Raw genomic sequence first — 99758 nt, 5'->3', positions numbered from 1 at the left:
AAACAGACCCCGGTCAACACGACCAGCACCCATCCCTACTAACCGATTAGGAGGCCTTGATGTCGTCGATGCTCGCGCCCAGATACAGCGACACATCCACCAGGTCTGCCGTGCCGGTTAACTCGTCGCTGCTGCCGACGGCCAGCAGCGAGCCGTCGGGGCCGATCAGGGCGAGCCGCTCAACACCGTCGAACACCCGGGGCTGGATGCGGTATCCGGCGGCCACCTGATCCCGAGACTGCGGCGCCCGCAAGATCGGCAACCCATGTTTAGACCTGATAGTGTCGCTGAACTCCCCGAACAGGTATTTGACGATGGTCGACATCGACGGCGCCGCGAATTGGAAATACTCCGGGCCCCGCCGGTCGGAGCGCGTGATAACAAACCAGCCGTCCTCACGGGATCCGAGGTAAAACAGCACTTCACCACCGGCGTTCCAGAACAGCGCCCGTCCGTCGTCGCACTCCGGTGTCAGCGTGTAGCCGGCACGCCGCGCCCACTCCTGTAGCTCAGGCGAGATCTCGATCCGCTCCGTCACCGCAGCACACCTTCCTTGAGTAGTTGCTCCACCCGGAGCACTTTCCCGGATTCGTCGAGTATCCGCACCTGCAGCGCGCCGCCGGGCTGGCCCACCGCCGGCTCGACCTCCGACACCTCGATCCGATAGCCCTCGGGAAGATGATCCAGCACATAGGCGTGATACGGCTGGCTTAGCGAATCGACGTGCAGGGCGCGTTGCTCCCAGGACGCGGGCTTGCCGTCCGCCATCACCGCCAAATATGTACCATCCTCCTCGCCGATGCGGTCCAGCTGGTCGCCGTAGAACCTCTTGAACTGCTCGACATCACCGAACGCGACCTTGGTGCCCGCCGCCGCCCCGTCGGGGCTGGCGTAGTGATACCAGTGTGGCCTTCCGGCCCCAGCTCGTTGAAACGCTCCTCGTATTGCTGCTGCGTGTAGGGGTTCCCGTGGGGGTCGCGGCCGAACGGGGCGTCGGGATCGGTCATCAGGTTCGCGGTGTCGGGGTGGATCCGGCCCGGATCGACCGGGTTGTCGGGGTATCGCCAATGCTCGTGCAGCGGCTCGCCGTAATGCGGGTCACCGGGCTGATCCGGTAACCGCTGCCACCCCTCGCCTGCCGGCTCATGTGAATGCACCGGGTCCTGAGGCTCGCCACCCGGGGGGTGGGACCCATGCGGCCCACCGCCGTCGCCAGGCCCGGGCGGCACCCCCTATGGGGCGTCGGGAGCTCACCGAAGTGGCCGGCCAGGGGTGACACGCCGGGCGGGTGCGGCATCGACGGTGCGTGGGCCGGCGCGAGTTGGGGCGGCTGGGCGACGTGCGGCACCGGCGCCGGTGCGGATCCGTCGACTGGCGCCGACACGCCTGCAGGCGGCGGTTCAAACAACTGGCCGCCCGGTGGCGGCAAGTGCTCACCCAAAGCCGCCGGCAGCGGTGGCTGGCCCCCCGGCGGAACAGACGCGGGATCCCGCGCGCCGGGTGAAGACAGATTAGCACCAGGATCGACGGATTCGCGCGGGCCGACCGGGGTCTCCGGCTGCCCCGGCTCAGCTTTGGGTGTGGGCGCTGACTCCACGGGTGGGCCCGGCCTGACGGGCGGCTCACCGGGCCCCGGCGGCGGCAGGCCCGTCGGGCGACCTCCGGCCGGTGGGTCGCTCTTGGGTAGATTGCCGCCGACGTTTTGAAGATCTCTTGTTAAAGCGTCGGAGGTCTTGCCGATATCACCCCAGGCGCCGCTGACCCGACCCAGGTCACCCGCCTCGCCCAGGGCGCGCCCGCCGCGGCCGACGGTGCCGGCGGCATCGGCCGCCTCGGCGGCTTCACCGGCGGCACCGGCTTCCCCGAGCCCGGGGATCCCCAGCATCGCGATGTCAAACAGGTTTTCCCCGGCCCCCAAACCGGGCCGGTCAGCGCGCCACTCCTCGGCATGCAGCAGTCCCCTGGCCAAGGTGGTGCGCGCCTGCGGATCCAGTGCATCGAGCAGGGGAGCAAAAGCGGGATCCCCCACCGCCAGGGTCTCGGCGACACCTTTGGCCAGGCCCTCCCAGGCGGCCGCCGCACCCTTGGGGTCGTAGGCGAACCGGGCCGGGTCAAGCTGCTGGAGGCTTTCCCCCATCCCCGCAGCGCCCTTAAGCACCCCCTCACCCACATTGGTGTAGGTATCAAACACCGTCGCCAGCGGGTTGCCGACCTCCTCACCCACAAAATGGGTGATCTCGGCGCGCACATAGATCTGTAACCCCCGCACCAGCCCGTCAAGCACCTGCATGCCCTCGCGCAGCAGCTGCTGGCGGGCCTGGGCTTGGCGCATCAGGTTACCCAGCACCGCCTTAATGTCCTCGGCGATCTTTTTGACCTCCTCAAGGCCGTGACCCGTGACAACCTCCACCAGCTCGTGAACAAGGCCCGACACTGACCCCAACCGGTGCAGCAGATCCCGGATCGCGTCCTGGGTGCGGGCCACGTCTTGCGCGAAATCATCCAGGCCCTTAGCCAGCCTGTCGCACTGTGCGCCGATGCCGGCGATGTCGGTGCCCAGCGTCGCTAACGCCCGCCCAATCAGCTCACCCTCGGGGATCCGCTGCGCGCCCACCACCGAATTCGGGCCGGCCAGCGCGTCTTTCACGCCATGAAGCGCGCCAGCAAACGTGCGCCAGCAGGCCGCGGCGGCGTGCATCTGCGCCGGGTTGCCATCCGGCCACACATCCCCGACAAACGCCTGCACCAGCGCCCACAGCGGCGGGGGCGGCACCCCGGGACCCAGGGTCCACGGCGCCCCGGGGGCCGCGAACTCACCCGGGGCCGTCGGCGTCACCAACACCTGCGCACCCCCACCCAGCGTCGACGCCGCCTCCGCCCGCGAGTAATTAGACGCCGACACCTGGACCTTGAACCCGGTGCCCCGGCACGCATTGACCGCAGCGGCCGCCGCCGTCAACACCGACTCGGCCGCATCCTGATACTGCAGCCCGAACACCTCACCGGCGGCATCCTGACCCGTGTTCGCCCCAAAACCCCCGGTCAGCGCCCCCACCGCCGCCACCAAACCCTCGCCGACCGCCACCACCGCGGCCCCCGCGCCATCCAAGGCAGCAGGATCCACCGCCAGCGGCGCCATCAGCTCATGACCACATGCTCAGATTCTGTGCCATCACCCCGGTGAAGTTGGTGTGCGCGGTGCCACCCGCTTCCTGCAGCCGCGCCAGCGCCACGCGCATCATCTGCTCACCACCAGCCCAATGCCGATGCGCCAGCACATGAGCCGCCGCCGCCTGCCCCGACCACGTGGCATGCAGAGTGGTCACCAAAAAAGTCGTGACCGACTAGTTCCATCTCGTAGAGCGCCATCTCGTAGAGCGCGTCCTCCACCGACATCGGCCGGGCTGGATGCTCCTTGACGCGGACGATGCGGCCCGGCTCGTGGTAACCGTTCTGGTCGGGGATGCACTTTGCGCGGTGTCCGGCTGCTGCGGTGGGGAAAGGCTGCGGGGGCCGCGGTGGTGGCAACGATCTTGGTTTTGAACTCCTCGGCTCTCATGAACTGCGCCGCCTAAAAACATGCCCACCTCGTGTGCGCATTTTTCGCCGACTCCGACCTGCGCTACATCACCGCATAGAAGTCTACATATTCGGCTTAGTATATGGTTAGGTACAACCTGGATTGTGTACTACCTGGGAGTTCCACGATCACTTCCGGGCGTGTAAACGAGAAGGTCATCATGTTCACGCCGACGACACGGCTCGTCGAATTCGAACGCTAAATTTGGGTTTTCAAGGAAGGTGTGGTATTGTGCATCGGAAATCCAATAGAATTCGATGTAATCGACCATTGCGTTCGAGATCGGGATTCCAAGGTAATATCGATCTGAATCTGTTTCCTTTCCAAGTCAGTATCGTCCTTCCCTGGAAAAGTAAGTTTTCTCAAATTTCATTCATTCCCTCCCACATCTGGACGATCATCTACTGTCAGATCTTCTAGCGGAACTTTGAAGCCGTCAATGACCGCTTCGGGCATTCCTTGAGGCAATAACCCACCCGGAATCCACTTGGCGTTCACACCCGGTTCGTTACCCGATGGTATTCTTAAGTTATAGTCCTGCAGGTTGCGGATGTCGACGCGGATTACATTGCCCTTTAAATAACCGTCGGGCAGTCCGAGCGCCTTTTCCAGTGCAGCGGGGTCACCCTTGGTCGCATCCATAAGTGCGTCAATCTCCCTGCTTGGAAACACAATCCAACGTGGGTACGAATTCGACCATACCAATTGTGGCTCTTCATAAATGACTGTGTAGTCGGGCTCTGAATCCGCCGGTTTCCAGTAGCGATCGGGCGATGTAGTTGGTGAGGTTGCGAAATCCCAGGGCGGATCCTCGGAGGTGTCCGAGGCGGCCGTTGATCGCTTCGGTGGGGCCGTTGGACGTGCCGGGCCGGTCGAAGTAGGCCAGGATGTCGGCGGCGCGTTTCTTCAGCGTGCGGCCAAGGGTGATCAGTTCCTGTAGGGGCTTGGGGACACCGGTGCTGAGTGTGGCGATCAGCGCTTCCAGCATGGCGCGGCCTTTCTTGCGGTCGGGTTCTCGGTAGGCGGCCACGGCGCGCTGATACATCGTGCAGGTGGCTTCGACCTCGGCGTGGGCATCGAGGGTGAACAGGGCCGTCAGCCGGGCTTTCTGCTTGTCGGTGAGCAGATCGGCCCCGGTCTGCAGGGTCCGCCGGCAGGCGTAGAGCGGGTCGGTCTTGCGGCCGCGGTGCCCGCAGGTGCCCAGCTGGACCCGGCGCCGGCACTCGTCGAGGGCGTTGCCGGCCAACCCGGACCACATGAAAGGGATCGACCCGTCACCGTCGCCGCGTCGGGCAGCTCTTCGGCGGTGGCGGTCTTGAACCCGGAAAAGCCCTCCATGGCGACAACTTCCAGGCTGTCACGCCAGGACTGCTCACGCTGGGCAAGCCACTGCTGGAAAGCTCGCTTCGAGCGGCCCTCAACTATGTCCAAGAGTCAGGCCGCATCGGTCTTATCCCTCACGGGGGTCAGGTCGATGATGACGGTGACGTACTTGTCGCCACGACGGGTATGGCGCCACACGTGTTCGTCGACCCCGATTACCGCCACCCCGTCGAAGCGGGCCGGATCAGCGATGAGTGCCCGCTGGCCTTCGGTGAGCACCGCGTTGTTGGCGGTCTTCCACGACACCGCCAGCGCCTCGGCGACCCGCGCCATGCTCAGGTGCTGGCAGACGAGGGCTTTAAGCGCCCAGCGCAACCCCCGGCGGGAGAGCTTGGCCCGTGGCTCGGCGGCCTTGCTGCTGTCTTGGCGCCACACATGCGCACAGCCGGCACACCGGTTCCGGCGCACGGTGACCAGCAAGGTCGTGGGCCGCCATCCGAATGGCTCGTGCACAAGTTGACGGGTGACGCTGTCACACACGCTGCCCCGTTCCCCGCAGCGGCGACACCACGAGTCGTCATCGCTGATCCGGCACGCCAGCACCGCCCGATCAGGTTGCAGGCGTTGTCCGGTCACCTCCAGCCCGAGCTCATCAAGGCGGCAGATGGTCAGATCGGGGCAAGCGACGGTAGCGTCAGGCACGTCGAGGTCTCCCAGTTAAGATGCGTAGGAATCCTCATCCTCGGGAGACCTCGACCCCTATCCCGGCAGCGACGCGCCGACCACCTCTACACCCTCAACCGCGAAGAGCCCCAATTTTGCCGATTATCCTGTTACCAGTGCAGTTCGAAACTGCAGACGAATTCGGTGACTGCAGTGTTAGCCCGAAGTTGCGGCGGTTTGGGTGGGTGGATTCGTGGCTGACGTGGGTTTTTGCTGGTGGTGTGGGGTCGTGGTTCTGGCTACGCGGCGGTCAGCGGGATGGGGGTGCCGATAAGGTCGAAGGCGCGGCGTTGGTCGGGGGTGGGTTCGGCCAGTGTGGGTACCGTGGCGTTGGTGCCGTGGTAGTGAATGTCGTTGCGGGTCAGGGTCGCTAGGTGATCGAGCAGGCCGCGGAAGCTGCGCAGCGGGTTACCGTCTGGGTCGTGCTGGGTCGAGGCTTTGGCCTGGGCCTGTGGTGAGCGTTGTGCGGGCGCGACGGGGTTGTCGCGGGCGGGTGGGTGTTCGTCGGTGAAGGTCAGCGACGCCCAGGCTTTACGCAGGTGCCAGACCAGGTAGCAGGCCAGCAGGCAGATCAGCACGTGGGCGCGGACACGCTTATCGAGGCGGTGATGGATGGGCCGCAGATCCAGATCATCGGCCTTGATGCTGCGGAAGTCGCGCTCGACGTGGGCGAGGTTTTTGTAGCTTTCCACCACGGCTGCTGGGGTGAGGGTATCGGCGTCGACGCTGGTGCGCAGCACGTAGATGCCATCGAGGCTGGCCTCGGCATCGATGCCGGCCTGGTCACGCTGGTAGGTGAAGCTGGTGTCGGTGATGGTGCGGTGAAAATGCTTGCCCACGTTGTGTTTGACGATGATCCGCCCAACGGCTTCACCGATCTTGCCTGCCCCCTTGAGGGTGCCGCGGGCCACCCGCTCGGCGATGGCGGCCAGGTCGGCCTCGGTGGCGGCTAGCAGCGCGGCGCGTTTGCGGGCCCGCTCGGCGGCCAGGGCGGGGTTGCGGCAGGCGATCAACCGTTCCCCGGGGTAGTCGGGGTGGGCGATCTCGGCGAGATCTTGGGTGTCGAACAGGCTCATCTGCAGCGGTCCCTTGTCGGCGGCCAGGGTGGCGATCTGGGGTGCACGCAGGGCGGTGATCCACCCGAAACCGGTTCCCGCATCGGTGTTAAGCTCTCTCAGTGCGCTGATGCGTGCACTGGTGATCATGCCGCGATCCCCCACCAGCACCAGCCGGGTCAACCCGAACGTGTCGCGCAGCACCTCGACGATGTCGGTGAACGCGACCGGGTCGGCGGTATCTCCGGAAAACACCCGCACCGCCACGGGGCGTCCGGCCGGGTCGGTGAGCACCCCGTAGTTGATCTGCGGCAGGCCCTTTTTGCCGTCGCGGGAATAGCCATGGGCGGCCAGCTCACAGCACCGCCCGGTCACCCATGAGCTGGTCAGATCGAACAACGCCATCCGTGACGGGTTCGCCGCTGGCCCAAGGTGTTTAGCGGCCAGCTTCTTCTCGATCGCGTCCTGACGATTCGCCAGCCAGTCCATCGCGGCATACACCTCATCGGTGGAGGCGCCAGCCACGTCCAGGTCGGGCCCCAAGGTGGTATCGGCCCACCGCGACAACGTTGACAGCTTGGACGCCGGACGGATCACCCGCGAAATAACCAACCCCAGCACCAGATCGCGGGATCGACACGCCGGACCCAGGAGCGCCGGAAACCCCAGCCGACGCGCCATCGCCGCCACTGCGGCCACATGCCCGTGCGGCAGCGAGCGGGTGATGGTGCAGGCCGACTGGGCAGGCACCATCACCTGTCCCTTCAGCGTCGCCTCGATCGCGGCGATCACCTCCGCGGGCAACTTGGACAGGTTGGCCAGGGTCTCGTGGCGGACCTTCGTCCCGTCGCGGTAGGTGCGACGCACCAGCACCGACTCATAGCGGTGCACGTTGCCGGCCTTGTCCACATATTTGCTCGGAGTCCGGGCTACGTGCATCCGCACAGGTTTGACCATAACTGAATATTACAAGGCGAACTCGTCAATCAATAGCATCAACACACCATATTCACTGGCTACACCTTCGGCAGACCAACCCGCACAGACCCCAGCTCAACCCCCAAATTGCCTAACTGACCCGCCGTAACTTGGGGTTAGCGAAGGTTCCATCCAACGCATCGTCCGATTTCATGTAGCGCCTCTCGAGACAGCTCTGGGTGCCTCTCGTGAAACCGTTGCAGAATGTCATTCACACCTTGCTCTAATGTCATGTTTCCCCATTCTATGGGCATACTGACAGCCTCCCGTACTAGTTCTGAAACCTTCGCGGCGAGTACTTCACCTTGCGCCGTTCCGAATATTTCTAAGATCTTTTCCTTGTCAATGCGTGGAATCCGCGACCCTTTGATTGCAGCTACAACAGCCGCGTTAATTGCATCCGCATCCATCAGTTCAATACTTTCCGCGCTCAAAGATAGTGGTTTCAGAACCGGTCTCTGGGTCGATGATCACTATCTTAGTCACATTTGGGTTATCAATGAGTCGTGGAAGTTCAACCGTTTCCCACACGCTGCCTGGACGCAGATTCGATCCTATAACTGCATGAATCTCACCCCGCACATTTTCAGCATACATCCCAGAAACCCTAGACCACCATTCTTGTGCTACGGGGTCATCAAAACTGAACTCGGGTGGTATTATACCGTTTTGTTCCAGCAACCGTTCCAGTGTGGTTCCCTCATGCGACGCCGCATACAGATCCGCTGCGCCGTTACCACCGGCTGACTCGGGCCCAATTCCAAGTCCCTCGGCAGTTCTTCCAGACCAGAAAAATGCGCCATCTGGAGGTGGGGTAACAAGTTCGGGAGCCGGCAATTGATAAGGGCCGACGAAGCTACTTTCAAGATTAGTCGTCTCGTTGCTGGCGCCATCGTCCCCGTGAGGACTTCCGTGCTGGGTCGGTGACCCGTCGCCGGGCGGATGCGAATTGGGTCCATGCGGCGGCTCGTCGGCCGGGGTAGGTGGCTCGGGTGAACGGCTCCCCGCGGGTGGAGAGCCAGGGGCGTGCGGCCCCGGAGGTGTGTGGGCCGGCGCGGGCGCCGGTTCAGAGGGGTGGATACCGCTTGACGGCAAGGGTTCGCCTGGTGCAGCCGGTAGGGGTGGCTGGCCCCCCGGCGGAACAGACGCGGGATCCCGCGCGCCGGGTGAAGACAGATTAGCACCAGGATCGACGGATTCGCGCGGGCCGACCGGGGTCTCCGGCTGCCCCGGCTCAGCTTTGGGTGTGGGCGCTGACTCCACGGGTGGGCCCGGCCTGACGGGCGGCTCACCGGGCCCCGGCGGCGGCAGGCCCGTCGGGCGACCTCCGGCCGGTGGGTCGCTCTTGGGTAGATTGCCGCCGACGTTTTGAAGATCTCTTGTTAAAGCGTCGGAGGTCTTGCCGATATCACCCCAGGCGCCGCTGACCCGACCCAGGTCACCCGCCTCGCCCAGGGCGCGCCCGCCGCGGCCGACGGTGCCGGCGGCATCGGCCGCCTCGGCGGCTTCACCGGCGGCACCGGCTTCCCCGAGCCCGGGGATCCCCAGCATCGCGATGTCAAACAGGTTTTCCCCGGCCCCCAAACCGGGCCGGTCAGCGCGCCACTCCTCGGCATGCAGCAGTCCCCTGGCCAAGGTGGTGCGCGCCTGCGGATCCAGTGCATCGAGCAGGGGAGCAAAAGCGGGATCCCCCACCGCCAGGGTCTCGGCGACACCTTTGGCCAGGCCCTCCCAGGCGGCCGCCGCACCCTTGGGGTCGTAGGCGAACCGGGCCGGGTCAAGCTGCTGGAGGCTTTCCCCCATCCCCGCAGCGCCCTTAAGCACCCCCTCACCCACATTGGTGTAGGTATCAAACACCGTCGCCAGCGGGTTGCCGACCTCCTCACCCACAAAATGGGTGATCTCGGCGCGCACATAGATCTGTAACCCCCGCACCAGCCCGTCAAGCACCTGCATGCCCTCGCGCAGCAGCTGCTGGCGGGCCTGGGCTTGGCGCATCAGGTTACCCAGCACCGCCTTAATGTCCTCGGCGATCTTTTTGACCTCCTCAAGGCCGTGACCCGTGACAACCTCCACCAGCTCGTGAACAAGGCCCGACACTGACCCCAACCGGTGCAGCAGATCCCGGATCGCGTCCTGGGTGCGGGCCACGTCTTGCGCGAAATCATCCAGGCCCTTAGCCAGCCTGTCGCACTGTGCGCCGATGCCGGCGATGTCGGTGCCCAGCGTCGCTAACGCCCGCCCAATCAGCTCACCCTCGGGGATCCGCTGCGCGCCCACCACCGAATTCGGGCCGGCCAGCGCGTCTTTCACGCCATGAAGCGCGCCAGCAAACGTGCGCCAGCAGGCCGCGGCGGCGTGCATCTGCGCCGGGTTGCCATCCGGCCACACATCCCCGACAAACGCCTGCACCAGCGCCCACAGCGGCGGGGGCGGCACCCCGGGACCCAGGGTCCACGGCGCCCCGGGGGCCGCGAACTCACCCGGGGCCGTCGGCGTCACCAACACCTGCGCACCCCCACCCAGCGTCGACGCCGCCTCCGCCCGCGAGTAATTAGACGCCGACACCTGGACCTTGAACCCGGTGCCCCGGCACGCATTGACCGCAGCGGCCGCCGCCGTCAACACCGACTCGGCCGCATCCTGATACTGCAGCCCGAACACCTCACCGGCGGCATCCTGACCCGTGTTCGCCCCAAAACCCCCGGTCAGCGCCCCCACCGCCGCCACCAAACCCTCGCCGACCGCCACCACCGCGGCCCCCGCGCCATCCAAGGCAGCAGGATCCACCGCCAGCGGCGCCATCAGCTCATGACCACATGCTCAGATTCTGTGCCATCACCCCGGTGAAGTTGGTGTGCGCGGTGCCACCCGCTTCCTGCAGCCGCGCCAGCGCCACGCGCATCATCTGCTCACCACCAGCCCAATGCCGATGCGCCAGCACATGAGCCGCCGCCGCCTGCCCCGACCACGTGGCATGCAGAGTGGTCACCAACGAATCGATCTCACCCAGCATGCTTTCGGCATAACGCTGAAACTCACCCATCCGCTCCACCGCCTCGGCCAACGCCGCCGGATCCACCCGAAACGCCTCAGCCATCGGCCACACCCCCCAACCGCTGCGCCGAGATCGACTCGTTGTCTTGAAACTCCACCCCGGCGCCACCGACCGCCTCGGCCAAAATCGACAACCCCAGCATCACCTCACCGGCCCCGCGATGCCACAGCTCCCACGCCGAGGCATACGCGCGCCCCGACACCCCCTGCCAACCGCCCAGCATCTGGCCGACCTGCCCATCCAGCTCAGCCAGCCTGGCCCGCAGCGCCTCGGCGCCACCACAAAGCGCCTGCGCGACAACCGTCATCGCCGCCGGATCCACCCGCAGCGTCTCATCGGAAGCCACCCGACAAACCTAACCACGCACCTGGGCGGCCACAACTCAGCCCGCCAACACCGGCAGCGCCCCGGGTGTCGCCAACCCCTCCACGATCGACCAGCCCTGCTCGTTTTCCGGCGCCGAAGTCGACAACTGCGCCACCCCCGGGGGGCGGCCACATACACCGTCGACGGGTTGGCCGCCACCCCGCCGCCGGCCATGGTGTCACGCAGCAGCGATATCGTGCTCGCCTCGTCCGCCAGCGGAAAGATCAGCTAGAGGGGCAGATTCCAGTCAACGTCGCGACACCGAGGCTATGGGGAGGTTGTCGTAGAAGCGCAGCGAAAGACCCGACACGGCGACGTGGAGAAGCAGCAGTGGTTCGGTCGGCTGATTGCGCAAGGGGTCAGCAACCGCCAAGCGTGCCGGATCGTGGGAATCAACCGCAGGACCGGGACACGCTGGCGCTACGAGCGCACAATCCGCTGAGCCGTGCAGCACCCAAGCCGCGCCATCCTCGATATGTGTCGCTGACCGAGAGGACAACGATCGCCGACGTGCACCGCGGCGGTGTCGGTGTGCGGACCATCGCCGAGGAGCTGGGCAGGGCGGCCTCGACGGTCTCGCGGGAGCTGCGCCGCAACGCCAACGATCAGGGCCGCTCCCTGCCCGCCACGGGGAGCGGCTCAGCGTCGAGCGGCAATCCCGGCCGCGGACCCGCCGCCTAGCGCGTGATGAGCAGCGCTGCGCTGTGGTGGCCGAGCTGTTGGGCAAGCGGTGGAGCCCCCGAACGGGTTGCCCATGAACTGCCGGTGCGGTTTCCTGACCAGCCCGAGCGCCGTCTGTGTACCGAGTCGATCTACCAGGCGATCTATGATCCCAAGACCGCGTTAACCCGTCCGGCCAAACGGCGGCGCCGGCGGCGCCGACGCCGGGTCCAGGGCCTGAAACGCCGTGGCCGGCTCACCGCTATGACGATGATCGCTGATCGACCGGTCGAGGTCGAGGCCCGGGTGCAGGTCGGGCATTGGGAGGGGGATTGCCTCATGGGTGCTGGAAACCGGTCGGCGATCGGCACTCTCGTCGAACGCGTCACCCGCTTTGTCATGCTTGTCCACGTGCCCACGAGCCGACCGACCGCGGAGGCGATGCGCGATGGCGTCATCGACGCACTGGGCGCTTTTTACCGCCCATCTTCGCCGGACGCTGACCTGGGATCAAGGCAAGGAGCTTGCGCTGCATCAACAGATCACCGCCCACATCGGCACACGGGTGTTCTTCTGTGACGCGCACTCGCCCTGGCAGCGGGGTTCCAACGAGAACACGAACGGCTTGCTGCGCGACTATTTTCCCAAAGGGCATTGACCTGGACCACATCTCACCCCAGGAACTGCAACGCGTCGCGACGAAATCAACGACCGGCCCCGCAAAACTCTCGGTTGGGCCCGACCGACCGACCCGGTGGGATCACGATCCACCTCAGCCAATAACTCCTCGACACCGGCAGTGGGCGACACCAAATCATAGGCGTGGAAGCGCAGCTTGCGATCACACCAGGACGACGACCACATGCCGGTAGTCTTCGTGTAGCGCAGCCGAGCGATCGTGAACCTGGTCCACTCGCGCCCCTATACGCCCGCCAGGGCGGGCGGCACTCCACGATCATCCGATGACGCTCAACAACATCCACCTCAACGCGGACCGCGTCGCCGACCTGGGCAGGCACCCTGTCCCGACACCACCGCCGCACCCGCGCCACATCCATCTCCGGCAAACCCTCCACTTCACTAGGGTTGCAACCATCCCGTTGCGACGTTCACTGGAATCCGCCTGGCGTTACTGGCGCCGACCGGTGCGGGCCGTGCCCGAAGGATGACTACCGTGATTGCCAGAGAGCAATACGATCAAGCCCATGTCGCAGTTACCTCCCCCGCCGTCTCCGGGGCCACCGATAGCGTCTCCGCCGTGGCCACCGGCAATGCCACCAGCGCCGAGGCGGCCACCATCACAGTGGCTGACACGCATCCTGCTCGTGACTGCGCTGGCGGTAATCGGCGCCATCGCGATCGGCGCGTGGTTTCGGCCGCTGCCAGACAACAAGCCTCTCCCCGCCTCGCCTGGGCCTACCTTCACCGACCAGCAAGTCAGCGACGCCAAGGCGGGCGTATGTGCGTCCTATCAGCAAGTGCACAGCGCAGTCGGCCTGAATATGGCCCGTGATTTAGGGAACGACCCGGTCGCGCAACTCCTCGTTGCGACCGCCGCAAGACAAGCACTCCTTGCAGGGAGCGAATACCTTATAACCACGCTATCCGAGGAGCCGGCGACCCCGCCGGATCTCGCAGCGGCAGTTCGGAAGCTAGCAACTTTATTCCAAAACTACACGATTGATTATCTGAACGGCCGTATGAATTCCGAAATCGAATCGTCGTTGCGCGTGGGCGACGAGACGACTTTGGTGATCGAAAGGCTGTGCAAGTGAACTTACCTCCAGGAAAATGGTCGTTGTTGCTTGTCGGTCATCAATGGCCGTATGACACAGCGGTGGAGGCTATAAATATCGGTGCGGATAATCGGGCAGCGATTCAAACCGGATACAACGATCTTGCGGACATCGTGTTCGCGGCCGTGCGGGTCGAGAGACGCGAACTCGTCAGCGCCGCCGTGGACACCATCACCGCGATCACCCAGAGCCGGCCGGGTTACCGGGGGTGGGGAATCACGGTCGAAGGATTCTGGGCCGCACACGGACTAGACACCGCAGTTTCGAGTGAGTGAGTGAGGACACCATGTTCGTGGACACCGGACTGCTGCACGCGGGAGCCAGCGATTCGCAGCGCGCGGGCAAGCACGCCCAGGACGGCGCGCATCACCTTGCGCGCGCACCGCTGCTTGCGGGGATGTTCGGTGACTTCGCGGTCGCCGAGGCGTTTCATGCGGCCATGAGCGCCGCGCACGCCCACCACGTCACCACCCTGGTGGCGCATCACCAGGCCCTCACCGGTATCGGCGAGAAAGCGCATCACGCGGCGGCGAATTTCACCGGGACAGAGGAGCGCAACACGAAGCTGTTGCGGGACGTGGTATGAGCTACCGGCACATCGACCACGACAAGCTGGCTGTGGTGGCCGGGGATCCCTGGCAGGTCAACGCCACCCTGCAGCATGGCCGGCCCGCGCACATCAACGCCCTGGCGCAAGCGTTTCATAACGCGGGTGAATCCACCGCGGATGCCGACGAGGCCTTCCGGCGGGCGCGGGAGCGGTTCGAACAGTCCTGGAACCGGGAGAACGGCGAGCATCCGCTCAACGATTCGGCTGAAGTGCAGCTGGTTACCCAGTCGCTGGGTGTGCAGCTCGCACAGCTGCCCAAGATCGGCGCCGACTTGGAAAACATCGCCGCCGGTTTGGCCGAGGCGCAACGCGCCAGCGCGGGCTACATCGCTAGCCTCGAAAACCGATTGCACCTCATCGATCGGAACTCGACGACGCGATCGCCGCAGAGAATTCTCCCTACGTGACTGCCGCGGAGCGCACTATCCTTGATGAACACATCAACGGCCTCTACCAACAAGCCATCGACGACACGCAGGCAACCCTGCAGCAGGTCATCTACGTGCGGGCTGGCTACGCGGGCACCCTGCAGTCCGTGGAGGCCACCCTGCGCGCCGATGGGTACGACCCGGCGCTCGTCGACGCTGGGGACGCGCCGGGATCGGCGCCCAAACCGGACAGCCCGGCCATCCCGGTTCCGCCGCCGAACACCAGCGCCGAGGATGTCAACAAGTGGTGGAACTCGTTGAGCAACGAGCAAAGAACCCAGCTGATCGCTCAACACCCACCGGAGTTGGGAAACCTCAACGGCATTCCGGTCATCGCCCGCGACGAGGTTAACGAGGCCGTGATGAACGACGACCTCAGCCGGGTACAGGATCTCGCCAACCAGCACGGGGTGCCGGTAGACAACGTGCTATTCGACCCCGCCAAATACGGCCTGTCAGCGGCCGCCGTCACTCGCTACAACAACGCGGTACAGACTCAAAAGGGGCTCAACACAGATGCTACGAACCCCGATGGCAGCAAAAATCCCGTCTTTCTGCATACCTATGACCCCGAGGCGTTCGGTGGGCGAGGCCGCGAAGCCATCGCTATCGGCAACCCCGACAAAGCAGACAACACGGCGGTGCTGGTTCCCGGAACCGGCAGCAGTGTCCGCGACGGCTATCTTTCCCACCTGGATGGGCGCAATCTGTACAACGAGGCCAACGCTGCCGACCGCAGCAAGGCGACGTCGGTGCTGGTGTGGATGGGCTATCACGCTCCAGACAGCCCTACTGACCTTCAGATCGGCCAGACGACGTTGGCACGAGACGGGGGCCATTTGCTGGCCACCGACGTCAACGCACTCGGTGTGACCCACGAGGGCTCCCCCTCACACGTGACTGTAATCGGCCATTCCTACGGCTCAACGACGGTGGCCGACGCCGCCGCCGGCTCCGGGATGCACACCAATGATGTGGTGCTCGTCGGTTGCCCGGGTACGGATTTGGCTCGCAGCGCAGGTGATTTCAACCTTTCACCGGGCGGCCACGTGTACGTGGGCGCGGCATCGTCTGACCCGATCACCCACTTCGGCGGCATCCAAGAACACATGCCCGGCACCGGCGTCACAATCGGGCTGGGCAACGACCCGGCCGTCGAAGGCTACGGCTCCACCCGGTTCAAAGCCGAAGTCCCCGGCCTGACTTCGCCATTGAGCGATCACAGCTCCTACTTCACGCCGGGAGACGAATCGTTGTTCAGCATCGGCGATATCGCCTCCGGTCATGGTGACGCACTGGCCCTCGACCACATGACGGCACCCCACCGCGGCGCCTACTGGCTGCCCGACGACATCGACCCGGAGGCCACTCGGCCAGGAACAGGCGGTCACTACCATTAGCAAGTCCTCGCAAGCCCTTCAGCGCTCAATCGCGATCTTTGGTCACCGAGCCTTGGCATGCGCCAGCGCGGCTTTGATAATCGTTGCAGTTCAATCCTGTAGCACAGTAAGGAATTTGAACGAAGGAGTGGTTCACCCGATGACCCCAGAGCAATCGAAGGCCCAAGTTATCGACGCCGCCCGCGAAATTATCCAACTTCTCGGCCTCAAAAGTGTGTATGTAAACTTCAGCCGCGAGTCATGCAACGACCAGGCGGTCGCGCCGTTTCGCGGTGTAGTAGGGCTCGGTTACCAACATGCATCAACGCTTGACGAGTCGGAGGCCGAGGTCCAGCGCATGTTGGCCGTACTCAAGCAACACGGCTGGAGCGGCGGGGGCGATTTCCACAGTCATTCCCCGAACGTGACCAAGCAGGGGGTGACCGCGGTCTTCAATCCGTACTCACCAGTCCAAAACTTCGGCGGAACCATCACAATCTACGGGGAGTGCCGCGACATGACCACGAAAGAGAACTCTGTACCCGAGCCGATACCGCCAGATCAGTTGAGATGATGGTCGCATCGCAAACGCCCAAACACACCGATTATGAGTCCGTCTAGTATTTTAAGATGTCGTCCCAGCTGGCGACACCTTCCGCGTTGACTCACCCAAAATGCGCGCGTAGCTTCCTTCGTTGCCTCATGTATGGTCCGAACGTCATCGCGGTGCTGGTGTTCTGCTGGGCGGTGCTGAGCATGCCCGCCGACAAGCGGCTGGCGCCGATACTGGGGGAGCTGGTGGAGCGGCTGCGTCGTTGCGAGGAGTTCGACATCGACGACGACACCGCCCGCGCTGCGGACGGGCATGTCGGCGGCCACCATTGATCGCCGCCTGGCGTCCGAGCGCAAGAAGCATGAGCTTAAGGGCCGCAGCCACACCAACCGGGCTCGCTGCTCAAAAGCCAGATCCCGACCGCGCCTGGGCCGATAGGGACGACGCGGTGCCCGGGTTCGTTGAGATCGACCTGGTCGGCCATGAGGGCGGCAACGCCGCTGGTGAGCACGCCTACACGCTGACCGTCACCGACATCGCCCCCGGCTGGACCGAGAACCGCAGCGCGCCCAACAAGGCCCGCAAATGGGTACTGGCCCCGCTGGACGATATCGCCAAGATCATGCCCTTCCCGATCCTGGGTGTGGACAGCGACTGCAGATCGGAGTTCTTCAATTACCACCTGCTGGCGTGGTGTGAGCACCTGCTGGCGTGGTGTGAGCACCTGCTGGCGTGGTGTGAGCAGCGCCAGATCACCTTCACCCGCTCGCGGTCGGGCAGCAAAGACGACGGCTGCTGCGGGGAACAGAAGAACTGGGCGGTCGTGCCCATCGTAGTCGGCTACCATCGTTACGATACCAAGGCAGAAGTGTTGTTGCTCAACAAGATATAGGCGTTGCAGTCATTGCTGACCAACTACTTCTACCCGCAGCAAAAACTCGTCTCCAACGTCCGCAACGGCGCCAAAGTGTCCAAGAAAATACGACACCGCCACGATCGCGCACCGCCGCGCCGAGCGCCATCAGGCGGTCTTCGATGAAGACAAGGCGATCCTCTCTAACACCTACGCGAGCATCAACCCGCCACCGTGCAGCGCCAGATCCAGGTCCGGACCACGGAGCTGCTCACCATCACCACCAGCAAGGCCGCACCCAAGACCAAAGCGACCATCGATACGCGCGTATCTTCGGATGAGTCAGCGAATCGGACTTCGCGCGCATCTTGACATGAGGCGACAGGCCCTGACCAGCTCCACCCCACATCCCAGAATGCGACGGCCGATCATTTGTTGCCCAGCGCTGAGGATGAGCACGCCTGCGCACTGATATTGCATGGATATTGATGGTGAGGATGTGCGTGTATGAAATTACCGGTAAGCAGGGTCTCGGATGCGTCGCGCGGCACCAATGGGTTTTGCGCCGTCTGCCCAGCACGCGCTGGGCTGTTTCAGCTTCGTCGTCGTCCGACGGGACGGCGATTGCGCCATCCCATGCCACGATAAAGCCGACCATTTCACCGGTGTTACTGGCGCCGATCGGTGCGGGCCGTGCCCGAAGGATGACTACCGTGATTGCTAGAGAGCGATACGATCAAGCCCATGTCGCAGTTGCCTTTCCCGCCGCCTCCGGGGCCGCCCACAGCCTCTCCGCCGTGGCCGCCGACAATGCCGCCAGCGCCGAAGCGGACATGGCGGTGGCTACCGCGGACCCTGCTCGTGACAGCGCTCATAGTGATCGGCGGCGTCGCGATCGGCGGCTGGTTTCGGCCGCTTCCGGACAACAAACCTCTCCCCGCCTCGCCCGCGCCCATCTACACCGATCAGCAAGTCGGCGAGGCCAAGGCAAGCGTTTGCGCTGCGTTTGACAAAGCGCACCACGCGTTGGTCGTGGCTGGAGCCCGAAATTTTGGCGAAGACCAGGTCGCAAAACAGGTTGTTGCTGAGGGGGGGTGGGAAGCACTCACGACGGGCTCCGAGTACCTTTTGACGACGTTGGCTGAAGAACCGGCAACCCCGCCTGATCTTGCGCAGGGGATTCGAAAGCTCGCCAAGCTGTACCAAATCCTCGCGCTGAATTTCATATCTGATGTTAGTCATTCCGAACAAGATTCGGTGTTGCGTAATTCAGACGAGGCGACGTTGACGATCGAACGGCTGTGCAAATGAGCGATTTCCCCGAGGGTAAATGGGATCTGTTACTTGTCGGTCATCAATGGCCTTACGACACAGCGGTGGCGGCCATGGACATCGGTGCGAATAATCGCGGCACCATCGAAACCGGATACAACAATCTTGCGGACAACTTGTTCGCCGCCCGTACCGGTGCGCTCCCCGACCAAGAGGGCAGGACCGCCGACGATATGCGCGAGAAGCTTCACCAGGGTGAGGACCACGCTCGCAGGGTGGCCACAAAGAACGGCGTCAAGAAAGACACGTACAACACCGCACGCAACAATGCCGAGAGCCTCCAATCCGAACTACGTGAACTGGCGAGGCAGGGCAATAAGCAGATCGACGACATCCAGGAGTCGAAAGAGCCCGCAGCGACCAAACTCAGCAAAATTGTCGGCGTGATCGCCGACTGTCAACGGCAAGCCAACCAAAGCGCAGCCAAGTATGGCGCCAACATAATCGACGCCACACAGCGTGTCCTCGATGAGGAGGGAACTGGCCAGTCGGCCTACGAGTTCAGCAACGCCCGCGGCTTGTATCCACAGCCCGACGAAAAGGCCATCGAGCAGCAAGTCCGAGGGATACTCGATACGCCTGGTTCATCGACAGACACCACTAATAAATATTGGGCACAGCTAGGACAATCACCACCCCCGGTCGTGCAGCTGCCCTCTTCGGCGCCGGGTGAAACGACAGGCACTCCTGGCACGTATCTGTCACAACCAGGACAATCGCCACTTCCCATCGCGCAGCCGGCCGCCTCGGGATCCGGTGACGTTACACGCGCCTCTGGCGCATTTTTCGCACAGCCCGGACAAGCCCCGATACCGTCACCGGCGCCGAGGTCGGCTCCTGCAGCATCGTTCGCCGCCCCGGCCGCGCCCTCCTTACCGAGTGCTCCGTCGCTGCCGAATGCCCCAACGTCGCTGCCCGCAGCTCCGTTGGCGGGGGCCGCGGGCCCGGCACAGGGCGCACAGGGTTTGACTCCGGCCAGTTTGATGCAGAGTTTTAGCCAGGGACTGCAGGCAGGCACACCGGTGCCGTTAGGTGCGGATGCGATTCCGTCGTCGCCGATGACCCAGGTGTCGCCGGCCGAGCCGCAGGTGCCGCCCAGCGCGCCAACAACCCCGATGGCGGGGCCGGGGGCGGTGGTGCACGCGCCCGCGTTCGACACGCCTGCGCCGATTGAACATGCAGCTGCCACGCAATCGCCGTCGCCGTCGCCTGTGGTCGCCGGACCGGCAGCGCCCGCAACGGTGGCACCGGCATCCCCGCCGTCGGGTCCACTGCCGGCTTACGGGGCCGATCTTCGGCCTCCAGTCTCGGCGGGCTCGAGCCCATCGGCGCCACTGAGCCCGCCACCGCCGTCGGGGGCCCCGGCCTCGGCACCAGCACATCCGGGACCAGGCCAGGCCGGCGTGGGACAACCTGCGCTGGTGCGTCAAACACCGCCCTTGACGCCGTCGCAGTCACCCCCGGGCATCGGCGCGCAGGCTGCCATGGCCACCGCTGGGGGTGGCTTTGCCGGGGCGGTCTCCGCCGATGCTGCGGCGCGGGCGCGGCTGCAGCGGCTAGTTGACGCCGTGGCCCGCCAGCAGCCGGGGTTGGCGTGGGCGGCCGGTGATCGCCCCGATGACACCACCGTGCTGGTGACCGACCTGGCCAGCGGCTGGATTCCGCCCGGTATCGATCTGCCCACCGCCGTCACGCTGCTAGAACCCGCGCGCCGGCGCAGCGACCTGGTGGGGCTGCTGGGCGAGGTCAGGGTTGTCGCGAGCTACACCCCGTTTCATTACCTGCCCGGCGAGGAAGACGAGCCGGTGCCGACCTCGCCGCGGCCCCGGCGGGCACCGCAAATCGACGAGCTGGGCTGGCAGCTCAACCGGGCCACCCACTGGCGTGACGGGCTGCCCCGCATCGCCCACACCCTGGCCATTGCCGCATCCAGGGGCACCGGAGTGCTCGACTCCGAAGTCGACGAGCTGCGCAAACATCTGAGCGAGATGGCTGCCCGCGTCCTTGACGGCTATCCGGATCGTGTCGATCAGAACGAGCTCGGCAACTGGCAGCTACTGGCCGCCATCGACGCGTTAGTTGCCGGTGACGAGGGCGGCGCCAACTACCACCTGGCATGGTTTTTGGCATGCACCGCCACGGCGGCACGCCGCCAATGAGCGACCTGGATTGGCTGCGGCACGCCGCCGCCACCGATGAGCGACCACCCCCTATGGAACGCGACGAGCTTCCTCGCGGGCAGGCGCCCCAGTGTCGGGCCGCCGCTGGCTACGCCCTGGCCGTCAACAAGATCACGGACGCTCTATACGCCGACAACCTCGCCGCCTGGCAGCGCCGCCACGGACTCTACGCCGCCGAGATCGCCCGCCTAAAGACCCAGGGCGGAACTATAGACCCGGCATTCATTGAGCGCTTGCACAGCGAGATCGAATGGGCGGCAATGAAAGCCGACCGCTTTGCGGACTTCAACACCACAGCCGGCCAAGGCCACCGGCGTATTCGTGAGCTGCTGTCGACGCTCAACAACGAGATGTGGCAACGTGCGGCTGCCACAGCGAGTCTGCGCCAAGCCGCAGCCGACCGCATCGACATACTCAACAACGTTGCCGCCGTGGTCGATGAAATCAACGCTATGACCCAGCGCGTCCTCGACGAATACGGCCCCAAAACACTCGTCGCCGACTTTCTCGCCTCCCACAACCTCGACACCACCGTCCCCCCGTACTGAATGCGCCACCAACCAACCGTGTGGTGCGGGAGCGGCCTGAGGGCCGGGGATCGGCCGATCCGGGTATCGCGCTGGGCGCATGTGTCGCCACGGATTGTGAACACGTGGTTTACTCATATCTCGACAGTCTCGACGCCGGCGGGCTGCTCGCGACCGAAGGCGACAGGGCTCGGGCAACCTACCAGTTCGCCGGGTTTCAAGCATTGGGGCGGCCAATGGCGGGAGGAGTGACCCGATGAGCAACGGCGATGAGCTACTTTTCGAGCTTGAGAAATGGCTTGCCGCGCATGGGTTGAACGTCCCACCGCCACCGATCACGCCCGATCCAGTGGTCCCGGTGAACTCGTTTTTCGACGCGTTGCTGGCGGCGGTGGCCGCCGCCGCCAACGGCGGCGACGCGGCCGACAACGCCGCCGCGCAGGCCGGACACGCCGAACGTGAGGCCGCCCTTGCCGATGCGATGACGAAATTCCCTGCCAATGAGGAAGAGTCGGCAGCGAAGCTTGCCGGTGTCGGCGATCCGAATCAGATGCTTCAGATGGCCCAGCAGCTGCCGCAGATGGCCACCGGTGTGGCCCAATCAGTCACGGGCGCCCTCGGCGGTCTGATGAATCCCCTGAATCAGATCCCGCAGCAGGTCGCCCAGGTGGGCCAGCAAGCCATGCAAATGGGCATGGGCGCGCTTCAGCAGGGCGCTGGTGGCGGTGCGGCCGCCGCCGAGTCTGTGCCTGACGATCTGCTCGGCGCCGCGGGCGGACTCGGCGACGCCGCCGGACTTGCTGGCGCCGCCGGTGCCGCCGGCGGCGCTGCCCTCGAGGGCACGGCACCGGCCTCGATGCTCGGTCCGCCGCCAACTCCCTCGGCCGGAACCGTCCCAATGTCCTCGTCGACCACCCCGCCGCTGCCGCCCAGCGCGCCGGAGCCGACAGCAGGACCGAGGGGTGGAATCGCCGGGATGCCGATGGTGCCACCAGGCGCCATGCACGGGCCTGACGGGCCGGGTAGCGACGCCAAGGCCGACACCAAGCGCGTCGTCCCGCCGTCGGTGAAGAACGGTGCGCCGGTACAGGGCCGTATCACCGCGCCGCCGGTCGCACCGGAGGTGACGAAACGTTTGCAGGGCAAGCCGATTGCCACCCGGCGCATCATTGCGCCGGACCCCAGGCCCGACGCGGAGACCGACCCCGACCGCTAAGTGCGGCGCTTAAGCTTCGCTAACCGGCATGGGCCGGTCGCCCGGCGGGTGCTGGCGACGCCGTCGACGCTACCGAAGATGGTCGGCGTGCTCAGGGACGCACCACGGGCGCGCGGCTCAATCGCCGAATCCGATCGAACGCCGAAGCACGATCTCCGGCCAGGGTGGGCGGCGCAGCACCGCGAGGCTGGCGATCACCGCCGATAGCAGGCCGGTGACCACGCCGAGCAGCGCGATCCGGTTGACGTCGACCGCCGGCACCCAGGACGCATGATCGCCGTGGACGACGAACACGCCGACCGGCGCGGCGGTGAAGCCAGATCCGGAGCCGTTCGCGGCATCGTCGGGACGATGCCTCACGCCGCCCCCACGGATCCGGGCAACCGGGATCACGGTGGCTCCGTCGGCGGTCTGGTACGGCTCCCCATACACACGCCTGACCACACCGTCGGTGGGCAGCTGCTCGAGGGCATCGGGAAACTTCATGGGACAACTCCTGTTTCGCGAGTTCTGTGCGATCGAGGCGACCAACCCGGTGCGCCGAGGACGCCCCGGGCTTCGCCTGTACTCAGCTCAGCTTCCCACCGAGTTTCCGCATCGGATGTCTTGGAGCATAAATGCGCGACACCGAACGGTAGATCGCGGCGCACGCCGGCGCCCGGCTGAACTCGTTGCAGCTCTTACGATGGCCGCATGACCGATCACGCGTTCAGCGTGCAGGAGCGGCAGGCCGTGTATCGGGTGATCTCCGAGCGCCGGGACATGCGCCGGTTCACCCCCGGCGGTGCGGTACCCGAGGATGTGCTGGCGCGCTTGCTGCAAGCCGCGCACGCCGCGCCCAGCGTGGGTCTGATGCAGCCGTGGCGGTTCATCCGCATCACCGACGCGGCGCTGCGTCGGCGCATCCACGCACTTGTCGACGAGGAGCGTCTGCTCACCGCCCAAGCGCTGGGACCACGGGCCCAGGAATTTCTGGCGCTGAAGGTCGAGGGCATTCTTGAGTGTGCTGAGCTGCTGGTGGTTGCGCTGTGCGATGGCCGGGATGCTTACGTTTTCGGTCGGCGCACCCTGCCGCAGATGGATCTTGCGTCGGTGTCGTGCGCGATCCAGAACTTATGGCTGGCGGCTCGGTCGGAAGGTCTCGGCATGGGCTGGGTGTCGCTATTCGATCCGCAACGCCTGGCGGCCTTGCTGGCGATGCCCTCCGATGCCGAGCCGGTGGCCATCCTGTGCCTGGGCCCGGTGCCCGACTTTCCGGATCGGCCGGCGCTGGAATTGGATGGTTGGGCCTTCGCGCGACCCCTCGACGAATTCGTCTGCGAGAACAGGTGGGGCGTGCCGCGCCAATCGACTGGGCCTCTCAGCCCGAATCGGTGGGGGCGTCCGTAGTTGCCGGGTTATCCCTAGGCGTCGCGGTTGCCACGCCGGGCAGTCGAGCCTGACGACGGCTCCTCAACCCGGCGGTAACCGCGCGCGGTATCGTCGCCGGTCGAAGCGTAACCGAGAGGGTGACAGGTGAGAACACCGTGACGGACCGGCGCGACGACAACATCCTGCTCGTGCACTGGCACGACCTGGGACGCCACCTGGGTGCCTACGGCCACGCGGGCGTGTCAAGCCCGCGACTGGACCGGCTGGCCGCCGAGGGCATCCTGTTCACCAGAGCGCACGCCACCGCCCCGCTGTGCTCGCCGTCGCGGGGATCACTGTTCACCGGCCGCTACCCGCAAAGCAACGGTCTGATCGGCCTGGCCCATCACGGCTGGGAATATCGCCCGGGCGTACGCACACTTCCCCAGATTCTCTCCGAATACGGCTGGTATTCAGCGCTTTTCGGTATGCAGCACGAAACCTCATACCCGAAACGGCTGGGTTTCGACGAGTTCGATGTCTCGAACTCGTACTGCGAGTACGTCGTCGGCCGGGCCCGAGAATGGCTGCGGGAGGGCACCCCGATCCGCACGGGCCAGAAGTTCCTGTTGACGACCGGGTTCTTCGAAGCACACCGGCCCTATCCGCGCGAGCGTTACCAACCGGCCGACCCCGCCGCGGTAACGCCACCTGATTACCTGCCCGACACCGCCGAGGTGCGCCAAGACCTGGCCGACTTCTACGGAGCTATCGCGACGGCAGACGCCGCGGTCGGCCGGTTGCTGGACACGTTGGCCGACACCGGACTGGACGCCAACACCTGGGTGGTGTTCGTCACCGACCACGGCCCGGCCTTCCCACGCGCGAAATCCACGCTATATGACGCCGGAACCGGCATCGCGATGATCATCCGCCCGCCCGCCCGGCTGGCGATAGCCCCTCGTATCTATGACGAGTTGTTCAGCGGAGTGGATTTGCTACCAACGCTGTTGGGCCTGCTCGGTGTCGACGTGCCCGCCGACGTTGAGGGCGTCTCGCACGCGGACAATCTGCTGGGCACGGCGACGGCCCCGGTGCGTGAGCACGTGTACACCACAAAGACTTACCACGACTCGTTTGATCCCATTCGGGCGATTCGCACCAAGGACTACAGCTACATCGAAAATTACGCGCACCGGCCGCTGTTGGATTTGCCGTGGGATATCCGCGACAGCCCCTCCGGGCAAGCCGTCGCGTCGTCGGCAGCGGCGCCGCGCCCCGAACGTGAGCTCTACGATCTGCGGGCGGATCCGGGCGAACTCAACAATTTGCTGCTCGGTGACGACGCCGGACACGTCGATGAGCTCGCCGGTGAGCTGGCCGCCAGGCTGCACCACTGGCGCGAGCAGACCGGCGACGTCATCCCGTCGGAATTCGCGGGTACCCGCATCGCGGAGCGCTACACCGAAACGTATGTGCAGATTCATCGTAAGGCGCCAGCCGCCCGGTCCGCGATCGCCGCGGACCGGGGCATCGAGGATACGACGCAGCAGACCGAGCAATAGTTGAGTTCAGCGTGAACGTAATTCGTGCGGACCCGCGCACGCCGAAGCCCAGTTACGCTCAGCGCGTGAGCGCACCGTCATACCTGGTCCTTGCCACCCAGCGCAGCGGCAGCACCCTGCTGGTGGAATCGCTGCGGGCGACGGGGTGCGCCGGCGAGCCCCAGGAGTTCTTCCAATACCTGCCGAGCACCGGCATGGCGCCGCAGCCGCGGGACTGGTTTGCCGGAGTGGAAGACGAGTCGATCTTGAAGTTACTCGATCCGCTACAGCCCGGTACCCCGGACACCGCGACACCGGTAGCCTGGCGTGACCACATCCGCAGCTCCGGTCGCACACCCAACGGCGTCTGGGGCGGCAAACTGATGTGGAATCAGACCCCGCTGCTGCAGCAGCGGGCCGCACAGCTGCCGGACCGCTCCGGTTCCGGTTTACGGGCCGCGATTCGTGATGTGATCGGAAGCGAACCGGTTTTCGTGCACGTCTACCGGCCGGACGTGGTCTCACAGGCGGTGTCGTTCTGGCGCGCGGTGCAGACCCAGGTCTGGCGGGGACGCCCCGATCCCGAACGTGACTCGCGGGCCGTTTACCACGCCGGCGCCATCGCCCACATCGTCAGGATTTTGCGTGAGCAGGAAAACGGGTGGCGTACCTGGTTTGCGGAAGAGAACATCACCCCCATCGACGTCGCGTACCCGGTGCTGTGGCGCAACCTGACCGCGATAGTCGGCAGTATTCTGCAGGCCCTCGGCCTGGATCCGCGGCTGGCTCCGCCACCCGTGCTGGAACGCCAGGCCGACCAGCGATCCGACGAGTGGGTGGACCGCTACCGGGAAGAGGCGCAGCGACTGGGACTCCCCCAATGACCCGATGAAGACTCACCGCGAGAGTGCCAGTAGCGACACGTTTCCCGAGTAGCAGTGTCGGTAGATGCACCCTCGCGGTCGAGGCAGGCATCGCACGTGGGTGCCTCCCTCGCCGCCATCCGGGCCGGCTGATATAGACAAACCGTATTGCCTGATGCTTCCTCAGCGAGTCAGCGAGGGCGACGATGATCGGTGCGCACCGGCAGCCGGGTGCCGGGATGAGACGGAAGCGAAGCGTATGACAGTGGGCACGGTGGATGAGACCCTGGCGGTACGGCAAGTCTGGTCTGCGCTCGGTCTTCCCGGCCTCATCGACGTGCACACCCATTTCATGCCGCAGTCGGTGCTGGACAAGGTGTGGGCCTACTTCGACTCGGCCGGCCCGCTGGTGGGCAGGCAATGGCCGATTACCTATCGCACCAGCGAGTTGCGGCGTCTGCAGATACTCCGGAGGTTCGGTGTTCGCGGATTCACCGCGCTGGTCTATCCGCATAAGCCACAGATGGCGGTGTGGCTCAACCAGTGGGCCGCGCGATTCGCCCGATCCACGCCGGACTGCTTACCCACTGCGACGTTTTATCCCGAACCGGAAGCCCGCGGCTATGTGGAGGCCGCGATTCGCGATGGGGTTCGGGTGTTCAAGGCGCACCTCCAAGTAGGCCGCTACGATCCCAACGACCCGCTGCTGAACGGGGTTTGGGGTGCGATCGAAGATGCCCGCCTGCCCGTCGTCATTCACTGCGGATCGGGCCCGGCGCCAGGGAAATACACCGGCCCAGGCCCCATCCGTCAGCTGCTGCGGCGGTACCCGCGGCTACGGCTGATCATCGCGCACATGGGAATGCCGGAGTACACCGAATTCCTCGACATCTGTCAGAATTCCCCCGAGGTGCGGCTGGACACCACGATGGCGTTCACCTCGTTCGTCGAGGAAACCATGCCGTTTCCGCGATCCGAGTTGTCTCGGCTGCAGAGGCTGAGTGACCGCATCTTGTTCGGCAGCGATTTCCCCAACATCCCCTACGGCTATCTGGAGGCTTTGCAGTCGATCGTCCGGCTGGATCTCGGTGCAGACTGGCTGCGCGCGGTGTTCTACCACAACGCGGCCGGTTTGCTCTATCCGCCGGACGACGCCGCTAACGGCCGGACGCCGGCCCGCTCGTAGCCCGTGCCGCTGGTGCAAGCACCCGTCGGCATCGGTAGCCACTATGAGCGGGTTCCGGTCAGCGCCCGATTGCCGCGTGCCGCGCGACCGGGCGGACCGGATGTTCGAAGGCGGGCCAGCGCACCAGCGTCAGCACATCCTCAGCCATTGCGGTGTGGCCCTCGAGTCGTTGCGCGGACAGCGGGTGCAGGGCACGCAGGGCCGGGCGATGGTTGCCGTTGTGCGGGATCAGCCCGGCCAGCGGAGCGGACCCGCCGGGCCGCGTATCGGTGCGAAATGCGCTGGCGACCGCCAGTGTGCGGTGGGATCCGAAGCCGGCGATCTCCAGCACCGTCCACGTCTCCCGCGCCGGATACGACCAAATCGCCGCCAGCGTGGCCGGCAGCCCGGTATCGACGTTAACGCGGTACGCCGCGACGTAATCGGCGCTGCCCTGACGAACCGCCCGCCAGGTTTCCGGTGCGGAGGGCTCCAGCAGCGGCGGGACGTCCTCGGGCGCGGCGATGCTGGCCGGATACCCGGTCTCCCCGAGGTGGTCGGCCAACCGGCGCGCGGTGACCTGCGCGGTCTCGTACAACGGGATCCGCGGTGATCGGGCCCGCAGCGCGGCCAGGTTCTCGGCGGCCGACACGGTCAGCCCGATCCAGGTCTCCCGGCAGGGCTCTCCGGTGTCCGACGTGGTGTCGTGGCTGGTGACACGGATCGCGTGAACGCGGATGCCGTAGCGGTCCAGGTAGCCGGCGACCACCGCAAGCGGCAGCGCATCGGGGTCGACGGTCGGCGCGGCGACGCGGAGCAGGATGGTGACCCGGACGTCGGTGCCGGCCGCGGGCGTGGGCCGCTCGCCACGGTTGCGGCGCATCATCGCCAGCCGGCGACCCAGAATCGTCGTGACGTGCTGTCCGCGCCACCAGCTCAGCAGCACGATCAGCACGCCGACGGCGACACCGAGCAAAACCCGGTGGGAGAGCGAGCGCCAGGGATAGGCCATCGCCGCGGGCAGCACGGCCAGCAGCACCAGCGTGACCCGGGCGGCCCCCGGCAAGACGATCTTCGATCCGTGTGGGCTCATCCGGTGGGCTCCTTTCGGCGGTACGCGATCGCGGCGGCAGCCAGCACCAGTGCCAGCGCACCGGTGCCGGCGAACGCGACAACTTGCGGGGCGCGGCTCTTCGGGGCCGGCGCCGGCGGGACGATGAGCTGCTTCACCGGCGGGGTGCGTCGCGTGTCGGCGGGTAGTTCCCAGGTCAGCGCCGCCACGGCATCCAGCGCCCCGGCGCCGACCAGGTTCGACGGGTCTCGGGCCGCGTTGTGGGCGGTCGCGGTGAGGCGGTCGACCACCTGGGTGGCGGTCAAACCGGGAAAGCGGCTGCGGACCAGTGCCGCGACACCGGCCACGGAGCCGGCGGCATACCCGGTGCCGGTCAGCGGAACCAGTCGCTGGCGCTGATCGGGCAGCCCGTTGGCCAGGTCGCCGTCACCGCCGTTGCTCACCGACACGACGTCCTCGCCGGGCGCGGCGACACCCACCCACGGCCCGGACATCGTCGCTTTCGACGGCTGACCGCCCGCGGTGAGCGCGGCCGCCGACAGCACGTACGGCTGCCACCATGACGGAATGGAGACCGTGGTGACCCCGGCCCAGTTGCGCGGGTCCTGCGCTCGGCCGGGATCGGCCAGCGGATTGGATTCGCAGCCGGTGCCGCCGGCCGCCGACCCGGTAAAGCCGTTGTCGCCCGCCGCGGCGACGATCACCGCGTCCTTGGTGACGGCCGCGTAACGGATCGCCGCCCCCAGCGCCGCCACCTCGACGGTCCGGTCGGCCGGCAGGCAGATCGGCGTCGCGACGGTGATCACCCGCGCGCCGAGGTCGGCGGCGCGCACGATGGCCCGGCCCAGCGCCGCCACCTCGACGGAGGCGTCCCGCAGCGCCGGATCGCCCCCGGTTATCCGCGGGGAGAACTTCGTGGAGGTGACCCGGATGGACAGCAGCCGCGCCGCCGGCGCCACCCCGGAGAAGCCGTCCCGGCCCGGCTGGCCGGCGACGATGCCAGCGATCGCGGTGCCGTGCCCGTCACAGTCGGTCAGGCCGTCGGTGGATTCCACATAGTCCCCACCCGGGGCCACGTCCGGCAGCCGCGACCCGGGCCGCACGCCGGTGTCCAGGATCGCCACCGTCTGGCCTTCGCCGCGGGAAAATTGCCACGCCGCAGGAAGATTCAGCATCAGCTGACCGGCCGTACCGGCGCCCGGATCGGTCCCCGGGATGACACCGGAGACGGCGCATTCGCTGTGTTGCTCCATCGGTACCACCGGCCCCGGGGTGCCGTCCGGTGGCGGCACCGCCGGGTCGACCACCGGCGGGCTGATCGCCGCGGCCTGCGGGCAGGTCAGCAACGCCGTCGCCAAAGCCGCTGCCAGGAAACTCAATCCGGCTCGCCTCATCGCTGGGCTCATCGATTGAGCAGCCATCCGTAAAGACCGACCACATACGCCATGACGGGGATCAACGAGCCGTCAATCCCGGCCGCCAGAAAGCCAACCAGCCGCCGAATCGGCAGTGAATAACTGTCCGGGGACGCCACCGTCGGGCTCAACGCGGCGACCACCCACGCCAGCACCACCCCGGCGAACGCCGCCAACGTCCAGAACGCGGCGGTGTAATGCGCCGTCGCAGCGTAGAGCACCAGCAGCGCGCCCATCGTCAGGCCGGGCTGGGCCAGCAGCCAGATCTTGCAGGCCGCCGAGTCCCACACCCGGGCGCGCAGCAGGAACCCCAGCCCGGCGGCCGCCACCACATACCAGCCCCAGCCGGACAGCGACTCGGGCCGCGCGGCGATCGCGGTCGAGCCGAGCACGCTGAGCAGCACGCCACCGGCGATGAACCCGACCTGGTGGGCGTCGCTGATGCGCACCCGGCGCGGCAGATCCTCTAAGACCCGCAACGGCGGTGCCGACGGTGTGGGATCACCCGGCGCCGGGATGACCGGCAGCGGGAACCGGGCCCACAACGCCGACAGCTGGGCGGCCTCCACGGTGAGCAGCAGCGCCGCCACGATCAGCCCGCAGCCCAGGCTCACCAGCGACAGTTGCCACAGGGATGCGGCACCGGCGGCCAGCAACACGCCGGCGCCGAGCACCGCGGTGGCGGTGAAAAAACCGATGGCGTGCTCGTCGCCCCGGCGCGGCAGCACCACGCTGATCACCGACCAGGCGCTGAATCCGGCGGCGCCCAGCATGAGATTCGCCGGTCCGAAGCCCCCGGGCACCGCCAGCGCGCAGGCCGCCGCGACCGGAACCAGAGCGGCGGCGGACAGGGCCACCCCGGTTCGCGGGGATCGCAGCTGGCTCACCAGGGCTGCCAGCACGGTCGCCGCGGCGATCGCGCTGGTGGCGTACAACGCGACCGGCGCTCCGGTGATCACCCGGTAAGCGGTCGCCAGGCCGGTTGCCGCAATGACGAGGCTGAGGACCGCGCCCAGCGCGCAGCGCTGAATATGCGCGGTCCCCCAGGGTTTGCGCCGGGCGGCCGAAAAGATCACCGCGGCATCGGCGATGTCTTCGACAATCCCGGGTGCGGCCGGGCCCGGGGGCAGCGGCTGCAACACCAGCAGGTCACCATCGACGACGCCAACGGTGTCCAGGCTGGCGTCCAGGCTGAACGGCGCGCCGCCGATGGGCGCGAGACTAAGCCGCACCGGCGCCCCGTCGTGGCCGTCTTCATCGGACGCCGGGGCGGCCAAATGCTGGACGGCCGGCAGGATCTCGCGCAGCGGGACCTCCGCGGGCAGGGCCATCTCGGTCAGCCGGTTTTCGGTGAGCACGGCCACCCGCACGATCGGCATCGCGACACCGGACATCATCGGGGCTTGGGTTACGGCAGACATCGGCTATTTCTCTTATTTCTCTCTTTTCGGATACATTCGGATTACGGGCCGCCGCTGCGACGGCTGGCCACTAGCTCAGGCAGGCGGTGAAATCCCGGGACAGCCGCACCCCGGGGAACCATCGACCGTCGGGCAGGGTGGCGGTCAGGGCGTCCACCGCCAGAGCGATCGCGAAATCGGTTCCGGGGGTGAACGTGGAGATCCATTCGCCGTCGTAGGCCCGCGACGGGCTGACCAACACCCGGCCCGCCGTGGTGTCCACGATGCCCACCCCGACCTCGCTGGTCGCATACCCGCCGTCGCGACGCTGGCCGGCAACGATCTCCACGTAGCTGCGCGGGCCGGTGAACACCGCCTGCACCACCGGCCGGGCCGATTCCGGGATACCTAAATACCCCAGGACGTCGGCCAGCGGTGTTCCGGCGCGCAGCCGCTCATCAGCGCGGGCACCGACGTTGGCCGGCAGGTTGAACTCCTCAAACCGGGCCGGTGGCCGCTGGGCGAGCCCGGCGCCCAGGACCGGAACCAGCGCCCGGGGATCATCGATCGTCATCGCGGTGAAGGTGACCAACTGGGCGCTGCGCAGGGCGACCACGGTGGCGTCGCCGCGTCGCGCGACGATGCCGCGCAGCATGCCGGCGGCCTGGGCGGGTCCCACGTAACGCAGTTCCAGCCAGCGCTCCGGGAAGCACACCACCCGAATCCAGTCGGCCACCGCCGGGTTGACCGCGCCGTCGGCGCCCACCACACCCATGTCGCTCAACTCACCGCGCTGACGGTCCAGGAAGGCGGCCCGCGCGGCGGCGTCGGTGTAGGGGGTGGTGATCGCCAGCACCCATGGGAACGTTCCTGCCCCAACGGTTTCAGCGATGAACCAGGCGTTCTCGACGGTCAGTTCGACAGCGTTCGGCTCAGCAACCATCGAGGTAGCGGGGTCGGTCTAGCCACCCCATTTGGCGGCTTCGGCCTGGTCGCGGGCCAACATCGAGGTGGTGTTCATCTCGTGGGTGCCGGCCATCGCCCGGTAGGCCAGCACGAGTTGCTCCAGCGCCTGGTTCCACTGGGTTTGCCAGGCCTGATAGGTCATGCCGGTGTCACCCTGCCAGGCACCCGCGAGGGCGGCCTGTTCGCTGGCAATATCGGCACCCACGGCCTGCAGGGTGCCCGCATAGCCGGCCATATCGGCGGCGTGAGCCAGCATGGCGGGATAGTTGTACATGATCTGCGACATGAAAAATGCCCTCTCTTGTTAAGCGGGGTTAAGCGGGTGCGGCGTGCTTAAAAGCCGGTGTAGGTGCCGGCCGCGGCGGTATCGGTGGCCACGTAGGTGCCCGCCGCGTCCCCGATGTTGGCCTGGGCGATATCGAGCAAGGTGTTGATCTTGGCGGCGGCGGCAACGAACCGGGCGTGCGCGGCCTGAAACGCCGCCGCCGACTCCCCGACGTGAAACGCCTGCGCCGAGAGCGCCTCCTGCTCGGCCTGGCCGATCGTGGAGCGCATCAGGGCCGCCTTGGCCCCAAACGCCGACTCCGCGGCTACCAACTGCGGGATGTGTGCATCCAACAGACTCATGGTTCACTCTCCAATCGATTGCGGGCGTAAAAATTCAGGCACAGATTTTTCAGCCGGCCGGCCCCCTTTCCCCCGGCGCGCCGGGCGTTGCGGCGCCGCTCCGGGCCGGTGACGCCATCGCTAACTCCCCGCGGCCAGATACGTCGCAGCCGCCGCCGCATCACCCGCGGCATAGCTGGCGCCGGATTCGCCGACACCGACCCCGGCGCGGCCCAGCTCTTCGGCACCCTGGGCCGCGACCACAGCGTGCTCGGCGCCCCGGATGCTGAACCCGGCCGCGGTCGACACCGACACCGGATCGGCCGCCGGCGGCACCACCGCCGTGATCAGCGGGGCCGCCGCGGCCTGTGCGGCCGCCAGCCGGGCGGTCAGCGCCTCCACCGCAGCGCTGGCCGCGGCCAGCCCTTCGGGAACCACTCGCAGCGTCATAACGTGTGCTCCTAATCGGTTAGTAGGGATGGGTGCTGGTCGTGTTGACCGGGGTCTGTTTCTGGCGGGGTCTGCCGCCGGGTTGATGCCTGGTGTCTCCCGGCGTTCGACGCCTTGTGAAAGAGCGGCGCGCCTGGCGGCAGGTCACGTGTGTGGGTGGTGGGATGCTGTTGCCCGAGCTTGCCGCGGGGTTGACTTCCTGATGGTTGTTCCCGAGCCTTGAGCTCTTCGATAGAACGAGGTCTCGCGGTGGGCTGGAGTCACGGACGGCTACTGAGATGACGGACCATCGAGTCCTGCGATTAGGGCGCCGCACAACTCCGCCGGGGACAACACAATCACCGAGTACCGGAGGGATGCCTTGGCACTGTTTTGTGGAATTGATTGGGCCACTGATCATCACGATGTCGCGGTCGTCGACGACGACGGGCGTGTGGTGGCGCGCGGACGGGTCAGCAATGACGCGGCCGGCTTCGCCCAGCTGTTGACGCTGTTGGCCGATGCCGGCGACACCGCCGATGATCCGATCCCGGTGGGGATCGAAACCGACCGCGGGCTGTGGGTCGCTGCGCTGCGCGAGACCGGTCGGGTGATCTATCCGATCAACCCGCTGGCGGCCTCCCGCTATCGGGCGCGGTATGCGCTGTCGGGGGCCAAATCCGATGCCACCGACGCGGTGCTGCTGGCCAACATGGTGCGCACCGACCCCGACGCGCACCGCCCGCTGCCTGCCGACACCGAGCTGGCCCAGGCCATTAGGGTGCTGGCCCGGGCTCAGCAAGACGCGGTGTGGGCGCGCCAGCAGATCGGCAACCAGATCCGTGACCTGCTCAAGGACTTCTACCCGGCCGCGATCATCGCCTTTGCCGGGCTGCCCAGCGGGGGTTTGGCCCGCGCCGATGCCCGCGCCATCCTGGCCGCCGCACCCACTCCCGCCGAGGCTGCCCGGTTGACCCCGGCGCGGCTGCGCCGACTGCTGATCAAAGCCGGCCGCCGCCGCGACCTCGACCGCGACGTCGAGCGGCTGCGCGCGGTGTTCACCGGCACCTACCTGCACCAGCCGCCCGCAGTCGAAAACGCCATGGGCATTCAGCTGACGGCGCTGCTGCGCCAGTTCCAGGCCGCCAGCGCCGCCGCTGATGAGTTGACTGAGGCGGCGACCGCCCATTTTGAGCGACACCCGGACGCCGAGATCATCACCAGCTTTCCCGGGCTGGGGAAGCTGGCCGGCGCCCGGGTGCTGGCCGAGATCGGCGACGACCGAACCCGCTTCGCCGACGCCCGCGGATTGAAGGCCTTCGCCGGATCCGCCCCCATCACCCGAGCCAGCGGCAAGAAAACCATAGTGACACACCGCCATATCAAGAACCGGCGCCTGGCAACTGTCGGGTCGATCTGGGCGCTGGCCGCGCTGCGCAGCTCCCCGGGAGCCCGCCGCCACTACGACGCCCGCCGCGCGGCCGGAGACTGGAACCGCCAAGCCCAACGGCACCTGTTCAACAAGTTCCTCGGCCAGCTTCACCACTGCCTGCAAACCGGCCAGCCCTACGACGAACACCGGGCGTTTCCACCTCCTCTCCCACTCACGGCTTGACTTTCAACTTCCTGAGATGTCTTTCACTACATCTCGCGGCCCTCGGCCCCGACGGCCGCGGTCGCCAGCGGGTTGACCAGCTGCACGAACGTCGGGGTGTCGCCGTCGCCGAGCAGCATCGCCCGCCCGGCCGGCAACCGGACGAACCGCTGACCACGGAATTTCCCGCTGTCCACCGAATTGCCCGACAGCATCAGCGTCGTCGCCTGCAGGTCGTTGAGTCGGCGCAGCAGCGTGTTCGTCATGACCGCATGCCCGGAGCCGCTGGCCCGCGCGGTGACCACCACCCGCAACCCCACGTCCGCGGCCTGCCCCAGCAGCGGAATCAGGGTGGCCCACGGCCGCTGCCCGGCATACGGGCCGCCCATCGCCGGGGTATCCGGTATCTGGTCGACATCGTCGATGAGCAAGTAGTGCGTGTGGCCCCGGTAGGTCCAGCGGGCCAGCTCGCCCGTCGGCAAACCCGCCGGCGGGCGCCGCGCCCCGAGCAGGGCGGAAAGGCCCAGCATCGCCGGGATGACCCGATCGAGGTTGGCGGTGTACTCGTTGTCCGGGAACAGCGGCTCATCGACGAGGTGCAGCCGCCGGTCCACCACCGTGAACGCCACCTCGTCGGCGCCGGAGTGGTCCCGAATGGTGCGGATCAGGTGACGCAACAACGTGGTTTTGCCGGTCTTGGAATCGCCGAACACCATCAGCAAAGGATCCCGGGCGAAGTCGATCTCGACCGGGGCCAGATCCTCTTCCCGCAGGCCGATCACGACCCGCTCGCCGCCGCGGTACGTTGCGCCGACCGCCTCCGGCGCCAACTCGGTGGGCAGCAACCGCACCCGTGGGGCCTGCACCCCGGGGTGACGGGCGTTGATCGCGGCCACCATGTCCAGCTCCGGTGCGGCGAACAGGAAGTGCTCACCGGCCATCGTCAGCCCACGGCCCGGCTGATCGGCCGGCACCGACTCCGCCGGGCGCCGCAGCGCCCCGGCCACACGCACATTGCTGTCGCGGGGGTCATGCAGTTTCAGCTCCAGCCGCAGCCCCAGGCCGTCGCGCATCGCCAGCGGAACCTCCAGCCAGCTCGGGGTGGTGACGACCACGTGGATCCCGTAGGCCAGCCCCACATTGGTGAGCTCAGTCACCTTGGCCAGCAATGGGTTTCGGGTGTTGAACTGGTCGGTGTTATCGCGGCTGAACGCGTAGAGATTGTCGATGACCAGGAACACCTCGCCGAACTGGTCCCGTGACCCGTCGCCGCGCCGGTCCCGGAAGGCTTCGCGGCGCTGCCGGGAGTGCAGCAGCTGCTCGAGCTCACCGAAGGTGCGCCGGATCCGTTCGGGTTCCAGCGGCGAGGCCACGCTGCCGACGTGGGCCAGATCCCGCAGTGCCTGCAGCTGCCCACCGCCGTAGTCCAGGCAGTAGAACGTGACATCGCGGGGTGAGTGCAGGTTCGCAGCCGACAGGATAAATGTTTGCAGCGCAGCCGATTTACCCGATTTGGGGCCGCCGTGGATCACCATGTTGCCGGCCGCGGTGGTGGCGTCGAACACCAGCGGGTCGCGGCGCATCTCGAACGGCTTGTCGATTTCGCCCAACGGCCAGCGCCACTGCCGTTCGCCGACGTCGGCGCGCGCCAGCACCGCGCTGAGCGGAATCGGCTCGTCCAGCGGCGGCAGCCACAGCTGCGGCGCCCGCGGCCCGTAGCGGGCCAGCTGGTCACCGATGGTGGCGATCAGCTTGCGCGGCGGGCTGGCCGGCTCGTCCTCCTCACCGACGACCAGGGTGTGCTGATCCGGCTCGACCGGGCCGGCGGTAAACAGCTTGGGTTCTGGAATCGAGTGCACTACTACGTTCTTCGTTGCTCGCGGCGGGTCGTAGATGCCGTCGACGTAGGTGCTTCGGAATTTGATCGGTGTCGCGCCCGGGGCGGGCACCAAGAAGCCCTCGCCTTTGTGCTCCTTGCCGGCCTCGATGTGGTAGGCGTCCTCCACGCCGATGATCTGCCGGGACACCGCGGGGCTGGCCACCTTCAAGCCGATGCGGTAGGAGGTGTTCTTGTCGATGTCTTTGATCCTGCCCACGTCCAGCGTCTGGGAGGCGAACAGGATGTGGATCCGCGACGAGCGGCCCTTGCGTGCGACATAGTCGAACAGCTCGGCGTATTCGGGGTAGTCGGCCAGCATCAGGCTGAACTCGTCGGCCACCACGAACAGCGTCGGGATGGGGGGCAGGTCATGGCCGGCGGCGATCGCGTTCTCGTACTCGGTTACCGAGTTGAACGCGCTGCCCTGCACCCGCCGCCCCGCCTCACGGAGCAACGCCTCACGGCGAGCCACCTCACCCCGCAGCGTGTCGGCGAATCGCTCGGCCAGCGACTTCTTTTCGGCCATGTTGGAGATCACCGCGACGACCTGGGGGAAGTTGCGAAAGCTGTCAGCTCCGGCCTCGCCCTTGAAGTCGGCGTAGATCACGATCAGCCGCTCAGCGGAGTGGGTCGTCAACAGCGACAACAGGATCGACATCAACATCTGCGATTTGCCGGAGCCGGTCATGCCGATCATCAGGCCGTGCGGGCCCATCCCGCCCTCGGCTTCGTCTTTGAGGTCGAAGATCAAAGGCTCGCCGTTCGCGGTGACGCCGATCGGCACGCGCAGCTCTTGCTCGCGGGGACGCGGCGCCCACAGGGCAGGCACGTCGAGCTGCGACACGTCGGGGATGCCCATCAGCGCGCCGAAGGTGGCGCCGCGGGTGGCCGCCGACCGCAACCCGAGGTGGGTGGGGTTGGAGTCCCAGCGGGACAGCCGCCGCGCGAGGTGGCTTGCCTCCTCGGCGCTGAGCCGGTCCGCAGCATCGAGGTAGCGCTGCCAGCCGCCGGTCTGCCAGCGGTCGATGGCCCCGTGCGCGATCCGCAGGATCGGGCGCTCGGGATCCGAATACTGTTCGCGGTGCGGGGGTGTGCCGCTGCGGTGCACGACGGTCACCCCCGCCCAGCCGGCGGCCAACGGCGAGGCGTTCACGTCGCAATCGGGGTCGTCGACGACGATCAGCAGGTGGCGTAGCGCGCCGGCGGACCCCGCGGCGAAGGCCGGGCGATCGGCCAACGCCGGGCCCAGCAGCGCGGCCAGGTCCTCGAGACTGGTCGATAGGTAGCGGGCCGGGCCCACCCCGTCGAACTGGCCGGGAATGTCGGCGTGCGGCAACCATTTCAGCCACGCCCACTCGGGGTTCTCCAGGCCGGGGGCGGCCAGGGCCACCCCGAGGACCGTCGGGTCATGCCAGGTCACCGCCTGCGCGATCCACGCCCGCAGCGCCGCGCGCACCTCCTCGGGCTCGCCCAGCACGGTGATCCGCGACACCTTGGTCAGGTCGATCCCGGTCGGGATGTCGCGCACCAGGCGATGGGTGTCGAGCAGGGCGCGTAACGCGCTGTGGCACACCGGTTCCAGGTCGATCTCGTCAGCGGTGTCGTTGACCCGCAGGGCGCCGTCCAGCGGCTGCGCATGCCGGCCGGCCCGGACCACCAAAAAGTCGTCGTCGTGCGGGTCGCGTTCCCACTGGCGGCGGGTGCCCGGCACGGCCGCCAAATCGACCGGATCGGGGTGCGACCACTCGGCGGCCGCCCGCTGTGCGGCGGCCTGGGCGCGCACGTTGTCCCGCACCACCGACAGATAGCGCAGGTAGTCGGCCCGTTCGGCGTCGATCTCTTCGGTGCGCGTCTTGTTGGCGCCGCCGCGGTAGAGCGCGGTGGCGGCCAGCAGCAGCACAAACGGAAAGAACAGCGTCTGCGGGGAGATCAGCCGGATCCCGGTCGCGACCAACGCGATCACCATGCCGACGATCAGCATCACGATCAAAAAGGGCAACGCGCGCCGCAGCAGCGACGGCGGAATCACCCGGGGCAGCTGCGGGGGCGCCTCGATGACGATCGTGCCCTTGCGCACCGGCGGGGGCGGCAGCCGGCGGCGCGCTTCGAAGATCAGTCGGCTCATCGGCTCTCTCTCCCGCTAGCAGCTGATACCCCCGGCGCTGCGGCCGGGCGGCCGGACCGGGGATCGGGTGGCAGGGCGTCGTGCGCCACCAGTGCGTCCGGGCGCGACAGCGTGGGCCCGGACGCGAACAGCGACAGCATCGACCACGGGATCGGCAGCGGAGGTGGGTTTAGACCAAGGGCCTCAACGGTTTTGACGTGTCCGACGGCATCCGGGGTGTCGTCGATGCCATAGCGCACCCCGACGTCGGAGACCCAGAACAGCGACCCGGATGCCGGTGCTGCCGGGCCCTGACCGACCGTCTGCACGAAGTAGCCGATGCCCGGCGATAACGCCACGCGGGTGGCGGACCCGGCGGCCCCGCCGCCGACGAGGTCGACGGTACGCACCGTTTCGGGCACCGGCAGCATCGCACCGGAGAGCAGGGTGAGTGAGCTGGCGGCGGCCCCGGCCGGCTTGCTCCACCGCGCGCAGGTGAGGGGGTTGCGGGTGGCGTCGACCAGGCTGACCCGCTGGTTGGGATAGCCGGTGGTGTCCAGGAGCCGCGACACCGGCAGCCGCGCGACCTGGTCGGCGCCCAACCGGGGGGGCTGCTCAAGGCCGTAGGAGTTGCTGTTGCGCAACACCGCCGCCAGCACCGCGGAGATGGGCTGCAGCCCGTCGGGCAGCACCGCGTAATACAGCATGGTGTTGTCGGTCGCATAGGAGACGACCACCGCCCCGACCGGCGCGGAGACCGGCAGCGGAAACCGCGGTGGCTTGCCGGCATCCGGAATGCTCGGTGCGCTTAGCGCCGGTGCCTCGGGAATCGCGTTGAACAGGCCCGTGGCGATCGGCCGCGGCGCCGGTGTTTCAGCCGACCAGCCCAGGGCGTTGGTGACGGCGTGGTCGGCCAGGTTGATGGCGCTGCGTTTGCCGTCCCACAGCAGCCACGTTCCGGTGCCGTTGTCGACCAGCACGCCGTGCCCGGCGCCCAGCGGGGCGGCGCGGGTGCCGGTGCTGTCGGTGGGGCCGGCGATCACCGTGACCCCGGCGGCGGGGCCGGAAACCCCGTCGCACACCGTCCAGTTGGCGTCGCGGGAGGTGGTTTGCACCATCCGTTCCGGCGCCCCCGGAATGCCCAGCAGGTTGCCGCGCGGGAACCTATCCAGCGCACTGCTTTTCACCACGGTCGGATTGACCGCCCGCCCGGCGATCAGCCGGGCCGATGTCAGGTTGAGCACCGGGTGCAACTGCTCACCGACCCGCACATACAGCGCCGCGGTGGACCGATCGGCCAGCACCGGGCTGCTGCCGGCCGTCCCGGTGGGACGGATCAGCGAGAACACAAAGCAGCCCGCCGCCGCGGTGACCAGAATCAGCATCCCCACCAACACCGCGCGGGTCTGGGTGCGCAACGGGTCGACGAGCATCCGGGTGTCGTGCAGGGCCACGCCGGAGGCGATCCGGCGCATCACGAACCGCCAGCCGCTCACCTGATGGCGGGTGACAAAACCACGCCGATAGACCACCTGGTCGGGGTTGGTGTTGATCGGGGTGCGCGACGCGAACGAGCGCCGATCTCCCTCCGGCTCCGGATTCGTCACGCCGGCACCTCCAGGCCCAGCCCGAGCAGCAGCGGCTCCACCGAATTGCGGACGTCACCGGCGGTGATGGTCATCAATTCCTCGTCGGTGAACTCACCGGTTTCGGCGTGTTCGGAATGATCCAATCGGTACTCGCGCTCCTCTTCGGCTTTTTCGACGACGTTGCGCACGAACCGGCCATTGCCGGCGATGTCCAGGCCGCGGCGTTCGACGCCCGACGCATCGGGTTTCCTCACGTGGGCCAAGTGCTCGAATAAGGCCTCGAGGTGATCCAGCGCGGCCTGTTCGAAGACGCTGTCGCGTTTTTTGGCCATAAAGTTCGCGATCTCGATCAGCTCGGCAGGCTTGTAGGACGGGAAGTCGATGCTGCGGGTGAACCGCGAGCGCAGACCTTGGTTGGTGTCGAGGAATTTGTCCAGGTCGGCGCGGTAGCCGGCGACGATCACCACCAGCCGATCGCGGTCGTTTTCCATCCGGGCCAGCAGCGTGTCGATGGCGACCAGGCCGAAGTCGTTCTTGGCGCCGGTGGCCACCAGGGAGTAGGCCTCGTCGAGAAACAGCACCCCGTCCAATGCGCTGTCGATGATCGCGTTGGTTTTGAACTCGGTCTCGCCGATGTGCTGGCCGATCAAATCGGCGCGGTGCACCTCTTTGATGTTCTCCTTTTTCAGCAGCCCCAGCCCGCAATAGATTTTCGCGATGACGCGGGCGATGGTGGTTTTGCCCGTTCCCGGCGGCCCGGTGAAGACCAGGTGGTGGGTGCGCTGCGCCACCTCCAGCCCGCGCTGCTTACGCACCACCTCCATGGCCACCGCGCTCTTGAGCCGAGCGACCTGGTCTTTCACCTTTTCCAGGCCGATGAACTCGTCGAGTTCGCGTTCGGCCTCCGCCAGCAGCGCGCGCTTGCGCTCATGGGCGCCCGGGTCGATGAAATCGGCGGGACTGGGCTCGGTTTCGGGATCCCATGGGTCGGTGCGTGCGTCGATGCGGGCCGCCGTGGTGGTCACGATTCCGAAGCTGGAATCCAGCAACGCCTCTTCGACCTGGGCGTTCTCCGGGTTGGCGGCATACAGGTCCTGCAGCACCTCCCGGGCGGTGTCCTCGTCGCCGTCGGCACGCAGCACCAGCGCCTTGGCCAGGGCACCGTCAACCGCGGCGACGGCGATCGGCCCCTCCGGTTCCTCCAGATACGACAGCGCGGGCGCGAACATGCCCAGCCGGGCCAGCGCGATCCCCAGCGTGATCTTGGTGGCGTGCGCGAAATGCTCGTCGAGACTTGGGCCGTTGACGATCGGGGTGAGCAGCTTAACCACATCCGCCCAGCGCTGGGCGCGGTGCTGCAGGGCGATCTCCACCCAGCGGGCGTCGAGCCAGTTCGGGCGGCGCTCGCGGATGCCGGCGACCACCTGGTACGCCTCGGCTAGCCGCCCGGCATCGCCCAGCGCCGCGGCGTGCGCGAGGCGGAAATCGTCCGGATCGGTGGCGCGAAACCGGAGATACAGCCCGGTTTCGTAGTGAAAGCCCAAGGATCCGGGCTCCAGGTCGACCTGGCGCTGCAACACGCCCGCGGTGTCGATGGTGCGCGCCACCGCTTCCAGCACCTCCGGGGTCACCACACCGGCGGCCGCCAGCCCGGTCCACGCGTCGCAATGGTCGTAGGCGATGCGGGTCAACGCGGTGAACCCTGATCGGGCGGCATCGAGGTCCGCCGGGCGTTGGCGGTCAAAAACCCTCAGGCCGAGGGCGCGGCAGCAGGTCGCGAAGCGACTGACGACATCGCCGTCTACTCGCGCCGGCCTGGTGGCGGTGTCCGGTTGGCTTGCCGGCGAACCCGCGGCACCCGCCGGTGCGGCCGGGCGTGGTGGCGCCACCGGGTAATCATGCGTGGTCATCACGGGTCCTTTCGGCACAACGGCCGTTCGGTCCGCACCTGACGCAGGTGGGGACGTCGACGGGGCGCCGGCACGCGGGGATCATCGCGGGCACTCCTGTCGGGGGGTTCGCCGAACAGCGGCCAGCCCGACCGTCCTGACCGACGCATCGTCCAGCGGGCGGCGACTGAACGGGCCACGACGGCATTCCACACGACGCCGGGCCGGCGGACAAGACCCGGTCCGGGTAGGGGGTATCGGGTCGTCCCTCTGGGGTACCGAGTCCTTGAGGTGCCGAGCTTCCATGTTGGACTGCCTCCAGCTAGACATGCCTAACCTAACTAAAGGAAGTTAGCATAGCGTAAGCTAACTGTCGATGGATCCGGGTCCGGCGCGCGGCGGGCAGCGGGCGGCGGTGCGCCCAACGCGCCCAGGTCGGCACCGCAGTGGCGGTCATGACCCCTTCCAGGATTCATTGCGATCCGCCGGCTCGGTCTTTGGTGCCGCTGACCAGACTGACCCGCGCGATCATCGACCCCGCCTGGGAATCGGGCGGGGGTAGCGGCCGGCCGAGTCCACGCAGGTAGCCGGCCAACGGGGTCATGGACGTGGTCCATCCTCGATCGCCGAACCACTTGTCCGCCGGAGCGCACCGCTCGTTGTAAATCAACTGGAAAAACAGCCGGTCACCGGCGGCGCGTTCCTGTTCGACCGCGGCCGCGAACTCGTCGGGCTTCATCGGAGCCCCATCTTCGACGGCAACGCGACTACCGCAAACAGCCAACGTGTCGATACCGATGAACAACTGCTCCTGGGCAGTGGCGGGCAGATAAACCAACAGCCCCTCGGCTAGCCAGGCTGATGGTCTGGAAGGGTCAAACCCGTTGTCTCTTAGCGCTTGTAGCCAGTCCTCGCGCAGATCGACGGCGACCTCGCGGCGCTCCGCGCGGGGTTGAGCGCCGTGCACGGTAAGCACCCGACGCTTGAAGTCGAGCACCTGTGGGCGATCCAACTCGAAAATCGTTGTCCCGTCGGGCCACCACAACCGGTAGGCACGCGAGTCCAGGCCGGCGGCCAAGATGACTACCTGGCGCGCGCCGGATTCGACGGCCCAGCGGAAGTAGTCGTCGAAAAACCGGGTTCGGGCGCCCTGGTAGTTGACGAAATGCTCGCCGAACTCGCTGCTTTTCAGCGGGTGATCGGGAGCTTTGCCGTCGAGCAGGTCGGCCCAATCGCCCCCGATGGCACGACAGAACATCTCGGCATACGGGTCCACGGCCAGCGGGTCGGGTTTCTGCGCTTCCAATGCACGCGCGGCCGCCACATTCACTGCGGTCACACCGACACTGGTTGTGATGTCCCAATTGTCACCCTCGGTTCGCATTACCCAGACCCTACGCTCGCGCATTGCCGGTAACACCTCCAATGGGGCAATCCGCCGTACTGGTCACCGAGACCGGATGCACCGCTTTGATTTCCCGACTCTCCGAGTTTGGCATTGCATTCCGATTGCGCAGTTAGCGGAACTTGCAGCACCATACGACTGATCGATATCCTTCCCAAACCGGGTGCGGCTCATAGCGTTAATCGTCGCCGTCTCGGGTCTCGCCGGCTCGATCCGGATCCCAGGTGCTCGGCATCATCGGCATGCGCGGGCCGTTGCCGAACTCGTCGTCGGCCAGCACGGTCAACCCCGTGGCCGCAGTGGCCTCGCCCGTGCGCACCGTGCCGGCGACCCCTAACGGCCCCGCCCCTTGATCGGAGGCCACCGTTGACGCCACGGGCCGCACAGTTGGCGGCGCGTCCCACTCGGGATCGACCACGACATTCATATCCATGAACTCGTCGCTATGCCCGCGCAGCTTCGCGCGTCGGCGCCGCCGGGCCCGCGCCTGTTCCGCAGCGGACGCCGCGGCTGCCGCCGCAGCGGTATCGGGTTTGAACGCTTTCTTTTTGGCGCTCGAACTCGCGCTGATGCTCATGCCGGTGCCGAGGCCAAGACCCGGTGGACCCACGAGGTATGGGACTGCAGGCGGTGCAAAATTTGCCGGGCTCACGGTTGCGGGCGTGGGCGGCGGGGGGCCAGCCACCGTGCTCGCCGCGGGCGTGGGCGCCGAAGCTGGCGCCGGGGCGGGCGCCGGCACCGACACCGCAAGGGTCGGGGTCATCGCCATTGCCGGCGGCGCGGCAGGCGCAGCCGCGACGGGTATGTCGACGGCCGTGGTCGCCGGCTCAATGCCGGCCAGCCCCGCCAGCCCGCCGAAGGCGCCCAGGACCCCGGCGGGTGCGGCGCCCACCGCGAGGGGCAAGGCGTACAGCGCCTGATACGGCACGCCCAGAAACTGAGCGAGTTCTTCCACGTGAAGCGGGAAATCGAACAGCTGCCAACTAATGAACCACTGGATAGCCGCCACCGGGTTTCTCACCAGGTCGTAGAGAAATTGTTGAAAATCCTCAAAAAGTTCGAGGGCTCGAACAACCCACCACATTGGTTGAGCCGGGTTAGCGTATGAATCGTAGGTCAGCCCGTTGAGGGTACCCGCCGCCGGATTCCAATTGAGCCCGAAGCCGTGCAGGATCTGCGCGATGAAGTTATCCAGCGGGTTGTCGATCAGCGGGTCGTGTGCAACTTGGCTATTTCCGATGCCGAAGTTTTGCAGGATGTTCTGAAGCCACTGCGGCAGATTCAGCGGATTGTTCGGATTGAGTTGCGCGGCCGGCGAGGCCGGGGGCGGGTCCTGGATGTGGGTGTCCGATTTCAGGATCGGCGGGGGCGGGTCGGTGCGCGGCGCGGACGCCACCGCCGTGGTGGCGACCGCCTGATAGCTGCTCATCGTGGTGGCGGCCTGAACCCACATTCGGGCGTAGTCGGCCTCGTTGAGCGCGATCGGAATGGTGTTGATCCCAAAGAAGTTCGTCGCCACCAGCACCGCGTGGGCGGCATGGTTGGCGGCCAGCTCGGCCAGCGTCGGCATGGCCGCCAACGCCGCGGTGTAGGCGCCGGCCGCGGTCTCGTGCTGGGCGGCCATCGCCGCGCTGTCGGCGCTGGCCCGCGCCAGCCACGCCAGATACGGCGCGTGCGCGGCCGCATACGATTCCGCGCTGGGTCCCTCCCACGCCCCCGCCTGCACCGTCGCCAGCACCGCGGCGAGCTCGTCGCCCGCCGCGGCGTATTCGGCGCTCAGCGCGTTCCACGCCCCCGCAGCCGCCAGCAACGGACCGGGCCCCGGGCCGCTGGACAGCAGCGCCGAATGCACCTCCGGCGGAAAGGCCATCCAGATCGGCGCCGTCATCGGCCGACCGCCGGACATGACGCGACCGCAGTTTTCCCGCCCGGGTCACCGGCGCCCGATTCACCCACAGCGAACCGCCGGCGAGTGGCCTCCCCCCAACCGCTGGCCGCCGCTGCCGCCACCCGCTCGCCGCCGCGGATGTCGGACACCACCGCCCCGTGCACGACGCGCAACATCACGGCAGAACACCCCTTCGGTGGCGCGCTGATAGGGCCGCGTTGAGCATAGTGGAGATGATTGTCGTTATCAATAACTCGGGCGGGGCTCGGGCTCGTGACCGCTCGCGAGGCAAGCCGTGCCGTCTAGCCCCAGCCGTGTTCGCCCGTTCCGCCGGCGTCGCGGGCCTTTTCGTTCTGCCACGTGTTCGGGACCATCGGCGTCGCCGGGCCGCCGCCGAATTCATCGCCCGCCAGCGTCATCAGCCCCGCCGCCTGCCTGATCGTCTCGTTGGTCACCGTGCCCGCCATCGTGCCGGCCGACCCCAGGGGTCCGGCACCCTGATCCGAAGGCGCGCTGGACGTGACGGGTTCCCCGCCCGGAGGCGCCCCCCAGTCCGGGTCGACCTCGACATTCATATCCATGAACTCGTCGCCATATTCGCGCCGCTTAGCGCGCTGGTGCCGCCGCGCCCGCATCCGCTCTCGCATTGCCGTCTCAGCCACCACCCCGGCGGGATCCGGCTGCGACGCCGTCCGTTTGGCGCTGAAGCCGGCACCGGTGCTCATCCCCGAGCCGAACCCGATGCCCGGTGGCCCCACCGCATAGGGGGGCACAAAAGCCGCACTGGCCGTGGTCGCGGACAGCGGGGCCGGTGCCGCGGAGCTCACGACGGTGCCGGTGACCGAAGCCGCGGGGGGAGCCGCGGCCGAGGGCGCCATCGGCGCGACGACGGTCGGGCTCATCCCGGCGGCCGGCAACACCTGGGGCGCAGCCGCGACCGGTGCCGGCGCTGGCGCCGGCTCGACGGCGGGCATCCCCGCAGGGTCGGCGGCGGCTGCGGCCAGCCCCCCGATGCCACCCACCGCCCCGACAGGGGCGATCGCCAGGCCGGGGATCGCCAGGGGCAGGTACGGGGAGATCAGCGAGTAGATGATGGCTGGGAAATCGTCGGGGCTCAGTACCAGCAAGAATGGATTGGTCAACAACAGCAACGGATCTGCCAAAAACTTTTTGAGAATGCCCTCCAGGAAACCCAGCGGATTTTGTAGGAATTCACCGAGGTGGTCGAGCCCAAACCCGTAATAAAGCCGCGACAGCAGGTCGGACCAGTTTCCCGTGAACAGGTCGTGTGCGAGTTCTTCGATAGCCTGGATGGCGGCGTTCAGCGGGTTGGTCAGCGGGGTGGCGGGGTTTGGCACCGGTGTGCGAGCGGGATTGAGCACCGGCGGCGGCGGGTCGGTGCGCGAAGCGGACACCACCGCCGTGGTGGCGACCGCCTGATAGCTGCTCATCGTGGTGGCGGCCTGAACCCACATTCGGGCGTAGTCGGCCTCGTTGAGCGCGATCGGAATGGTGTTGATCCCAAAGAAGTTCGTCGCCACCAGCACCGCGTGGGCGGCATGGTTGGCGGCCAGCTCGGCCAGCGTCGGCATGGCCGCCAACGCCGCGGTGTAGGCGCCGGCCGCGGTCTCGTGCTGGGCGGCCATCGCCGCGCTGTCGGCGCTGGCCCGCGCCAGCCACGCCAGATACGGCGCGTGCGCGGCCGCATACGATTCCGCGCTGGGTCCCTCCCACGCCCCCGCCTGCACCGTCGCCAGCACCGCGGCGAGCTCGTCGCCCGCCGCGGCGTATTCGGCGCTCAGCGCGTTCCACGCCCCCGCAGCCGCCAGCAACGGACCGGGCCCCGGGCCGCTGGACAGCAGCGCCGAATGCACCTCCGGCGGAAAGGCCATCCAGATCGGTGCCGTCATCCCGGGCACTCCGTAGTCGAAGTCGGCGCGCCATCAGGCGTGCAGCCGGGGCCGGAAGCAGCGACCCAGGCCCGAGCCGCACGGGGGTTGGTATCGCGGTTTTCCACGCTCGTGCGTCCCTCCTGGCCGTACATCAAGTTAGGCTTACTGAAGTTAGCATTGCTTATCCTAACTTGTCGAGGGCCGCCGGGCGGGTATCGTCCGACTCACTCCTTGGCGGCGCTCACCAGGTGGATACGGCGCCGAGCCCATGCAGCTCGTCGGCCAACGAAGTCACCAGCGCAGTCCACCCCCGCGAGCCGAAACACTCCCTCGGCCGGGGCACTGCTCGGTGCCGACCAACCGAACACATCAATCGCGATGTTGGTGTGGAACGTGTGGAATCATTCAATTTCCGAGTAAGCAGGTTCGATGCGCAAATTCGCCCGCGTGTAACGCGGTGGGTCGGCGGTGTCCGGGCCTTCCGCCTCGGGTTGTTTGACTACCACCACGGGGCATGCCGCTCGGGCTGCGCATGCCTGGCTGACTGAGCCGAGTATGAGACCTGCGAAGGGTGACCGTCCGCGGCTGCCCACCACCAACAGTTGTGCGTCGCGCGACGCTTCCACCAAAACTTTGATCGGGTCGCCCAATACCACGCAGCGGCCTACCGGCAAGCCCGGTGACGGCAGTTCTTCACCGACCGTTTCGGCCAACAACTTTTCGTAAGTGCGTTGCAGCTCTTCACGATCGAATGCTGCCGGGTTGGACACCAGCGGCATCTGCCAAGCAAGGACCGTTATAACCTCGGCGTCCTGACGACCGGCGGCGTGTTGCATGGCCCAGCGGAGCGCCGCGATGCTGTGGGCCGAAGCGTCAATGCCGACGACGATGCGGTAACTCATGCTACTGCCTCCCATACAACCTCGCGTGGTGCGAGCGCGTGCGCTTCTTCTTCCAACTCTTCCAAGCTCCTGCCCTTGGGTTCAGGCAGCAGTGCCACGGTGGCCGCCATGCCGGCGATGGCCACGATGCCCGCGATCACGAGCGCACCCTTGATACCCATCGACGTTGCGATGAAGACGGGGAATAAGAACGCGCCGACGAACGCACCGAGTTTGCCTGCGGCAGCCGAGATTCCGTGTCCGGTGGTGCGGACCTCGACTGGGAAGATCTCGGCGGGGTAGACAAAGGTCGTGGTGTTGGGTCCGAACTGGGTGAAGAAATAGCTCACACCGAACAGGAGGACGAACGGTACCACGGTCACCGTCACCGCTGGGATGAGCCCGATCGCCAAGAACATCAGTCCCATGACACCGAATCCCAGCGTCTGGATACTTCTCCTGCCGCTTCGGTCTAGGAGCAGAATTGCGAGAACATATCCGGGCAGTGCGAACACGGCGAAGATCGCTAGCTGGATCAGCACGTTGTCCAATTCGGTACCGTGCCTGTTGATCAGGGACAAGATCTCCGGCGTAGAGATGCTGTTGCCGTAGTAGCAGAAGTCCATCAGCGCCCACGCTGCCGAAGTCCCGATCAGCCACTTCAACATTCGCGGACTACGAAAGAGGACCGCGAACCCGTCCAGCGCGCCATGGGGCAGGCGGATCACCGTGTCAGCTGGCGCCGGCGCTGCGACCGCCTTACCCGTCGCCGCAGCGATTGCCGCCTTGGCCTCCCGGGTGGCGCCGCCAGCGAGCGCGAAGCGTGGTGTCTCGTGAATCTGGCGGCGCAGGTAAAACACCGCAAGTCCCGGGATCGCACCCAGCGCGAGCAGCACGCGCCAGGTGATGCCGGCCGGGAGGTGGGCGGCGAGCAGTACCGCGGCGATAAGTGGGCCGACGATGAGACCTGCGCCCTGCATCGCGAATACCAGGCCGATCATCCGCCCCCGGTTCTGCTTGCCGGAGTACTCGCTCATGATGGTGGCCGACACCGGGTAGTCGCCACCGATGCCGATACCCAGGATGGCACGGCACACCAGGAGCCAGATGAAGTTGGGCGAAAACGCCGAGGCGATAGCTCCGGCGGCCAGGATCAGCACCTCGTATCCATAGATTCGTTTGCGGCCCAGAATGTCAGCGACGCGGCCGAAGATGATCGCGCCCAGCGCCGATGCCAGCAAGGTCGCAGAGTTGAGCCACGCTACGTGATCGGTGGACAGATGCCACTCCGGTTTGACCAGATACACGACGATTCCGATGACGAACAAGTCGTAGGCGTCGGTGAAAAAGCCCATGCCGGATACGAACATGATCTTCCACTGAAACCGGGAGATCCCGGCGCGATCGATTGCTTCGAGTCCGGTATCCGGCTGCGACGCCGCCAAATGTGTTGTTGTCATGCATAAGTAGTCGCGACACGACCCGAAATCTGTGGGCGTTCATGGCGAACGGTAGCAGAAATCTTCGTGTATCACGGCTGAAATCTACGCTGTGTCGCGGTGAACAGCACCCGAGTCGTGGTGTGCCGGTCCTATCACGTATCACAGGCCGAAAACCCGCGCTATTGAACGAACTCTGCGACGACGATGATGGGTCGGGTGACCTGCTAACCGCAACTCCTGCTAACCGCAATGCCTGCTAACCGCAATGCCGGGCGCCGGTCTCCGCTAGATCAGCGGCCGACCGGTTCTGATCCGCCGGTCCAGGTCCCACAGCAGCACGTTGAACGGGAACTGGCGGACAAACCGCGGCATCAGCCGGTTCACCGTGCGCAGCACCGCCATCAGCCGGTCGAAGCGCCGCTGCTTGACGGCGTCCCAGGGCAGCCGCATCTCGTCGCGGAACCGTTGCGGCAAAAAGCCGGTGGTGATCAACAGCGCGACACTTTCCGACCAGCGCTGCAGCGGGCCGGGCAACTTCACCCCGCGCACCCGGGCTGCGGCAATCGGATAGAGGTAGTCGCGCACCGCCTCGTCGATATGCACCTTTTTCAGCGACTCCCGCCAATAGCGGTCGAAGGCGGCCCGGTCCGCCGGCCACATCCGCGGCGGCACCTGCAGCGTGGTGCCCAGCAGCATGCCCTCGCGATAGTGGCGGTCGGCGTCCTCCTCTCCCAGCTCGCCGACGAACATCCGGTGCACATCGACCGCGCCCTTGTACAGACACGCCGCCACCCACAGCTGCAACTCGGGATCGAAGGCGTTGTACTCCACCGGGCTATCCGGCGTCGAGTACACCTGAGCGTGCACGCGGTTTACCGCGCGCCGGAAGGCCGCCTTCTGTGCGTCGCTACCGGCAACGGCCACCGCGAGGTAGGTGAAGGTGGTGCGCGCCCGCTTGATCGGATGCAGGTCCACCCGTCCGCTTTCGACGCGGCTTTCCAGCACGCCGTAACCGACGGCGGGCCGCGCGAGCTGCATGATCACATTGGCCGGCCCGGCCAGCAGCGCCAACCCCATCAAACCGTCGCCGATACGTGCTCCCCGCAGCCCAGACCGGTGTGAGCGCCGGGGGTAGGGCGGATCGGTGATCGCTCGCTCGACGTGTGGGATCGGCTCGCGGATCGTCATACCACACCTGTCCGCTAATTGTGAGAACGAGTGATTCCTGATGTTGTCCCGTGGTTGACGCGATGTCAAGATGATGCCCATGGCTTGCAAAGCCGGGTTAGCCCAGACGTCGAGTGTGCGGCCATACCGCGGCGTCAGGCCCGCCGAACGGTCGGCCGCCCGCCGAAACCGGCTGCTGGCCGCCGGCCTGGATCTGCTGGGCGCAGCTCAGGGTGACGCCGCCGAACTGACGGTCCGCGGCATCTGTCGCCGAGCCGGCTTAGCTGCCCGCTACTTCTACGAAAGTTTCACCGACAAGGACGAGTTCATCGGTGCTGTCTTCGACTGGGTGGTCGGCGAACTGGCCGCCACCACCCAGGCCGCGGTGGCTGCGGCTCCCGCCGCCGAGCAGACCCGTGCGGGCATGGCCAACATCGTGCGGACGATCGCCGCTGATGCCCGGATCGGACGGCTGCTGTTCGGCGCGGATCCCGCCAACGCCGTGGTGGTGCGCAAACGTGTCGAATCCGCCGGGTTATTCGCGATGCTGTCCGGCCAGCATGTCGAGAACGCGCTGCAGGTGCCCGAGAACGACCGGATCCGGGCGGCCGCACACTTCGTGGTGGGCGGGGTGGGGCAGACGTTGAGCGCCTGGTTGAGCGGCGAAGTGCGGCTCGGCCCCGATGAGCTCGTCGATCAGCTGGCCTCGCTGCTCGACAAACTCGCCGCACCGGAGCTGTACCGCTAGCGGCGAAGCACCGGGACGCCCCACGATGCGACCGGCTTCCGCAAGACGGCTGACCGCTATAGTCAACCAACCCACCGGTTATTAGATTGAGACAGATGGCTGGAACGGGATGGCCGGCCGCGAGGGCCTCGGTAAAGCCCGGTGAAAGCCCTCATAAAAGCGACGAAAGGCGAACCATGCCTATTGCGATAACTCCCGAGCATCAGCAGTTGGCCGATTCGGTGCGGTCTCTGGTGGCCCGGTGGGCTCCGCCGGAGGTTTTGCACGCGGCGATGGAAACCCCTATCGACAATCCCCCGCCGTACTGGCGGGCCGCCGTCGATCAAGGTTTGCAAGGGCTGCACTTGGCCGAGTCCGTCGGCGGCCAGGGTTTCGGAATCCTCGAGTTGGCCGTGGTGCTGGCCGAGTTCGGCTACGGCGCGGTGCCCGGCCCGTTCGTGCCGTCGGCTATCGCCAGTGCGCTGATCTCAGCGCACGACCCCGACGCCAAGGTGCTTGCCGAGCTGGCATCCGGCGCGGCTATCGGCGCCTACGCCCGGGATTCGGGGCTCACCGCCACCCGCCACGGTGACGCGCTGGTGATCCGGGGCGAAGCCCGAGCCGTTCCCGCGGCGGCACAGGCGTCGGTGCTGGTGCTGCCGGTCGCGATCGACAGCGGTGAAAAGTGGGTGGTGATGCACCCTGAGCAGCTGCAGATCGAACCGGTCAAAAGCATCGACCCGCTGCGGCCAATTGCGCATGTGCGTGCCAACGCGGTCCAGGTCGGCGATGACGCGGTCTTGAGCAACCTGAGCGCTCCCGTCGCGCGTGCGCTGATGGCGACACTACTGGCCGCGGAGGCCGTCGGGGTGGCGCGGTGGGCGACCGACAGCGCGGCGGCTTACGCCAAGATCCGCGAGCAGTTCGGTCGGCCGATCGGCCAATTCCAGGCCGTCAAGCACAAATGCGCGGAGATGATCGCCGACACCGAGCGGGCCACCGCCGCGGTCTGGGATGCCGCTCGCGCGATCGATGAAGCCCGCGAAAAAAGCTGGGACGTCACTGCTTCGGGGGTCGAGTTCGCCGCCTCGGTGGCGGCGACGCTGGCCCCGGCGGCCGCGCAGCGCTGCACCCAGGATTGCATCCAGGTGCACGGCGGCATCGGGTTCACCTGGGAACACGACGCAGGCGTTTACTACCGGCGCGCGCTGCTGCTGGCGGCGTCGTTCGGCCGCGGCACCGAACACCCGCAGCGGGTGGTGGACACCGCCATCGCCACGGGGATGCGCAAAGTCGACATCGACTTAGACCCGCAAACCGATAAGCTGCGGGCCGAGATTCGTGCTGAGGTCGCTGCGCTCAAAGCGATGCCGCGCGAACAGCGTACGGTTGCCATCGCCGAGGGCGGATGGGTGCTGCCGTATTTGCCGAAGCCGTGGGGCCGGGCGGCCGGCCCTGCCGAGCAGATCATCATCGCCCAAGAATTCACCACCGGCCGGGTCAGGCGCCCGCAGATCGGCATCGCGATGTGGATTGCCCCGTCCATCGTGGCGTTCGGCACCGAGGAACAGAAAAAGCGGTTTCTGCCGCCCACGTTCCGCGGTGAAATACTTTGGTGTCAACTATTTTCCGAGCCAGGAGCTGGCTCTGACCTGGCCGGTCTGACCACCAAGGCTACCCGGGTCGATGGCGGCTGGCGCATCACCGGGCAGAAGATTTGGACGACGGCCGCGCAGTTCTCCGACTGGGGAGCCTTATTGGCGCGCACCGACCCGTCAGCCCCGAAGCACAACGGCATCACCTACTTTCTGGTGGACATGAAAAGCGAAGGTGTGCAGGTGAAACCGCTGCGTGAGCTGACCGGTAGAGAGATGTTCAACACCGTTTTCCTCGACGACGTGTTCGTGCCCGACGAGTGCGTGCTCGGTGAGGTTAACCGGGGCTGGGAAGTCAGCCGCAACACGCTTACCGCCGAACGGGTTTCGATAGGAAGCACCGAGGCTCCGTTCTTGGCCAATCTGGAGGAGTTCGTGGAGTTCATTCGCGCCGGCCAGTTCGACCGGGTCGCACAACACCGGGCCGGATGGCTGATCGCCGAGGGCCACGCCTTAAAGCTGCTCAACCTGCGCTCCACGCTGCTGACGCTGTCCGGGGGTGACGCCATGCCGTCGGCGGCGATCTCGAAGCTGCTCTCGATGCGCACCGCTCAGGGTTACGCCGAGTTCGCTTTTTCCACATTCGGCACCGACGGTGCAATCGGCGACCCCGCGGAGCTGCCCGGGAAGTGGGGTGAATACCTGCTGACCAGCCGCGCCACCACCATCTACGGCGGCACCTCGGAGATACAGCTCAACATCATCGCCGAGCGGCTGCTGGGCCTGCCCCGCGACCCGTAGCCCGGGGAGGAGCCGGGCCGGCCGGTGCTACCGCACTTCGAGGTTGCGCAACTCGCGTTTGAGGATCTTGCCGGTGGGGTTGCGCGGCAGTTCGTCGAGGAAGATCACGTCGCGGGGAACTTTATAGCGGGCCAGGTGGTCGCGGACATAGGTTTTGATGTCGTCTTCGGTTAGGGTCGAATCCGGCTTCTTAACCACAAACGCGCGCAGCCGCGCACCCCACTCCTTGTCCTCGACGCCGATCGCGGTGGCCTCCACCACATCCGGGTGCCCGCTGATCAGATCCTCCACTTCGGCGGGGAAAACGTTCTCGCCCCCGGAGACGATCATCTCGTCGTCGCGACCGCTGACGTAAAGCAGGCCGTGTTCGTCGAAGTAGCCGACATCACCAGAGGACAACAGCCCGTCGATGACCTGCTTGCCGCCACCACCGGTGTAGCCGGTAAACGGAAAGGTGGTGCCGACGAAGATCCGGCCGACCTGTCCCTGAGGTACCTCATTGCCGTTGTCATCGAAGATCTTGACCTTCACCCCCGCGACGACCGGTCCGGCGGTCGAGGGGTTGAGCTGCAGATCTTTGGGTCCCGCAATGGTGGCAAACGAGACCTCGGTCGACCCGTACATGTTGTAGAGGACCGGGCCAAGGTCTTTCATCGCACGGGTGGCCAGCTCGGCGCCTAACTGTGATCCGGACACGAACACGATCCGCAAACTCGACAAATCCGGCTTGTTCTCCATTTTTTCCAGCGCGTCGAGCATGCGTGAGAGCATCACCGGCACGAGGACCACCGCGGTCGCCTTGTGCTTGTCGATGTCCTCCAGCACTGCGGCGGGTTTGAACCGTCGCCGAAGCACCAACGTCGAGCCTAAAAACATCGCGATGGTGGCGTGCAGGTACCCCAGGGCGTGGAACATCGGCGCCGGCAGGGACGTCACCTCGCCGGCCTTGAACGGGACGTGCGCCAAGATGCCGCCGACGGGTGCCAGGGTCGGCGGGGTGCTGCGGTTCGCGCCCTTGGGGGTCCCGGTGGTGCCACTGGTCAAGATGATGATCGAGGCGTGCTTGGCCGCCTTAGGGGCCGGTGTTGTGCTGTTGCGGGCGATGAGTTCGGCCAGGGTCTCATCGCGGCTGCCCGACGGTTCGTCGCTGTCCGGGTTGACGCCCAGGGCCCGCAGCTTGCCCAGCGGCGGATCGGCCAGGCTGACGGCCTTGGCGTACTCGTCGTCATAGATGATCAGTTTGGCGCCCTCCCGCTCGGCAACCTCTTTGATTTGCGGGCCGGAGAACTCGCTGTTGAGCAGGATGATGCGGGCGCCGACGCGGGCGCAGCCGTAGTTGGCGATGAGAAACCAGCGGTGGTTGCGGGCCAGAATCGCCACGCCGTCACCGGCACGCACACCCTTGGCGAGCAGGCCGTGAGCGACTGCGTTGGCGGCCTCATCGAGCTCCCGGTAGGTGAACGATCCTTCCTCGTCGATGACCGCCACCCGGGCCGGGGTGCGCCGGGCGTTGACCGCCGGCATCATGCCGATTTCACCCCAGCGTCGGATGTCCCTGACCATCGCCGCGTAGTTCTGCGGTGGCTGTGGTGCGAATACGCCCGACTCGATGATCTTGCGTAGGTAATGCAGTTCGGCCGCGCCGCGCTCGGCGTATTGCCGAAGTTTGGCCCACGTCTGTGAGGGCACTTCGGTGAGAAGAGGCATGGCCTCACAATATGCGCAAGATGTGACTCAGGTCGCGAAGCCGCCGCAAAATTGCCGGCGATTACCATGAAGGCCCGTGACCGGCCCGATGTCACTGGAGGTGGGTGGACGCCAGGTCAGGATCACCCACCCGGACAGGGTCATCTTCCCCGGCGGCGACGGCCGACCCAGCTACACCAAGCTCGACTTGATCCGCTACTACCTGGCCGTTGCCGAGGGCGCGCTGCGCGGCGTGGCCGGGCGCCCGATGATCTTGAAACGCTTTGTCAAGGGCATCGGGCACGAGGCGGTCTTTCAGAAGCGCGCGCCGGCGAAGCGGCCGGACTGGGTGGATGTGGCCGAACTGCGTTACGCCTCGGGAACCTCGGCCAACGAAGTGGTCATCCACGACACTGCCGGCCTGGCATGGGTCGTCAACCTTGGTTGTGTCGACCTCAACCCGCATCCGGTGCTCGCCGAAGACCTCGATCATCCCGACGAACTTCGGGTCGACCTGGATCCGCTGCCCGGGGTTCGCTGGCGGCAGGTCGTCGATGTCGCCCTTGTGGCGCGCGAGGTCTTGCAGGATCACGGGCTTACCGGATGGCCGAAAACGTCGGGATCGCGAGGCTTCCATATATATGCCCGCATTGCCCGGCGCTGGCTTTTTCCGCAGGTGCGGCTGGCCGCCCAGACCGTTGCGCGTGAGGTCGAGCGGCGCGCACCGGATTTAGCCACCAGCCGCTGGTGGAAAGAGGAACGGCACGGTGTGTTCGTCGACTTCAACCAAAACGCCTACGACCGCACCGTCGCCTCGGCATATTCGGTGCGCGCCACCCCGGACGCCCGGGTGTCCACGCCGCTCGATTGGGACGAGGTCGCAACCTGCCGTCCGGAGGCGTTCACCATGGCCACCGTGCCGGCGCGGTTCGCGACCATTGGTGACCCCTGGGCGGGTATGGACGGCAGCGTCGGCGACCTCGACGCCCTGCTGGCGCTGGCCGAAGAATTGGGTCCGACGGAAAAATCGCCACGGCGGCGCGGCGGAAACCCCCTCCGCAGGAGGATCCCCTCGATGCCGCTCATCGAGATCGCCCGCACCAAGACCAAAGATGAGGCGATAGCCGCGCTGGAAACCTGGCGCAAGCGTTTCCCCACCGCGGCCGGCCGGCTACAGCCCGCCGACATCCTCGTCGACGCGATGCGCGGACCAAGCTCCGTTTGGTATCGGGTCCGCATCAACCTGCAGCATGTGCCGGCCGGCGAACGCCCGCCGCAGGGTGAACTCATCGCCGACTACAGCCCGTGGTCCAAGCGTTGAGGAAACAGCCACTTACCTCCACTTACCTCCGCGCTCCCCTTTTGAGCCAGCCCTGAGCTTGCCCGTCCTATCCCGCCGGTTTGCCGTGACGCAATAGACCCTACGGCTTAATACGAGCACTCATGACGAGCTCATTACGAGCCGGCGATCTCGACCTTAGGCACCATGTGAATGGCCTTGGCGAAGTTGGAGAAATTTGGCGAAGTCCGCATGACGGCCTCGTGGATCTCCTGGATCTGCTCCGGGGTGGCATCCGCGTCGATACGAACCGTGTAGTGGACTTCGTCGTAGCCGGGGTTGACGGCTTCATCTAGGCCCAGGAATCCCCGAAGATCGAGTTCGCCGGTGGTCTCAATTTCCAGCGATCGAACCGTGATTCCTTTTGTCGCAGCCACGGCGGCATATCCGACCGACATGCACGCGTTAAGACCCGCCATCAGCAATTCCTGTGGATTTGGCGCGCTGCCGCTGCCGAGTAATTCCACCGGCTCATCGGCCGCTATCTCGAAATTACGCGGATAACGCTGACCGCCTAATGAATACGACTCAATGCTGGTCACCGTCCGGGTTTGTCCCTGCCATTGGGTTTTCACATTAAACTGGACGCGCCCATTGGCGGGATCCTGCTTCACAGTTTCGGCAAACTCCCCAAGAGCCGCAACATCAAGTCCGTTAACCGTAGTAGCCACTTGTCACCTACCGAGTAAAGTTGGGATGTTTCACGGTCATCAGATCGCCCGTAATCAGAACGTTACCTACTGGCGAACAGGACCGTCAAGCAGTTTTGTGGCCAAAGGCTCTCCGGGGGATGCACCGTAAGGGCGCCCGGCAGAGCCCACGACCAGTGCATAGCGCGGCAGGCCGAAGGGGTCAACCGTGCGCCCCCCGTAAGGCCATCGATGGCGACCGTTATTTCGTATCGTGTTCTGGTACAACGAATTTCTGATTTCGACGATTTGACCGATGCGGATCCGCCGCACTCGTGCGGGCTCTGCGGTGGCATCGGCGAGGCGCCCGCGTGAGTCCGTGATGCGATGCGGGTGCGGGTCGCTGCCGAACAACTTCGTCGTGGAGACGGGATTACCCCTCCATGCGGTGCTCGTCGGCGCGTTGGCACAGTCGTCGAGGAAACGTTTCCGATAGAGTTGGCACGCCGTGTCTGCGCCGTGAAAGGAAGTCCGGGTGACGGATTCGGGCTGGCAGTTTTGGGTCGACCGCGGCGGCACGTTCACCGACATCGTGGCACGCCGCCCCGACGGGCGGCTGCTCACCCACAAACTGCTCTCGGATAACCCGGCCCGATACCACGACGCGGCGGTGGCCGGAATCCGGGAGCTGCTCGGCGCCGATGGTGAACGTGCCCACGTCGACGCGGTGCGAATGGGCACCACCGTGGCCACCAATGCGCTGCTGGAACGCAACGGGGAGCGCACACTTCTGGTGATCACCGGTGGTTTCGGCGACGCGCTGCGCATCGCATACCAGGATCGCCCCCGAATATTCGACCGCCACATCGTGCTTCCGGAGCTGCTGTATGAGCGGGTGATCGAGGTCGACGAGCGGGTCACGGCCGACGGCACGGTGCTGCGATCGCCCGACCTGAAGCGGCTGGCCGGACTGCTGCGCGAGGCTCACACCGACGGAATCCGTGCGGTCGCGGTCGTGTGCCTGCACAGCTACCTGTATCCGGTGCACGAGCGGGAGATCGGCAAACTGGCTGAACAGGTTGGCTTTACCCAAATCTCGCTGTCATCTGAGGTCAGCCCGCTGGTGAAAATCGTCCCGCGTGGCGATACCACGGTCATCGACGCCTACCTATCCCCGGTGTTGCGCCGGTATGTCGATCGGGTGGCAGCCCAGCTGCCCGGTGTGCGGCTGATGTTCATGCAATCCAACGGCGGATTGACGGATGCCGAGCATTTCCACGGCAAGGACGCCGTGCTGTCCGGACCCGCCGGCGGCATCGTGGGCATGGTGCGCATGTCGGCGCTGGCGGGGTTCGATCACGTCATCGGCTTCGACATGGGCGGCACCTCCACCGACGTGTCGCACTACGCCGGCGAATACGAGCGCGTGCTCACCACACGGGTGGCTGGGGTGCGGCTGCGTGCCCCGATGCTGGACATCCACACGGTGGCCGCCGGCGGGGGATCGATCCTGCACTTCGACGGCGGCCGCTATCGGGTCGGGCCGCACTCGGCCGGTGCCGACCCGGGCCCGGCCTGTTACCGCAGTGGGGGTCCGCTCACCGTGACCGACGCCAACGTGATGCTCGGCCGTATCCAGCCCGCGCATTTTCCGGCGGTGTTCGGTCCCGACGGCGACCAGCCACTGGACGATGAGATTGTGCGCCGCCGATTCCGCCAACTGGCCGCCGACATCCGCGACCAGACCGGTGATGAGCGCTCCCCCGAGCAGGTTGCCGAGGGATTCCTGCGGATCGCGGTGGCCAACATGGCCAACGCGGTCAAGAAGATCTCGGTCCAAAAAGGCCGTGACGTCACCAGATACACGCTCACCACGTTCGGTGGCGCCGGCGGGCAGCATGCCTGCGCGGTCGCCGACGCCCTGGGGATTCGCACGGTGCTGGTCCCGCCGATGGCCGGAGTGCTGTCGGCGCTCGGCATCGGGCTGGCCGACACCACCGCGATGCGCGAGCAGGCCATACAGGCGCCCCTCGAAACCGCCACGCTGGACCGGTTGACCACCGTCGCCGACTCGCTAGCGCAGGCCGCCCGCGGTGAACTGCTCGACGAAGGCGTGCCCGAGCACGCGATCCGGGTGCTCCGCCGGGTGCACCTGCGTTACGAGGGAACGGACACGGTAATTCCGGTCCAGTTAACCGATATCGACGCCATGACCGCGGCGTTCCGAGAGAGCCACCGAGCCATGTATTCGTTTCTGATGGAGCGTCCGCTGATCGCCGACGCGATCTCGGTCGAGGCGATCGGGCTTACCGAGCAGCCCGACCTTTCCCATCTCGCCGATCAGCTGACCGACGAGACCGCTCCTTCCAGGGATGACACCGTCCGGATCTATTCGGGTGGGTGCTGGCGCGACGCGCCGCTGCGGCACCGCCGGCGGATGCCGCCGGGGGAGACCGTCACCGGGCCGGCGATCATCGTGGAGGCTAACGCAACCACCGTGGTCGACGAGGGCTGGCGGGCCACCACGACGTCCGCCGGGCATCTGCTCATCGAGCGTACGAGCGCACCCCCGCCCCCCGGCGCGGGCACCAGAGCCGACCCGGTGCTGCTGGAAATCTTCAACAACTTGTTCATGTCGATCGCCGAGCAGATGGGCACCCGCCTGGAAGCCACCGCGCAGTCGGTGAATATCCGTGAGCGGCTGGACTTTTCCTGTGCGCTGTTCGACCCGGACGGCAACCTCGTCGCCAACGCACCCCACATTCCGGTGCATCTGGGTTCGATGGGCGCCAGTGTCAAAGAAGTGCTACGTCGGCGGGCCGGCGTTTTGAAACCCGGTGAGGTGTATGCGGTTAACGACCCCTACCACGGCGGCACCCACCTGCCGGATATTACGGTGATAACCCCGGTCTTCGACGCCGGCGGCCGGCGCCGGCTGTTTTTCGTCGCCTCGCGCGGGCATCATGCCGAGATCGGCGGGATCACACCCGGATCCATGCCGGCAAATAGTCATCACATCCACGAAGAGGGCGTCCTTTTCGATAATTGGTTGCTGGTGGAAAACGGACAGTTCCGGGAAACCGAAACCCGGCGTCTACTCACCGAAGCCCCGTTCGGCTCGCGCTCACCCGACACCAACCTGGCCGATCTTCGTGCGCAGGTCGCCGCGAACCAAAAGGGCGTCGACGAGGTTCGCAAGATGATCGACCACTTCGGCCTCGACGTCGTAACGGCCTACATGCGTCACGTCCAGGACAACGCCGAGGAGGCGGTGCGCCGGGTCATCGATCGGCTCAGCGACGGCGAATACCGCTACCAGATGGATTCCGGCGCGACGATCGCGGTCCGCGTTACGGTCGATCGCGACACCCGCAGCGCCACCATCGACTTCACTGGAACATCACCTCAACTGGACACGAACTTCAATGCGCCGTCCTCGGTGGTCCGGGCCGCGGTCCTCTACGTGTTCCGGACCCTGGTGGCCGACGACATCCCGCTCAACGACGGCTGCCTGCGTCCGCTGCGCATCATCATTCCCGAGAAAACGATGCTGGCGCCGGCCTACCCGGCCGCCGTCGTCGCCGGTAATGTCGAAACCTCCCAGGCGATTACCGGCGCGTTGTTCGCCGCGCTGCGGGTGCAGGCCGAGGGGGCCGGGACGATGAACAACGTGACCTTCGGAAACGAGCGGTTTCAGTACTACGAAACCGTGGGGTCCGGTTCTGGGGCGGGCGAGGGGTTCGACGGGGCCTCCGTCGTGCAGACCCACATGACCAATTCCCGGCTCACCGATCCCGAGGTGCTCGAATCGCGTTTCCCTGTGCTCCTGCAAGAGTTCGCCATCCGGCGCGGCAGCGGCGGCACCGGACGATGGCGCGGCGGTGACGGTGCCGTGCGTCGCATTGAGTTCACCGAGCCCATGACGGTCAGTGTGCTTTCCGGTCACCGGCGGGTCGCCCCCTATGGCATGGCGGGCGGCTCACCCGGGCAGCTGGGACGTAACCGCGTGGAACGCGCCGACGGCAGCACCGTCGAGCTGGCCGGGTGCGATTCGACGGATGTCGGGCCCGGTGATGTGTTGGTGATCGAAACCCCCGGCGGCGGCGGCTACGGCACACCCGAATGACGCTCGTGCGACGCGGGTTTGCTATCCGGTCGTGCCCGGGCGGTTTCCGGTGCGCGAGTTTGATGACATGGTAAGGGATCAAAACAGATCACCCGCACGCGCACTGCCTTGGCGTAGGCGGGTCGCATGTCCATCGACCCCGCCTCGATGGGCGCACCACCGTCGGGCAGCTCGTCGAAGATGCGATTGCCGCTCCCGCGCCATCAAAACGGCTCGCCAATTCGGACAACGCAGGGTGCGACAGGCTGCGCCGTTACCACCGTTTACAGGACCGTTTCCACCCGCAACCCGGGCTCGGTTCGGGCCTTGACGGTCAGTCCCACGACGATGATGTCAAAGCCTGCCAGGGCCACAGCCAGGTTCTCACACGTCGAGTTCGCCGCGCCCAGGATGTCAAGCATGACGCTGAGGCCGGAGTCGAACACACCGCCGAGCGCCACCACCACGACCCGCATGTCGGCAACGGGATCATATGCGTCGGATTCGCTACTCCCCGCGGAAGAGTGCGCCGCGTATGTTGGTCAACGACCGACGACCGAAAGGACACGAGACGTGAGCATGAGCTGTGGAATCCTCGCCCTGTTAGAAGCCAAGCCCGGTAAGGGCGACGACCTTGCCGCATTTCTGAAAGCCGGTCGCGCGATCGCAGCCGCCGAACCACAAACGATGAGCTGGTACGCATTTAAGTTGAGCGACACCACATACGGGATCTTCGACACGTTCGCCGACGAGGATGGCCGGCAAGCACACCTGACCGGTCAGATGCCAGTGGAACTCGGCAAAATAGCCGACGAGTTGTTGGCGAAAGAGCCCGACATCCGGCCGATCGATATTCTCGCGGTCAAATAACGCCCTGCCGGCGCACCAGGTAATTCCGAGTGCGTTGAGGAGCGGGTGTGGTGTGGCGCCGCCGGTTAGCAGTCGGCATCATCGCTAGTGGGTGCTGTTGCTGGCAATCCGAACGTGCTGCGGCGCGAGGCTTTCCATGCGACTGTTGCTGATCCCCGGGAGAAGATCTCGGTGACATCCAGCGACAGGGTTTTCCCGCTGGAACGGGCACGTGAAATGGGCAACTGTCGGGGCCGGGACCGCACCTGAATGGTCGAGACGGCCCGTCAAGGTCAAGCTTCAGGGGAGCGACTAGCGATTGTGCCGCTCGAGTAGAGGCTTTGCGATATCGTTGCGCAGCCTGGACGCTCGCAGAATTTCTGCTGCAGGGATGTCACGGATCTCCTGTCTGATCACAGCCGAGGCGAGCCCCCCGCACCCCATAACACCCGCTGCATTGCCCGCACCGCGCGACGATGCCGTCGAGGCGCGCCAAAACGCCTGCACGACGCAGCGTCGCGTCGTATGATGCGGTCACAGACGCGCCACGACGTCCGAGGAGCCACAGTTACCGAGGACATCGACGAGATCATCGAAAGGCACACGGGGTCTCCGCAGGACAAACAAGAACGTAAATGCATGTATCACCGCGGTGCGCCGCTGTGGCGAAACGATTGTTTCGAGAACAGCACCCGATCGACTTAGTATCACGAGGTTCGAATGGGATATTTGCTACTTACTTGCGCGATGTTTGCCTTGGCTATCGGCATAAATTCCGGTAGCGTGTTCGCCCAACGGCACTTGAGATTTTACAATCGCTGGCACAACAATAGCTGGCTGTTGCACAGCCTGGCCATACTGCCGTTCTGGGCGTTCTTTATATACTTGGTCATGAATTTGAACAGGCACTACCTACTCCGCTTTCAAAGCATGCCCGTCATCGGCTATGTATTTTTCGGCCTCGCGATACTGCTGTTCGGCCTGGCAATCCGTGAAATCGGCTGGCAGTCGCTCTTCAACGGAAATTGGTTTGATCGTGGCAGAATTTCACACACCAGCGTTTTCAAATTTCTGAAAAACCCGATATACGACAGCTACCTACTCGCCTTCGTCGGCGCCGGGCTGGTCAGTGGCAATATGGCTTACTTCGTTATCGCCCTCGAAAGCTATATCGGATTGAACATTATTGAAACGAAAGTAGAGCAAATAAAATAAGGTTGACGCTAGGAAAATCACGCGGTGCCGGCGCACCGGGGCTGCACTACTAGGAACTATCGGCCATCGAGCACCGCGGGTCGCGGCCAGGGCCGAAAGGCAGACCTTCGGTCGCCGCGTCGGTCATCATGCCTCCTTGTTGTCCGTGCTATCGGATGTCGCGCCAGGAGCCTTCCAGCGTAGGCTCCGACGCGATCGGCGCGGTCGGTATCCGTCCATGAGTCCCCAGCATCGACCCGCTCGCTGAAACATTGTCAGCCGGCTGACCATTCGGCGGTGACGAAGCGCCGGACTGGCCCGGCGGCAACCCATCGAGGCGCCGGATTGTCGTCTGCGCGACAGTCACGAATGCAATCAAACCCGGCGCGCATTGCAGGGGGTGTTACTACCTGTCAATCGACCGAAGAATAAGGGAGGCGCTGCGATGTCTGTACTGCCAGCCCCGCGAATCGACAACCCCGGGCACGAACTGGATGTCAAATCGGTGTCAGCATTGATCGACGTTGCGGCCCCGCCGGCTGCGGGTGTTCCCGCGGAACACCCGGCGGTTTCAACCACGGCAGCCGTCACGGCGCCGCCGCCAGCCCCGGTGCGGACCGAGGCGATCGCCCCTGACATGCAGCAGGAATCGCCGACTCTACCGCTGGATCTTCGCCAGCCGCGGTACTATCCGCCCCGTATGCTTTTTCTCGAGCCATCGCGAATGAAACGAGAAATGCGTCGGCTCTGAACCCAGGTTCCCTCCGCATGCCCTACCGGCGCATTTCCCTCCCTGCTGGCCAAAGGACACCCGTCGGCCGACGTCTAATTCTAATTTGGCGGCCCAGCGGTAACACCAGCGGAAGGGATTGCCCCAGGGGCAAAGTCAGGTGTTGGCGATCCCATTTCCAGATAGAAGCCGATCGGCGCATGCACCGGGCGCCAGCGCGGTGCATCAGATTCGGCTGGACGGCGGTCCGATGTCTGCTTGCGGTGGTCGCCCATCCCGGCGCAAGGTCCGGTCATCGCGCCGGCGGTTCTTCTTGCTCCTTCAGGTGGCTTTGGCTTTCAGACCGTACTCGTCGATGATGTCGATTCTGGCGTAGTGGATGGCTATCAGGCGCTCACGCTCAAAATCCTTCAAGATCTTATTCAGCGAGGATCGTTGTACGCCAAGCATGGCGGCGAGGGTACGCTGCGCCAGCGGGACGGTTCCGTCGACCGATTCGTCGAGTAGCAGCCGGGCTGCCTGCGCTAGCAATGGTTGACCCAGCAGTTCCAGGAGCCGGGCCTGGCTCGCGGAGACTCGTTGAGCGACAGAGGAAAGCCAGCGTCGCGCGATGTTGGGATGGGTTGCCAGCAGAGCATCGAACGCGGCGGGGTCAAGGAATAAGCAGGTACAGTCACCGAGCGCACGACCGGTGTAAGCCATCGGCATTTCCAGCAGCAGCGGAATGTCCCCGTCGACGTCGCCTGCCCGTAACACGTCGACGACGGCGCGGCGACGCCCTGAGCCGACCGCGAGCTCGACTTGGCCCCGGCGCACAATCCAAACCCCGGATGACTCCTGGCCGGCTGTGAAGAGAACTGTGCCGGAATGGAATTGCCGATACGTCAGGGTCTTGGCCAGCGCCGTGACATCCTCCTGGCGTAGGGGTGCGGTGGCACCGCGGCCAACACAGCGTGCCACCCACGCGGCGTGGCGGATAAGTGTGTCTGCTGGGCTCTCACCGCCGGTGAGCGCCAGCATCGCGTGCCGGATAGGTCCCGGGCGGTGGTCGGGCATCGACTTCCCCTACGCTGTCTGCTCGATCGTGTCATCGCGCCGACACGGATCTTCCCGCGCCCGCAGATTTCCCTTCGGCTCGATAACTCTTGGCATCGGGAGGCACCCGACAACGCCGGCCTCGGCGCTGCGGCGGTGCCACATCGGTCGGCTAGCCGGCCCCCGGTTCGACGTCTTCGTCACGTCGGGTCCGGATGACGCGCCCCGCCGACACACGGCCGGCCCGGATAACAGGCCCGCTTGGGCCACGCCAGGACTCGGGCCGCGACGGGCGGGCAGCGGCTGGCACATTGCGAGCGCCGCGCCATCGCCAGCGTAAACGGCCACCGCCTCGGCCGGGGTAGGGCCTCGAACCGGCAGGCGCCGGCGCTGGTCCAGGTGCACCAGCCCAGCACTGGCGAAAACCGTACCTGCTCGCGGTAGCGAGGCCGATGACCACCCTGGTCGGACCCGGGTCACACCACTGGGGCAACCACCACCACGGTGATCACAGCGGGCCAGTCGCTGACGACAATGCCGCGGCCCACAATCAATTTCGCTAGCGCCATGGTTTCCGTGCGGGTCGCTAACCGGCCGACCCCGTGGCCTCCTTAGCTGCCGGCCACCGTTGCCCCGTTGCGACGTTGACCCGCCTTTGGCTGACGCTTTAAGGAAGGCACCGACCGGTGTGCTCATCGGTAGCCCACAGGTGCTGACCATAGACCGCACACCCTCACATAGCCGAAGAGTGTCTGCAAGACGACACTATTCGCTTCGGGTAATCGCCGCGGTGGTGTCCTGATCCCGGGCCCAGCTGCAATGGAATAAGCGAGAGCGCTTCGGCATTCGTATTGCCCGTGCTGCCGTGAGACGGCGCGGTGCGACACCGGCTCGGTTTGCCGCCGCACCGCGGGAATGAACCCTTATCTGATCTGGAGGTAACGTCATGGCTATTCCGACCGAGCCCATCGGCAGCATTCCCCGGCCTGCGTGGCTCATCGAGGCGGGCCGGAACCTGGTCGCCGGGCGGATCGCCGCTGACGCCTATGCCCGGCTGGCAGAGGATGCCGTGCGGGAGACCATCAACGAACTCGAGGCAGCGGGATCGCCGGTGGTCGTCGACGGAGAACAGGCCAAGCCAAGTTTTGCGACCTACCCCCTGGCAGGCCTGGAGTCGCTGGCCGCGGACGGGCTGGTAATCCCGTTCGCCGACGGGCACACCCGGCAGCTTCCCCGGTTGACGGCGGGGCCGTTCCGGTACGCTCGGCACGCCGATGGGTATCTGAAGGTGGCGCTGCGTTACGCCCACGTCCCGGTCAAGCAGGCGGTGATCGCCGCGTCCATGCTGAGCCTGCTGTACCCGGCCGACGGCATTGACGGCTACCCCCGGGAGGAGTTCCTGGTCGATCTGGTTCGCGAGGCGGTCACAGACATCCGCGGCGCCCTGGAGGCGGGTGCACACAGCGTGCAGATCGATTTCACCGAGGGCAGGCTCGCCTTGAAGCTCGACCCGTCCGGACAGCTGCTGCGGTCGTTCATCGACCTGAACAACCGGGTGCTGGCCGAGTTCTCGGCCGAGCAGCGGCAGCGGATCGGGGTGCACACCTGCCCGGGCGGCGACCAGGACTCTCCGCACAGCGCCGACGTCGACTACGCGGGGCTGCTGCCGGAGCTTTTCGCTCTGAACGCGGGGGTGTTTTACATCCAGCTGGCCAGCGAGCCGGACCGGCCACGGGTGCTGCGCCTGATCGCCGAGCACGCCAGACCGGGGCAGCGGATTTTCGTCGGGGTGACCGATCCGATCAGCTCGCGGGTCGATACGGTGGAGGAGGTGCGGGACCGGGTGCTGGAGGCCGCGGCGTTCATCGATCCGGGCCGGTTGGGTACCTGTGATGATTGCGGGTTCGCGCCGTTCGGTGACGACACCTCCACCGCACGGGAGACCGCGTTCGCGAAGATCCGCGCCCGGGTGGCCGGTACCCAGCTGGCAGCCAGGGAGCTCGGCAGGTAAACCCTGCCGATTTTCCATCACCGAATTCCCGCATCACATTCCCGTCGACCGCGCAAGCTCGGTGGTACGCGGGCGCCCCTCGATTCCTTGATCGCAGACACCGTGCCGGCGCTCGTGCACGCGTGTGGTTATCAGTTGTCACACCGCCGATACGGCGGAAACCGCGGGTGATATGTACGCCGCCGCTACGGTTCCCCTCCGTGCATTGATGGATGCAGAGGCGCGCTGTCAACGACCACGCTGGGGGCAGAAAAATCAAGACCGTTGGCTCCGCCGGCAATGTCGAAGAAGCGGGTACCTAGTGTGTCCTCACGGAACCGGAGCCGTTAGCGGTCCGACGGGTTAGCGGTGCCGTGCTGGCGCGGTTTGCGGCAGGCCGATAGATAGCCGATACTGGCAACAATCAGCGGCACGATGTAGTTGATCGCCATCCGTACCCACGTTGCGGTGGACGCTTCACCGCTGAGTAACACGCCTCCCTGATTGACCACACACAGCACGGTGCCCACGATCAACGCCGTCGGCGTGGCCGCACGCAGCGTGCGGCCACGCAGAAACAAGCCGAGCGCTTGCACCGGCCGCTCCCAGGTAATCGGGGTCACCTTCGTGTCGGCCATAGCCAGTTCTCGTGCATTGCGGGACGGGTTACCCTGCGCAGCGGGACATCTTCGCGACATCGCGGGTGGACGTTTGCGAGGCCAGCTTGAGCCCTCGGCCATGGTCAAATACGGGTTTCATTGCCGGGCCAGTTGGGTCACCGTGGCCTTGTTGGCCAGCGCGGCGGCGATGACCTCTCCGGAGCCGTCGGCGATTACATGGCCCCCCAGCGGTCGCCCCGAGTCGCGTTCGGCGGTGTTCCCGCGGCCCGGTTTTCACCGCCACGGCGGCCAGGTCCAGCGAATCGGTGACCGGCCCGCGTCCGGTGGCGACCAGCAGCTGCTCGGCGCGCGCCTCGCCGGCATGCCCGCAGGCACCGCGATAGCCCAACCGGTAACCGCCGTGGTCACGCTCGACCCGATCGACCGTCGCGCCGGTTTGCGCCGATATGCCCTCCCGGGTGAACACCGGCTCGATAACGGCGGACGGCTCGTCTTTAGCGCTAATCAACCGTGGCATGTCGACACCGAACGACGCCACCGTGATGCCCGGGAGCCGAACCCGATTGCGTCGGCGAGCGCCGCCAAACCGGATCCGATGATCGCCAGCTCATAGCCCATGCGGCCCCTCCTCCGATGCCGATCGGGTCGACTAGCCACGACAGTCTTGACGTCTACCGCGACTGACTATAGCTCAATACATCCGGAGATTCGAATGTATTGTATCGGTTTCCGTCCACGCATGAGCCGTCACATACCACAGACGATCCGTTACCGTGACGGCACCACTGCGGCAACCGATCCGCCGCAGTTCGCCCCACCCCAGGAACCCGCTTTGGGTATACCCCCGACCGGCGGCCCGATCGACCCGCACACCGGCCTGGCTGCGCCAAGCGGCGCGCCGTCACTCAAATAATCAAAATATCCGGAAATTCGTATCTACAATGACGAATACGAAGATGTCGACTCCTAACCAATGAGGAGTTGCCCATGAATCCGGGACGGTTGAGAGACAGAAAAGCCCGTGTCGTTCGTGATCACATCCGCAGGTGCTTGCGGCGGTGACCTGCGACGTTTATCAAACAGTTTGTCGCATATTGCCATTGCCGTGCCACGCCGGACCCGTAAAGGTATATTCGGACATCCGGATCATTATAGGTTAAACTTGACACCAAGGTATCGAGCCTGGCCGTAAGTGAGGTGACGGGAGTGAGCCGCCGTAGCGATCCCAACGTGGTGTTTTTGCCCGAGACCGACAGCGGGGTCGAGATGGTGGCCAAGTTCTTCCGGGCCCTGGGCGAGCCGGCGCGGCTGCGACTGCTGGAGTTTCTGCTGCACGACGAGCACACCGTCAGCCAGTGTGTGACGCACTTGGGGATGTCGCAGGGGCGGGTGTCGTCGCACTTGGCGTGCTTGGCCGACTGTGGCTATGTGCAGGTGCGCCGGGAGGGCCGGTACGCGCACTACAAAGTGGCTGATCCGAGGGTGGCCGAGTTGGTGTTGCTGGCCCGGGCTTTGGCCGCCGACAACGCGGCCGCGCTGGCCGAATGCGTACGCATCGCCGGGCCCCCGAAACCGGCGAAGCCGCGGCGGCGGTGAGCATCGACAAGAACCGCTTCGGCGCTGTTGTCGGTGGGCGTGCTGGGCGTTCTCGCCGGCCGGTCATTCAGCGCATGCCGCCCGCGGTGACACCCGTCCTGCCGGCCGGGGTGGCGCATGGCCCGGGCGCGGTGACCGACGGCGCATATCGACCACCGATGCAGACAGCACTTATCGACAACCGATGCAGGAGGACAACTGATGCATACCCCGCACGAGTCGCACGCTGGCGCGCACCCGGCGAAGCCGGACCTCGACGACGCGAGGCCCTCGGCTCGTGGCCGGTCCTCGACCACGGCGGTGCTGGCCGCGGTGGCCCGCCGCCGCGGCTACCGACTGCTGTTTGTCGGGCTGACGCTGGCCGGGACCGCGCTCTACACGTTGGTACTGCCCGGGCTGCACACCATGCAGGTGGGTCCGTCCAACTGGGGTCGGCTGACCGTAAACGATGTGGTGTTTGCGCTGCTGCTCGGGGCCGGGCTGGCGAGCGTGCTAACCCTGCAGGTGTATGCGCTGCGGCAAGCCGCTGGGCACCGAGCCTCCAGGGGGGCCGCCGTCCTGGCGGCCACCGCGTGGTGGAGCGCCCGCCGCATCGCCGACCGTGTCGGAGACGACGAGTGCTGTGCCCCCTGAGCGCACCCGGGACGGGCCGCCGCACCGACCACCCCGACAACTAGCCGACACTCGGTGACGAACCCGCCACAGGGCCGGCCCGGGTGGCCGATCATCTCGATGAGAAGGGATCCCATCCCATGACCACGTCGAATCGAACTCCCGCTGTCGTCTGCCGCCGCGGTGTGGGCCCGTACCTGCAGGCCGTTGCGGCCGCGGTGCTGGCGATCGGCGCTGCCGCCGCGTGCGGACCATCCACCAGCCCCAGCCCGACCGGCGCCGGTAAGCCCGCCGCGACTCACGCCACCTCGGGACCGGTCACGTTGACCACCGTCGATGGCAAGCAGGTGACGGTGCCCGGCCGGGTCCCCACTGCGCTGTTCTTCTTCTCGGTGGCCGGCTGCGAGGAGTGCCTCGCCGGGGGGAAATCCTTCGCCCAGGCCGCCGCGAAGACCCCCGGCGGCAAGGCTGCCTTCCTGGCTGTCGACATGGACCCGAGTGACCCGCCGCAGAAGGCCACCGATTTTCTAGGTCAGGTCGGTGCCCCGACACTTCCCGCGGTGATCGACAAGGGTGCGGTTCTGACCGGCCGCTTTCAGGTCACTGCGCTGTCCACACTGATCGTGGTCGATCCCGCCGGCAAGGTCACCTATCGGGCCACCGGCCCGTCCGCCGACCAGATCACCACCGCGCTGCGCCAGGCGGGTGCGGGCGTGTAGTGATCAACGCGCGAAGCATCAACGGCGAGAAGGGATCAGCCGATGCAGACCGACTTCGACGTGATCGTGATCGGCGCCGGACCCGGCGGTGAGGTGGCCGTCTCGCGGCTGCTGGCCGGTGGACTGCGGGTGGCGTTGATCGAGCGTGAGCTGATCGGTGGCGAATGCGGCTACTGGGCTTGCATCCCCTCCAAGACGCTGCTGCGGCCCACCGAAGCCCGCGCCGAGGCCGCCAACGCCGCCGGGCTGTCCGCTCCTGCGCTGGACTGGCCCGCGCTGCGTGGCTACCGCGACTTCATGATCCGCCACCTCGACGATTCCGAACAGATCGCCGGATATCAGCGGCAAGGCGTCACCGTCGTCAAAGACACCGCCCGATTGACCGGTCGAAACCCGTGGCGGGTCCGGGCGGGCGACACCGAGTTCAGCGCAACCCATGTGGTGATCGCCACCGGATCCCGGCCGGTGCGTCCGCCGCTCGCCGGGCTCGATGACCTGGATGCGACCACCCTGTGGACCAACCGGGAGGCCACCACGCTGCGCGATGTTCCGGGCCGCACCGTCATGATCGGCGGCAGCGCCGTCGGCGTCGAGCTCGGCCAGTTTATGGCCCGCATGGGCAGCCAGGTCACCATCGTTCAGCGCGGTCCCTGTCTGCTCGGGCGTGAAGACCCCCGGGTCGGGGAACTCGTGGCCGACCGACTCGGCGATGACGGGATCGCGGTTCGGTTGTCCCGTCAGGCTGTCACCGCCCGGCCCGTCGGCGCGGACACCGTCGTTGAACTCGACGACGGCACCGCCATTCGCACCGATGTGATCGTGCTAGGCGCCGGACGCCGGCCCAACACCGAGAATCTGGGCCTCGACACCGTCGGTGTCACGCCCGGCGAGCGCAGCCAGATCGACGTCGACGAGCACTGCCGGGTCACCGGCGACGGGCTGTGGGCGCTCGGCGACGTCACCGGCATCGCGATGTTCACCCATGTCGCGATGTATCAGGGCCGGCTGGTCGCCGACAACATCCTCGGCGCCCGCCGGCGCGCCGATTACACCGCCATCCCCCGAGTCGTTTTTGCTCAACCCGAGGTCGCCGCGGTCGGGCTGACCGCCGAGCAGGCCGCTCGTCGTGGCCTCGACATCACCACCGCCGAACTCGACCTGCCCGAGGCCCTCGCCCGGCCCTGGACCTACGAAACCCACCCCGCCGGCACGTTGGGCCTGGTCGCCGACCGCGACCGGCGTGTCCTGGTCGGCGCGTGGGCGGTAGCCCCGCTGGCCGGGGAATGGATCCATCAGGCCGCACTCGCCATTCGCGCGCACATCCCGATCGACACCCTGCTCGACGGCATCGCCCAATTCCCCACCTACAGCGAGGCCTACCTGCACGCCGCCGAAGAGCTCAACCTGGGGCCCCGTGCCAGCGCGGCAACCCCATGACACACCAGCGAAGGCTTGCGTCGCCGTGGGTGTACCTTCTGGGGTCTCGGTCTCGCGCAGGCCGGGAATCGCGGGCCGACCCGCCTGGCCCCGCAGCCACCCGGGCCCCGACTCGCGGAGCTGCCGGTGACGTGCGGACCGACAACCATTGCGAAGGAGTCGATTCCATGGCCGAGAACACCGTGGCCGCCGAGTTGATCGACAAACTGTTCGGCACCCCCGGCGCCGTTGGCGCCGCCAACGCGTGGCAGCTGATGCGTGTCGCGTTGCGCCTGCTCGCCGTCGGCGAACCGATCACCGGGGCCCAGCTCGCGGCCGCGGCCGGCGTCTCCGAAACCGACCTCGAGCGGGCCATCGCCGGGCGGGACATCGAATACGACGAGCAACACCGCATCGTCGGGTGGGGCCTGACCCGCAATCCCACCCCGCACAAATTCAGCGTCGACGGCAAGCAGCTTTACACTTGGTGCGCCCCCGACACCCTCATCTTCCCCGCCGTGATCGGGCGCACCGCGCACATCGAATCACCTTGCCCCACAACCGGAACCATCATCCGGCTGACCGTCGATCCGGACGCCGGGATTAGCGGACTGCAACCCTCTGCGGCGGTGGTGTCGATCGTCGCCGCCAGTCAGGTCGACCTCCGCGCGGTGCGAGCCACCCTGTGCCGCCCGCAGCACTTCTTTGTCACCCCCGACGCCGCCCGTGATTGGCAATCTCGCTACCCCGGCATGACTGTGCTGCCCGTCGCCGAGGCCTACACGGCGATCATCCGGCCGCTCGCCGACGCCATGCTCGCCGGCATCGGTCCCGATCGCTCTGCTGAGCCCGGATAAGGCGACTTGGTGAGCAAGGCCAGGCACACGGGGCTTTCGACCCCAGCGTGCCGCCGTGGAGCGCCCACCGCTTTGTGGTGCGTGCACCTTCACCGGGTCACCTGCGGGCACAGCGCGCGGACCGCGCTACCGGAAACTGTCGGCGCGACGACACATCCGGTGCCGGACTCCTTGACGGTGTGGTGGACTCGGCGAGCCATCGCCGAGAGGAGCACGATGTTCGCTCCGGCCAGCGCGCACGTCAGCACCGTTTGCCTGTTCACGAGCACCGCCTGACCACGGGAACCGATGAGGCCTAATCAACTCCCCCCACACGAATCCAAAGTCAATGGAGGTTCCTGATGGGCCTGTCGAACCGGCGAGAATATCACCGGACGCCGGTGTGGACGATCGTTGGGCAGCTCCGCGGCACTCGGTGCGGTATACGAAGCGGGCTGGTTGGGCTACTAGGCGTGCTGCGCATCGCCCTGGGTTGACATGGGCCCGCCACACCACCGGCATCGCTCGCGGGATGACCGCATGAACCGCAGGACGTTTCTGGCCCTGATGGCTGCGACGGCGGCAGCGGACATGGTGTGGAGCGGTTCGGCTCCGGCACGCGCCGGCGCTGAAGAGCTTCGGGATCTGCCCGAGATGTCCAGCGAGAACGGCGTTCTGGATGCTGCGTTAGAGATGGTGACCAAACCGGTCGAACTCGGTGATCGCCAGTTGACCCTGGAGACATACAACGGCCAGTTGCCCGGGCCCATCTTGCGGATACGGCCGGGAGACAACCTACGTATCCGGCTGACAAACCAGATGGTTCCGGTCGGGATCCCCACCAACAACGTGTTGATGATCCCGTACTGCGCCGCCAAGTCCAACGACACGCGTTATGACACCCGGCGGGCCTGCGTCCATGATCTGTGGAATAAGTGGGAACGGGCGGGCACGATCCTGCAGCAGGATGTGATCACCAACCTCCACACCCACGGGCTGCAGGTGTCTCCGGAAGACCCCGGGGACAACGTTTTCCTTCGATTGGACCCGCCGTTTTCGCACCAGTACTCCTACGACATTCCCACAGACCAGCCGGCCGGGCTGTACTGGTATCACCCGCATTACCACACATCGACGGCCCATCAGGGCTGGAACGGGCTGGCCGGCCCGATCATCGTCGAGGGCGACATCGACGCCGTGCCCGAGATCGCCGAAATGCGGGAACGAACCATCGTGATCAACGAGCTCTTGATCGCCGACGACAGCGGCGAGTCCCCGTACACCCCGATAATCCCCATCGTGGGGCCGGTGCCGTTCGACACCATCCCCGCGGTGCCGGCGGCCATGTACTACCCCCTCAACGGTCAGCTAATCCCGGATATCACGATCCGGCCGGGCGAGGCGCAGCGCTGGCGGGTTCTCAACGCGTGCCCGCACCGGTCGATCTGGCTGCACGTCGAGGGCCACACCCTGCAGCAAATCGGCACCGACGGAATTCCTTACCGCGCCCCCAGAACCCGCCCGCACATCATGCTGTCGTCAGCCAACCGGGCCGAGTTCATCATCAAAGCGGGCGAACCCGGCCGGTACCGGGTCTACGCCGAAGCCTACGACCAGGGCCACCCCGGCGGCCCGCGCCCCTACCTGCCGCTGGCCACCCTGGTGGTGCGCGGTAAACGGGTCAACAGCCCGATGCCTTCGACGCTGGTGCAGCCGCCACGGATGCCGGATCTGCCGGTAGCCCGGCGCCGCAACCTGGTGTTCTCCGGCGACATCACCGGGCGCACCGGCTTCGGGGTGCAGTTCCTCATCGACGGCAAGGAGTTCAACGAGGAGCGGATTGACCAGGAGGTCGAGGCCGGCACCATCGAGGAGTGGACGATCATCAACGAGGACATCTTCCAACACCCGATCCACATCCACGTCAACCCGTTTCAGGTGTTCGACGTTCAAGGCATCCCGCCCGGCGACACCAGCTGGAACACCGAACCGGATGTGTGGTGGGATACGTTCCGGATACCCCCGTTCGGCCGGTACACGTTACGTACCTATTTCCGCCCGGATGTAACCGGAAAAACCGTCTACCACTGCCACATCCTGCCCCACGAAGACCGGTCGATGATGGGCACCCTGCTCATCGACCCGCCCGGGGGCTATCCGCGGGGGAAAACATGACGAGGCGCCGCCCACTGCTGATCGCGTTGGTGACTGTCGGTGTGTTCGCCGTCGGCCCGGCTACCGCCGACCCCTCTCAGCTGCCGTTGCATAATCAGGGCCGCTACGTTTTCAACCAGCAGCACCGGGACAACCTGAGCTGGTGGAACCGCACCTGGCTGCCGCAATTGGTCCCCAAAGGGGCGCTGCTGGAAGTGCAGCTCCCCAGCGACCCGATCCGGTGGATACCCTACGGCGAGCCGGACTGCCAGCCCAGCCCCGGCTGGGATTGGGCGGAAATCAGCGGTTCGTGGTATCCGGGCGGGCCGCCGAGGCACCGGCGTGTGAGAGTGGAACTGGAAGGCCAGCACACCGTGCCCAACCCGAACCGCTACCGGGAGTCAGCCAACCCTTACGAATTGCCAGGGATATATATCCCTGTCGATAAGCGGGTGCTGGGCAGTTCGGCCATCACGGTGTTCGACTACCGGCTCGACCCCGGGCCCGCAGACGACTATTGGGCCGGGAGGGGCTTGGCGACGATTTGCCTGCGCCCCGACCCGATCCCCGAGGACGTGCGAGTGCTAGGGTTTCCGCCTGACACGCCGCCCACCTACGTGCTCACGCTGGTCGTCGGGGTGCGACAGGCCTCGTGGGGGGGCGGGCTGCCACCGACCCCGCTGCCCGCACCACCGGAAGTGCGTCCCGAGCCGGATGCGCTGCCCGGACCAGACGAACCTCACGGCTAATCCGAAGTTGCGGCGGTTTGGGTGGGTGGATTCGTGGCTGACGTGGGTTTTTGCTGGTGGTGTGGGGTCGTGGTTCTGGCTACGCGGCGGTCAGCGGGATGGGGGTGCCGATAAGGTCGAAGGCGCGGCGTTGGTCGGGGGTGGGTTCGGCCAGTGTGGGTACCGTGGCGTTGGTGCCGTGGTAGTGAATGTCGTTGCGGGTCAGGGTCGCTAGGTGATCGAGCAGGCCGCGGAAGCTGCGCAGCGGGTTACCGTCTGGGTCGTGCTGGGTCGAGGCTTTGGCCTGGGCCTGTGGTGAGCGTTGTGCGGGCGCGACGGGGTTGTCGCGGGCGGGTGGGTGTTCGTCGGTGAAGGTCAGCGACGCCCAGGCTTTACGCAGGTGCCAGACCAGGTAGCAGGCCAGCAGGCAGATCAGCACGTGGGCGCGGACACGCTTATCGAGGCGGTGATGGATGGGCCGCAGATCCAGATCATCGGCCTTGATGCTGCGGAAGTCGCGCTCGACGTGGGCGAGGTTTTTGTAGCTTTCCACCACGGCTGCTGGGGTGAGGGTATCGGCGTCGACGCTGGTGCGCAGCACGTAGATGCCATCGAGGCTGGCCTCGGCATCGATGCCGGCCTGGTCACGCTGGTAGGTGAAGCTGGTGTCGGTGATGGTGCGGTGAAAATGCTTGCCCACGTTGTGTTTGACGATGATCCGCCCAACGGCTTCACCGATCTTGCCTGCCCCCTTGAGGGTGCCGCGGGCCACCCGCTCGGCGATGGCGGCCAGGTCGGCCTCGGTGGCGGCTAGCAGCGCGGCGCGTTTGCGGGCCCGCTCGGCGGCCAGGGCGGGGTTGCGGCAGGCGATCAACCGTTCCCCGGGGTAGTCGGGGTGGGCGATCTCGGCGAGATCTTGGGTGTCGAACAGGCTCATCTGCAGCGGTCCCTTGTCGGCGGCCAGGGTGGCGATCTGGGGTGCACGCAGGGCGGTGATCCACCCGAAACCGGTTCCCGCATCGGTGTTAAGCTCTCTCAGTGCGCTGATGCGTGCACTGGTGATCATGCCGCGATCCCCCACCAGCACCAGCCGGGTCAACCCGAACGTGTCGCGCAGCACCTCGACGATGTCGGTGAACGCGACCGGGTCGGCGGTATCTCCGGAAAACACCCGCACCGCCACGGGGCGTCCGGCCGGGTCGGTGAGCACCCCGTAGTTGATCTGCGGCAGGCCCTTTTTGCCGTCGCGGGAATAGCCATGGGCGGCCAGCTCACAGCACCGCCCGGTCACCCATGAGCTGGTCAGATCGAACAACGCCATCCGTGACGGGTTCGCCGCTGGCCCAAGGTGTTTAGCGGCCAGCTTCTTCTCGATCGCGTCCTGACGATTCGCCAGCCAGTCCATCGCGGCATACACCTCATCGGTGGAGGCGCCAGCCACGTCCAGGTCGGGCCCCAAGGTGGTATCGGCCCACCGCGACAACGTTGACAGCTTGGACGCCGGACGGATCACCCGCGAAATAACCAACCCCAGCACCAGATCGCGGGATCGACACGCCGGACCCAGGAGCGCCGGAAACCCCAGCCGACGCGCCATCGCCGCCACTGCGGCCACATGCCCGTGCGGCAGCGAGCGGGTGATGGTGCAGGCCGACTGGGCAGGCACCATCACCTGTCCCTTCAGCGTCGCCTCGATCGCGGCGATCACCTCCGCGGGCAACTTGGACAGGTTGGCCAGGGTCTCGTGGCGGACCTTCGTCCCGTCGCGGTAGGTGCGACGCACCAGCACCGACTCATAGCGGTGCACGTTGCCGGCCTTGTCCACATATTTGCTCGGAGTCCGGGCTACGTGCATCCGCACAGGTTTGACCATAACTGAATATTACAAGGCGAACTCGTCAATCAATAGCATCAACACACCATATTCACTGGCTACACCTTCGGCAGACCAACCCGCACAGACCCCAGCTCAACCCCCAAATTGCCTAACTGACCCGCCGCAACTTCGGGCTAATGCGAACAGCCCGAGAATTCGATCGTGTGGATCGGCCTGCCGGATCGCCGAAGTGCACACCGTTGTTGCGACGGGGGTCAACCGGGTTCGCGGCTCGGGCCGCGCGGCGTTACAGCGCCGGGTAATCGGGCGAGGCGGTCGGTGGGCTGGCGGCAGGGTCGGAGTCCCGGGTCACCTCGGCGCGGGCGTTGTCGCGGGCATTAGACGGAAACGACGTGTCGGTACACCACCACGCGTCGTAGAGTTTCGCCCACCATAGAGGCACCGGCAGCGGTGTGGTGCCGCAGGCCACCACCCCGTAGGTGCGCGGGTCGCCTTGGTCCCCGGGCGTTGACGCGACGAATTGGTCGACTAGGACGGCAACATGGTCGTCCACGTCGATCTCGCAATGCACGTTCCCCGAGTACGGCCATGGGATGCTCACCTGCATGCCCGCCTTGTTCGGATCGGCCAGCATGGTGTCGGCCGTGAATTCGCGGCCGGTTGCGCTCAACGGGGCGGTGGCCGTATACGTGTCGTTGACCATGTAGATCGCCCGGGCACTGGAGATTGGCGAGTCGACCCGCGCGATGTAGGTGATGGTGTGCGGGTTGTGCGGGTCGGCCAGTGCGTCCGCCGAAGTTAGCTGCGAGCCGACCACAGCGCACACCGCAACGGTGAATGCGATCCCTCGGTGTGTGATCGCGCTCATGATCACACACATTACGCTCGACCTCCTGTTCAGCGGGTGCCGTTCAGCGGGTGATCGAGAACGAGTTCGACACCGGCTTTGTTGGTCTCGTTGTTCGGCCGCAGGGCCGGGGCGTCAGGCCGTGGCGGGTGTCCGGCCGGGTGTCCGGCCGCGGTGTTCCCAGAGGTGCCGGATGTCTTCCAGCTGTTTGCCTTTGGTCTCGGGAGCGAACCGGTAGACGAAGCCGAACGCCGCCAGGGCGAGGACACCGAATACCACGAATGTGCCGGCCCCGCCGAGCGACCGCAGCATCGTCAAAAAAACGGAGGCGACGATGGCGTTGGCCACCAAATCCGAGGTGAGCATTACGCTCGAACCCATCGACCGCAGCCGCGCGGGTAAACACTCGCCCGCGTACACACTTATCAAGGAGCCGAAGCCGAAACTGAAGCCGGCCGTGAACAGCAATACACCGATGAACCCCAACACCGTCGCGGCGCCCCCGAAGTCCGCGCCGAACGCGTACACACCGATCAGCATGGTGTCCGCGGCGATCATCATGGCAATGCCGGACAACAGGATTGGCCGCCTGCCCAGTCGGTCGACCAGCGTCAGCAAGACGGCCACCGCCGCTAGCGCGGCCACTTGAACCAGCGCCGGCAAGACGAGCTGATCGAAGTCGCCGGCGAAACCCATCTCGGCGAAAAGCCTTGGGCCGTAATAGATGATCGCGTTGACGCCGGTAATGTGCGCGAAGAAACCGAGGCCGGCCACGAAGACGGTGGCCCGCAGATACGGTCGCCGCAGCATCTGATGAAGCGCACCGCCGCTTTCCTCGGAAAGCGCCCGGGTGATCTCGGCGAGTTCGTTCTCGACGTCGGCCGCCGGTTCCACCCGCAGCAGGGCCCGGCGCGCGTCGTCGACCCGGCCCTTAAGCAGATACCAGCGGGCGGTGTCCGGCATCGGCACCAACAAAACCGTGATCAGCATGGCCGGCACCGCCGGGAGGCCCAGCATCCACCGCCAGCTGTGCCATCCGGCCAGCAGGTAGGTGGCCAGGTAGCCCACAACGATGCCGACGACCGTCGCCAGCTGGTAGGCGACCAGCAACGAGCCGCGCACCCGCGCCGGTGCGGACTCGGCGACGAACACCGGAACCACCACCACCGACACACCGATGGCCACGCCCAGCAGCACCCGTGCCGTCAGCAGCATCGGCAGCGACACCGACACCGCCCCCAGCACCGCGAACGCCGTGTAGGCGACCACCACCAACACCATCGACTTCTTCCTGCCGAGCGTGTTGGCGAGCTCACCGCCCGCGATCGCACCGGCGATCTCGCCCACCACCACCGCGCTGGTCACCAGCTCCTGCTGATGCGTCGACAGCCGGAACGCCTCGGTGAGGTACCGCAGCGCGCCGGCGATGTTGGACATGTCGTAGCCGTAGATCACACCGAGGATCGGAGCAGTGATGCTCACCAACAGCCCCAGCCGCGAGCGCCGCGATGCAACGACTTGTCTCACGCCATCATGACCTCTCATTGGGCACTGCTGCCTGCTCCAGTCAGAGGCGCGATAGCCGGCCCGGCCCAAGGATATGTCAGCGAACCGGCCCACAAGCTCTCTGCGCACGGAATGACCCGGCGGGGCTTACGCGAACCTCTCCAGCCAGGTTGTCACCGCATACAACACACCGTAGGTAGCGATCGCGATCACCAGCATTGCCATCAGTCGCCACCGCAGTCGCCGGATACCGGCGAGGCTGCACTGATTGCGCCGCCGTAACCCGATCCACACCAGCAGCGCGAGCACAGCCAGCCCGCCCAGGCGAAACCACCACGCGTAGTTGCCGTACAGCTCGTTCGCCCACGCGAACGCCGTGCCCGCGCTGACGATTCCGACGAGAGCCAAGACGGTCGGCCCGACGCAGCACAGCATCCCGACCAGCCCGCCGATAATCCCAATGCGCCACACCGCCAGCCGTCCGGCGCTCCCGGGTGACCCCTCGACGTCGTCGCTTACCGCCGAAACATGGTGGTTACCAGCGGTATTCATGGCCGGCCATCGCATCGTGCCGCCTGGGCACCGAACCACGACGCCACCCGGTGCGCCAAGTCGTGTCGCTCACCCTCGGGTTCACCTTCTGGTTCACCTTCCACGGTCACCCCGTTCCAGAATGCGACGTGGTTTTTGATCTGGCGGGCCAGCGGACTCGGATGCGGATAGCACCAGGCGGCGTCGGGGTTGATGTCCTCGCCCACCATGACGGTGTAATAGTGGGCCATGCCCTTCCACGGGCATAGTGACCTGGTCGGGCTTTCGATCAGGTGGGCCCGCTCCACGGAGTCGGGCGGAAAGTAGTGGCTGCCCTCCACCCGCCTGGTTCGCGGCGCCTCCGCGAGAACGGTTCCCTTCCACACCGCCCGGATCATCGTCGCCGACCTCCTCACATTGTTCCTTCCGCTATAGCACACTGGTGGGTGCGGTGCGCACGTGAACTGTCATCGTGGCGACACCAGCGGCCGGGCGCCGCAGCATTGTCCGGTCGCCGACAGTTGGCCACCGCGGGTGCGGGCCGCGGTGCTGAGGTGACCGGGACCGAGGCGACGGCGATAGGGGACTCGGTGACGACAGCGAAGCGGGATCTTCACGAGGTGTTCGTCGAGTACACCAAGAGCATCTGCCCGGTGTGCAAGGTGGTGGTGGACGCGCAGGTCAATATCCGCGACGGCAAGGTGTATCTGCGGAAACGCTGCCGTGAGCACGGCGGTTTCGAGGCCCTGATCTACGGGGACGCGCAGATGTATACGGACTCGGCGCGATTCAACAAGCCGGGCACCATGCCACTGCGCTTTCAGACCGAGATCCGCGAGGGCTGCCCCAGCGACTGCGGGCTGTGCCCGGACCACAAACAGCACGCTTGCCTGGGGTTGATCGAGGTCAACACCGGATGCAACCTGGATTGCCCGATCTGCTTCGCCGACTCCGGTCACCACCCTGACGGGTACGCGATCACGATCGCCCACTGTGAGCGGATGCTGGACGCGCTGGTGGCGGCCGAGGGGGAACCCGAGGTGGTGATGTTTTCCGGCGGCGAACCGACCATCCACAAACAGCTGCTCGACTTCGTCGACGCCGCCCAGGCCCGGCCGGTCAAGACCGTCATCATCAACACCAACGGCATCCGGCTGGCGTCCGATCGGGGGTTTGTCGCCGACCTCGCCGAGCGCAACCGCCCCGGTCACCCGGTGCACATCTACCTGCAGTTCGACGGACTCGACGAAGCCACCCACCGCGCGATTCGGGGGCGCGATCTGCGAGACATCAAAGCCCAGGCATTGGACAACTGTGCCGGGGCGGGCCTGACCGTCAGCCTGGTGGCCGCGGTGGAACGGGGCCTCAACGAGCACGAACTGGGCCCGATCATCCGCCACGGCATGGCCCACCCCGCGGTGCAGTCGGTGGTGTTTCAGCCGGTCACCCACGCGGGGCGGCACCTGCGGTTCGACCCGCTGACCCGGCTGACCAACTCCGACATCATCCACGCCATCGCCGCGCAGCTGCCCGACTGGTTTAGGGCTGGCGATTTCTTCCCGGTGCCGTGCTGCTTCCCCAGCTGCCGGTCGATCACCTACCTGCTCACCGACGGCGAGCAGGTGGTCCCGATCCCGCGACTGCTGGACGTCGAGGACTACCTCGACTACGTCTCCAACCGGGTGATCCCCGACCTGGCGATCCGGGAAGCGCTGGAGAAGCTGTGGTCGGCGTCGGCGGTGCTGGGCACCGACACCGCCGCCGCGCCGCTGCAGCTAGCGGCAACCGCCCTGGACTGCGCCGACGCCTGTGGGGTCAACCTGCCCGAGGCGCTGGCCAATCTCACCGACCGGGTGTTTGCGATCGTGATCCAGGACTTTCAGGATCCGTTCACCCTCAACGTCAAGCAGTTGATGAAATGCTGCGTGCAGCAGCTCACCCCGGACGGGCGGCTGATCCCGTTCTGCGCCTACAACTCGGTCGGCTACCGCGAGCAGGTCCGCGAACGGCTGACCGGGGTGCCGGTGCCCGACATCGTGCCCAACGCCGTCCCGCTTGCCGGACTGCTCGCCGACTCTCCGCACGGCTCCAAACTGGCGGTCCCGGGCGGCGTCCCGGGCCGCCGTGCTGCGCGTGACGCCACCAACACCGGCAGCAAAGCGGTGCCCCGATGACCATGAGCCCGCGCCGCATCAAAACCTGTTGCGCCGACGCCTATTCCAGCGACATCGCAGCGTTGCTGCTGGGGGAGTCCTACCACCCGGGCGGGGCGGCGTTGACTCGCCTGCTGGCCGAGGCGCTCGGGCTGGGGTGCGGCGCACGACGGCTGGCCGACGTCGCCTGCGGGCGCGGGGCCAGCGCCCGGCTGCTGGCCGGCGAATATCCGGAGCTCACCGTCGACGGGGTCGACCTCAGCGAGGTCAACGTCGAGCACGCCCGCGCCGCCGTCGCGGCGAGCGGGCTGGCCCGGCGGGTCCGCTTCCATCGTGGTGACGCTGAAGAACTTCCGCTGCCCGACAACGCCTTCGACGCGCTGGTGTGCGAATGCGCGCTGTGCACGTTCCCGGACAAGCACGCCGCCGCGGCGCAGTTCGCCAGGATTCTGCGGCCCGGCGGGCTGGCAGGCATCACCGATGTCACCCTCGCCGACACCGGCCTACCGGCGGAGCTGACCACGCTTGCGGGGTGGGTCGCCTGCATCGGCGACGCCCGCTCGGTCACCGACTACACCACGATCCTCGCCGCGGCCGGGCTGCGCACGCGTCGCATCGAGGCCCACGACGAGAGCCTGCTGCCCATGATCGACCGCATCGAGGCCCGGATCACCGCGCTGCAGATTGCGGCACCCACGCTGCTGACCGACAACGGTGTGGTGCCCGATGCCGTGCTGACCCACACCCGGCTCGCGCGCGACGCGGTCATGGCGGGCCGGCTCGGCTACACGCTGATCATCGCGGAGAAGACATGACACTTAAGGAGGCTTCGCCGAGGCGAGCCAAACCCGCGCAGCGGCTCTGGGCGGGCTTGTGGGCCGGCGCCGCCGCCGGCGCCGCGGGCACCACCGCGCTGAACGTGATCACCTACGCCGACATGGCGGTCCGGGGCCGGCCGGCGAGCACCACACCCGAACGGACCGTCGACGCGCTGGCAAAATTGGTGCACCTGACAATCCCCGGCACCGGTGACGTTCAGGCCAACCGGATCTCGGGTCTCGGCGCACTCACCGGATATACGGCCGGAATCGGGATCGGGGTGCTCCTCGGGCTGGCCTACGGCCTGGGCTGGCGGCCCGGCCCGCTGGTTGCCACGCTGGTCGCCACCGGCGGCGCCCTGATCGGCACCAACGGACCGATGATCGCGCTCGGGGTGACCGATCCGCGGACCTGGGGTGCCGTCGGCTGGATCAGCGATGTCGTCCCGCATTTCGGCTACGGCCTGGTCACCGCCCTGGTGCTGCACCATCTCGACCGAGGATCCTGATCGCGGTAGAAACCGGCCTGAGAAACCGGCGCGGCCAAGCCTGGATTCGCCTTCGGCGCGGCGGTTTGTGCGCCCGGGAACGCGCTCGTCAACCCCGGTGAATAAACACCGTCTGAGCGATTGCTAAGGCACTTCTGGCAGGGCTCGAAAATCTCTCGCCGCCGCCTCGGCGCGGAGCTACCGTCGGGTAATGAGCGTGGCAACGGATCTGATGGTGGCCGCCGCCGTTCGAGACTACGGCGACCAGGCATTGTTACTGGAGTTCGACAGCACCGCCGAGGTGTTGGCGTGGGCGGTTGCGCTGCGCGAGGCAGCCCTGCCCGGTGTGCTTGATATTGTCGCGGCCCCCCGCACCGTGCTGGTGAAGCTCCACGGACCGCGCTACCGGGGCATCACCCGCCGGCGGCTGCGTGAGCTGCGGGTCGCTCCGGAACCAACCGTGACCGCCCCGCCGGGCGGCCATCCGGACGTGGTGATCGACGTCGTCTATGACGGGCCCGATCTCTCCGCGGTCGCCGCCCACACCGGGCTTACCATCGCGCAGGTCATCAACGCCCACACCGCCGTCCCGTGGCGGGTGGGGTTCGCCGGCGCCACTCCCGGTTCGGTCTACCTCGTCGGCGGCGACCCGAGGCTGCGGGTGCCGCGGCGGTCCGAGCCGCGGGCGTCGATGCCGCCCGGATCGGTCGGCCTTGCCGACGAATTCAGCGGAATCCACCCGCGCCCGTCCCCGGGCGGCTGGCAGCTGATCGGTCACAGCGAAGCGATCTTGTGGGATATCGACCGGCCCAACCCGGCGCTGCTGACGCCGGGCATGTGGGTGCAGTTCCGGGCCGCCTAACAGTTCAGGAGGGCCCTAACGGTTCAGGAGGGCCCTAACGGTTCAGGAGGGCAGAGTAGTGACAGCACTGGAGGTTTTGCGCACCGGACCGCTGGCGCTCGTCGAGGATCTCGGCCGGCCCGGGCTCGCCCGGTTCGGTGTCACCCGTTCCGGGGCTGCCGACCGCCGAGCGCACCGGCTGGCCAACCGGCTGCTGGCCAACCCCGACGACCGCGCCACCATCGAGGTGACGTTCGGGGGTTTCGCCGCGCGGGTCCGCGACAACGACGTCGATATCGCTGTGACGGGCGCCGACACCAACCCAACCGTTAACGGAGTTACGTTTGGCATCAACAGTATTCATCACGTTCACGCCGGGGAGGTGATCTCACTGGGCGCGCCGCACGCTGGGCTGCGCAGCTACCTGGCGGTGCGGGGCGGCTTCGACGTGCCGGCGGTGCTGGGATCGCGCAGCTACGACGTACTGTCCGGGATCGGCCCACCACCGCTGCAGCCCGGAGACATGCTGCCGGTCGGTGCGCACACCGCGGACTACCCCGAACTCGACCAGGCTCCGGTGGCCGCCATCACCGACGATCCGCTTGAGCTGCTGGTCACCCCCGGACCGCGCGACGACTGGCTCCTCGACCCTGACGCCCTGGTGCACACCGATTGGGTGGCGTCCGAGCGCAGCAACCGGGTGGGGTTGCAGTTGATCGGCCGCCCGTTGCAGTACCGCAACCCCGGCCGGCAGTTGCCGGCCGAGGGCACCGTGCGCGGCGCGATTCAGGTGCCGCCCAACGGGTTGCCAGTGATTCTGGGGCCCGATCACCCGATAACGGGCAGCTACCCGGTGGCGGGAGTGGTGATCGACGACGACATCGACAAACTCGCCCAAATGCGGCCGGGGCAGCGCGTGCGGCTGCGCTGGGCGCGACCCCACCGGGCCGCGGCAGCCAGTGCTGTGCTCGCGGGCGGGCCGGTCGCCGGAATCGGCTGGTAACCCTCCCCGATCAACAAACAGGCTGGTAAACAGGACATGTGCGCACCCTGGTAGCTACCGCCCGCCTGGTTCACACCGCCGATCTCGACCGCGAGACCCGCCACAATGCCTACCAGATGGTCTCCGAAGCGTTCGGGGCTGGGTTCACCGACACCGACTGGGAGCATGCGCTGGGCGGGATGCATGCCCTGATCTGGCATCACGGCGCGATCATCGCACACGCCGCGGTGGTGCAGCGCCGGCTCATCTACCAGGGCGCAGCGTTGCGCTGCGGCTATATCGAAGGTGTTGCGGTACGGGAGGATTGGCGCGGCCAGGGGTTGGCGATCGCGGTGCTCGACGCGTGCGAGCAGGTGATCCGCGGTGCCTACCAGCTGGGAGCGATCTGTTCGTCGGACCGGGGCCGCAGGCTGTTCACCGCGCGCGCCTGGCTGGCCTGGCGCGGACCGACGTCGGTGCTGGCGCCGACCGGCCCGACCCGCACACCCGAGGCCGACGGAAAGGTGTTTGTGCTGCCGGTCGGGATCCGCATGGACACCTCCACGGCCCTGACGTGCGATTGGCGCGACGGCAACGTCTGGTAAGCCCGCCCGCACGCCCTTGCCGGCTACGACTCGTCGTGAAGGTGGGCGGCGGGCTCGCCGCCGGCGGCGGTAAAAGCCGTCAGGGCCCGCACCAGCCCGTGGCGCTCGGGCGGCGGCATCTTCCGCACGATAGCGGCGATCTCGGCGCGCCGGTGCGCGGTGACCTCCCGCACAACCGCGTGCCCGCGCGCGGTCAGTGCCGCCAGCAGCTCGCGGCGGGAACTGGGGTGCGGCAACCGATCGATCAGCCCGGCCCCGACCAACCGGTCGACCATCCGGCCGGCGGCCGACGGCTGCACACCCAGCAGCGCAGCCAGCGTGGCGAGGTTGATCGGGCCGCGATTGGACAAGATCACCAGGGTGCGGAATTGCGGGATCGTGATGGTCTCGTCGACCAGGGCGATCGACTTCGCCGAGATCGCCACCAGCAGCCGTGACGCGGTCAGCAGCGCGTCGGTCAGCGCATCCAGCGACTCGTCGATTGTCGTCGCGTCATCGGCGGACATCTAACTGCTCCCGTATGCTGCCGCGCCCGCTCCCCGAGGCGGTGAACCCCGTCACCGCGCTGCGAAGATCGATGTTAGGGTAACACCATCCATAATTACTCAGATCAACTGTTTCCTAGCGCTACTATAGTCGAGATCTATAGTTTTGGTGCGGTCTGGCAGCTGCACCGCACCGACCGCGACGGCGACCTCACGGTCGCCGAGACCCGTTTTCGCCCCCGATTCCCAGGAGGATCCGCATGAGCAGCAAGAACGCGACCGCTAGCGAGCACCGAGCGGTGTGGGCGCTGGGGGACTACGCCCTCATGGCCGAGCAGGTGATGGCCCCGCTCGGCCCGATACTGGTCGATGCCACCGGTATCGGCCCGGGCGATCGGGTGCTCGATGTAGCGGCCGGATCCGGCAACATCTCGATCCCCGCCGCCAAGACGGGCGCCAGCGTGATCTCCAGCGATCTCACACCGGAGTTGCTGCAGCGCTCCCAACAGAGGGCCGCAGAGCAGGGCGTCACACTGGAGTGGCGGGAAGCTAACGCGGAAGCTCTGCCGTTCGCCGACAACGAGTTCGACGTGGTGGTATCCGCGATCGGCGTGATGTTCGCCCCACATCATCAGCGTGCCGCCGACGAGCTGGTCCGGGTTTGCCGGCCCGGGGGAAGGCTCGGTGTGATCAGCTGGACGCCGGAGGGATGGTTCGGCCGGATGCTGGCCATGATCCGGCCGTATCGGCCCACCCAGCTTCCCGGCATGCCCCCCGAGGCGCTGTGGGGCCGTGAGGAGTACGTCACCGGGCTGTTGGGGGAGCGGGTCCACGAGATCACCATGCGGCGGGTCGATCTGCGGGTGGACCGGTTCGACAGAGCCCAGGACGTACACGAGTACTTCAAGAAGTACTACGGCCCGACAATCGAGGCCTACCGCACCATCGGTGATAACACGGTGCTGGCGGCCGCGCTCGACGCCCAGCTCATCGAGCTCGCACGGCGCTACCTGGTCGGCGGCGCGATGCAGTGGGAGGTCCTGCTCGTCACCGCACGAAAGCGCTGAGCGGCGGCCCCGCTTCGCCGCGCGCCCGCCCCGTGTTACGGGTGGGCAACATCTTTTGGACACCGCGCAGACCCTTCGGCCGCACGGACGCGGTTGTCATCAACCGATCACGGCGCCCAGCAGCGCTTTGCGATGCTCGACGGCAAAACCGCGGCATGCCCGCGTGCCCCAATGTGGCCGGGGTGTTAACGCAACCGCACCGCGGCCCGGGTGCGCCGGTGCGTATTTTTGCCTACCGTAAAACCTCCCCTACCCTCGGTGGCTGAGCGCGCGATAGTTGTTGTGCGAGTGGAGGCATAGTGGTCGATCTGCGACAGAATCGCCGGGCCGCCGCCGACGCCTTGCTGAGGTTCGGGAAATATTTCCATCGCGACGAGATCTCACCGGATCGCCGGGCGCTGCATAAGATCGGCGGTCGCTCGGCAGATGCTTTTTACCGGGACCGCTGGGCGCATGACAAAGTGGTCCGCTCGACACACGGCGTCAACTGCACCGGCTCGTGTTCGTGGAAGATTTACGTCAAGGACGGTGTCATCACCTGGGAGTCGCAGCAGACCGACTATCCGTCGATCGGCGCCGACAAGCCCGAATACGAGCCACGCGGCTGCCCGCGCGGGGCCTCGTTCTCGTGGTACACGTATTCGCCTGCGCGCGTGCGCTATCCGTATGTGCGCGGTGTCTTGCTGGAGGATTACCGAAAGGCCAAACAGCGGCTGGAGGATCCGGTGCTGGCGTGGGCGGACATCGTGGAGGATCCGGTGAAGTCCCACCGCTATAAGGCCGCACGCGGCAAAGGCGGGTTTGTTCGGGCCGAGTGGTGGGAGGCCGTTGAGATCGTGGCCGCGGCGCACGTGTACACCATCAAACGCTACGGCCCCGACCGGGTGGCCGGCTTTTCGCCGATACCGGCGATGTCGATGGTCAGTCATGCCGTTGGAGCGCGGTTCATTTCGCTGATCGGCGGTTCGATGCTGTCGTTTTACGACTGGTATGCCGACCTTCCGGTCGCATCACCGCAGGTGTTCGGCGACCAGACCGATGTTCCCGAATCGGCCGACTGGTTCGATGCCGGCTATCTGATCATGTGGGGCTCCAACGTTCCGGTAACCCGGACACCCGATGCCCACTACATGACCGAGGCCCGGTATCGCGGCCAAAAGGTGGTCGTGGTCTCACCGGACTACGCGGACAACACGAAGTTTGCCGATGAGTGGCTGCCGGCGCGGCCGGGAACCGACGCGGCGCTGGCGATGGCGATGGGCCACGTGATCCTCAAAGAGTTCTTCGTCGACCGGACGACCCGATACTTTTCCGACTACGTCAAAAAGTACACGGATCTGCCTTTTCTGGTGACGCTGTCCAGGTGCGACGGTGAGTGGCTGCCCGGAAAATTCCTCACCGCAGCCGATCTCGGCGATACCAGCGACGGTTCATCGTTCAAAACGGTGCTGCTCGACGCCCAGGGCAGCCCGGTTGTGCCCAACGGCTCGCTGGGATATCGGTTCACCGCATCCGGGAAGGGCAAGTGGAATCTCGACCTGTGCGGGGTGGACCCGATGCTCACCCTGTACGGCGCCCACAGCGAGGTGGCCGCGGTGCGACTGCCGCGGTTCGACGGTGAGCGTCCGGGTGTGCTGCGGCGCGGTGTGCCGACGAAGGTGATCGCCGGGCACCGGGTCACGACGGTGTTTGACTTGTTGCTCGCACAGTATGGTGTGCACCGCGAGGGTTTGCCCGGCGACTGGCCGACCGGGTATGACGACCCCGCAGAACCGTACACCCCGGCGTGGCAGGAGCCGATCACCGGGGTGCCGGCCCCGGCGGCCGAGCGGATCGCGCGGGAATTCGCCGACAACGCTCGGCGATCGGGTGGCCGGTCGATGATCTTGATGGGCGCCGGGACCAACCACTGGTTTCATTCCGACCAGATTTATCGCTCGTTCCTCGCGCTGGTGATGCTGACCGGTTGTCAGGGCGTGAACGGCGGCGGCTGGGCGCATTACGTCGGGCAGGAGAAGTGCCGGCCGGTCACCGGGTGGTCGACGCTGGCTTTCGGCTTGGATTGGCAGCGGCCGCCGCGGCAGATGCAGGGCACGGTGTTTTGGTACCTGGCGACCGACCAGTGGCGCTACGACCGGTTCACCTCGGAGATGCTGGCCTCCCCGCTGGCCCGGGGCCGATTCGCCGGACGAACCGCGGCCGACAACATCGCGCTGGCGAGCCGGTTGGGCTGGATGCCGAGTTATCCGACGTTTAATCGCAATCCGCTGGATCTGGCCGACGAGGCGGCGCGGTTGGGCAAGGAGGTGTCGGCACATGTCGTGGACGGCCTCAAGACCGGCCATCTGCGCTTCGCGTGCGAGGATCCGGATGCGCCGGAGAACTTTCCGCGCTGCCTGACGGTGTGGCGGTCCAACCTGCTGGGCTCGTCGGCGAAGGGGAACGAGTACTTCCTCAAACACCTGCTGGGCACCGATGCCAACGTGGCCGCACGCGATGCGGATGGTGTGCGCCCGCTAGAGGTGCGCTGGCGTGACGAGGCGCCGGTCGGCAAACTGGACTTGCTGCTGTCGCTGGACTTCCGCACTACCAGCACCACGCTGTTCTCCGACGTCGTGCTGCCCGCGGCCACCTGGTACGAGAAGCACGACCTGTCCAGCACGGACATGCATCCGTTCGTGCACGCGTTCTCGCCGGCGATCTCACCGCCGTGGGAAGCCAAAACCGACTTCGAGGCGTTCCACCGGATCGCGCGTGGGTTCTCCTGGCTCGCCGGGAAGCACCTCGGCGCCCGCACCGACGTCGTCGCGGTACCGCTGCAGCACGACAGCGTTGACGCCACCGCGCAGCCGGGCGGGCGGGTGCTGGACTGGAAAACCGGTGAGTGCGAACCCATTCCGGGAAAGACGATGCCGCGCCTGGTCGTGGTGGAACGCGACTACCCGGCGGTCGCCGAGCAGATGGCGGCGCTGGGCCCGATGGTCGAAACGGCCGGCCTCACGATCAAGGGAGTCACCACGCATCCCGAGGCGGAAGTGGACTATCTGCGCGGGGTCAACGGAGCGGTGGTCAGCGGGGTGGCGGCGGGACGACCGTCGCTGGCCAAAGATATTCATGCCGCCGAGGCGATCCTGGCGTTGTCCGGGACGACGAACGGTCGGCTTGCCGTGGAGGGCTTTGAGGCGCTGCAGCGGCGCACCGGCATCGAGCTCGCCGACCTCGCGAAGGAGAACGAAGGACGGCGGGTCAGCTTCGCCGACACCCAGTCCCGGCCGGTTCCGGTGGGCACGTCGCCGGAGTGGTCCGGCTCGGAGGCCGGGGGCCGTCGGTATTCGCCGTTTACGATCAACACCGAACGACTCAAGCCGTGGCACACACTGACCGGACGGCAGCATTTTTACCTCGATCACGACTGGATGGGCGAACTCGGCGAACAGTTGCCGATCTTTCGTCCGCCGCTGGACATGACGGCGCTGTTCGGCGAGCCGGCGTTCGGGACCGGCAGCGGCGGGATCACGGTGCGGTATCTGACACCGCATTCCAAGTGGTCCATCCACTCCACTTATCAGGACAACCTGCACATGCTCACACTTTCCCGTGGTGGGCAAGCGATTTGGATGTCAGACGTGGACGCGGCGAAGATCGGCGTCAAGGACAACGACTGGATCGAATGCACCAACCGCAACGGTGTGGTGACCGCGCGCGCGATCGTCAGCCACCGGATGCCGGAGGGCCTGGTGTTCATGTACCACGCGCAGGACCGGGTGGTGGACGTGCCGCGTGCCGAGAAGACCGGCAAACGCGGCGGTGGACACAACGCGCTGACCCGGATCGTGATCAAACCGTCACATCTGATCGGCGGCTACGCCCAGCAGTCGTTCGCGTTGAATTACCACGGCCCCACCGGAAACCAGCGTGACGAGATCACCACGATCCGGCGACGCTCGCAAGACGTGGAGTACTGACGATGAAGGTCATGGCTCAGCTCGCGATGGTGATGAACCTCGACAAATGCATCGGATGCCACACCTGCAGCGTCACCTGCAAGCAGGCCTGGACCAACCGCGCCGGTGTGGAGTACGTCTGGTTCAACAACGTGGAAACCCGCCCCGGGCAAGGATATCCGCGCCGCTACCAAGATCAGGAGAAGTGGAAGGGTGGCTGGACCCTCAACAAGCGCGGCACGCTGACGCTGAAGTCGGGATCCCGCGTGAAGCGCTTGCTCAACATCTTCGCCAACCCCGATTTGCCCACGATGTCGGATTACTACGACCCGTGGACTTACGACTACGAGAACCTGCTGTCAGCGCCGGCGAGGGACACCACGCCGGTGGCCCGTCCCAAGTCCCTCATCACCGGTGAAGACGCCGCGGTGAGCTGGGGCGCGAACTGGGATGACGACCTCGGCGGGGGGCCCGAGCAGGTTGCCCGCGACCCACTGCTGGCCAAGGTGGCAGAAATTTCAGCAAAGGTTCGCCTTGAGTTCGAGCGGACCTTCATGTTCTACCTGCCGCGCATCTGCGAGCACTGCCTGAACCCCTCGTGCGCGGCGTCGTGCCCGTCCGGCGCGATCTACAAGCGCACCGAAGACGGCATCGTGCTGGTCGATCAGGACCGCTGCCGCGGGTGGCGGCAGTGCATCACCGGCTGCCCGTACAAGAAGATCTACTTCAACCACCGGACCGGCAAGGCCGAGAAGTGCACCTTCTGCTACCCGCGTGTCGAGGTGGGGATCCCGACAGTGTGTTCGGAGACCTGCGTCGGCCGGTTGCGCTACATCGGGGTGCTGCTCTACGACGCCGATGCCGTGGCGGCCGCCGCGTCGGTGCGTAACGAGCGGGACCTGTACCCGGCTCAGCTGGGCGTGTTTTTGAATCCGCATGACCCGCGGGTGATCGCGGAAGCCGAGCGCGCCGGGATCTCGGGCGAATGGATCGAGGCCGCGCGGAATTCCCCGGTGTACCGGCTCATCGCCGACTACCGGCTGGCGCTCCCACTGCATCCGGAGTACCGCACCATGCCGATGGTCTGGTACATCCCGCCGCTGTCCCCGGTCGTCGACGTGCTCGCCGAAACCGGCCACGACGGGGAGAACGCCAATAACCTGTTCGGTGCTATCGACGCACTGCGGATTCCCGTCGAGTACCTGGCGCAGCTGTTCACCGCCGGTGACGTCGGGCCGGTTCGCGTTGCGCTGCAACGGCTGGCGGCGATGCGCTGCTATATGCGCGCTGCGAATCTGGGCGAGGATTTCGACGACACGGTCCCGGCGTCGGTTGGGCTCAGCGGCGAGCAGATCGAGTCGATGTACCGGCTGCTGGCGATCGCCAAATACTCCGACCGCTACGTGATCCCCAACGGCGCCGGGTCAGACGCGCACCGCCTGGACGCGCTGGCCAGCGGATGCAGCCTCGACGGTGCGGGTGGGCCGGGGATGGCGGCCATTGACGCCATGGCCGATACGGCCGACAAATTCCACTTCACCGAAACCAACGCTGCCGCGCAGGACAAGCCCGTTCGGGTCAACCTGCTCAACTGGGACGGCAAGAGCACCGATGGGCTGGTGCCGGTGAAATGAGGTCGCTGACCCGCCGGGCGGCCGGCGACGGTGCCCGGCTATCCGGGCGGGAGCAACGACTGCTGTGGCGCATAGCCGCGCTGCTGCTGGACTACCCCGGGGCGCAGACACTCGCGATGATCGATCAACTCAGGTCTGCGGCAATGGAACTGCCCGCGTCGGTGGGCGCGCCGCTGCTGCGGTTTCTGGCGGAATTCACCGATGCGGATCCGCTGCGGCTCGCCGCGCGCTACGTCGAGACGTTCGACATGCACCGCCGCGCCAGCCTGCACCTGACCTACTACGCCTACGGAGACACCCGCAAACGCGGTATGGCACTGCTGCGGTTCCAGCACGCTTACCGCCGGGCCGGCAGGCAGCCGGCCGAAGGCGAGCTGCCCGATTACCTGCCTCTGGTTCTCGAGTTCGCGGCCACCATCGACCCCGTGCAGGGGAAGCGGTTACTCGCCGAGAACGTCGCGGTTCTCGAGTTGTTGCGACTGTCCCTGCTGGACAGCGGTTCTCCCTATGCCGCCGTGGTGGCCGCCGTCCTGGCGACGCTGCCGCCGATCAGCACCGCCGACCGCCGCCGGATTGCCGAGCTGGCCGCACAGGGCCCGCCGGACGAGGACGTCGGACTGGACGTGTTCGCGGTGGATCCGATCACGGCGCAGGGCCGTCGGTGACCGGCTCACTGTGGATAATCGCGCCGTATGTCGCGCTGACATCGTTTGTGCTGGGCCATATCTGGCGCTACCGCACCGATCAGTTCGGCTGGACCACGCGGTCGTCGCAAATCTATGAGAGTCGGCTGCTGCGGCTGGGGAGCCCGTTATTCCACTTCGGCCTGCTCGGCGTGTTCGGCGGTCATGTCGTGGGTCTGCTCATTCCGCAATCGTGGACGTCGGCGGTCGGGATCGCCGAACCCGCTTACCACCTGATGGCCGTTGCGCTGGGCTTGCTCGCCGGGTTCGCCGTGGTGGCCGGGCTGGGAATCCTGCTGTACCGGCGGATCACGGTGACTGCGGTGCGCCAGGCGACGACCCGCAACGACACGCTGATGTACCTGCTGCTGGTGGGGGCGCTGCTGACCGGAATGCTCAACACGCTGACCAACGTCTTTGCCACCTACAACTATCGCGAGACGGTCTCGCCGTGGTTCCGCAGCCTGTTTTCGCTGCACCCGGCGCCGGAGCTGATGGCCCACACCCCGTGGACGTTTCAAGCGCATGCCCTGATCGTTTTGGCGCTGCTGGGTATTTGGCCGTACACCCGCCTGGTGCATGTGTTCAGCGCACCCGCCGGATACCTATTTCGCCCGTACCTGATCTATCGCAGCCGCGATCCGCAGAAAACGCCCGCCGGCCGCTATGCGAAAGCCTGGGTCGTGCCGCAAGCCCCGCCCGCGCGGAGTCGCTGGGTTTGACCTCCGGCCCGATCGCCGCAGTCACGCCGCCGAATGCGGCGTGGCCGCATCCCCACCTCACCTCCCTCGACGGCCGGCCAGTGAGTAGCCGGTAGCACACCGGTCATCGGGGGCAGCGGTGACGCAACAACACTTTTTTCCGACTTAACGGCCAGGCAACACGGCGGGTGTGCACTTATTAGCACACTTATCACCACGGGAGGAAGGGACCTGTGATCGTGTTCACCGACCGGCCGCACGGCGTGTCGACGGTCTGACGTTCCGGTGAGCGATGGAATCGTTGAAATCTCCCGCAAGCGGGCCATTAGCGGGATTTACCGTCGGGGTGACGGCGGCGCGACGGGCTGAGGAACTCATCACGCTGTTGGAGCGCCGGGGCGCCGCCGTCGTGCACGCCCCGGCGATCCGGATCATCCCGCTGGTCGACGATGTCGAATTGCAGCGTGTCACGGCACTGCTCATCCAGCAGCCGCCCGACGTGCTCGTGGTGACCACCGGTATCGGCTTCCGTGGCTGGATTGAGGCCGCGCACGGCTGGGATGTCGCCGACGACCTGATCGCCGCGCTCGCGGCGACGCGCATCCTCGCGCGGGGACCCAAGGCGCGCGGTGCGGTCCGCCAGGCCGGGCTCTGTGAGGAGTGGAGCCCGGAGTCTGAGGCGTCGCGGGAAGTGCTCGACCGGCTGTTGGCCGACGGCGCAGCCGGATTGCGCATCGCGGTCCAACTGCACGGCGCGGCCTCGGAGTGGGAACCCAACGCTGACGTTTGCGAAGCCCTGGCGTTCGCGGGAGCGCACGTTATCAAGGTGCCCGTCTACCGTTGGACGCAACCCGAGGACACCCGGCCGATGGATCAGCTGATCGCGATGATCGTCCCCGGCGATATTGACGCGGTGAGCTTCACCAGTGCCCCGGCGGTCGCCTCGATGCTGCAGCGGGCCAAGGCTCTCGGCTGCATGGCCGAGCTCATCGCGGCGATGCGCGATACCGTGGCGGCCATCTGCGTGGGCCCGGTCACCTGCTCGCCGCTGACCCGGCTGGGTATTCCGACCGTGCACCCCGACCGCTACCGGCTGGGCGCGCTCGCCCGGTTGATCACCGATGAGGTTCCGCGCCGCGCGCGCTATTTCACCGCCGGAGGCCATCACATCAGCGTGCGCAGAACAACGGTCGCGGTCGACGGCGACATCCGGGCGGTGCCGCCGGCCGGGATGGCGGTGCTCCGGCGGTTGATGGTGAAACCCGGCTGGGTGGTCTCCCGGGAAGAGCTGCTCGCGCAGCTGCCGGGGGGCGGTGCGGACACCCATGCGGTCGAAACCGCAATGACCAGGCTGCGGTCCGCGCTTGGCACGCCCCGCGTGGTCCAAACCGTCGTCAAGCGCGGCTACCGGCTGGCGATCGACCCGGCGGAATGCCATCCCCATGGATGATGCCGGCCAACGGATCGGGGCTTGCCATGCCCGTCAGGCCGGCCCGGCGCAGTCCCCGTGACCGGGCCGCAATCTCACCCGTCGTCTTCGCGACGGTGAGCCCGATTTCACACCCGGGTCATCGTCGGCTGCCGTCGCGGGTAACAACGGATCCCTAGCGTGAGCGGGTGTCAATCGCCAAATTCCTCGCTCGCACGCATCGCATCTCACACTGGGATCCCGAGGACATCCGGGCCTGGGAGTCCGGTCACAAAGACATCGCCCGCCGCAACCTGGTCTGGTCGGTCGTTGCCGAGCATGTCGGCTTTTCGATCTGGTCGATCTGGTCGGTGATGGTGCTGTTCATGCCCCAGGCTGTGTACGGGTTCTCCGCCGCCGACAAGTTTCTGCTGGGCGCAACCGCTTCACTGGTCGGCGCCTTCCTGCGGATTCCGTACACGGCGGCCACCGCAACGTTCGGCGGCCGCAACTGGACCATGTTCTCGGCGTTCGTGCTGCTGATCCCGATGGTCGGCACGATGTGGCTGATGGCGCACCCCGGCCTGCCGCTGTGGCCGTATCTGGTCTGCGCGGCGTTGGCCGGGCTTGGTGGCGGGAATTTCGCGTCCTCGATGACGAACATCAACGCCTTCTACCCGCAGCGGCTCAAGGGCTGGGCGCTGGGGCTTAACGCCGGTGGCGGCAACATCGGCGTTGCGGTGGTCCAGGTAGTCGCTCTGCTGCTGATCGCCGTCGCGGGGAACCGGGCGCCGTACTGGGTCTGCGCGATCTATCTGGTGTTGCTGGTCATTGCCGGCATCGGGGCGGCGGTGTTCATGGACAACCTCGAGCAGCACAAGATCGACCGCACCGCCATGCGCTCGATCCTTTCGATGCGTGACACCTGGGTGATCTCGCTGCTCTACATCGGCACCTTCGGCTCGTTCATCGGGTTCTCGTTCGCGTTCGGCCAGGTGCTGCAGATCACCTTCGTCGGCGGCGGGCAGACCACCGCCCAGGCATCGCTGCATGCCGCGCAGGTCGCGTTCATCGGCCCGCTGCTCGGGTCGCTGACCCGGGTATACGGCGGAAAACTGGCCGACCGGGTGGGCGGCGGCCGGGTAACCCTAGCGGTGTTCGTCGGCATGATCCTGGCGGCCGGCCTGCTGGTCGGTGTCAGCGTGCATCACGACCACACCCGCGGGGGCACCACGGCGGCCACCATGATCGGCTACGTCCTGGGTTTCGTCGCGCTGTTCATCTTGTCCGGGATCGGCAACGGCTCGGTGTACAAGATGATCCCGTCGATCTTCGAAGCACGCAGCCGGTCGCTGGCTGTCGGCGAGTACGAGCGCCGGCACTGGTCGCGGGCCACATCCGGGGCGCTGATCGGGTTCGCCTCGGCAATCGGCGCCCTCGGGGGCGTCGGCATCAACCTGGCGCTGCGGCAGTCCTACCTGCTCAGCGGGTCGGCCACCGGCGCGTTCGGGGTTTTCATCTCGTTCTATGTCGCCGCCTCGGCGCTGACCTGGGGGATGTATGTGCGCGGCCCGGCGCGGGCCGCCGCCAAACTGCCGGGGCGCCTGGAGCCGGCCCGGGCCGATGCGTAGCAACTCCGGCACCGGAGACCAAATGAATCTCCTGGTCGTGCACGGCACCCGCCACGCGGGTGGTGTCGCCATGCTCGCACAGCTCGCCGATCGGGTCAGCGCGCTGGTCAAGCGCACCGTGCAGGTGGCGTTCGTCGACGTGCTGGGTCCCACGCCCGGCGAGGTGCTTTCGTCGGCCGCGGCGAACGGCGAGCCTGCCGTGGTGCTGCCCGCGTTCCTGTCCCGCGGCTATCATGTCCGCGCCGATTTGCCCGCCCATATCGCGGCCAGCGGACACCCGGATGTCCGCGTTACCCCCGCGCTCGGGCCGAGCCCGCAGATCGTGCGGATTATCGGCGCCCAGCTGGTGAAATCGGGTTGGCGCCAGGGTGATTCGGTGATCCTTGCGGCCGCGGGCACATCCGACCGGGTGGCGCGCGCCGATTTGTGCGCCACCGCGACACGGCTGTCCGCAGTCACTCGATCACGCGTGGAGTTGGCATTCGCCGCGGGGGAGCCGCGCGTCCCCGAGGCGGTCACCCGCGCACGCCGTGCGGGTGCGCGCCGGGTGGTGGTCGCCTCCTATCTGCTGGCCGACGGCCTATTCCAGGACCGCCTGCGAACCTGCGGCGCCGATGTGGTCACCGATCCAGTGGGCACCAACCCTGGCTTGGTTCGCTTGGCCGCCACCCGATTCGCCCGTGCCCGCCGGCGCTGTGCCCCGCCGTCACCGACTCCCACGACGGCGTCGGTGTAGCTCCCCGTCGAGACCCACCCTTGCTGCACCGGCGCCGAGCTATCATCCAAGGGCCTCTAGTGAATTTGCTGGTGCGCGAAAGCATCGGGAGGGCTCATGGTCCAGCAACAACCCATCGGCACCGACAAATCCGGCACCGACCCGGCGCCGCGGCATGCGGTCCTGACTTTTGCCGGCACGTTCGACGCACCCGGCACAGGTTTCCCCTCCGACGTGGTCAAACAAGCCAACCCCAACCTCGTCTTCGAGGTGCCGGTCATCGCGCCATACTCGTTCGGGCCGATCCCGCCCGACTTACCAACGGCTCCCAGCTATGCCGAATCCGTCGAAATCGCCGTCAGCT

Annotated in this window: 90 protein-coding genes and 5 pseudogenes (1 of these 95 cut by a window edge); 51 read left to right on the top strand and 44 right to left on the bottom strand. The window is 66.6% G+C overall.

Annotated elements, in window-relative coordinates; translation table 11 throughout:
• Positions 1-46: 46 nt before the first annotated feature.
• The 12 genes and pseudogenes from QJR12_RS03850 to QJR12_RS03800 form a co-directional block, all read right to left on the bottom strand.
• Positions 47-538: an Imm61 family immunity protein gene (locus QJR12_RS03850; RefSeq protein ID WP_300576413.1), complete on the bottom strand. Its 492-nt coding sequence runs from the start codon at positions 536-538 to the stop codon at positions 47-49.
• Positions 535-768 (bottom strand): glycohydrolase toxin TNT-related protein, encoded by a 234-nt coding sequence (locus QJR12_RS03845; protein ID WP_300576410.1) that lies wholly within the window; start codon positions 766-768, stop codon positions 535-537. Before QJR12_RS03845 ends, QJR12_RS03850 begins: the two co-directional genes overlap by 4 nt.
• A 238-nt stretch (positions 769-1006) precedes the next feature.
• Positions 1007-3139, bottom strand: a complete 2133-nt coding sequence (locus QJR12_RS03840; RefSeq protein WP_300576408.1) for a hypothetical protein — start codon at positions 3137-3139, stop codon at positions 1007-1009.
• Positions 3140-3143: 4 nt separating this feature from the next.
• Positions 3144-3326, bottom strand: a pseudogene (locus tag QJR12_RS03835) (WXG100 family type VII secretion target); the annotation flags it as partial.
• Position 3327: 1 nt separating this feature from the next.
• Positions 3328-3441, bottom strand: a pseudogene (locus QJR12_RS03830) (sigma 54 modulation/S30EA ribosomal C-terminal domain-containing protein); the annotation flags it as partial.
• Positions 3442-3689: 248 nt separating this feature from the next.
• A complete protein-coding gene (locus QJR12_RS17705) occupies positions 3690-3869 on the bottom strand; it encodes a hypothetical protein (RefSeq protein ID WP_366526285.1) in 180 nt (59 codons plus the stop codon).
• An 80-nt stretch (positions 3870-3949) separates the two neighbouring features.
• Positions 3950-4222 carry a hypothetical protein gene (locus QJR12_RS03825; RefSeq protein WP_300576406.1) on the bottom strand — a complete coding sequence of 91 codons (273 nt, stop codon included), beginning with the start codon at positions 4220-4222 and terminating at the stop codon, positions 3950-3952.
• A 73-nt stretch (positions 4223-4295) separates the two neighbouring features.
• Positions 4296-5605 (bottom strand): annotated as a pseudogene (locus QJR12_RS03820) (ISL3 family transposase).
• A gap of 260 nt (positions 5606-5865) precedes the next feature.
• Complete coding sequence (locus QJR12_RS03815; RefSeq protein WP_300575500.1) at positions 5866-7638, bottom strand: IS1634 family transposase; 1773 nt, start codon at positions 7636-7638, stop codon at positions 5866-5868.
• A gap of 435 nt (positions 7639-8073) precedes the next feature.
• Positions 8074-10464, bottom strand: coding sequence for a hypothetical protein (locus QJR12_RS03810; protein ID WP_300576404.1), 2391 nt, complete (start codon positions 10462-10464; stop codon positions 8074-8076).
• Between the two features lie 4 nt (positions 10465-10468).
• The gene (locus tag QJR12_RS03805; protein WP_300576401.1) at positions 10469-10759 is read right to left on the bottom strand and encodes a WXG100 family type VII secretion target; all 291 of its coding nucleotides are present in this window, start codon (positions 10757-10759) and stop codon (positions 10469-10471) included.
• The gene (locus QJR12_RS03800; protein WP_300576399.1) at positions 10752-11063 is read right to left on the bottom strand and encodes a WXG100 family type VII secretion target; all 312 of its coding nucleotides are present in this window, start codon (positions 11061-11063) and stop codon (positions 10752-10754) included. The genes QJR12_RS03805 and QJR12_RS03800 overlap by 8 nt, the downstream gene beginning before the upstream one ends.
• Before the next feature lie 336 nt (positions 11064-11399).
• Here QJR12_RS03800 and QJR12_RS17700 point away from each other — a divergent pair, with 336 nt between their 5' ends.
• The 4 genes and pseudogenes from QJR12_RS17700 (at position 11400) to QJR12_RS03785 (ending at position 12401) form a co-directional block, all read left to right on the top strand.
• Entirely contained in the window at positions 11400-11525 is a 126-nt protein-coding gene (locus QJR12_RS17700) for a helix-turn-helix domain-containing protein (protein WP_366526283.1), read from the top strand.
• Positions 11522-11683, top strand: a pseudogene (locus QJR12_RS03795) (helix-turn-helix domain-containing protein); the annotation flags it as partial. The gene QJR12_RS17700 and the pseudogene QJR12_RS03795, both read left to right, overlap by 4 nt.
• An 87-nt stretch (positions 11684-11770) precedes the next feature.
• Positions 11771-12154: pseudogene (locus tag QJR12_RS17695) on the top strand (IS30 family transposase); the annotation flags it as partial.
• 37 nt (positions 12155-12191) lie between these two features.
• On the top strand, positions 12192-12401 hold the full coding sequence (locus QJR12_RS03785) for an IS30 family transposase (RefSeq protein WP_300576393.1): 210 nt from the start codon (positions 12192-12194) through the stop codon (positions 12399-12401).
• Here the strand turns inward: QJR12_RS03785 and QJR12_RS03780 are convergent.
• Positions 12380-12607 carry a DUF3024 domain-containing protein gene (locus QJR12_RS03780; RefSeq protein WP_300576391.1) on the bottom strand — a complete coding sequence of 76 codons (228 nt, stop codon included), beginning with the start codon at positions 12605-12607 and terminating at the stop codon, positions 12380-12382. The two genes, QJR12_RS03785 and QJR12_RS03780, sit on opposite strands and share 22 nt — an antisense overlap.
• A 461-nt stretch (positions 12608-13068) precedes the next feature.
• Here QJR12_RS03780 and QJR12_RS03775 point away from each other — a divergent pair, with 461 nt between their 5' ends.
• From QJR12_RS03775 to QJR12_RS03735, 9 genes are all read left to right on the top strand, one after another.
• Positions 13069-13518, top strand: coding sequence for a hypothetical protein (locus QJR12_RS03775; protein ID WP_300576389.1), 450 nt, complete (start codon positions 13069-13071; stop codon positions 13516-13518).
• Positions 13519-13580: 62 nt separating this feature from the next.
• Positions 13581-13814, top strand: a complete 234-nt coding sequence (locus QJR12_RS03770; protein ID WP_300576386.1) for a hypothetical protein — start codon at positions 13581-13583, stop codon at positions 13812-13814.
• An 11-nt stretch (positions 13815-13825) separates the two neighbouring features.
• Positions 13826-14125: a DUF2563 family protein gene (locus QJR12_RS03765; RefSeq protein ID WP_300576577.1), complete on the top strand. Its 300-nt coding sequence runs from the start codon at positions 13826-13828 to the stop codon at positions 14123-14125.
• On the top strand, positions 14122-14556 hold the full coding sequence (locus QJR12_RS03760) for a hypothetical protein (protein WP_300576383.1): 435 nt from the start codon (positions 14122-14124) through the stop codon (positions 14554-14556). The genes QJR12_RS03765 and QJR12_RS03760 overlap by 4 nt, the downstream gene beginning before the upstream one ends.
• Positions 14553-15977, top strand: coding sequence for an alpha/beta hydrolase (locus QJR12_RS03755; RefSeq protein WP_300576381.1), 1425 nt, complete (start codon positions 14553-14555; stop codon positions 15975-15977). Before QJR12_RS03760 ends, QJR12_RS03755 begins: the two co-directional genes overlap by 4 nt.
• Positions 15978-16116: 139 nt before the next feature.
• A complete protein-coding gene (locus tag QJR12_RS03750; protein ID WP_300576378.1) occupies positions 16117-16530 on the top strand; it encodes a hypothetical protein in 414 nt (137 codons plus the stop codon).
• Positions 16531-16658: 128 nt separating this feature from the next.
• The gene (locus QJR12_RS03745; RefSeq protein WP_300576375.1) at positions 16659-16841 is read left to right on the top strand and encodes a hypothetical protein; all 183 of its coding nucleotides are present in this window, start codon (positions 16659-16661) and stop codon (positions 16839-16841) included.
• 116 nt (positions 16842-16957) lie between these two features.
• A complete protein-coding gene (locus tag QJR12_RS03740; protein WP_300576373.1) occupies positions 16958-17401 on the top strand; it encodes a hypothetical protein in 444 nt (147 codons plus the stop codon).
• Between the two features lie 822 nt (positions 17402-18223).
• Positions 18224-18673: a hypothetical protein gene (locus tag QJR12_RS03735; protein ID WP_300576371.1), complete on the top strand. Its 450-nt coding sequence runs from the start codon at positions 18224-18226 to the stop codon at positions 18671-18673.
• A gap of 29 nt (positions 18674-18702) precedes the next feature.
• Here QJR12_RS03735 and QJR12_RS03730 read toward each other — a convergent pair whose 3' ends face one another.
• Positions 18703-18900 carry a hypothetical protein gene (locus tag QJR12_RS03730; protein ID WP_300576368.1) on the bottom strand — a complete coding sequence of 66 codons (198 nt, stop codon included), beginning with the start codon at positions 18898-18900 and terminating at the stop codon, positions 18703-18705.
• An 84-nt stretch (positions 18901-18984) separates the two neighbouring features.
• Entirely contained in the window at positions 18985-19251 is a 267-nt protein-coding gene (locus QJR12_RS03725) for a hypothetical protein (protein ID WP_300576366.1), read from the bottom strand.
• An 864-nt stretch (positions 19252-20115) separates the two neighbouring features.
• Here QJR12_RS03725 and QJR12_RS03720 point away from each other — a divergent pair.
• The 3 genes from QJR12_RS03720 to QJR12_RS03710 all read left to right on the top strand — a co-directional run bounded on the left by QJR12_RS03720 (position 20116) and on the right by QJR12_RS03710 (position 22617).
• Positions 20116-20853 (top strand): DUF5631 domain-containing protein, encoded by a 738-nt coding sequence (locus QJR12_RS03720; RefSeq protein WP_300576363.1) that lies wholly within the window; start codon positions 20116-20118, stop codon positions 20851-20853.
• Positions 20850-21422 (top strand): hypothetical protein, encoded by a 573-nt coding sequence (locus tag QJR12_RS03715; RefSeq protein ID WP_300576361.1) that lies wholly within the window; start codon positions 20850-20852, stop codon positions 21420-21422. The genes QJR12_RS03720 and QJR12_RS03715 overlap by 4 nt, the downstream gene beginning before the upstream one ends.
• Positions 21423-21657: 235 nt before the next feature.
• Complete coding sequence (locus tag QJR12_RS03710) at positions 21658-22617, top strand: hypothetical protein (protein ID WP_300576358.1); 960 nt, start codon at positions 21658-21660, stop codon at positions 22615-22617.
• Between the two features lie 117 nt (positions 22618-22734).
• Here QJR12_RS03710 and QJR12_RS03705 read toward each other — a convergent pair whose 3' ends face one another.
• On the bottom strand, positions 22735-23103 hold the full coding sequence (locus QJR12_RS03705) for a GerW family sporulation protein (protein ID WP_300576356.1): 369 nt from the start codon (positions 23101-23103) through the stop codon (positions 22735-22737).
• A gap of 207 nt (positions 23104-23310) precedes the next feature.
• Here QJR12_RS03705 and bluB point away from each other — a divergent pair, with 207 nt between their 5' ends.
• The 4 genes from bluB to QJR12_RS03685 all read left to right on the top strand — a co-directional run bounded on the left by bluB (position 23311) and on the right by QJR12_RS03685 (position 27560).
• Positions 23311-24006 carry a 5,6-dimethylbenzimidazole synthase gene (gene bluB / locus QJR12_RS03700; protein WP_300576353.1) on the top strand — a complete coding sequence of 232 codons (696 nt, stop codon included), beginning with the start codon at positions 23311-23313 and terminating at the stop codon, positions 24004-24006.
• A 137-nt stretch (positions 24007-24143) separates the two neighbouring features.
• Positions 24144-25532 (top strand): sulfatase, encoded by a 1389-nt coding sequence (locus QJR12_RS03695; RefSeq protein ID WP_300576350.1) that lies wholly within the window; start codon positions 24144-24146, stop codon positions 25530-25532.
• A gap of 65 nt (positions 25533-25597) precedes the next feature.
• Complete coding sequence (locus QJR12_RS03690) at positions 25598-26395, top strand: Stf0 family sulfotransferase (RefSeq protein ID WP_300576348.1); 798 nt, start codon at positions 25598-25600, stop codon at positions 26393-26395.
• Positions 26396-26648: 253 nt separating this feature from the next.
• A complete protein-coding gene (locus tag QJR12_RS03685; RefSeq protein WP_300576346.1) occupies positions 26649-27560 on the top strand; it encodes an amidohydrolase family protein in 912 nt (303 codons plus the stop codon).
• Between the two features lie 58 nt (positions 27561-27618).
• Here the strand turns inward: QJR12_RS03685 and eccE are convergent, their stop codons facing one another.
• The 7 genes from eccE to QJR12_RS03650 form a co-directional block, all read right to left on the bottom strand.
• On the bottom strand, positions 27619-28632 hold the full coding sequence (gene eccE / locus QJR12_RS03680; protein ID WP_300576343.1) for a type VII secretion protein EccE: 1014 nt from the start codon (positions 28630-28632) through the stop codon (positions 27619-27621).
• Positions 28629-30005 carry a type VII secretion-associated serine protease mycosin gene (mycP, locus tag QJR12_RS03675; RefSeq protein WP_300576340.1) on the bottom strand — a complete coding sequence of 459 codons (1377 nt, stop codon included), beginning with the start codon at positions 30003-30005 and terminating at the stop codon, positions 28629-28631. Before mycP ends, eccE begins: the two co-directional genes overlap by 4 nt.
• Positions 30006-30013: 8 nt before the next feature.
• On the bottom strand, positions 30014-31423 hold the full coding sequence (gene eccD, locus QJR12_RS03670) for a type VII secretion integral membrane protein EccD (RefSeq protein ID WP_300576575.1): 1410 nt from the start codon (positions 31421-31423) through the stop codon (positions 30014-30016).
• Positions 31424-31517: 94 nt separating this feature from the next.
• Positions 31518-32369 (bottom strand): ESX secretion-associated protein EspG, encoded by an 852-nt coding sequence (locus tag QJR12_RS03665; protein WP_300576337.1) that lies wholly within the window; start codon positions 32367-32369, stop codon positions 31518-31520.
• Positions 32370-32387: 18 nt separating this feature from the next.
• Positions 32388-32678 (bottom strand): WXG100 family type VII secretion target, encoded by a 291-nt coding sequence (locus QJR12_RS03660; protein ID WP_300576335.1) that lies wholly within the window; start codon positions 32676-32678, stop codon positions 32388-32390.
• 47 nt (positions 32679-32725) lie between these two features.
• Entirely contained in the window at positions 32726-33019 is a 294-nt protein-coding gene (locus tag QJR12_RS03655) for a WXG100 family type VII secretion target (protein WP_300576332.1), read from the bottom strand.
• 120 nt (positions 33020-33139) lie between these two features.
• Complete coding sequence (locus QJR12_RS03650) at positions 33140-33448, bottom strand: PE family protein (RefSeq protein WP_300576328.1); 309 nt, start codon at positions 33446-33448, stop codon at positions 33140-33142.
• Positions 33449-33815: 367 nt separating this feature from the next.
• On the opposite strand from QJR12_RS03650, the gene QJR12_RS03645 reads away from it, so the two are divergent.
• Positions 33816-35042 carry an IS110 family transposase gene (locus tag QJR12_RS03645; RefSeq protein ID WP_300576469.1) on the top strand — a complete coding sequence of 409 codons (1227 nt, stop codon included), beginning with the start codon at positions 33816-33818 and terminating at the stop codon, positions 35040-35042.
• Between the two features lie 26 nt (positions 35043-35068).
• On the opposite strand, the gene eccCa is transcribed toward QJR12_RS03645, so the two are convergent.
• The 9 genes from eccCa to QJR12_RS03600 form a co-directional block, all read right to left on the bottom strand.
• Positions 35069-39025 carry a type VII secretion protein EccCa gene (gene eccCa, locus QJR12_RS03640; RefSeq protein ID WP_300576325.1) on the bottom strand — a complete coding sequence of 1319 codons (3957 nt, stop codon included), beginning with the start codon at positions 39023-39025 and terminating at the stop codon, positions 35069-35071.
• Positions 39022-40611 carry a type VII secretion protein EccB gene (gene eccB / locus QJR12_RS03635; RefSeq protein WP_300576322.1) on the bottom strand — a complete coding sequence of 530 codons (1590 nt, stop codon included), beginning with the start codon at positions 40609-40611 and terminating at the stop codon, positions 39022-39024. Before eccB ends, eccCa begins: the two co-directional genes overlap by 4 nt.
• On the bottom strand, positions 40608-42503 hold the full coding sequence (eccA, locus tag QJR12_RS03630) for a type VII secretion AAA-ATPase EccA (RefSeq protein WP_300576319.1): 1896 nt from the start codon (positions 42501-42503) through the stop codon (positions 40608-40610). Before eccA ends, eccB begins: the two co-directional genes overlap by 4 nt.
• 451 nt (positions 42504-42954) lie before the next feature.
• Positions 42955-43866, bottom strand: coding sequence for a class I SAM-dependent methyltransferase (locus QJR12_RS03625; protein WP_300576316.1), 912 nt, complete (start codon positions 43864-43866; stop codon positions 42955-42957).
• Between the two features lie 199 nt (positions 43867-44065).
• Positions 44066-45775 carry a PPE family protein gene (locus QJR12_RS03620; RefSeq protein WP_300576313.1) on the bottom strand — a complete coding sequence of 570 codons (1710 nt, stop codon included), beginning with the start codon at positions 45773-45775 and terminating at the stop codon, positions 44066-44068.
• A 302-nt stretch (positions 45776-46077) separates the two neighbouring features.
• Positions 46078-47685: a PPE family protein gene (locus QJR12_RS03615; RefSeq protein ID WP_300576311.1), complete on the bottom strand. Its 1608-nt coding sequence runs from the start codon at positions 47683-47685 to the stop codon at positions 46078-46080.
• A 383-nt stretch (positions 47686-48068) separates the two neighbouring features.
• Positions 48069-48569: a universal stress protein gene (locus QJR12_RS03610; protein ID WP_300576309.1), complete on the bottom strand. Its 501-nt coding sequence runs from the start codon at positions 48567-48569 to the stop codon at positions 48069-48071.
• Positions 48566-50008 (bottom strand): MFS transporter, encoded by a 1443-nt coding sequence (locus QJR12_RS03605; RefSeq protein ID WP_300576306.1) that lies wholly within the window; start codon positions 50006-50008, stop codon positions 48566-48568. Before QJR12_RS03605 ends, QJR12_RS03610 begins: the two co-directional genes overlap by 4 nt.
• 267 nt (positions 50009-50275) lie before the next feature.
• Positions 50276-51178, bottom strand: coding sequence for an oxygenase MpaB family protein (locus QJR12_RS03600; protein WP_300576304.1), 903 nt, complete (start codon positions 51176-51178; stop codon positions 50276-50278).
• Between the two features lie 79 nt (positions 51179-51257).
• Here QJR12_RS03600 and QJR12_RS03595 point away from each other — a divergent pair, with 79 nt between their 5' ends.
• Complete coding sequence (locus QJR12_RS03595) at positions 51258-51905, top strand: TetR/AcrR family transcriptional regulator (RefSeq protein WP_300576301.1); 648 nt, start codon at positions 51258-51260, stop codon at positions 51903-51905.
• Between the two features lie 176 nt (positions 51906-52081).
• Positions 52082-54280 carry an acyl-CoA dehydrogenase gene (locus QJR12_RS03590; protein WP_300576298.1) on the top strand — a complete coding sequence of 733 codons (2199 nt, stop codon included), beginning with the start codon at positions 52082-52084 and terminating at the stop codon, positions 54278-54280.
• 27 nt (positions 54281-54307) lie between these two features.
• Here the strand turns inward: QJR12_RS03590 and fadD2 are convergent, their stop codons facing one another.
• Positions 54308-55987 carry a long-chain-fatty-acid--CoA ligase FadD2 gene (gene fadD2, locus QJR12_RS03585; RefSeq protein WP_300576295.1) on the bottom strand — a complete coding sequence of 560 codons (1680 nt, stop codon included), beginning with the start codon at positions 55985-55987 and terminating at the stop codon, positions 54308-54310.
• An 88-nt stretch (positions 55988-56075) separates the two neighbouring features.
• On the opposite strand from fadD2, the gene QJR12_RS03580 reads away from it, so the two are divergent.
• Positions 56076-57287, top strand: coding sequence for a DNA polymerase domain-containing protein (locus QJR12_RS03580; RefSeq protein WP_300576572.1), 1212 nt, complete (start codon positions 56076-56078; stop codon positions 57285-57287).
• 134 nt (positions 57288-57421) lie between these two features.
• On the opposite strand, the gene QJR12_RS03575 is transcribed toward QJR12_RS03580, so the two are convergent.
• Entirely contained in the window at positions 57422-57976 is a 555-nt protein-coding gene (locus QJR12_RS03575) for an OsmC family protein (RefSeq protein WP_300576293.1), read from the bottom strand.
• Positions 57977-58469: 493 nt separating this feature from the next.
• On the opposite strand from QJR12_RS03575, the gene QJR12_RS03570 reads away from it, so the two are divergent.
• On the top strand, positions 58470-62060 hold the full coding sequence (locus tag QJR12_RS03570; RefSeq protein WP_300576290.1) for a hydantoinase B/oxoprolinase family protein: 3591 nt from the start codon (positions 58470-58472) through the stop codon (positions 62058-62060).
• Positions 62061-62323: 263 nt separating this feature from the next.
• On the opposite strand, the gene QJR12_RS03565 is transcribed toward QJR12_RS03570, so the two are convergent.
• The gene (locus QJR12_RS03565) at positions 62324-62515 is read right to left on the bottom strand and encodes a hypothetical protein (protein ID WP_300576287.1); all 192 of its coding nucleotides are present in this window, start codon (positions 62513-62515) and stop codon (positions 62324-62326) included.
• A gap of 103 nt (positions 62516-62618) precedes the next feature.
• On the opposite strand from QJR12_RS03565, the gene QJR12_RS03560 reads away from it, so the two are divergent.
• Both QJR12_RS03560 and QJR12_RS03555 read left to right on the top strand, forming a co-directional pair.
• Positions 62619-62909: an antibiotic biosynthesis monooxygenase gene (locus tag QJR12_RS03560; RefSeq protein ID WP_300576570.1), complete on the top strand. Its 291-nt coding sequence runs from the start codon at positions 62619-62621 to the stop codon at positions 62907-62909.
• Between the two features lie 699 nt (positions 62910-63608).
• Entirely contained in the window at positions 63609-64103 is a 495-nt protein-coding gene (locus tag QJR12_RS03555) for a methyltransferase (RefSeq protein ID WP_300576284.1), read from the top strand.
• A 1030-nt stretch (positions 64104-65133) separates the two neighbouring features.
• On the opposite strand, the gene QJR12_RS03550 is transcribed toward QJR12_RS03555, so the two are convergent.
• Entirely contained in the window at positions 65134-65868 is a 735-nt protein-coding gene (locus QJR12_RS03550) for a Crp/Fnr family transcriptional regulator (protein ID WP_300576281.1), read from the bottom strand.
• A gap of 925 nt (positions 65869-66793) precedes the next feature.
• Between QJR12_RS03550 and QJR12_RS03545 the strand changes: the two genes are divergently transcribed.
• Positions 66794-67858 (top strand): cobalamin-independent methionine synthase II family protein, encoded by a 1065-nt coding sequence (locus QJR12_RS03545; protein WP_300576278.1) that lies wholly within the window; start codon positions 66794-66796, stop codon positions 67856-67858.
• A 326-nt stretch (positions 67859-68184) separates the two neighbouring features.
• Here the strand turns inward: QJR12_RS03545 and nrtS are convergent, their stop codons facing one another.
• The gene (gene nrtS / locus QJR12_RS03540) at positions 68185-68475 is read right to left on the bottom strand and encodes a nitrate/nitrite transporter NrtS (protein WP_300576276.1); all 291 of its coding nucleotides are present in this window, start codon (positions 68473-68475) and stop codon (positions 68185-68187) included.
• A 100-nt stretch (positions 68476-68575) separates the two neighbouring features.
• On the opposite strand from nrtS, the gene QJR12_RS03535 reads away from it, so the two are divergent.
• From QJR12_RS03535 to merB, 6 genes are all read left to right on the top strand, one after another.
• A complete protein-coding gene (locus QJR12_RS03535) occupies positions 68576-69070 on the top strand; it encodes a hypothetical protein (RefSeq protein ID WP_300576273.1) in 495 nt (164 codons plus the stop codon).
• Positions 69071-69663: 593 nt separating this feature from the next.
• Positions 69664-70053, top strand: coding sequence for a metalloregulator ArsR/SmtB family transcription factor (locus QJR12_RS03530; RefSeq protein ID WP_300576270.1), 390 nt, complete (start codon positions 69664-69666; stop codon positions 70051-70053).
• Positions 70054-70254: 201 nt separating this feature from the next.
• Positions 70255-70686, top strand: coding sequence for a hypothetical protein (locus tag QJR12_RS03525; RefSeq protein ID WP_300576268.1), 432 nt, complete (start codon positions 70255-70257; stop codon positions 70684-70686).
• 119 nt (positions 70687-70805) lie between these two features.
• Positions 70806-71384 (top strand): TlpA disulfide reductase family protein, encoded by a 579-nt coding sequence (locus QJR12_RS03520; RefSeq protein ID WP_300576265.1) that lies wholly within the window; start codon positions 70806-70808, stop codon positions 71382-71384.
• Between the two features lie 42 nt (positions 71385-71426).
• The gene (locus tag QJR12_RS03515; protein ID WP_300576262.1) at positions 71427-72821 is read left to right on the top strand and encodes an NAD(P)/FAD-dependent oxidoreductase; all 1395 of its coding nucleotides are present in this window, start codon (positions 71427-71429) and stop codon (positions 72819-72821) included.
• Between the two features lie 167 nt (positions 72822-72988).
• Positions 72989-73657, top strand: a complete 669-nt coding sequence (merB, locus tag QJR12_RS03510) for an organomercurial lyase MerB (protein WP_300576260.1) — start codon at positions 72989-72991, stop codon at positions 73655-73657.
• An 89-nt stretch (positions 73658-73746) separates the two neighbouring features.
• On the opposite strand, the gene QJR12_RS03505 is transcribed toward merB, so the two are convergent.
• Positions 73747-73920 (bottom strand): hypothetical protein, encoded by a 174-nt coding sequence (locus QJR12_RS03505; protein ID WP_300576257.1) that lies wholly within the window; start codon positions 73918-73920, stop codon positions 73747-73749.
• 256 nt (positions 73921-74176) lie between these two features.
• On the opposite strand from QJR12_RS03505, the gene QJR12_RS03500 reads away from it, so the two are divergent.
• Together QJR12_RS03500 and QJR12_RS03495 are read left to right on the top strand one after the other, a co-directional pair.
• Positions 74177-75811 (top strand): multicopper oxidase domain-containing protein, encoded by a 1635-nt coding sequence (locus QJR12_RS03500; protein WP_300576255.1) that lies wholly within the window; start codon positions 74177-74179, stop codon positions 75809-75811.
• Positions 75808-76539 (top strand): hypothetical protein, encoded by a 732-nt coding sequence (locus QJR12_RS03495; protein WP_300576252.1) that lies wholly within the window; start codon positions 75808-75810, stop codon positions 76537-76539. The genes QJR12_RS03500 and QJR12_RS03495 overlap by 4 nt, the downstream gene beginning before the upstream one ends.
• 79 nt (positions 76540-76618) lie before the next feature.
• Here the strand turns inward: QJR12_RS03495 and QJR12_RS03490 are convergent, their stop codons facing one another.
• The 5 genes from QJR12_RS03490 to QJR12_RS03470 form a co-directional block, all read right to left on the bottom strand.
• Positions 76619-78391, bottom strand: coding sequence for an IS1634 family transposase (locus QJR12_RS03490; protein ID WP_300575500.1), 1773 nt, complete (start codon positions 78389-78391; stop codon positions 76619-76621).
• A 250-nt stretch (positions 78392-78641) separates the two neighbouring features.
• Positions 78642-79223 (bottom strand): hypothetical protein, encoded by a 582-nt coding sequence (locus QJR12_RS03485; RefSeq protein ID WP_300576249.1) that lies wholly within the window; start codon positions 79221-79223, stop codon positions 78642-78644.
• Positions 79224-79337: 114 nt separating this feature from the next.
• Positions 79338-80729, bottom strand: coding sequence for a sugar porter family MFS transporter (locus QJR12_RS03480; RefSeq protein WP_300576246.1), 1392 nt, complete (start codon positions 80727-80729; stop codon positions 79338-79340).
• Between the two features lie 126 nt (positions 80730-80855).
• Positions 80856-81260, bottom strand: coding sequence for a hypothetical protein (locus QJR12_RS03475; protein WP_300576244.1), 405 nt, complete (start codon positions 81258-81260; stop codon positions 80856-80858).
• Positions 81257-81637 (bottom strand): DUF427 domain-containing protein, encoded by a 381-nt coding sequence (locus QJR12_RS03470; RefSeq protein ID WP_300576241.1) that lies wholly within the window; start codon positions 81635-81637, stop codon positions 81257-81259. The genes QJR12_RS03475 and QJR12_RS03470 overlap by 4 nt, the downstream gene beginning before the upstream one ends.
• Positions 81638-81793: 156 nt before the next feature.
• Between QJR12_RS03470 and QJR12_RS03465 the strand changes: the two genes are divergently transcribed.
• The 6 genes from QJR12_RS03465 to QJR12_RS03440 all read left to right on the top strand — a co-directional run bounded on the left by QJR12_RS03465 (position 81794) and on the right by QJR12_RS03440 (position 87126).
• Positions 81794-83413, top strand: coding sequence for a radical SAM protein (locus QJR12_RS03465; RefSeq protein ID WP_300576238.1), 1620 nt, complete (start codon positions 81794-81796; stop codon positions 83411-83413).
• Positions 83410-84207, top strand: coding sequence for a class I SAM-dependent methyltransferase (locus QJR12_RS03460; RefSeq protein ID WP_300576235.1), 798 nt, complete (start codon positions 83410-83412; stop codon positions 84205-84207). Before QJR12_RS03465 ends, QJR12_RS03460 begins: the two co-directional genes overlap by 4 nt.
• Entirely contained in the window at positions 84204-84719 is a 516-nt protein-coding gene (locus QJR12_RS03455) for a hypothetical protein (protein WP_300576232.1), read from the top strand. The genes QJR12_RS03460 and QJR12_RS03455 overlap by 4 nt, the downstream gene beginning before the upstream one ends.
• A gap of 190 nt (positions 84720-84909) precedes the next feature.
• Positions 84910-85560, top strand: coding sequence for an allophanate hydrolase subunit 1 (locus tag QJR12_RS03450; protein WP_300576230.1), 651 nt, complete (start codon positions 84910-84912; stop codon positions 85558-85560).
• A gap of 58 nt (positions 85561-85618) precedes the next feature.
• Positions 85619-86542: a 5-oxoprolinase/urea amidolyase family protein gene (locus QJR12_RS03445; RefSeq protein WP_300576228.1), complete on the top strand. Its 924-nt coding sequence runs from the start codon at positions 85619-85621 to the stop codon at positions 86540-86542.
• Between the two features lie 38 nt (positions 86543-86580).
• On the top strand, positions 86581-87126 hold the full coding sequence (locus tag QJR12_RS03440) for a GNAT family N-acetyltransferase (RefSeq protein ID WP_300576226.1): 546 nt from the start codon (positions 86581-86583) through the stop codon (positions 87124-87126).
• A gap of 23 nt (positions 87127-87149) precedes the next feature.
• On the opposite strand, the gene QJR12_RS03435 is transcribed toward QJR12_RS03440, so the two are convergent.
• Positions 87150-87632, bottom strand: a complete 483-nt coding sequence (locus QJR12_RS03435; RefSeq protein WP_300576223.1) for a MarR family transcriptional regulator — start codon at positions 87630-87632, stop codon at positions 87150-87152.
• A 239-nt stretch (positions 87633-87871) separates the two neighbouring features.
• Here QJR12_RS03435 and QJR12_RS03430 point away from each other — a divergent pair, with 239 nt between their 5' ends.
• The 9 genes from QJR12_RS03430 to QJR12_RS03390 form a co-directional block, all read left to right on the top strand.
• Positions 87872-88678: a methyltransferase domain-containing protein gene (locus QJR12_RS03430; RefSeq protein WP_300576220.1), complete on the top strand. Its 807-nt coding sequence runs from the start codon at positions 87872-87874 to the stop codon at positions 88676-88678.
• 299 nt (positions 88679-88977) lie between these two features.
• Positions 88978-92643 carry a nitrate reductase subunit alpha gene (locus tag QJR12_RS03425; protein WP_300576218.1) on the top strand — a complete coding sequence of 1222 codons (3666 nt, stop codon included), beginning with the start codon at positions 88978-88980 and terminating at the stop codon, positions 92641-92643.
• A gap of 2 nt (positions 92644-92645) precedes the next feature.
• Positions 92646-94256 carry a nitrate reductase subunit beta gene (gene narH, locus QJR12_RS03420; RefSeq protein ID WP_300576215.1) on the top strand — a complete coding sequence of 537 codons (1611 nt, stop codon included), beginning with the start codon at positions 92646-92648 and terminating at the stop codon, positions 94254-94256.
• Complete coding sequence (gene narJ / locus QJR12_RS03415; protein ID WP_300576213.1) at positions 94253-94921, top strand: nitrate reductase molybdenum cofactor assembly chaperone; 669 nt, start codon at positions 94253-94255, stop codon at positions 94919-94921. The genes narH and narJ overlap by 4 nt, the downstream gene beginning before the upstream one ends.
• A complete protein-coding gene (gene narI / locus QJR12_RS03410) occupies positions 94918-95661 on the top strand; it encodes a respiratory nitrate reductase subunit gamma (RefSeq protein WP_300576210.1) in 744 nt (247 codons plus the stop codon). Before narJ ends, narI begins: the two co-directional genes overlap by 4 nt.
• Positions 95662-95932: 271 nt before the next feature.
• Positions 95933-97090 carry a uroporphyrinogen-III synthase gene (locus QJR12_RS03405; protein WP_300576207.1) on the top strand — a complete coding sequence of 386 codons (1158 nt, stop codon included), beginning with the start codon at positions 95933-95935 and terminating at the stop codon, positions 97088-97090.
• A gap of 173 nt (positions 97091-97263) precedes the next feature.
• A complete protein-coding gene (locus QJR12_RS03400; RefSeq protein ID WP_300576567.1) occupies positions 97264-98679 on the top strand; it encodes a nitrate/nitrite transporter in 1416 nt (471 codons plus the stop codon).
• 22 nt (positions 98680-98701) lie between these two features.
• Positions 98702-99415, top strand: coding sequence for a sirohydrochlorin chelatase (locus QJR12_RS03395; protein ID WP_300576204.1), 714 nt, complete (start codon positions 98702-98704; stop codon positions 99413-99415).
• Between the two features lie 96 nt (positions 99416-99511).
• Positions 99512-99758 carry the beginning of a hypothetical protein gene (locus QJR12_RS03390; protein ID WP_300576201.1) on the top strand. It continues 656 nt past the right edge of the window, so the window shows 247 of its 903 coding nt (coding positions 1-247); its start codon is at positions 99512-99514; the stop codon falls past the right edge of the window.

The organism is Mycobacterium sp., assembly GCF_029961025.1.
Taxonomy (GTDB): Bacteria; Actinomycetota; Actinomycetes; order Mycobacteriales; family Mycobacteriaceae; genus Mycobacterium.
The sequence above is the reverse complement of the archived record's forward strand: the minus strand, read 5'-3'. Positions and strand labels throughout refer to the sequence as shown.

Excerpts from the sequence above, each read along its gene's own strand:
- QJR12_RS03650 (WP_300576328.1), bottom strand. The coding sequence starts at position 33,448 with ATGACGCTGCGAGTGGTTCCCGAAGGGCTGGCCGCGGCCAGCGCTGCG.
- narJ (WP_300576213.1), top strand. The coding sequence starts at position 94,253 with ATGAGGTCGCTGACCCGCCGGGCGGCCGGCGACGGTGCCCGGCTATCC.
- QJR12_RS03810 (WP_300576404.1), bottom strand. The coding sequence starts at position 10,464 with ATGGCGCCGCTGGCGGTGGATCCTGCTGCCTTGGATGGCGCGGGGGCC.
- QJR12_RS03750 (WP_300576378.1), top strand. The coding sequence starts at position 16,117 with ATGACCCCAGAGCAATCGAAGGCCCAAGTTATCGACGCCGCCCGCGAA.
- QJR12_RS03565 (WP_300576287.1), bottom strand. The coding sequence starts at position 62,515 with ATGCGGGTCGTGGTGGTGGCGCTCGGCGGTGTGTTCGACTCCGGCCTC.
- QJR12_RS03610 (WP_300576309.1), bottom strand. The coding sequence starts at position 48,569 with ATGAGTTACCGCATCGTCGTCGGCATTGACGCTTCGGCCCACAGCATC.
- QJR12_RS03485 (WP_300576249.1), bottom strand. The coding sequence starts at position 79,223 with ATGAGCGCGATCACACACCGAGGGATCGCATTCACCGTTGCGGTGTGC.
- QJR12_RS03840 (WP_300576408.1), bottom strand. The coding sequence starts at position 3,139 with ATGGCGCCGCTGGCGGTGGATCCTGCTGCCTTGGATGGCGCGGGGGCC.
- QJR12_RS03435 (WP_300576223.1), bottom strand. The coding sequence starts at position 87,632 with ATGTCCGCCGATGACGCGACGACAATCGACGAGTCGCTGGATGCGCTG.
- QJR12_RS03545 (WP_300576278.1), top strand. The coding sequence starts at position 66,794 with ATGGCTATTCCGACCGAGCCCATCGGCAGCATTCCCCGGCCTGCGTGG.
- QJR12_RS03825 (WP_300576406.1), bottom strand. The coding sequence starts at position 4,222 with ATGGATGCGACCAAGGGTGACCCCGCTGCACTGGAAAAGGCGCTCGGA.
- QJR12_RS03430 (WP_300576220.1), top strand. The coding sequence starts at position 87,872 with ATGAGCAGCAAGAACGCGACCGCTAGCGAGCACCGAGCGGTGTGGGCG.
- QJR12_RS03845 (WP_300576410.1), bottom strand. The coding sequence starts at position 768 with ATGGCGGACGGCAAGCCCGCGTCCTGGGAGCAACGCGCCCTGCACGTC.
- QJR12_RS03560 (WP_300576570.1), top strand. The coding sequence starts at position 62,619 with ATGAGCTGTGGAATCCTCGCCCTGTTAGAAGCCAAGCCCGGTAAGGGC.
- QJR12_RS03605 (WP_300576306.1), bottom strand. The coding sequence starts at position 50,008 with ATGACAACAACACATTTGGCGGCGTCGCAGCCGGATACCGGACTCGAA.
- QJR12_RS03475 (WP_300576244.1), bottom strand. The coding sequence starts at position 81,260 with ATGAATACCGCTGGTAACCACCATGTTTCGGCGGTAAGCGACGACGTC.
- QJR12_RS03405 (WP_300576207.1), top strand. The coding sequence starts at position 95,933 with ATGGAATCGTTGAAATCTCCCGCAAGCGGGCCATTAGCGGGATTTACC.
- QJR12_RS03550 (WP_300576281.1), bottom strand. The coding sequence starts at position 65,868 with ATGCCCGACCACCGCCCGGGACCTATCCGGCACGCGATGCTGGCGCTC.
- eccD (WP_300576575.1), bottom strand. The coding sequence starts at position 31,423 with ATGATGTCCGGTGTCGCGATGCCGATCGTGCGGGTGGCCGTGCTCACC.
- QJR12_RS03580 (WP_300576572.1), top strand. The coding sequence starts at position 56,076 with ATGTCACTGGAGGTGGGTGGACGCCAGGTCAGGATCACCCACCCGGAC.
- QJR12_RS03455 (WP_300576232.1), top strand. The coding sequence starts at position 84,204 with ATGACACTTAAGGAGGCTTCGCCGAGGCGAGCCAAACCCGCGCAGCGG.
- QJR12_RS03765 (WP_300576577.1), top strand. The coding sequence starts at position 13,826 with ATGTTCGTGGACACCGGACTGCTGCACGCGGGAGCCAGCGATTCGCAG.
- QJR12_RS03590 (WP_300576298.1), top strand. The coding sequence starts at position 52,082 with ATGCCTATTGCGATAACTCCCGAGCATCAGCAGTTGGCCGATTCGGTG.
- eccA (WP_300576319.1), bottom strand. The coding sequence starts at position 42,503 with ATGACCACGCATGATTACCCGGTGGCGCCACCACGCCCGGCCGCACCG.
- QJR12_RS03760 (WP_300576383.1), top strand. The coding sequence starts at position 14,122 with ATGAGCTACCGGCACATCGACCACGACAAGCTGGCTGTGGTGGCCGGG.
- QJR12_RS03705 (WP_300576356.1), bottom strand. The coding sequence starts at position 23,103 with ATGAAGTTTCCCGATGCCCTCGAGCAGCTGCCCACCGACGGTGTGGTC.
- QJR12_RS03715 (WP_300576361.1), top strand. The coding sequence starts at position 20,850 with ATGAGCGACCTGGATTGGCTGCGGCACGCCGCCGCCACCGATGAGCGA.
- QJR12_RS03745 (WP_300576375.1), top strand. The coding sequence starts at position 16,659 with ATGTATGGTCCGAACGTCATCGCGGTGCTGGTGTTCTGCTGGGCGGTG.
- QJR12_RS03655 (WP_300576332.1), bottom strand. The coding sequence starts at position 33,019 with ATGAGTCTGTTGGATGCACACATCCCGCAGTTGGTAGCCGCGGAGTCG.
- eccCa (WP_300576325.1), bottom strand. The coding sequence starts at position 39,025 with ATGAGCCGACTGATCTTCGAAGCGCGCCGCCGGCTGCCGCCCCCGCCG.
- narH (WP_300576215.1), top strand. The coding sequence starts at position 92,646 with ATGAAGGTCATGGCTCAGCTCGCGATGGTGATGAACCTCGACAAATGC.
- eccE (WP_300576343.1), bottom strand. The coding sequence starts at position 28,632 with ATGAGCCCACACGGATCGAAGATCGTCTTGCCGGGGGCCGCCCGGGTC.
- QJR12_RS03515 (WP_300576262.1), top strand. The coding sequence starts at position 71,427 with ATGCAGACCGACTTCGACGTGATCGTGATCGGCGCCGGACCCGGCGGT.
- QJR12_RS03660 (WP_300576335.1), bottom strand. The coding sequence starts at position 32,678 with ATGTCGCAGATCATGTACAACTATCCCGCCATGCTGGCTCACGCCGCC.
- QJR12_RS03535 (WP_300576273.1), top strand. The coding sequence starts at position 68,576 with ATGGTCAAATACGGGTTTCATTGCCGGGCCAGTTGGGTCACCGTGGCC.
- QJR12_RS03500 (WP_300576255.1), top strand. The coding sequence starts at position 74,177 with ATGAACCGCAGGACGTTTCTGGCCCTGATGGCTGCGACGGCGGCAGCG.
- QJR12_RS03555 (WP_300576284.1), top strand. The coding sequence starts at position 63,609 with ATGGGATATTTGCTACTTACTTGCGCGATGTTTGCCTTGGCTATCGGC.
- QJR12_RS03520 (WP_300576265.1), top strand. The coding sequence starts at position 70,806 with ATGACCACGTCGAATCGAACTCCCGCTGTCGTCTGCCGCCGCGGTGTG.
- merB (WP_300576260.1), top strand. The coding sequence starts at position 72,989 with ATGGCCGAGAACACCGTGGCCGCCGAGTTGATCGACAAACTGTTCGGC.
- QJR12_RS03620 (WP_300576313.1), bottom strand. The coding sequence starts at position 45,775 with ATGACGGCGCCGATCTGGATGGCCTTTCCGCCGGAGGTGCATTCGGCG.
- QJR12_RS03615 (WP_300576311.1), bottom strand. The coding sequence starts at position 47,685 with ATGACGGCACCGATCTGGATGGCCTTTCCGCCGGAGGTGCATTCGGCG.
- QJR12_RS03595 (WP_300576301.1), top strand. The coding sequence starts at position 51,258 with ATGGCTTGCAAAGCCGGGTTAGCCCAGACGTCGAGTGTGCGGCCATAC.
- QJR12_RS03470 (WP_300576241.1), bottom strand. The coding sequence starts at position 81,637 with ATGATCCGGGCGGTGTGGAAGGGAACCGTTCTCGCGGAGGCGCCGCGA.
- QJR12_RS03665 (WP_300576337.1), bottom strand. The coding sequence starts at position 32,369 with ATGGTTGCTGAGCCGAACGCTGTCGAACTGACCGTCGAGAACGCCTGG.
- QJR12_RS03450 (WP_300576230.1), top strand. The coding sequence starts at position 84,910 with ATGAGCGTGGCAACGGATCTGATGGTGGCCGCCGCCGTTCGAGACTAC.
- QJR12_RS03600 (WP_300576304.1), bottom strand. The coding sequence starts at position 51,178 with ATGACGATCCGCGAGCCGATCCCACACGTCGAGCGAGCGATCACCGAT.
- QJR12_RS03815 (WP_300575500.1), bottom strand. The coding sequence starts at position 7,638 with ATGGTCAAACCTGTGCGGATGCACGTAGCCCGGACTCCGAGCAAATAT.
- QJR12_RS03785 (WP_300576393.1), top strand. The coding sequence starts at position 12,192 with ATGGCGTCATCGACGCACTGGGCGCTTTTTACCGCCCATCTTCGCCGG.
- QJR12_RS03625 (WP_300576316.1), bottom strand. The coding sequence starts at position 43,866 with ATGCGAACCGAGGGTGACAATTGGGACATCACAACCAGTGTCGGTGTG.
- QJR12_RS03805 (WP_300576401.1), bottom strand. The coding sequence starts at position 10,759 with ATGGCTGAGGCGTTTCGGGTGGATCCGGCGGCGTTGGCCGAGGCGGTG.
- QJR12_RS03490 (WP_300575500.1), bottom strand. The coding sequence starts at position 78,391 with ATGGTCAAACCTGTGCGGATGCACGTAGCCCGGACTCCGAGCAAATAT.
- QJR12_RS03495 (WP_300576252.1), top strand. The coding sequence starts at position 75,808 with ATGACGAGGCGCCGCCCACTGCTGATCGCGTTGGTGACTGTCGGTGTG.
- bluB (WP_300576353.1), top strand. The coding sequence starts at position 23,311 with ATGACCGATCACGCGTTCAGCGTGCAGGAGCGGCAGGCCGTGTATCGG.
- fadD2 (WP_300576295.1), bottom strand. The coding sequence starts at position 55,987 with ATGCCTCTTCTCACCGAAGTGCCCTCACAGACGTGGGCCAAACTTCGG.
- mycP (WP_300576340.1), bottom strand. The coding sequence starts at position 30,005 with ATGAGGCGAGCCGGATTGAGTTTCCTGGCAGCGGCTTTGGCGACGGCG.
- QJR12_RS03780 (WP_300576391.1), bottom strand. The coding sequence starts at position 12,607 with ATGTGGTCGTCGTCCTGGTGTGATCGCAAGCTGCGCTTCCACGCCTAT.
- QJR12_RS03395 (WP_300576204.1), top strand. The coding sequence starts at position 98,702 with ATGAATCTCCTGGTCGTGCACGGCACCCGCCACGCGGGTGGTGTCGCC.
- QJR12_RS03525 (WP_300576268.1), top strand. The coding sequence starts at position 70,255 with ATGCATACCCCGCACGAGTCGCACGCTGGCGCGCACCCGGCGAAGCCG.
- nrtS (WP_300576276.1), bottom strand. The coding sequence starts at position 68,475 with ATGGCCGACACGAAGGTGACCCCGATTACCTGGGAGCGGCCGGTGCAA.
- QJR12_RS03460 (WP_300576235.1), top strand. The coding sequence starts at position 83,410 with ATGACCATGAGCCCGCGCCGCATCAAAACCTGTTGCGCCGACGCCTAT.
- QJR12_RS03710 (WP_300576358.1), top strand. The coding sequence starts at position 21,658 with ATGAGCAACGGCGATGAGCTACTTTTCGAGCTTGAGAAATGGCTTGCC.